A 115,343-nucleotide genomic window follows, 5' to 3' on the forward strand; every position below is an offset into this window, starting at 1 on the left:
GAAATAGTCGTGATGCTCGACCACCGGGCGCGTCGAGGTCACCAGGCGTACCTCGATTTCCGGGTGTTGCCGGTTGAACGCGGCGAGGCGCGGCATGACCCAGTAGAAGGCCTCGCAGAGCTGGCAGAACAGTACCACCACACCGTCATCCACTTCCTCCCGCAATGTGTTGGCATGCGTTGCGACACCCTCCAGCGCTGAGCTCACCGTGCGCCCGAATTCACGGCCGGCGGCGGTGAGAAAGACGCCCCGATTGCGCCGCTCGAATAGTGCCACGCCGAGGTTTTCCTCCAGAGCGCGAATCTGTCGGCTGACGGCGGCCTGGGTGAGATGCAATTCCTCGGCGGCACGCGAGAAGCTTTCCAGGCGCGCGGCAGCCTCGAAGGGCATCAGGCTGGCGAGCGGGGGCAGGGCTTTGCCTAGTCGGTTCATATGCGATCCATAATCACAGCTCATGGAAAGTGATGTATAACTCGTTTGTCGTGTATGCCTGGGGCGCGCACCCTTGAGCGGCTTCTTGTTCGGGGAGAACCACCATGAAGCCAATCATTGGGGCGCGAGCCTCGGTATGGCCAGGTATCGTTTGTATCGTTGCCTCGGTCTTCTGTCTCTCGATGGCTGACGCGTTGGTTAAGTATATCAGCGATGACGTGGGTATTTGGCAGTTGTACGCGCTGCGTGCGCTGTTGGCGTTACCGCTTCTGGGGGTGGTGCTTGGGCTTCGCGGCGTGGTACGCCTGGGGTGGGCGTTGCGACGTCGCTGGGTGCTGGTCAGAACCGGCTTGCTGATGGCCATGTGGTTGACCTTCTATGCCGCGCTGCCGACGTTGACGCTTTCCATGGCGGCGGTCGCGTTGTACACCTCGCCGTTGTTCATTGCCTTGTTCGCTGCCTGGTTAGCCGGCGAGCGGCTCTCCGCAGGCGGCTGGTGGGGGATCGCTCTAGGCTTCGTCGGCGTGGTGCTGATATTGCGTCCGGGGACGGTGGATTTCACGCCTACGGTGTTACTGCCGCTGCTGGCGGCGGTGTGCTACGCCCTGGCCTGCGTGGTGACGCGTGTTCATTGCCGTGCCGAGGCGCCGCTGGTGCTTGCCGGGGCACTGAATCTGGGGTTTCTATGCCTGGGCGCGGTGGGCTGTCTATGGATATTCTTGTACGACCAGCCGCCGACCGGTGGCGCCACACCGAGCTTCCTGACGGCGCCCTGGCGTTCGCTCCCAGCCGACACCTGGTGGCTGCTGGCGGGGCTGGCGGTACTCTTCGTGCTGGCCAGCAGCACGGTGGCCAAGGCCTATCAAGTGGCCCCTGCCGCGTTGATCGGTGTGTTCGACTATGCCTATCTCGTCTTCGCGGCGGGGTGGAGCTGGTGGCTGTTCGATGCGACGCCTGATATGCCTACTGCGCTGGGCATGGCTTGCGTGGGGCTCGCGGGCGGTATCGTTTGTCGCTGTGCTCCCGGACGCTTACGTACTGGTAGTACGATGAGAAGCGGTGAGGCAGCTTTCTATTCACCAACCTGTCGTCGGGACATAGGTTGAGTCAGGCGCGATCATTCCCTATATCTAGAGACGCGTTTCCATTTCAACACGGACAAGGAGTTGTCGCATGTTGACGCTCGTTTCCTGGCTATTCATCGCCTTGGGCGTGGCCACGGCATTGGTCATTGCGCTGGATGTGGCCAAGCGCCCGCAACCCATGGCGATCATGAACGTGACTTGGCCGATCACCGGGCTTTATATGCCAGTGCTGGGCTGGTGGGCGTATGCACGCATGGGCCGCGCCACGGCCTCGGTAGGCAATGAAGAGAGCAATGGACATAGTGAAGGCTATGAGCACGATCATGTGCATCATCATCATGGTGATAAGCCCAAGTGGCAGGGCGTTTTCGTCTCCGCCACGCATTGTGGGGGCGGTTGCACCGCAGGCGATGTCGTCACCGCGCCGCTGGCGACCCTGACCGGGTTTGCACTGCTAGGGTCGGCAGTATTAGGACACTTCGTGCTGGCCTTCATCGGGGCGTACCTCTTCGGCATATTGTTTCAATACTTGCCGATTCGCGGCATGAGCGATAGCGGCCCACGCCAGGCCTTGATCGATGCCATCAAGGCAGACACGCTCTCGCTGATAGCCTTTCAGGCCGGCATGTACGTCTGGATGCTGATCGCCATCCATGGCTGGATGGGCGAGATGAACGCCTTCTCGGTGACGTTCTGGTTCATGATGCAGATCGCCATGCTGATCGGATTCGCTACGTCCTATCCGGCCAATTGGATATTGATCAGCCGAGGCATCAAGCACGCGATGTAAGGCAGCGCGATCATGTCGAGAGGCCGCTGGCCTCGTCCACGCCGAGATGCAGGTTCATGCTCTGTACGGCGGCGCCTGCCGCGCCTTTGCCGAGGTTATCCAGCCGGGCGACGAGGGAGACCTGCTCATGGTTGCCGAACACGAATAGGTCGACTCGATTGGTGTCGTTGCAGCCCTGCACCTCGAAGAAGCCGTCATCCAGGTTGGCCGGGTCCTCGAGGGGCATGACGCGAACGAAGGTCTCGCCTTCATAGTGGTTGGAGTAGGCCTCGCGAAGCGTTTCGGCCGTGGCCCCGGGACTAAGCTGATCGACGTGCAGGGGAATCGTCACCGAGAGGCCCTTGAGGAAGGGGCCGACGATCGGTTGGAAGACGGGTGCTCGCGCGAGCCCGCCGTGCGTGCGCATCTCCGGCATGTGCTTGTGGGTCAATCCCATGGCATAGGGACGTGGCGCGCTCAGACGACCGTCATGCTCGCCTTCGTACTCGGCGATCAGCTTCTTGCCACCGCCGCTATAGCCGGTGATCGAATGCGCTGTCAGCGGTGTGTCGGCGGGCAACAGGCCGGCGTCGACCAGCGGCCGCGTGAGCATGATGAAGGCGCTGGCATGGCAGCCCGGATTGGCGATGCGCTTGCTGGTGCGGATGGCGTCGCGTTGTCCCGGTACTAGTTCGGGCAAGCCATAGGTCCATTCGGTATCGGTGCGGAAGGCCGTGCTGGCGTCGATCAGGCAGGTCCGGGGATTGTCGAGCAACGCCACGGCCTCGCGAGAAGCGGTATCGGGCAAGCATAGAAAGACCACGTCGGCGGTATTGAGCAGGCGCGCACGTTCGGCGGTATCCTTGCGCTTGTCGCTGTCGATGCGCAACAGTTCGATATCATTGCGTGCCTCGAGATAATCCATCAGCCGCAGCCCAGTGGTGCCTTCCTGACCGTCTACGTATACCTTGAATGCCATGGGAAATTCGTCGCCTCGTTGACCGGTTCCATGCGTGCTGACAGCGCCTGTCAGCGTATTGTCTTCCATTGTGCGTCGATGCGGCCGCGCTGTCATGTTTACGGGCCTGAATCCGCTTGTCGTGATTCACAAAAACGACCAATCTGAGAGAACTTGGAGGTTCTCCATCAACTCAGGTAAGCGTGATAAGGACGACATATGAATAAGCGTGTATTGGCTTTCGATGTCTATGGCACCTTGATCGACACCCACGGTGTAGTGGAAGCATTGCACACGGATCTGGGCGATGCTGAAAAGGCGTTGGCCTTTTCGCAGCGTTGGCGGGACAAGCAACTGGAATTTGCCTTCCGTCGCTCGCTGATGGGGGCGTATTCGAGCTTTGCCGATTGTACGCGCGATGCGCTGGAGTTCACCGACCGGGCCATGGGCAGCCAACTCTCCGAAGTGGCCAAGGATCGGCTGATATCCCTTTATGGGCGTCTGCCGGCATTTTCCGATGTCGCCGAGGGGGTGGCACGCTTGAGCGATGCCGGCATGCATTGCGTGGCGTTTTCCAACGGCACCCAGGAAGCGGTGACGGGGTTGCTGGCCCAGGCGGGCATTCGTGAGCGGTTCGACGCCATCGTCAGCGTCGACGACATCAAGCGCTTCAAGCCCGACCCCGCTGTGTATTCCTATCTGCGCCAGTGCACCGAGTCGAGCGCTGCGGACACCTGGCTGATTTCCAGCAATCCCTTCGACATCATCGGGGCCAAATATGCCGGCTTGCACGCGGCCTGGGTGCGTCGCAGCGCCGAGGCGCCCTTCGATCCCTGGGGCGATGAGCCCGATATGACGGTGAGCGACCTCGACGAACTCGCTGACCGCCTGGTGGGATGAACTCGACGAGAGGTACTCAGCCGCCGCGTCGCCAGCGGAAGTAACGCGCTAGCAAGTGGAGCACCCGCTCCGGCTTGTGGGCGTTTTTCCAGGCGCCGGCGGTGCCCTTGGTGGCTTCCGATAGCGTCGGGTAAGGATGCACCGTGCCCAGCAACTTGTTGAGCCCGATATTGTGCTTCATGGCCAGCGTCAGTTCTGCCAGCCATTCGCCTGCGTTCTCGCCGACCAGGGTCGCCCCCAGGATACGATCCTTGCCGGGTACGGTGAGGATCTTGACGAAACCGCTCGTGGCGCGCTCGGCGATCGCCCGGTCGCTCTCGGCCATCTCGTAGCGGGTGACCTCGTAAGCGATACCCTGAGCCTTGGCCTCGCGCTCGTTGAGCCCCACCCGGGCTACTTCGGGCTGTAGATAGGTCACCGTGGGCATGATGTGGTAGTCGACCTTGAAGCGCTTGAATTCGCCGAACAAGGCGTTGACGGCGACATGCCAGGCCTGGTGCGCGGCGGCGTGGGTCAACTGGTATGGACCGGCGACGTCGCCGCAGGCCCAGATGTTGGGCAATTTGGTCTGTAGCTGCTCGTTGACCTCCAGGGTTCCGTTGTCGCGGGTGGTGATTCCCAGCGCTTCCAGTCCGAGCCCATCGACGTTGGCTTGGCGACCGACGCTGACCAGCAGGCGGTCGAAGGGGAGGTGTATTTGCCGACCGTCGGCCTTCTCGACGAGGAGATGTTGTTCGCCGTCCTCGACGCTTACCGCGATAGCCCGCGTGCTTGTCATGACATCGAGGCCCTCGTCGCCGAATAGACTGGCGACGAGGTCGCCGACCTCATCATCCTCGCGCCCCAGCAACCGCTCGGCATCCTCGACCAGTGTCACCTGTGTCCCTAGACGGGCGAAGCTCTGGCCGAGCTCGCAGCCGATGGCGCCGCCACCCAGCACTATCAGGCGGTGTGGCTGCTCGGTCAGCGTCCACAGATTCTCGGAAGTCAGTACGTCGATCTGCTCGATACCCGGTATCGGCGGCACCTTGGGGACGGCGCCGGTGGCGATGACGATGTGCCGCGCCGTGAGTTGCTTGTCGTCGACTTCGACGGCCCAGGGGGACGTCAGCCGCGCCGTGCCACGCTGGACCTCGACGCCTAGCCCGGTATAACGCTCCTCGCTATCGTGGGGAGCCACCTCCTCGATGACGCGACGCACATGGCCCATGACTTCACTGAACTCAACGCGCGGCTCTCCGGCATGAACGCCCAGATGCCCGGCGTCGCGGATATTCTGGGCGGACCGTGCGGCGCGAATCAGTGCCTTGGAGGGTACGCAGCCGGTATTGAGACAGTCGCCGCCCATGGCGCCACTCTCGACGAGCGCGACCCGCGACCGCACCGCACTGGCGATGTAGCTGGTGACCAGACCCGCCGAGCCGCCGCCGATCACCAGGATGTCGTAATCGAAGCGCCGAGGTTTGTCGTATCCACGATAGCGCTTGCGGCGCTGAAGCCAGTCGACGCCCCAACGTGCGATCAGCGGGAAGACGCCGAGCAGGGCGAAAGACAACAGCAAAGAAGGCGAGACGATACCGCTGACAGAGCGTAGCTCGCCGAGCTGCTGGCCGGCGTTCACGTAGACCAGCGTGCCGGGAATCATGCCGATCTGGCTGGCGATATAGAAGACCCAGGTACGCAGCCGGGTCAGGCCCATCGCCAGGTTGACGACGAAAAACGGGAAGATCGGCACCAGTCGCAGGCTGAACAGATACAACGCGCCATCGCGCTCGATCCCCCGGTTGATGGTCTCGATTTGCCGCGCAAAGCGGCGCTCGATCAGTTCCCGGAAGAGCGTGCGGGAGACCAGAAACGCTAGCGTAGCGCCAATGGTGCTCGCAAAGGAGATGATCAATAACCCCCAGCCCAGGCCGAATAACGCACCCCCCAACAACGTGAGCAGAGCCGCGCCGGGCAACGAGAGGGCGGCCATCAGAACATAGATGAGAAAGAAGCCACCCGCGACCAACCAAGGAGACTCGGCGAACCACTGGTCGAACCGTGTTTGTAGCGATTGAATGGATTCCAGAGTCAGGTAATCGTCAACGCCGCCCACGAAGAAGGCCACGATGGCAACCAGTACAACCGCCAGAATCAGCATGCGGTAATGTTTCAATCCTTTTCCCCTTCAGCAGGCTTTCATGCGGCCATTATGGCGTTGGCGGCATCGTTCATGTGGGCGCGAACGAAGACAGTAACGCTCTGGTGCACCTCCAAGCCGGTAACCCGCGTCCATCATGGCAATAAAACGTTTCGCCCACCACTCGATCAGGAGGCCGGCCATCATGTCGTCGCGTCCAGAGCGCGCCAGCGCTCGAGATCGTGTGGCGTATCGACATCCCAGACCGTGTCGAGACACGCCACGCGCAGTCCTAGTCCTTTAGCTCGAGCGAGGGTCCGCGCGGCCACCTCACTACCGCCCCAAGGAATATCCGCGAACAACCGCTGGGGAAGCCTATGGCCCCCGATCAAGCCATAGCCGCCATCCTCGGCCGGGAGTAGCACCAGATCGTGATCATCCAGCGCCTGCGCGCAGCGTTCCAGCAGCATCGGCGTCAGCACCGGGCAGTCGCTGCCGATCAGAAGCGCAGGACCCGATTGAGCGGCCAGGGCGGTGTGCATGCGCTGGCCGAGATCGCCCGGCGGCTGAGCATGGTGCATGATGCCGTGTCTTTCCGTCAGCGCCTCTAGGGTCGGGTGTGCCGGTTCGAGCCCGGCCCATAGCTGCACGTGCGTGGCAGGAAAGGCCCGGCAGGCAATCTCTAGCGTGCGTTCAAGCAGTGCTACATGGACATCACGCGCCTGCTCGGCATCGAGCGACGGCATCAACCGGGTCTTTACCTTGCCGGGGATCGGTGCCTTGGCGAAGATCAGCAGTGTCGTGCTGGGGGCGACCGCATTCGACTCAGCGGACATCGGTGTAGTCTCCTGCCAAGGTCCCGGGCGAGGCGCCGAACCCGTAACGCAGGCGCAACCACCACATCTTGGCGATGGTGCGCAAAGGGCCGTTCTGCTGCCAGCGGCGCGCGGACGTCGTCACCCGCTGGGCAAGGCAAGTCGGCGCGGATAGACGGTGCAGATGCCGGCTCATGGCGATGTCTTCCATCAGCGGCTGGTCGGGAAAGCCGCCGACGATCTCGAAGGCCTCGCGCGTCATGAACATCGCCTGATCGCCGGTGGCAATGCCGGTCATGCGCGAGCGTCGGTTCATGCTCCAGCCGACCAGACCGGCCAGCGCGAACCCTCGTTCGATATCCACATCGAAGCGACCCCAGCCACCGGTATCTTTCAAGGCTACTTCGATCGCTAGGTCCGCGCGATTCGGGAGGCGCGTATCGGCATGCAGAAAGACTAGATGTTCCCCGCGACTTTCCCGTGCGCCATGGTTCATCTGTCTAGCGCGATCGCGCTCACTTGCCAGCACCCGATCCGCCAGGGGAAGCGCCAGAGCGACGGTATCATCCTCGCTGCCGCCATCGACGATGACGATCTCGACGCCACATCTCCATAGCGGCAGCAGGGCGGTCAAGCATTCCTGTATCGTCGATGCCTCGTTCAATACTGGCACGATGATGCTCAGCCGCGGTGCGTTGGCAAGCGGTTCTGACCAATGCACGCTCATTGGCTCATCCCTCGCGATAGCGCGGAGAAGCTCAGTCGTAATACGTTGGCCCATGTCGTCATGTGCGTGCCTCCTGATCGATGGACCCGGCGGTGCCTCGTTCGGTCAGCCTCAGGATACGCCCGCCGGCTTCCCTGGCATCTGCCTCGTCGTGTGTCACCATTAGCGTGGGTAGATGGTAGTGACGCACACGTTCGAAGACCCAGTGACGAATCTCGTCCCGACGTTCGGCATCCAATTTGGAGAATGGCTCGTCGAGCAGAATGGCGCGCGGCTGGGACAGCAGTACCCGCAATAGGGCAATCCGTGCTTTTTGGCCGCCGGAGAGCGTTGCGGGGTCACGCTTGGCGAAGGCATCGAGTCCTACCGACGCCAGCGCCTCGTGAATTCGCTCGCGGCGTTGTCGTCGCGTGCCTTCACGCACCATGCCGAAGGCGAGATTGCCCTCGACGTCGAGATGCGGGAACAGGAGCGGGTCTTGAAATAGCAGCCCGACGTGACGCTGCTCCGCAGGCAAGGCATCGATGCGGGTCTCGTCGAGCAAAACGCGCCCTCGGGGCGTGAAAGCGGGGCTCAAGAAGCCTGCGATGAAGGCCAGCAAGGTAGACTTGCCGACGCCTGAGGGACCCATGACGGTGACCACTTCTCCCGGCGCGATCGTGGTATCCAGGCTCAGCAAGGGGTGTTGGTCCTGTTCAATGACAATGTCGTCGAGAATCAATGACGCCATGGCGTTGGTCCTTCCTTCAATCGGAACGTGGCAGCAAACCCTGCCGCCGTCGAAACAGGTATCGCGGCACGAACATCGCCAGCAGAAATCCCAGCGCTGGCAACAGCAATTGCGCCAGGGCGAAGATGGCGGTCAATCGCCGGTCGCCACCACTGGCCAGGCTGACCGCCTCGGTGGTTACCGTTACCACGCGCCCGGCCCCCATCAGTACGGTGGGCAAATACTGGCCGATGCTTACCGCGAAGCCTACCGCCGCTGCGGTCAAAATTGGCGCCAACAGCAGCGGTATACGCACGCGCAGAAAAACCCGCCATGGCCCGGCACCGAGGCTACGCGCCTGCTGGCTCCAGCGCGGGTCCAGGCGACGATAGCTTTCTGCCAGCGAGAGAAAGACATACGGCAGCACGAACACCGCATGCCCTACGATGACTGCGCCCAGGCCGGGCCGAATACCCACTTGCGCCTGCATCATGACCAGGCCGAACAGGAAGGCCACTGAGGGAACCAGCAGCGGCAGATACAGAATCACTTGCGCCCAGGGCCGTAGAGGTCGCCGCTTCAGGGTTTCCGCTTCCAGCGAGCCTAGTACCAGCACCAGTGACAGCAGGGTCGCGGCAGTCGCCACCAGCAGCGACTGCCCGACCGGCACGATCAGGTCGTCCGCCGCCGCCTGCCAGTTTTGCACGGTCGGTGGCCATGGCAGAAACTCCGGAAACGGCCAGTAAGCCGCCACCGACCACAGCGTCAGCCCGGCCAGCCCTGCCAGCATCAGGCCCAACACTAGACGTATCGCCATCAGCGCCATGCCGCCTAGCCATCGCTCGCCACATTGGCGGCGCCCATCCTGACACCAGTGCCGGCTCAGGGATGCCACCAGCCGCTCCAGAGCATACCAGATCCCCAGCGCCATCAGCGTCAGCAGCATTTGCAAGATTGCCCCTGCCGAGGCCATGAAGCGCATCGATAGCGAAGGGTCATTGAGCCAACCGACCACCGAGACCGCCAGTGTATTCGGGGTCGTCGGTCCCAGGATCATGGCGACATCTACCGTCGAGGTAGCGAAGGCGATTACCGCGTAGATGGGCAAACGCAGCAAGGGGTAGAGTCCCGGCATGACGACCTTGAAAAACGCCGTCAGAGGACGATAACCCAGGCTTCGCGCAACCGTCAGCCGCTCGCGAGCCTGGCATTGCACTAGAGCCGCCAGACTCATCAGCAGCAAGAAAGGCACTTCCTTGATGACCAGGCCCAAAATCAGCGACAGCCCCCAGGGGTCGCCGGGAAATGCAAAATCCGCTGGATACTGCCAACCGGTTGCCCACGGGGAGAGTCCCCGTGCCACCCATCCCGACGGTGCCAGCAGGAAAGCCAAGCCGATCGCCGCCGCTGCATGGGGCACGGCCAGCAGCGGCGATAGCCATCGTTGGACGCGCCGATACAGCGGCGTATGCAAGAAGCTTCCCAGGAAGAGAACGACGACACCCAGCGAGATTGCCGCGCTGGCCAAGCCGGTGACGACGCTGAGTCGCGTCATGTCAGCAAGGCCCGGCATCTCGAGAAGCTGTCGCCAGGGCGCCAATGTCAGGCTATCGCCGCCCAGGACCGGCAAGTAACCGAAAGCGGGCGCCATGGCACCGAGCACTCCGCTAGCCACGGGCAGGCTGAGCAACGCGATGGTCAGCCAGGGCAAGACGCCGACGATAGACCGATAACTCGTGGCTCGACTCATTGGGCGCCGTAACGCTGTCGCCAGGCCTGCTCGAGCGGTTCAATCCAGGACGGGTGGGGTTCGCGCAACGTCTCGCCCAGCGACTGCGGTGGCAGGCTCGCGGCAGCCCGACTCTCGGTCGTGAACGACTCGCGCTGTGTTGGACTCAGGCGTGACATGTCCAGCACCGTGGCATCGCCCCACATCGAGAGGTCCTGCTTGCGGGCCTGCGCCTTGGGCGACAGCAGGAAATTGGCGACCGTCAACGCGCCGGCCTTGTGCTGGGCATTGTAGGGAATGGCGACGAAATGCACGTTGCCCAGAGTACCGTTGTCGAAAATATAGCTGCGCGTGGTCGGCGGCAGTTGATAGTCGAGCACGGCGGCGGCCGGTACCGAGGGCGTGAAGGTAAACGCCAGGCTCAATGCGCCGTCGCCCATGAGTTGGCGCATTTGGGGGCCGCCGGAGGGAAAGTTATCGCCCTCATGCCATAGATGAGGATGCAAGCGATCCAGGTAGTCCCACAACGGCGCAGTGACGGCCTCGAAATCGGCTCGATCGACCGGGGCGTAGAGGGCCTCGGGTTGTTCGGTCAAGGCCAGCAGCGCCTGCTTGAGAAAAGTCGTACCCAGAAAAGCCGGGGGTTGGGGATAGGTAAAGCGACCTGGATGCGTCTTGGCCCAGTCGAGCAGTGCGGGCATGTTGCGCGGCGGCTTCTCGAGGCGCGCGCTGTCATAGTAGAAGGTGATCTGCGCTCGCCCCCAGGGCGCTTCATAGCCATTGACCGGCAGCGTGAAATCCTCGCGCACCTCGGGGTTCTGCTCGGGTGCGGTCAGCGAGAAATTGGGCAGTTGCTCGGCCCAGGGACCATAGAGCAACTCATTGCCTTTCATTGCAGCGAAATTCTCGCCGTTGAGCCAGATGAGATCGACCGCACCCTGATCCTCATTGCCGGCCGCCTTCTCCGCCACCACGCGGGTCACGGCCTCGGCCGTATCGCCCACTTTGACATGCTCGAGATCGATGCCATAACGCTGTTCGACCCGGTCGGCCACCCAGTCGACATAGGCATTGGTGCGTGAGTCGCCGCCCCAGGCATTCCAGTACACGGTTTGCCCCCGGGCGGCCTCGGTCACAGATTCCCAGTCGGACAGCTCGTAGGCGTGACCCACCGTCGGCGGCAACAACATGGCGGCTATCAGCCAGCGTCGAATATCTCGCATGCGATGTGCGCTCCCTTCCCTTTGCGTTCCCGTGCCTTGGTCGCCACGCGGTGATGTTCCTTGCATTGTGCTCTTGCGAATGAGTGTTCATGACACGCCATCGCAAGGGCATCCACGAGCCGGCAATCGTTTTTACGCCAGCTTTTACGTCAGTGCCAGCTCGTGGGCGAGCCGATGGTTGTCGTCACCGACCCGCTCGATGACGGATGCAGAAAGATAGTGTCGAGCCCGATCTTCTACATGGGCAATCAATCGATCCTCGCTCAATGCAGCGGACCAGTCCTCGCCTTGTGCCAGTGAATCCCGTTCCTGGTGGTGAAGTGACAGCCACTTGGCGCACCAGGTCGTCGACCATAGCCACATGGCTCGACGCGTGGCCACCAAGGCCTCGACATCCATCACGTCATCGGTGGTATACCGGGATGCCCACCAGTGGCGATAAAAGTCCACCACGGTGGCGGTATCCAGGACGGCGTGACTCGCTGGATCCCATGTCGTGGAGGTATAAAGCGAGGCATGGGCAAGATCCAGCCCGGGGTGGCCGTAACGGCACTTCTCCAGGTCGACCAGTACCGCTTTTCCTTCGGAGGTGATCAGGAAGTTACCTGGATGTGCATCGAAACTGATTAGGCAGCGTTGGGAATCGACACGCTTGGCGAGTTCATGATCATCGTCGAATAGGGAAAGCTCCGTGTCGATACGACGTCTTGCTGAATCGGAAACCGGCGCGTTGTCGAGATAGCCAGCCTGCTCCAGTACTTCGTCGCGCATGGCCGTCCAGGGAGAGCACGGGCTGGCCAAGGGGAGACGCTCATCGACCGGAGGCACAGTGATCTCATGAAGATGTGCCAGCGCCTCGCCGATCGCCGGCAAATCATCCGGCAATTGCGCCGACCGCCCCTCTATCGCACTGACCAGCAAGCCGCCCCTGGGGAAGTCGGCGCTGATCGGCAGGATACCGTGGAGATCTGGCGTATGGCCGCTCTGCGCGGCGCGTCGAAAACAGGCCGCCTGATAGTCTAGATTGGTTTCCGGGTCGAGCTGCATCTGGCTCTGCTTGGGAAGTCTTGCTACCCAATCGGGACACGTCTCGCGAGAGATCCAGACATGGTCATGCGCCAGGCCAGTGTCCGGAAGCGCGGTGAGATGAACGACATCGTTGTTGATATCGTCCAAAGCCCTATGCAATCGAGACAGGCGTTCGGTGGAGAATAAGGGTGAGGGCGTAAAATCGACCACGAAACACTCCTGGGAGATGGGTTAGCTATTGCTACTGATCGACATAGACATTCGACATGGAGACAGGATGGTTGATTCATCCTATGAGTCGCAGAATGGTCAATACCTTGTGGCTTCTTGCAGTACCCATGCCGCGCGGTGCTCGAAAGCGACTGTAACGGTAAGCCGGTGTTGCGGCTAGCCTGGCCTGCGACTCGCGGCTCCATGCTGACGATGTCACGCTGATAAGTATTCATCCATGATCTGACGATACGGAAAATTGACATGCCGCATTCCCATCGCAGCATGTCGAGGCCGACGCGCAAGCGTCGCCTCGGCATAGGGTTGAGTGTGCTGACGACTCTGGTGCTGCTTTTGCTGGTCACTTGGCTGTGGGCGTTGCCGGCGTATATCGACCAGCGCCTCAGCCAGATGCTGGCCGAGCGCAGCGGCCGTCAGGTAACGATCGAAGACGTCACTCTCACCCCGTGGCGCCACCAAGTGACGCTCGACGGGCTACGTATCGCTGGTCAGGCCGACACGCCGGTTTTTTCGAGCCAACGGGTCGTGGCGATCCTCGATTGGCACTCGTTGTTTGAATCGGGTTGGCGTTTCGAGCGAATCGATCTAGAAGCGCCGCGTCTGCAACTGATTTGGCGCTCCGGGGGCGCGTGGAACCTGGCCCAGCTCTTCGGCAGTGACGGTGGGGGTGAATCGGCACCATTGCGTATTGCTCAACTCAACGTCAGCGATGGCCGACTGGACTGGATCAACCGGCGCCCCGATAAGCCGCTGACGCTGAGCCTGACAAACCTCGCTCTAGAGGCGCGTCATTATGACAATAGCGATGATCGGCCCTTCTCTCTGCAAGGTCAGGCGGATTGGAATGGCGGCACTCTGAAAGGAGAGGGCGAGATGGGCTTTTCGCCGTGGACGGTGGATGTCGATCTCGACGCGGACCAAGTGCCGCTGACTACGCTGTCGGGCTATCTGACACATGTCGTTCGCGCCGAACCGGCGGCGGGGTCGCTTGGTGCGCAGATTCGTTTGCGTGCGGGCCGCGCCAGCGATGCCGGTACACAGGTCAACGGCCAGGGCGTGATCGAAGCACTCGTGATGCGTGATCCCAAGAAGGATCAGACCATTGCCCGCGCCGAACGCTTCGCCGTGGAAGGGCTGACGTTCGCAAGTGCGCAGCCTGAATTGACCGCCGCGCGGGTGTCGCTCGCGGCACCCTGGCTCGATGTCACGATCGATGAACAACTCGACACCAATCTCACCGCCTGGCGCCCGCCGGCATCGAGCGGCGGTTCTGAGGATGATGGTTCTGAGAGTGGTAGTTCTGAGGATGAGAGTTCCGCGGGCCAAGGCATGCACTACGCGCTCGATGCCCTGTCCATCGAGCGTGGCGCAGTAGCCTTCAACGACCGTCACCTGCCGCGACCGTTCGAGCTGGACTTTTCGGCGCTGAATGGCGAGTGGCGGCAACTCGACTCCGACCAGACGGGTGATGGCCAGCTGTCGCTCGAGGGGAAGGTGGCCGATGGCTCGCCGCTGCGTATCGAGGGCGCTTTCGATCCGCTCGGTGACGTCATGAACGGCAACCTGAACTTGCACTTCGAGCGCCTCGATCTCGAGACCTTGGCGCCCTACTTGCGCGAGTTCGGTGGCTATGCCGTCGAGCGTGGGCAGGCCACGCTGGATCTCGACTACCGGCTCGATCAGGGCCGCCTGCAAGCGCAGAATCATCTCGTTCTGCATCGGCTCAAGTTAGGCGAGGAGGTCGATACCTCGGCCACCGAGCTGCCGCTCAAGACGCTGGTCGGTGTCCTGAAGAGTGACGACGGCACCATTGAGCTCGATATCCCCATGCGCTTGCCACTCGACGATCTCGGATCGGTGGACTTTGGCAGTGTTGCCGGTCAGGCGATCCGCGAGGCGCTCGAGAATCTGGTGTCATCGCCACTCGACACTCTCTCCGAGGTGGTCGGTGACGGTGGTGCCAATCACTTGGACGATGCCGAATTGGCTGCCGATGGCGAGAGCAACGAGGGTGGCACGGGTGACAAGGATGGCGAGGACGCCTCAGCGATCTACGAGCATGCCGACACTCGCCAGTAAGCGTGTCGGCTCATCTGGTCCCGCCATCACCGGTCTGCATTGGCGGCATCGAGAGTTTCTAGGTGATGGGGCCGAGGCGGCATGAGAACTCAGTGCGGCGGGCAATGCCGCAGCGGCTCCTGCCGGTGTATCGCCGCATAGATAATCATTGCTCGTCGGCGGGCGGGGACTCTTTCGTTTGCTTGGTCGGCTTTGCGTCCGTCTGGTCTGACGGTTGTGCATCAGGATTTTCGTTGGCGGCAAATTTGAACCACGTCTTGCCAAGATGATTGCGTAGTTCTTGTCCCATTCTCGTTGCGTCTCGCGCCTCAAGTGCCGCCATGATTGCTTCATGCTCGGCCATGGCGGTCGTCCACTTCTCGCTTTTCTCGTTAGATAGATAGCGTACGCGATACAACTGGCGACACAGATAGCCATGCATCTCTCTCAGCGATCTGTTACCCGAGAGGGCGACAATGCGGTCGTGAATCTCTTGGTTGATGCGGAAATAGTTCTGCCGATCGCCGCGGATGAATGCCGCTTTCATCTCGTAGTGCAGCGCCTGTAACTCGGTAATGTCGCGGTCGGTTGCTTTTTCGCAGACAAGCTCTGCTGCGGCCTGCTCAAGTACGCTCAATACGTAGGCTTTCTCTTTAACGTCCAAGGGGCTGACATCGGAAACCACTGCACCTCGGTTTGGCAGGATCTCTACCAGCCCTTCAGAGGCGAGTATCTTCAATGCCTCTCGTAGAGGGGTCCGGGAGACCTGTAGCTCTTCGGCCAGAGTGCGCTCGGGTAGTCGCTGTCCCGGTTGAAAGTGATCCATCACGATATGCTCGCGAAGATAGCTGGCCACCTTGGTGACTAGGCCCTGTTGGGATGTCTGGGCGATATCGTCGAGTGAAGTCATGGAAAACTGCCTGCCAATTTACAGCAAATATGGCATACCATCCTTTTATAAATCAACTTTACTATGTCGACATGGTAATTTTTTTGTTCATTCCTATCAGGTAGTTACTAGGTTAAAGCGCGCAGAAGCCACTAAAGTCTAACTGTTGTTCCTTTGACGATGAAAATGGTATACCACTAGCCTTCACTCACTATTCGGTACGACGACATGCCGGACAATATGGACAACGTGAGTGGGGGCATGGTCGTTTTCCCGCTTCAGGAATTGGCGATTCTCGAATGAACTATCTGAACTATTTCGAAAGTGACCGGATTGTCGAGGCTTGCGTTGCAGGTGTCGGCGATTTCGGTACTGGTGTATTACGTCAAGCTCTTAATATGAATGCGTTTTCTGCGAGAATCGCGGTCGATGTCGATGCCCGGAGTGCACGCCTGGCCCTCGAGCGTGCTGGAGTCGATATAGCGGCCATCGTCGAGTGCCATGGGGTAGATCAGGCTCGCACGGCTTGGGACGCCGGATGCTATATCGCTAGCGGCGACCTGAGCACCGTCGTCGATTTGCCATTCGATATTCTTGTTGAAGCAACTGGTATACCAGAAGCTGGAGCGTTGCACGCCGAGAGCGCTATTGCGGCTGGCAAGCATGTTGGCATTGCCACCAAGGAAACGGAGTCGGTGATTGGTCCCTACTTGACCCACCAGGCGTTAGAAAAGGGGTTGGTCTTTACCCCACTGGATGGTGATCAGCCCAGTCTCTTGATCGGTATGGTGACTTGGGCCAGGACGTTGGGCTTCGAAATCATCGCCGCTGGCAAGAGCAGTGAATACGATTTCGTCTGGGACGAGGCGAACCAGGAAATACACTGCAACGATGCACGTTATCCGCTGCCGTCCATGGCCGACCTGTGGACGCTGGCGGATAGTCGGGAAGCCGAGATGGCGGGCGCGCGAATCGAAACCGCCAGCGATATGCAGCTGATCTCGGTACCGGATCTTTGCGAGATGACCAATGTCGCCAATGCAACGGGGCTATTCCCCGATCGCCCGGAATTCCACGCACCGTTATTGAGAATCCCCGAAGTGCCGACGGTACTGGATACCCACGAGCAGGGCGGCATCCTCAAGCATGGCGGTCGGCTGGAGGTCTTCAACTGCCTGCGCAGGCCGGATGAGGTCAGCTTCGCTGGCGGAGTGTTTGTCGTCCTGCGCTGCGAAGACCCCGCATCCTGGGAACTGTTGCGCGGCAAGGGACACGTGGTCAGCCGTAATGGGGCAAGTGCGATGGTGTACCTTCCACGTCATCTACTGGGCCTTGAGGCGCCGATCTCGCTGCTCGATGCCGTACTGCATGGCCTGCCATCGGGCGGTGGAGGTGCGACCCAGCCGAGAGTTGATCTGGTCGCAAGGGCCATCCGCGATCTTCCGGCCGGGCATCGTTTCGAGATGAACGGTCACCACCGTGTCATCGATGGACTGCGTCCGGAGGTGCACCCGGCCCGGCCTATCGATGGAGGGGGCGCGGCTCCATTCTATCTGCTGCCGGGAGCGCGTTTGTTGCGAGACGTCACGGCGGATGAGCCGATTCCTTTCGATGCACTGGATAATGTCCCCGATTCCGCGTTGCTGAGATTGCGGCGCGAGCAGGACAGGAACTTCTTTCAGGAGCAAGCATGAGACGTGAGACCGCTTCGTGCCTGGAGGTACGGTACTACGGTCTACGGCAGTCTGAGGTCTGTCATCGAGATATTAGCGCGGGGTTATGCGGGCATTCCTATAGACGTTCACGAACCCAAGAATTCTCAACGGCAAGGAGGTGAACACCTGCAGCAACGTTATCGAAAAATGCGTGACTGACAAAGCCGCGCATCGTTGGACATCAAATCACGGTTCCGATGGACCGGACGGAACGCATGCGCCGCTCCGTCTATCAACGACAATATTTCTTTATTTGAGAGGGAGCCAGTCAAATGCTCGATAAATACAAACTCGCGGCGATTGGTATTCTGGGCGTGAGTGTGGCCGCCGTCAGCGGCACCACCCTAGCCAGTTCCGAAGCCTCGGACTACCCATCCGGCAACATCAAGGCGCTGGTCGCTGCCGGCGCAGGTGGCGGTACTGACAATTTCACCAGACAGGTCCAGCCAATGCTGGAGAAGCGCCTGGATACCACGGTGACTGTCATCGACCTGCCCACGGCATCCGGTGCTATCGCCCATCAGCGCACTGCCAACAATGCACCCGACGGCCAGACCCTGGACTTTGCGTCGTCGACCCTCATCACCTCGCTAGCCGCTGGCCAGAATCCGACTGGGCTCGACCAACTGACGCCGGTGGCGCGCATGCAGTCAGACGTCATGACGCTGATCGTGAATCCTGACAAGTACGAAAATTTCCAGGAATTCTATGACTATGCCAAGAATAATCCCGGCGAGGTGGTGATCGGTGGGACCGCTGCTGCAAGTCCCGACAAAATGGCATTTCTTGGCTTCAAGGATGCCAGTGGTCTGGAGATGAATTTCATTCCCTACGACGAGGAAGGCAGCGTTTCATCCAATGTGCTGAGTGGCAACATCGACGGCATGTTTGGCGAGATAAGCTCAATTCTGGGCTACATGGAGTCCGGTAAAATGAAGCCCATTCTGGTCTTTGCCGATAAGCGTCTCGAGGACTTCCCAGATATACCGACAACCGTCGAAAAGGGATGGGATCTGACGGACGGCAACGAGCGGGGAGTGTTCGTTAACGCCGACACGCCGGAGAAGACGGTGGCCGCTATCGAAAGTGCGCTCAAGGACATCTACGAGTCCGACAAGTACCAGGATTACGCCAGCAAAGTCCATCTGGATTACCGCGAAGGCTGGATGGGTAGTGATGCCTATAGAAAGGAACTCAAGGCTGATCTCAAGCAGTACAAGCGACTGCTCAAAAACGAGTGACCCGGAAAGTTCTATAGGTAGGGGCAGCATTTCTCGGAAGGCAATGGAGTGAGTGACGTCAGGAACATGCTGCCTCTTTTTCTTCCTTCGGCGCCGGAGAACTCGGCGCCGCCCCTACATCTTCGGTGTCAGTCATGACTAGAAAGCTGTATGCCTTTATTGCTTGTGTCTTCGTCGGGGGGCTCGTCTTCCTGACGAAGACCTGGCAATTGCCGAGTTCCGAGGAGGTCTCCACGCTTATCGGGCCGCGCACCTGGCCATTGTTGGTGCTGGTGGCGATGCTCGTTCTAGCGACGATGCTGGCTGTTACGACCCATGTCGAATCGAGCAAGTCGAAGGGCAGCAATCTTGCGACTAAAGAGGACGACGGCCCCGAAGAAGCCGCCGCCGAGGAGACCGTAAGCGGTGGCATCTTCGCCCGGAATCGCCACTGGGTTCTTCTCGTGCTGGTGGTGCTGTATACAGTATCGATGAGCCTCGTGGGTTTCTTGTGGGCGACGATCGGCTTCTCTCTACTTTGCAGCCTGACCCTGGGCGCGACACGCAAAATGACGATTGGCATGACCACGCTGGCGGGGGTGGTTCTGGTGCTGCTCGTCTTCGACACCCTGCTGAACATTCCCTTGCCGTGATCGCGACGGTCGATGTACACGCCACAGGTGTAACTGAGGAAGACAGACAATGCTAGACGGTCTTATGAACGGCTTTTCGGTTGTCCTACAGCCGATGAATTTCCTGATTCTGTTATCCGCCGTGTTCATCGGGTTCATTGGTGGCGCCTTGCCGGGCATTAGCGGCGTTATTCTGGTCGTTATCCTGCTACCGGTAACTTATGGCATGGATTCGACGACGGCTTTCATGCTGTTGACGGCGATTTATGCTTCTACAGTTTTCTCGGGACTGATTACCGCCATCCTCTACCGGGCGCCCGGAACACCGGAAGCCGTCATGACCTCCTTTGACGGCTATCCCATGACCCAACGGGGTGAGGCCGGGAAGGCTCTGGGCATCGGGATATTGAGCTCAGCGATTGGAGGGCTCGTAGGCACCATTGCGCTTATCGTCTTCGCTCCGATGTTGGCGTCGGTAGCGCTGAAGTTCTCGTCACCGGAATTCTTCGCTCTGGCAGTGCTTGGTCTGACCGTGGTGGCGTCGCTGGGCGGTAGCTTGCTGCTCGGTCTGATCGGCGCCATGATCGGGCTGTTCGTGGCCTCGGTAGGTATCGATCCGATGACCGGCACCTTGCGCTATACCTTCGGCAACCTCAACTTGGCTGGCGGGATTCAACTGATCCCGATCATTGTGGGAATGTTCGCCATCTCCGAAGTGCTGAAGCGTGCCCAGGGCAACGCTCCGCACACGCCGATCAAGAAAGTCAAGATCCGAATATTCGACATGCCTGTCATCCGGCGGATTCGGCTGACCCTAGCCCGGTCATCGATTCTCGGAGTTGCCATCGGTACTCTACCGGGCATCGGCGCAAGCACAGCAGCCATGGTGAGCTATAGTGAGGCGATGCGTTGGTCCCGGCACCCTAAGGAATTCGGTAAGGGCGTACCGGAAGGAATCGCGGCCCCTGAAGCGGCCAACAACGCCGCAGCAATGGGCGCTCTCGTACCACTTTTCGCCTTGGGCATCCCCGGCAGTGGTACGACGGCCGTCATTCTGGGGGCTTTCATCATGCATGGTCTGCAGCCCGGTCCGTCCTTCATGATCAACAACGGCGATCTAATCTATGCTGTATTCGTTGGTCTCCTTATCGTCAACTTGCTTATTCTGGCATTCTCCAAGCCATTCGTCGCCGTGCTATCACGGATGTTGAATATTCCCTATTCGGCCTTGGGGCCGATCATCATCATCTGCTGTGTGGTGGGTACGTATTCGGTACAGAACTCGATGTTCGATGTCTGGCTCATGCTGGGCTTCGGGGTGATGGGTTTCTTGCTTGAGAAAATCAATTTCCCATTGGTCGCTATTATTCTTGGTGTTGTGCTGGGGCCTATCGCTGAGAGCGAATTCCGTCGGTCACTGGGCATGTCGCAGGGCGATCCGTCGATCTTTTTCTCGCGGCCGATCAGCGCAACCTTGCTGTGCATAGCCATCACCGTAGTGACGCTGGCGATTATCGTTCCACTGATCAAGTACCTGAGAAAGCGCAACGCGCGACTGGGGGACGCCCATCAGTGACATCTGGGTGGGCTCGCTGACCGCTTATTGTGATGACATGGAGTCAGAGGCTGCATGTAGGCGCGTTAACGGCTCCTGCCGGAAGTAGCGCCCCAGTAGCGCGTAGAGCTTGGGGTAGGCGCTGTTGAGGACATTGGGGGCGGTGAAAAATGTTTCGCAGCAGACCGCGAAGCATTCACCCGGGTGCGTGGCGGCGTAGTCGTCGATGGGCGTGGCCTCGCCGCGTTCGAGATGCGCCTGTAGATCGTTCCATACGTCGGTGAAGACGCGGTGCCAATCGCGCGGGTCGATATCGCGCGGCAGGGGCGGAAAGCCGTCGGCGTCCAGTGAGTTGCCCATGTCCAGCTTGTGTGCGAATTCGTGGATGACGACATTGAAACCGCCCCAACCACCACTTTCCTGAATATCCGACAAGGCGAGGACGATGGGGCCCTGGTGCCAGGTCTCGCCGACACGATCGTCCTCGTATTCGTGGACCACACCGGCTTCATCCATCTCCTCGACCTTGCGGCGAAAGGCCTCCGGCAGCACGAGGATCTCATGGACATTGGCGAAGGCTTCGTGGGCGTTGCTCTCCGACCAGTAGAGTGTCATCAGGCAGGCCTGGGCGACCAGCGCCAGGCGTGCGGGCAGGTCGAACAGCTCGTCGTCGAACAGCGAAAGCCGCTTGTGGCGCAGAAAGGCCCAGGCGCGCTCCCCGAGACGTCGGGCATCGCTCTCGGGAAGCGCCATCAACAGCGGTACCCGAGCCTGACCCTCGGCCCAAGCCTCGACGGGGAAGGAATGGCGCCCGCCACGCCAGGCGTTCCACCATTTCATCGTCGAACTCCTCTACACCTTCTTCCGTGAGCGTAGTGCCTCAGGTGTCTTCCTGGCGCGACCCGGATTTCCACGACCAGTCACGCCAGCGCAGGTCGAAAAGATCCTGGCGGCGGTCCTTCAAGTTGGTGACCGAGCCTTCGTTGCGCACCACCGTGAGACGGGTCAGGTCGAGATCCGAGAACATGATCATCTCAGTATTGGGAGTGGTTTCGGCCAGCACCGCATCGTGGGGAAAGGCGAAGTCCGAGGGTGAGAACACCGAGGACTGCGCGTACTGAATCTCCATGTTCTCGATCGACGGCACGTTGCCGACGCTGCCGCACAGTACCACGTAGCATTCGTTTTCGATGGCGCGCGCCTGAGAGCAGTGGCGCACTCGCAGATAACCGTTTTTGGTATCGGTCCAGAACGGCACGAAGAGGATATCCATGTCCTGATCGGCGAGCAGGCGCGAGAGTTCCGGAAATTCGACATCATAGCAGATCAGAATGCCGATTCGACCGGCATCGGTGTCGAAGACGCGCAGGTCGTCACCGCCTTCGATGATCCAGTCGCGGCGCTCCTGGGGCGTGATGTGCAGCTTGGCTTGGGCCTCTATGTCGCCGTCGCGGTGGAAGAGATAAGAGATGTTGTAGAGATGCCCGTCGTCGTGCTCCTCGATCATCGAGCCGGCGATGATATTGATATTGTAGGACACTGCCATGCGTGACAGCTCGGTCTTGAAGTGTGCGGTGAAGCCGGCCAGGAAGCGGATGGCCGCGATTTGATCCTGCTGGGCGGCGCGATCCTGCAGGCCCATCAGCGGAGCGTTGAAGAGCTCCGGGAAGATCGCGAAGTCGCTCTGGTAATCCGAGAGTGCATCGATGAAGTATTCGGCCTGTTGCAGCACCGCCTCCACCGAGGAGAACTCGCGCATCTGCCATTGCACCGCGCCCACTCGCACCTGCGTCTTGCGGGTATCGAGCACCGATTCGGCGGGCTCGAAGAGGATGTTGTTCCACTCCAGCAGGGTCGCGTAGCCCTGGGACTTTTCATCTTCCGGCAGATACTTGCGCAACAGCCGCTTGACCTGGAAGTCATTGGCCAACTGGAACGACAGGATGGGGTCGTGGATCTCCTTGCGCGAGACCTGATCCAGGTACTCGGCCGGCGACATTTCGCTGGCATGCTGGTGGTAGTTGGGAATTCGGCCGCCGGCCAGGATGGCGCGCATATTCAGTGACTTACACAGATCCTTGCGGGCTTCGTAGAGGCGTCTGCCGAGCCGATAGCCGCGATAAGCCGGATCGATCAACACGTCCAGGCCATACATGGCGTCGCCCTCGGGAGCGTTGAGGATGATCTCCCGTTGATCCATCAGGTCGTCGTAGCGGTGCGGGTTGGAAAATTCCTCGTAGTCGACGCGGGCGGTCAGGGCTACGCCAACGAGGGTCTCGTCGTCCTCGATGACGATCTGTCCGTCGGGGAACTCGCTGATCAGTCGCTCGATGGTGCGCTTGGGCCAGGCGCCGCCGATATCGTGATAGACCCGGTCCATCAGCGTCTTGAGCTGCGGATAGTCCTCGGGCGTCAGATTGCGAAGATTGAGGTGAAGATCATCGAGGGACATGCGCGCGTCCTGCCTTGCGGATACGAAAGTGAGCACTAGTGTATCATGCAGAACGCGTGGCTCATGAGGTAGCGGCTGGGTGGTGGAAAGCCCCTTGCGGCCGCAAAAAGCCCTGCACGGGGCAGGGCTGATCAGGTGACGAGAGAACTATCGGTGCCGTGTCACGAGGCTTGGAAGTTCTGTCGCGTGTTGGCGTCGTCTTGTGCCTCGGTCTTGGGCTGGGTTCTCCAGATGGCGATGTTGGCGTAGCCATAGAAGATCGAGATCACGATCACTAGCATGTGGTACCAGAGGAAGGGCAGGTAGGTCATGGTTGAGACGCCGAGAGTAGTGGCCATGAACACACCGCCGTCGGTCCAGGGCACCATTGGAGTAGTGATGGTGCCGCCCGCTTCGGCATTACGCGAGAGCACCCGCCGATCAACGCCTTGGTCGTCGTAATTCTTCCCGGTGATGGTGCTGGCGGTGATCAGCGAAACGTAGGCTGCGCCGCCGAAGAAGTTACCGAAGAAGCCACCCAGCATGGTCGAGACCGTCAAGCGTCCCGGGTTATTGGCCCAGCGCAAGAAGCCATTGCTGATCGTTTTGAGGATACCCACTTGGCTCATCAGGCCGCCGAGGCCCAAGGCAAACAGGATCAACGCCACGACACTGAGCATGGACTCGATGCCGCCACGGTTGAGCAGCGTGTTTAGAAACTCCACGTCGGACTGCATGTCGTTGCCTACATAGGCGATGCGAATGGCATCGATGGGGCCGATACCTTGGGCCCACCAGGCGCAGATACTGCCCAGGACGGCGCCGAAGGTGATGACTGGAATGGCCGGGTAGCGGCGGGTCAGCAGCCCGATCACGATCACCGCCGGCAGCAGTAGCCACGGGCTGATGGTGAAATTGGTTTCTAGTGCTTGCATGGCGACAGTGGCGCGCGAGGTGTCCACATCGCCACTGACATAAAAGAAGCCGACGACCAGAAACAGAATTGATGCGATCGGAATGGCGAGTGCGCTTACCGTCATCATGGAACGAATGTGGTCAATCAGATTGACCTTGCATAGTGATGCGGTCATCACCGTGGTGTCGGACAGCGGCGACATCTTGTCGCCGACGTAAGCGCCGGAGATGACGGCGCCGGCCACCAACGGGAGCGGAATGCCGAAGCTATGACCGATCCCCATCATGGCGACGCCGGCGGTGCCTGCAGTACCGAAAGAGGTACCGGTGGATAGCGAGGTCAGGGCGCAGATGACGAAGGCGGCGAACAGGAATATCTGCGGGTTCATCACCGTCAGCCCGTAGTAGATGATGCTGGGCACGATGCCCCCGGCGATCCAGGTGCCGATCAGGGCGCCGACGGTGGTGAGAACCAGCACTGCTTCCATGCCATTGTGAATGCCGTCGATGAGGCCTTCCTGCATGGGGGCGTAGGGCATCTTGAGCTTCAGGCCGAGTGCCATGACCAGAAACCAGGAAGCGAACAGCGCAAGCTGAATGGGGAGGCCGAGCACGTTGATGCTGAGGAACATGATGGCGATGAAGCCCACCATGATGGTCAGCACTTCGGCCATGCTGGGTAGCCTCGGGGCATTGGATGAGGACATGATATCTCCTTTGGTCTTGTTGTCTGAATTGAGGGGATTGCGTCTAGAAGCGATCGAGCCGATAGGGGGGCAACTCGGGAAGTGCTTGGTCGGTAGCAGGGAGAGCGCGTCGGGACGCGTCGGCCTCCGCCGCTCCTGGCATTGCCAGCCCGGCTATAAGTTCGGCCGTCACCGCGGCTTGGGTAAGTCCCAGATGGTGATGCCCGAAAGCCAGCAGCACCCTGCCGTCTTTTGCGCTATCGATGACGGGCAGCGAATCGGGCAGGGAAGGGCGAAAACCCATCCAGGGCGTTGCCTCTGCGGCATCGAGAGGTGTTTTGAAAAGGCCCTGGCTCAAGCGATGCAGCTGCCAGGCCCGTGCCATGTTGGGCGGCCGCTTGAGGCCCGCGAATTCGACGGTACCCGCCAGGCGCAGGCCCTCTGACATCGGCGTCATGATGAAACGGCGCTCCAGTGACGTCACCGCCGTGGGTAGACGCGACTGCTCGCCGGGCAGCATCAGGTGATAGCCGCGCTCGGTGTCCAACGGTACCCGCGTGCCAGTGAGGTTGGCGGTAAGCGCTGCCGAGTGTGCCCCGCAGGCTACCAATGCCTGGCGTCCATGAAGCCGCCCCAAGGCGGTTGTCTCGAGCGTGACGCCATGGGAGTTAACATGGCCGGAGACGACCTCGCCCTGGCAGAACTTGACGCCCTCGGCCTTGGCCGCTGCTACCAGACGTTGTGCGACCAAGAGCGGGTCGACGACGTGGCCGGTCGCAGGAAAGAACAGGCCGCCGCGAATCGAGTCGGCGAGCTGCGGGGCAATGTCGCGAATCGCGTCTCCCCGCCAATGCTCAACCGCCACGCTTTGTTCCGACATGCAGGTCTGCAGTGCCTCCAGTTCGGCGCGCGAGTCTGCCTGCTCGTAGACCATGAAGGATCCGTCTTCCTTCAGTAGATGGTTGCCATCGACCGATTCAAGCAGTCGACGCCAGGCACTTAGGCTTACCTCGTTGAGCGCGCGGATACCACTCACGCTGTTCTGGTAGGGCGCTTGGCGTAGATTCAGCAATAATCGAGTGAACCAAGGCAGCGCCTTGGGAAGGTAACGCCAGTCCAGGTGCAGTGGCCCCATGGGGTCCATCAGCATGCTAGGCAGGCGTTTGAGAATCGAGGCATCGGCGATGGGAAAGACCTGCTCGGTGGCCATGTGTCCCGCATTGCCAAAGGAAGCCCCCATGCCTGGCGCTTGCTTGTCTACCACCAGCACTTTCAAGCCCTTCCGGCTCAGCGCGAGAGCACTTGCAATACCAACCACACCGGCGCCGATAACGGTGACGTCGGCATGGTGAGTGTCGTCTTGGAAGGCTTGGCCATATGAGCCCATAGGGATCCCTCAACTGACAGACCAATTTGTATTTGTCGATTGTATAAAATATAAGATATGTCGTTGCCAGCTTCAAGACGGAACTCGACCAAAGTCGTGACGCGACGCGTGAATGACATCATCGGTAGCGGACGACTGCGGGATAGCGTAACGGATGGGGCCTGCCGTGGCGCCCAGGGGCACTCCGAGCGAGTAAAAGCGAGAATGCACCGACGCGCCGGCACTGGGTCGGGTGATGGCCGAAGGTCCGACGCTTGGTGATTGGGCAGTAATGAAGAGAAACGCTTGCGCTTGATGGGCGATAGCCGGTTTATGATGCGCCGATCATGATGTTTCGGGCTGTTTAGCGCGCTCTTCGAGCAGCGCGACGATGCCTTCGCAGGCTTCCTGGATATGCGTCTTCAACAACTCACAGGCTTGGTCGGCATCGCCTTGACGGGCCAGTTCGAGGAGTCCGCGATGTTCCTGCTCGGCTTTCTCGATTTCCTGGGTGTAGACCAACTGCATGCGAATATAGCGATCGGACTTGGTGTTCAATTGGCTGATCAGGGAGAGGGTTTCAGGTAGCTCGGCCGGGGCGTAAAGCGCCTGGTGAAAGGCGAAGTTGTACTCGCTCCAGTTATCGATATCGCCGCCGGAATTCAGCGCCTGGTCATACTCGAGGAGGGTGTCTTCGGCCTTTTTCAGGTCTGTGTCGGTGAGCCCGTTGATGGCATGACGCAGTACGTAGGTCTCGAGCAAAACGCGAAGGTCGAAAAGTTCGCGGATCTTGGCCACGGAAAGCTCGGTAGTGAAGGCTCCCCGGTGGGCGTGAAATTCGACCAGCCCCTCGGACTCTAGTGTCAGCAAGGCTTCACGAACGGGGATGCGGCTGACGTCGTAGTCTTTGGCCAAGGCGTCCTGGCGCAGCTGGGTGCCGCCTTTGAATTCTCCGCCAAGGATACGCCCGCGTAGATCATCCGCGACGAATTGCGCTCGTGTCTTGTAAGTCGCCATGGCCGGCCCCTGCCGAAGATTGGAATTTGCATACTGTATACAAACTGCAATGAATGTCCAAGATGAGGACATGGAACGTCGCGTTCAGACCGCGCCATGCGAGAGCGCTCGGCTTGTTGTATCGGGAAGGGAAGCCGGGAGGCCGGTCATCGTAGACCTCCCGGCATGTCGGTGCGGCGACACCTATGGCGTCTAGATGGAGGTGTCTCGTTCAGGCATCGTCGAGGGCGGCAGACCAGTTCGCGTACCAGGTACGGAACAGCTCGTATTGGGTTTCGATATAGCGTCGCTGGGCGTCGCTGAGCACGTCGCTCTCGTTGAAATGCAGCGCGTACTCGCTCTCGCCGTTGAGCACCATCAGATGCTTGTAGTAGAGCACCAGATCGGCGCCTTCGTCGAAGGAGGACAGTACGCCGAGCGCTTCTTCGAGCTCCCTGGCCAGGCGGCGAGCGGTGACGTCTCCCTCGGCCGCTTTCTTGCTGAGTGCGACAAGGTGCAACACTTCGCGGGGCAGAGCGTTGCCGATACCGGTGATGGCACCGGTGGCGCCGCAGTTGACGAAGCCGTGGTAGACGGTGGTGTCGACACCGACCATCAGGGTGACGTCAGCGTCCTGTGAGGTGATGTGCTCCGCCGCGTAACGCAGGTCATTGGCGCCCCCAAACTCCTTGAAGCCGATCAAGTTCGCGTGTTTGGCGCGAAGCTCGAAGAACAGGTCGGCACGGGTGGCGAAGCCGTAGTGAGGGCTGTTGTAGATCACTGCCGGCAGATTGGGTGCGGCGTCGAGAATGGCCGAGAAGTGAGCCTTCTGCGCGGTGGCGGACGTGCCGCGGGACAGCACGCGGGGAATGACCATGAGTCCATCGGCACCGACCTTGGCCGCATGAGCAGCATGGGAGACGGCTTCCTTGGAGTTGACCGCACCGGTGCCGACGATGGTCGGAATGCCGGCCCCGACCAGGCGTGCAACGCCTTCTTGACGCTGCGCTTCGCTTAGAAGAGGCCAGTCGCCCATGGAGCCGCAGTACACCACGCCGTTCATTCCCAGTTCGATCAGTTCACGACCCTTGGCGACCAGGGCGTCGAAATCTGGCTGACGGTCGGCGGTGCAGGGCGTCATCAATGCGGGAATGCAACCGGTAAAGATGGCATCGTTCATCGTTGTTCCTCGAGAGTTGGTTCATTGCATGCAAGGGGCTCAGCGCAGCGGCATCGCTGTAATGCCCGGCGCTGAATCGTCGAGATAAGATGGATCACTGACGCGTGATTCCCCAGGCGAACGGGTCCTGTTCGTCGATTAGCAAGGTGGCGTCGGCGCTGAGATAGGCGCGTCCCTTGATCGAGGGGCGAATGCGATCGCCTTCCCATTCGTAGGAGGCCTCGAGCTGGCCGCCGCAGATACTCGCCTGTGTCCAGATCTGCCTCGGCGCCAGCTTGCCATCGGCGGCGAGACAGGCGAGCTTGGCGCTGGTGCCGGTGCCACAGGGCGAGCGGTCATAAGCCTTGCCGGGACACAGCACGAAATTTCGGCTGTCGGCCTCGCGGTCGTCGCAGAAGAGTTCGATGTGGTCGATGACGCCGCCGTTTTCCCCGGTAATCGATTGGGCTTCCAGCGCTTGTCGAATGGCCCAGGTGTAGTCGGTGAGAGCCTCGACATTATCGAGTTCGAGGGTCATGTCGTGATCGCTGACCAGGAAGAACCAGTTGCCGCCCCAGGCAATGTCGCCATGTACGATGTCGTACCCCGGCACCTCGACAGGGACCTGGCGGCGATGACGGTAGGAGAGGACATTGCGTACGGTCACGGCGCCGTCCCCGTGAAGCGTGGCGTTGATGGGCCCCGCCGGGGTATCGATCTTATGGCAGCCCGGTGTCATTCGTCCCAAGTGGTGTAGCGACGCCACCAGCCCGATGGTGCCGTGACCGCACATGCCGAGATAACCGCTGTTGTTGAAGAAGATGACCCCGCAACTGGCATCGCTGGACTCGGGCTCGCAGTACAGCGCGCCGACCAGCACGTCGTGCCCACGCGGCTCCAGCATGAGGGCCCGGCGCCATGCATCGTGATTGTCGCGAAAGTCATCGCATTTATCGGCGATGGTGTTACCGGAAAGTGTGGGGATGCCCTCCATGACCAATCGTGTCGGTTCACCCGCGGTGTGGGAATCGATGACGTGCACACGTTTCATAAGCCACCTTCGCTCGATCTTGTTGGTTTTATATTTTATACAATCTTCAAAGGATTTTGTGAAGTCATGTCCGTTGACAGTCATCCAAGGTAGTCACGTGGTAAAGCACATACCGCGGATCGTGCATGCACGCACGCATGAGCCGGCACCACGTCGATGAGAAAAAGCACCGCGTGGGCCGGCGAGACGGAAGGGGAGCCAGTAAGAGAGAATGACATTCTGGACTGCACCGTGGCAGATGCCTTAAGCGAGTCCCAAGCTGTTACGGCAGTGCGTGTGATTAACCTGGCCGGTACATCTTGAAGTTCTGCTCGGCGCTGACTTCGAAGTAATCGGCCGGGCCGCCGCCGCGCAGAATGGGGTGTGCCTCGGCGGTCTGATAGACGCCGTCATGCAGCAGTGACTGGTCGATGTGTACACCGACGACCTCGCCCAGTACCAACCACGTCTCGAGAGACTCACCAGCGGCGGATTGGAGCTGAATCAGCTGACTCAGCCGACACTCGAAGGCGACGCGCGCTTCGGCGACGTGCGGTACGCCGACGACCTGGGAAGCGCGCGGTGTGAGGCCGGCCAACGCGAATTCGTCGACCTCGGGTGCCACGCTGGCACAGCTGGCATTCATCTGCTCGGCGAGCGGGCGGGTCGCCAAGTGCCAGCAAAACTCGCCGGTGGCGGCGATGTTACGCACGCTGTCCTTGTAGCCGATGCTGGAGAAGCCCACGATCGGCGGCGTGTAATTGAAAGCGTTGAAGAAGCTGTAAGGTGCCAGGTTCAGGTGGCCGTCGCGATCCTGAGAGGAAACCCAGCCGATCGGGCGAGGCCCGACGATGGCGTTGAAGGGATCGTGGGGCAAGCCGTGGCCTTGGTGCGGCTCGTAGAAGTGAAATCCGTCACGCATGATATGTTCCTTGCTGAAGTTGAGCGGTGTAAACGGGGAAGGCTACGCGCGGCGATCTTCCAAGACGCGCCGACCGCGTAGGCAATCTTGTTCGTGAGGCTCGTCGATCCACGGCTCGGCGATACCCTGCGTTATCCAGTCAGCGACGCTGGGATGCTCGAGCAGGCGTTGAGCATAGAGAAGTGCTGTCTCACCCAGTGGTAAGCCATAGCCATGAATACGCACCGCTACCGGGGCGAAAAAGGCATCGACGGCGGTAAAACGGTCACCCGCCAACCAAGGCCCACCGAAGCGTTTCAAGCCTTCACACCATAGTGCGTCCAGTCGGGCCAAGTCCTCTTGCAATGCCTCGCTCGGCGTACCCAACGCGATACGCAACGCGCAGTTCATGGAGCATTCGTCACGCAAGGCCGGGAATCCGGAATGCATTTCGGCGGTGGCGCAACGTGCCCAGGCGCGGGCAGCTCGTGACTGAGGCCAGAGGTCTGGGTAGGCTTCGGCGACATACTCGATAATCGCCAATGAGTCCCAAACCACGTTGTCACCCTCATGTAGACAAGGCACCTTGGCTGAGGGTGAGAACGACATGAAGTCGGTTTGCGGACCGGCGCCCTTGAAAGGCGTAAGTTCTTCCTCGAAGGGAATTCCGAGTGCTTCCAGGGCGACCCACGCGCGCATTGACCAGGAAGAGTAGTTCTTGTTGGCGATAAACAGTTGATACGGCATGGGCTTCTCCTTTTTGGACGCGAGTGATCGCAACAGCTATCGGCGGGGGAGAACCTCATCTTGGCAGGGGGTTCTCGCTGTTAAGGTGTGCTAGCTGAGTGTCAGGCGCGGTCTTCGATGAAGACCAGGGTGCGGCCGTGGGAGAGCGCCGCTGCGTGACGGTGGTAGGCGCTGCGGGCCCAGCAATTGAAGCCGTGATCGGCGCCGTCGTAGACATTGATGGTGACGTCGTCGCGGTCGGCAAAGGTCTCGCGGACCTGATCGACGGTCTCGGCGGGGATATGCCCGTCGTTACCAGCGAAATGGAACTGCACCGGCACGTCGAGCCGTGAGGCCTTGTCCAGATGCTTGTGAATGCCGCCGGGGTAGAAACTCGCGGCACGGTCGACGCCGGCTTCGATGGCGGCCAGATAGGCAAGGATGCCGCCCATGCAGTAACCGATAGCGGTGACGTCGCCATCGCATTCGCTGCGTTGACGCAAGGCCTGGGCGGTGCTGGCCAGGTCCTTGACGGCTACCGTGAAGTCGATATCGCCGACGAGCTTGAAGGCCTTGTCCATGTCGGCACCTTCATAGGCGAGCTCGACGCCCGGCTCCTGACGCCAGAAGACATCCGGCGCGAGCACTACGTAGCCGTCCTGAGCGTATTGCTTGGCGACGCTTCGCATGTGGGCATTGACGCCGAAAATTTCCTGAATCAAGACGATGCCGGGGCCCTTGCCAGCGGGTGGCAGGGCCAGGTAGCCCTTGAAGGTCTGATCGTCGTGGGACGTGATGTCGATCCACTGAGGGGTGACGGCGGAGTCGCTCATGGTGCCTCCTTCGATGGATGAAGCGTTCGAGATATGGCTCTAGTCTAGAGAGCTGACATCATGAAGGCTAGGAAGTTTGCAAGCGAACGATGGCCCAGTCGAGTAGCTGGGTGTTATAGTCTTTAAGTGAATATAAAAATTTCTTTTTAGAATTTTTAATTCTTTTAAGACTTGCCTAGCCTAGACACCCTAGTCTCAAGATCACCACGGCAACGATGAGAGGTCCAATGTCGCAAGGACGCTTGTCCGAATCGAACAGCCCCCTCAGTGCCAATCAGGCACGGCGGCTAAATGATGCGCTGGCCGATCTGGACGCCCGGCAACGTGCCTGGCTGCAGGGCTATCTGGCCGGTCTGGATGCGCATGATGCGCCGGCGGCCGCCGAATCGCCGGCCTCGCCCCCCGGTGAGCCGCTGACTGTGCTGTTCGGCAGCCAGACCGGCAATGCCGAGGGCGTGGCCGAACAGGCGGCCGAGCGAGCGCGTGCCTGGGGGCTCGACGTCGAACTGAAGGACATGGCGTCCTTCGGCAAGCAAGACCTCAAGCAGGCCACCCGGTTGATGGCGGTGGTCAGCACCCAGGGCGACGGTGATCCACCGGACAGCGCTCTGGGCTTTTACGAGCTGCTGGCGGGACGTAAAGCGCCACGTTTGAGTGACGACCATCGCTTCGCCGTGCTGGGACTGGGCGATGCCAGCTACGAATATTTCTGCGAGTCCGGCAAGGTGCTCGATTCGCGGCTCGAGGCCTTGGGGGCGCAGCGCCTGTGTGCGCGGGTCGACGCCGATGTCGACTACGAAGAGACCGCCACGCAATGGGTCGACGCGACGCTTGACGCCTTCGCCGCGCTCTCGGGGAATGCTGCGCCGGGACCGGCGTCCGATGTGAGCGGCGGCGCGGTCGCCACCTACTCGCGTTCGCATCCTTTCCAGGCGGAAGTGCTGGAGATGCAGCCGCTCAATACCGAGGATTCCGACAAGCAGACGCTGCATGTCGAGCTCTCGTTGGAGGAATCGGGTCTGGAATATCGCCCCGGCGACGCCGTGGGGATCGTGCCGCAGAACGATCCCACCTATGTCGACGAGCTTTTGACCGCTCTGCGACTGGATGGCGAGACGCCGTACGAGGAAGGGCGTCAACTGCGTGATGCCTTGCTCAACGATTTCGAAGTCACCACCCTGACGCGTCCCTTCCTCAATCACTGGGCCGAGATCAGCGACGATGCCGAATTGCGTCGCCTGCTCGACGAAGAGTCACGCGACGAGCTGCGCGAGTGGTTACAGGGGCGGCATATCATCGACGTGCTGGAGCATTTTCCGGTCGAGGGGCTGGAGGCGGACACTTTCATCCGCGCGTTGCGCAAGCTGCCGCCACGCTTGTATTCGATTGCCTCGAGCCAGGCCGCGGCCCCCGATGAAGTGCATCTCACCGTTGCCGTGGTGCGCTATGAAACCCACGGGCGCGCGCGCGGCGGCGTGGCGACGACCTACCTCGCCGACCGCGTCAGCCCTGGCGATCAAGTGCCGATCTACATCGATCACAACAAGCATTTCAAGCTGCCCGACGATGACGCGGTGCCCATCGTGATGATCGGGCCGGGGACTGGGGTGGCGCCGTTCAGGGCCTTTCTCCAGGAGCGCGAAGCGCGTGGGGCGAGCGGCGATAACTGGCTGTTTTTCGGCGACCGGCGGCGGCGTAGCGACTTCCTGTATCAGGCCGAATGGCTGCAATGGCGCAAGACGGGACTCCTGTCGCGGCTCGACGTGGCGTTTTCTCGCGATCAACAGGACAAGGTCTACGTGCAGGACCGCCTGCGCGAACAGGCTGCCACACTTTATGATTGGCTGCAGGCCGGGGCCTATGTCTTCGTGTGCGGCGACGCAGAACGCATGGCGCCGGACGTCCACCAGGCCTTGCTCGATGTGATTCGCGAGCAGGGGAGATACGACGAGGAAGCCGCTGCCGAGTACCTGCGTGACCTGCAGCAGCAAAAGCGCTATCAGCGCGACGTCTATTGAGGAGACCGACATGGATATCATCGCCAAGATGCGTGACGTGTCGCTCGACGAGCTGCATCCCAATGAACGGCTCAAGGTCGAGAGCCACTATCTTTATGGCACCCTTGAAGAGAGCCTGGCCGACCGGGCCACCGGCGCGGTCAATGAGGCGGATACCCAGCTGACCAAGTTTCACGGCTTCTATCAGCAGGATGACCGCGATGTGCGTGACGACCGTCGCCATCGCAAGCTGGAGCCGCTGTATTCGTTCATGGTGCGCCTGCGTTTGCCTGGCGGGCGGGTATCGCCCGAGCAGTGGCTGACGCTGGATGACAACGCCAGGCGCTATGCCAACGGCACGCTGCGCATCACGACGCGTCAGACCTTTCAGTATCACGGGGTGTTCAAGGAAAACCTGCGCGGCCATTTGCAGGCGCTGGACAAGGCGATGATGGACACCATCGCCGCCTGTGGTGATGTCAACCGCAACGTGATCTGCACCGCCAATCCGTACCGCTCACCGGTGCACCGTCAGGTCTACGACCTCGCGCACGCGATCAGCACTCGTCTGTTGCCGAGCACTCGCGCCTTTCACGAGATATTCCTCGGCGAGGAGCGCGTGGCAGGCGGGCCTCAGGAAACCGACGATGAGGTCGAGCCGCTCTACACACGGCATTATCTGCCGCGCAAGTTCAAGGTAGCGCTGGCGATCCCGCCCGAGAACGATGTCGATGTGTTCGCCCACGATGTCGGCTTCATCGCCGACGTACAGGCGGGCGAGTTGCAGGGCTTCAATGTGTGCATCGGTGGCGGCATGGGCATGACGCACGGTGAGACCGCGACCTTCCCGCGGCTTTCCGACATCGTCGGTTACTGTACGCCGGATCGCGCGGCGGCCGTGTCGGAAGCGATCATGCTCGTGCAGCGTGATAACGGCAATCGCCATGATCGCAAGCAGGCGCGTCTCAAGTATACCGTCGAGGCGCTGGGCGTCGAAGGCTTCCGCGAGCGCGTCGAGGAGTACCTGGGCGAGTCGTTGGCGCCGCCAATCGAGCTGCCGCTCACCCACAACGGCGACCGGCTCGGTTGGTATCAGGGTGAGGATGGCCTCTGGCACTACGGCCTGTTCGTTCAAAATGGCCGCCTGGCGGATGTCGAGGACGGGCCACAGCTCATGATGGGCATGCGCGAGATCGCCAAGGCGCACGACGGCGATATTGTGCTGACCACCAACCAGAATCTGATCATCACCCAGGTGCCCGAGACGCGCCGCGAGGCCATCGACACGCTACTGGCGGATTACGCGATGACGTTCGAGACGACGCCGCTGCGCCGTCACGCGATGGCCTGCGTGGCATTCCCCACTTGTGGCTTGGCGATGGCCGAAAGCGAACGTTATCTGCCGTCACTCATCGACCGTCTAGAAGCGATCATGCATGACGCAGGCTTGGACGATGACGCCATCATCGTGCGCATGACGGGCTGTCCGAATGGCTGCGCGCGGCCCTATCTGGCGGAAATCGGCTTCGTGGGCAAGACCTTGGGACGTTACAACCTCTATCTGGGGGGCGGTTTCGCCGGCGAGCGCCTCAACAAGCTCTACCGCGAGAACATCGACGAGGCGACCATTCTCGAGGAGCTCACGCCGCTGATTCAGCGCTACGCCGCCGAGCGCGAAGCGGGCGAGGCATTCGGCGACTTCGTGGTGCGTGCGGGCGTGATCGCGCCGACCCTGGCTGGCCGCGAATTTCACGCACGCTGAGCCTGCGTCCAACCTTGTCGCCACTATGTCGTTTGTCACCACTACCTTGGCGCCTGCAAGGGGCGCCAAGGCGTTGCCTCTGTTCGCGCGCTGTCGTGTTATCGGAAAACGAAGCTCGATCCCTCGTGAATGCCGATCTGCTGCAACAGTTCGACCAACGCGCTGTAATCGCGAAGTGAGCGGTTCGTGCGGCTCTTCGAGGCCATGTCTTGCAGTATGCTCTCGCGTTCGGGAATCGCCAGATAGTCGAGAATGGCGCGCCAGAATCCTACGTCGAGTTCGAAGAAGTCGTCGATGGCGCGCATTAGGTGGGCGCGAAAGATGGCTTGCTGTCCGGCACTGAGACGTTCGTAAACGGCGCGGGCGATCTCGCCGAAGATGGCGGCATGCGAGGCTTCGTCCTGGCGGTGGAGCTCGGTGTTCAGGCGATTGAGCGGCTGGATGCTGCGGTCCTGCGAGAGACGTTTCAAGAACACGTTGATGGTCATCTCGGCCACGGTGGCATAGGCCATCCGAATCAAGGCGAACTCGCGCTCGTTGTCTGCCTTGGAAAGCGCTGTCTCCATGCGCTGCTCGAGCAGGGGCGTGGGAATGTGCAAGTCCCGGAGCCGATGCTGGCGGCGCGCGCACTCGCAGACCTCCAGGCACATCAGAATATGGAACTGCTCGTCCACCTGGGTCTGCGCGATGGCCTTCTTGGAGACGGTGTCGCCGACGCCGGGCAGAGTATCCCGCAGCAGCAGCGAGCACATGGGATTTATGACCTTGTCTTCGACGAAGATCGTCTTCTCGTTGTAGTTGATCCAGGCGCCGGCGAGGACGCGGCGTTTGTCCGCTTCGTCGATGGCCTGGCAACGCGGATCGTCCCAGAAGGGCACCATCGATGGCGGGAAATCCGGCGCCGTGGTGTCGTAATAGTCATTCAGGTCGAGTCGCTCCTTGCGTACTGCGACTCGCTGGTTCCAGTTCTCGGTGAGACGCGCGAGTATCTCGCTTTCACGCGCCGTCGTGGGGCTGTCGGTGCCGGTGTACATGTGGATCCTTCCCTGAAATACCTACTAGAAGCCGGCTACTTTCCCTGGCAATGGGCGATGTTGGTCGAGTTTGCGGAGAAAGTTCGCCAGCATGAGATGACCATGCTCGGTGAGGATGGACTCGGGATGGAACTGCACGCCTTCGATGTCCAGGTCGCGATGCCGGATGCCCATGACGTCCTCGATATTGCCCTGTGTGTCACAAGTCCAGGCGCTGATCTCGAAATCGGCGGGCATGCGCTGTCGGGTGACGGTCAGTGAGTGGTAGCGGGTCACGCGCACCGGCTGAATGACGCCGGTGAACACACCACGTCCATCGTGATCAACGTGCGATACCTTGCCGTGCATGACCTCGCGAGCGTGCTCGATATACCCACCGAAGGCCTCGGCGATCGCTTCGTGGCCCAGGCAGATGCCCAGAATCGGGACCTTGCCCGCGTAGGCCTTGATGACCTCGAGCGTGATGCCGGACTGCGATGGCGTGCAGGGCCCCGGGGAGATCAGGATACCCTCGATGTCGTGGCTCGCCAGCTGGTCAAGCGTCATCGCATCGCTCTTGACGATCCACGGCTGGACGCCGAGTTGGTTGAGGCAGGACACGATGTTGTAGGTGAACGAATCGTAGTTATCAATGAGACACAGCATAGGTAGCCTCCTGACCCGCCCAGGCGGAAAGCGTTTGTATGGCCTGCTCGCTGAGCATGACTGGAACGGCGCCGCGCACGGCGTTGGTTAGCCATATGGCGTCGGCGTCGAGTAGATCCTGCGGCGTGATCGGGCGTTCGCAACAGCGCTCGCAACTCGCTTCGATGAGCGTGTCACGGGCGATGCCGGGCAACACGCCTTCATCGAGAGGCGGTGTCAGCAGCAAGCCGTCCTTCTCGATGAAGAGGTTGTGGCGGCTGGCCTCTGTCACGCGGCCTTCATGGTTGAGGAAAGCCACGTCGTAATCACCCTGAGCCTGGTGTTGCCGATATTCGCTATCGTAGATATCGCGTGCGGTGGTCTTGTAATGCAGCAGGAAGGCGTGCTGGTCGATGGAGCGGGCACTGATGCCCAGTCGCGCTTCAGATGGTGCTTCGTCCTCGGCCCCCAGCGACGTGGTGGTGATCTCGAACTGGCCGTCGTGAGCCATGGATAGGCGCACCCGTGTGTCGTAATCGAGTCCATCGATGGCCTCGGCGAGGGCCAGTCGGACGCTGGCAGCCGCGTAGACGAAGTGCAGGTCGCGTGCCGCTCGTGACAGCCGTTGCAGGTGTTTCTCGAGATGTTCGATGTGGGCGCCATCCGCCCGGTAACGCATGGTCTCGATGAGTTGCAGGTCCTGATTGAGTCCACTCAGGAAACGCGCCTTGAGCAAGCATTCCTCGTATTCGGCCTCGGGGTCGGATTCATGGAGCACGCCGCCGCCGATGCCCATTTCCGCATGGCCGTCAGCATGTGCGATGCAAGTGCGGATGGGGACGTTGAAACAGAAATCGTTGTGGGGCGTCAGGTAGCCGATCGCGCCGGTATAGACGCCGCGCGGTTCGCGCTCCAGTTCTTCGATGATCTGCATCGTGCGTATCTTGGGGGCACCGGTGATCGAGCCGCAGGGGAATAGCTCGCGGAACACCTGCTCGATCCTGGCGTTGGTGTCGATCTTGCCGATCACGGTGGAAATCATCTGATGCAGCGTCTCGAAGGTCTGTATCTCGAACAGATTCTTGACCGCCACGGAGCCCGGCGAGGCGACGCGACTGACATCGTTGCGCAGCAAGTCGACGATCATCACGTTCTCGGAGCGTGTCTTCGTATCGTGACGCATCGTGTCGAGAATACCGGCATCCTCCTCGGCCGACGTTCCACGCGGAAAGGTGCCCTTCATGGGCTTGGATTCCAGCGCCGTGCCCTGCTTGCGCAGGAAGAGTTCCGGCGATAATGACAGCACTGCATACTCCGGAAAGTTGAGCAATCCCCCGAACTCGACTTTCTGGCGATTGCGGAGTTTGCGATACAGGGCGACGGGCGCACCTTGATATTCGAAGCGGTATTTTAATGTGTAGTTGACTTGATAAGTGTCGCCTTCTCGAATATAGGATTTTATTTTCTCGATATTAGCGAGATACTCTTCGCGTCGCGCGTTGAGTGCCAAGTGGCGAATGGCTGCGGGGTTCGTGTCAGGAACATGTGCTTCGAGAAACTGACCGGCTTGATGCTGCGACAAACGGCGCATATCGCGAAACGCATAGAAATGCACGAGTGGGGCATCGCTCTTGGCGCGTTTGCAAAACTTGAAATCCGGCTTGTCGGAAAGTGCGTAGCCCGCCTCATAGGCAAGGTAACCGGACACGTAATAGCCTTGCTCACGCAACTCATCGAGCTCGCGCAATGCGCCCCGCAATGCATCGTTGCGGTAACAGATCACTTCGTACTCAGGGTTTTCGAACAACAATGAAGCGCGGTGGTCGCTCGCGCGACGGGTGTTCTCGAGCAATATGAAAACATTGTCTGTTTTTTGTTTTTTCAGGCTGCGCATCACCCTTTCTCCCTAGTATTAATTATGTGTTTATTGAAGAGTGCGCAGGTGTTTATGTCAATGATGGTTATATTGGTTTTAGTATGTCATGAATTTAATGAAAAGAATCGATAATTTGTTTTAAAAATAAAATTAAAGGCAGATTAGAAAAATCACACGATGCGTGGCAGGAACATACCTTGTGCCGATGAAAACGATCGTTCCACCGTCGGTCGCAAGGCGATTCATCGACGGCGGAACGACTCAACGCAGCTGGCTATCCTTGCTGCCTCGACGATTGTAGCCGCTGGCATCAAAGCGTTCATGCCGGTCACGCTCGTCCTGGCAGACAATACACAGGCGTACCCCGGGGACGGCATCGCGCCGCGCTTGGGGGATAAGATCACCGCATTCCTCGCAGTGGCTCAGACTCTCGCCACTGGGTAGCTGCTGGCGCGAGCGTTGCACAGCGTCCTCGACGGTGCTATCGATTTGATCCTGTACCGCACCGTCCTTCGACCATCCTCCTGCCATGTCGCCTCCTCGGCATGCTGTGCTCATGGTGTGGACTAGCGAGTATGGCAACGAAAATACGATCTTGCAGAGAGAAGTGGAGAAAAGGGGCGGGAAGAGGAGACACGCCAGTGGCGTGTCTCGCGACAGGTAAAGATTAGATCAAGGCGGCGACGCCGGCCTTGGCGACCTGGACATCCTGATCGGGCTTGACGCCGGAAACGCCGACGCTGGCGATGACGTTGCCCTCGACGATCAGCGGCACGCCACCGGCGAGCAAGGCTTGCATCGGTGCGCTGACGAAGGCGGTACGGCCGTTATTGATCATGTCCTCGAAGGCTTGGGTCTCCTTGCGGCCGATGGCGGCATTGCGTGCCTTTTCGGTGGCAATGCCGGCGCTGAACGGGGCCGCGCCATCCAGGCGGCGCAGTCCAAGCAGATGGCCGCCATCGTCGGCAACCGCGATGGTGACTGACCAGCCATTAGCGTCGGCTTCTTTCTGAGCGGCGTCGAGCAACTGGTTGACGTCACTGAGTTCGAGTACGGCTTGAGTTTTCATGCAGATCTCCTGTGGGAAATGTGAGCTACGAGCTACGAGCCGCTCGCAGCTCGAGGCGCGTCGCCCGTAGCCGGGGTCAGGGCCTCGTCGACGATCTCGATCCAGTGTCGGACGGGGGTGCGGCCTGCGCCTGCCAAGTGAGTCTGGCAGCCAATGTTGGCGGTGACGATTTCCTCGGGGTGGCCCGATTCGAGCGCGTCGAGCTTGTCGTCGCGCAATTGTGTCGCCAAGGCCGGCTGGGTGATGGAATAGGTCCCGGCCGACCCACAGCATAGATGCGGATCGCGCACCGGGGATAGCGTGAATCCGAGACGCGTCAACGCGCCTTCCACGGCGCCGCCGAGTTTCTGGGCATGTTGCAGTGTGCAAGGGCAATGGAAGGCGAGGCGCTTGTCGTGGCGAGGTGCCAGCGTCTCGATGTCCTCGTCGCGAAGGATCTCCACCAGGTCCTTGGCGAGTGCGCTGATATGGCGTGCTTTCTCAGCATAGCGTGGGTCGTCGGCGAGCATCTCGCCATATTCCTTGACGAAGGCACCACAGCCGCTGGCGGTCTGGACGATGGCCTCGGTGCCTGCTTCGACGTGCGGCCACCAGGCATCGATATTGGCCCGCATACGCTCGCGCCCGGCCTCCTGAGCATCGAGGTGATAGTCGATGGCACCGCAACAGCCGGCCTCCGGGGCTGAACTCAGGGCGATCCCCAGACGGTCGAGAACGCGTGTCGCGGCGGCATTGGTGTTGGGCGAAAGCCCCGGCTGCACGCAACCCTCGAGCACCAGCATATGGCGGGCGTGGGGCGCGGGCGTGACGCGCTCTGTATGCTGGGCACTGTCGACCGTGCGGGGCGGGATCTTGCCCTTGAGCGGTCTCGGTGCCAGTGGGCGAAAGGTTTGCCCCAGCGCCAGCAGTGCCTGGAAGCGACGCGGCTCGACCAGTGCCTTGCGCAGGCCATAACGCAGGGCGCGTTCCTTGTAGGAACGCCCGACGCGACGTTCGACCTCGGCGCGCCCGATATCCAGTAGCTTGTGGTATTCGACGCCCGAGGGGCAGGTGGTTTCGCAGTTGCGGCAGCTCAGGCAGCGGTCGAGATGCGTCTGCGTTTCTTGCGTGACTTGGTCGTCATCGTCGCGGCTTTCCAGCAGCTCCTTCATCAGATAGATGCGTCCGCGCGGGCCATCGCGTTCGTCGCCCAGCAGTTGATAGGTCGGGCAGGTGGCGTTGCAGAAGCCACAATGCACGCACGATCGCAGGACGCGGTCGGCCTCACGTATGTGCGGTTGGCGCAGGGCTTCGTCGGTGAAATTCGTCTGCATGGCTATAGCCCCTCGTAGAGTCGCCCGGGGTTGAAGATACCGTGTGGGTCGAGCTCGGCCTTGAGTCGGTGGTGATACTTGGCGAGCACCGGCGAGAGCGGCGTGAAAGGCGTCTCGATGCCGTGAGATTGGTCGAGGTCGATACGCGTCGCGTGTCCGCCGACACGGGCGGCATGTCGGCGCACCGTCTCGGCCGGCGTATCGCTACGCCACCAGCGTTGCGCGCCCGCCCAATCGACGAGCTCGTCGCCGTCGAGCGGCACTGCGGGGGCGCGATGCGGCAGCGATAGCCGCCAGAGCGGACGACTATCGTGGCGGCGCGAGAAGAAAGCCAGATCGAGCTCGCGCAGTCGTTGCCAGAAATCGACGTCATCCGGTTCGCCGCCGAGGCGCGCTTGGGTATCGGCCACCGAGCCGGGGCCGCCTTCGAGACGAATGTGTAGCGCCTCGCCGTCATGGGCAGCGCCGGTGATGGGCAGTGGCTCGCGACCCCACTCGGCGAGGCGCGCCATGGCCGTGTCGCGGGACATTTCCAGACGCAGCGTGGCGCTGGCGGCGGGAAGCGGCAGGACCTTGAACGAGACCTCGTCGATCACCCCCAGCGTGCCCTGTGCGCCGACCATTAGCCGCGAGAGGTCGTAGCCGGCGACATTCTTCATGACCTCGCCACCAAAATGCAGCCGTTTACCGTCGTGGGTAATAAGGCGTGTTCCGAGGACGAAGTCGCGCACGCTTCCCCCCCAAGGGCGGCGCGGGCCGGAAATTCCGCAAGCCACCATGCCACCCACCGTGGAGGTGTCGGCGAAGTGCGGCGGCTCGAAGGCCAGTTGCTGTCCCGCTTCGGCCAGCGTCTGCTGAAGATCGGCCAGACGAGTGCCGGCGCGTACCGTGACCACCAGTTCGACCGGGTCGTAATGGACGATCCCCGTGTGCGCGGCGAGCGAGAACGTTTCTCCGACCACCGGTCGACCATAGAACCCTTTGCTACCGCCGCCGACCAGGCGCAAGGGCGTATTGTCTTGCACCGCTTGCCGCACGCGTTCGAGCAGAGCGTCGCTGAGATCGTGATCGGCGACCGGCTGACTTCCCGGCGCGGGGGCCGGCTGTTGATTATGGAGATGAGTCATACGGTTTTACCTTTCTTCCCGCATCGTTAGAAGCGCGGCAATTCGGGGTGTGGCAATTGCCCCTGGTGAACGTGCATGGCGCCGAATTCGGCGCAGCGCGCCAGCGTCGGAATATTCTTGCCGGGATTGAGCAGCCCATGTGGGTCGAAGGCGGTCTTGACGGCATGAAAGACCGTGATCTCGTCGGGATTGAACTGGGCGCACATCTGGTTGATCTTCTCACGGCCCACGCCGTGTTCGCCGGTAATGCTGCCGCCGACCTCGACGCAGAGTTCGAGGATCTTGCCGCCGACTTCCTCGGCCAGTGCCAGCTCGCCTGGGGCATTGGCGTCGAAAAGGATCAGTGGGTGCATGTTGCCGTCGCCGGCATGGAAGACATTGGCGACGCGCAGGCCGTGGGTCGCCGAGAGGTCGGCGATGCCCTTGAGTACGCGCGGAAGCTCGCGTCGGGGAATGGTGCCGTCCATGCAATAGTAGTCGGGTGCCATGCGTCCTACCGCGGGGAAGGCGGCCTTGCGCCCGGCCCAGAACGTGGCGCGTTCGGCGTCGTCTCGCGCGAGGCGGATATCGGTAGCACCAGCCGCTTCGAGGACACTGCGCACCGTTTCGCAGTCATCGTGAACGTCGGCTTCCACGCCATCCAGTTCGCACAGCAGGATGGCGTCGGCGTCCACCGGATAGCCGGCCTTGACGAAGTCCTCGGCAGCCTGGATGGCCAGCTTGTCCATCATCTCCAGGCCGCCGGGGATGATCCCCGCAGCAATGATGTCACCCACTGCCTTGCCGGCCTTCTCGACGTCGTCGAAGCTGGCCATCAGCACCTTGGCAACCTCGGGCTTGGGTAGCAGCTTGACGGTGATCTCGGTAATGACTCCGAGCATGCCTTCGGACCCGGTGAACAGCGCTAGCAGGTCGAAGCCTGGGGCATCCAGGGCCTCGCTGCCGAGCGTGATGTGCTCCCCTTCGATGGTCAGAATGTTCACTGCGAGCACGTTGTGCACGGTCAGGCCGTATTTCAGGCAGTGCACGCCGCCGGCATTCTCGGCGACGTTGCCGCCGATCGAGCAGGCGATTTGCGAGGAAGGGTCGGGCGCGTAATAGAGCCCGTAAGGTGCCGCCGCTTCGGAAATCGCCAGATTGCGCACGCCGGGTTGCAGGCGTGCGGTACGTGCCTCGGGGTCGATGTCGAGAATGCGGCTGAAACGGGACATCACCAGCAGCACTCCCTTCTCGAGGGGGAGGGCGCCTCCAGAGAGGCCGGTGCCCGCGCCTCGCGTGACCACCGGCACCCCTTGGGCGTGGCAAATGCCGAGCAGGGCTTCCACCTGCTCCAACGTGTCGGGAAGCGCCACGAGCATGGGCAGCACGCGGTACGCAGAGAGGCCATCGCACTCGAAGGGGCGAAGGTCTTCCTCGCGATGCAGCAGCGTCATGCCGGGTAAATGGGCGGTCAGATGCGTTACAAGGGCATCCTTGTCGATTGCCGGCAGTGTGCCGTCCAGGCGTTCGTCAAAGAGAATATTCATGCAGTCTCCTTGGGCGATGCCGCCACGCGTGGGCGTGGGCTCGGCGCGGGACAGTGCCTAGGCCTCGCCGCTTATGGAAAGTGTTTCCATATTCGCGCATGGCAAACGAGCGTGCCTATTAGCCGAAAGGCTAAAATTCTGGATAATTGGTAAAACCAATAAAACCCTCCCCGGCATAAGCCGGGGAGGGCGTTATTTATAAGGGGTGTTCGGCAGGTGCGGGCTAGCCGAGTAGTGGATCGCTTACCCCAATCACGTAGAACGCGATCAAGCCGATGAGACCCGTGAAAGTCAGGTAGTAAAGCGCCGGCAGGATCGTCTTGCGCAGCGTAGTGCCCTCGCGGCCCAGCAGCCCCACGGTGGCTGAGGCGGCGACCACGTTGTGAATGGCGATCATGTTGCCGGCGGCGGCCCCCACGGCCTGCAGCGCCACCATCATTGCCGTGGACAGCCCCAGAGCCTCGGCGACATTGAACTGGAAGTCCGAGAGCATCAGGTTGGAGACTGTGTTGGAGCCTGCGATGAACGCTCCCAACGCACCGACGGCGGGGGCGAAGAATGGGTAGACATGCCCCACGCCATCGGCGACGAGTTGCGCCATGGCCACGGGCATCGAAACCAGGTCTGCCTGATTGACGCCGGAGTTGATCAGGATGCGCACCATGGGCACGGTGAAGATCAATACGAATCCGGCGCCCAGCAGCGTCTTGGTCGACTCGCTGAAGGCCGCACTTAGCTCAGCGGCACGCATGCGGTGTAGCAACACGGTAAGCAGTACCACGATCAGGATGATGCCGCCGGGAAGGTACAGCGGTTGAAGGCTGCCCGACACGCCGCTCTCGCCGAGAATATCGTTCCAGCTCAGGCTGATCGATTGCAGCGCCGAAGTGACCGACGGCACGGTGCGTGAGATGACTAGCAAAATCGCCAGCAGCACATACGGCACCCAGCCCATGAAGACCGACATCGGCGCCTTGCCGGCGACCTGGTCCATCTTGATTTCCAGGCGTCCGAGCCACTCGTCCGGCCAGGTCGTGCTGTCTGGGAAGTCCCAGGTGTCCTTGGGCAGCAGAAAGCCTTTCTTGGCGGCTGGCACGACAATCGCCAGACCCACCAGGGCGCCGATCATCGATGGGAACTCAGGCCCCAGGACGACGCCCACCAGGGCGTAGGGCACCACGAAGGAAATGCCAGTGAAAAGCGCGAACGGCGTGATCGAGAGCCCTTCCTTCCAGGAGCGGTTGGCGCCGAAGAAGCGCACCATCACGATGACCATGATCAGCGGCATCAGTACCCCCACGATGGCGTGAGTGATGGCGACTTCCGAGGCGACCAATCGAAAGAAGCTTTCCCAGCTCGAGCCGCTGGCGGTCAATTGTTCGGTGATCGCGTTGCGGTTGAGGCCGCTGGTGACGCCTACCACGACAGGGGTGCCGACGGCGCCGAAGGAGACCGGCGTGGACTGGATCATCATGCCCACGGTCACGGCACCCAGCGCGGGGAAGCCCAGTGCCACCATCAGCGGCGCCGCTACGGCCGCCGGAGTCCCGAAACCGGAGGCCCCTTCGATGAAGCAGCCGAACAGCCAGGCGACGATCAGCGCTTGTACGCGTCGGTCGGGACTGATGCTGGAAAAACCGTTGCGGATGGCGGTGATGCCACCGGAGTGCTTCAGCGTATTGAGTAGCATGATGGCGCCGAAGATGATCCACAAAAGGCCCGCAGTGAGGATCAGTCCCTGGAACGTCGAAGCAACGACCCGGGTGAACGTCATATCCCAGGCCAGCAAGGCGATCAGCGCGGTCACCACGAAGACTACGGGCATGGCGACCTTGGCCTGAATTCGTAAGCCAATCAGTAGTACGCCAGCCAGCACCAATGGCAGGAAGGCGAGTAGCGAGAGCAGCGTTTGATTCATGAAAGTGCCCCTGATTGTGTTGTTGTGCAGCGCAAGACGGAGGCAGACGGATGTCGCCCGTCATCGAGCAAAAGATAAACGTGAAATGCGATACGGCCAATTGTTGGATAATTGGTATTACCAATAACGCCAGGAAATTGATGAACTTAAAATATCTTTCAAAATCAAACTTATATGTATTTTCTTGTGACCTTCGTCGGAGGCACGAAGAGCGTTGGTGAGGCGTTTTACGCGGTATGAGTTCGACTAATAGATGAGTCTTTTCCCGGACATAGTGGCCCAGGTGCGTGCGCCGTAGGCGCGATTGCGCGGCATGTGGTAGCGTCGTAGATCCAGCGCGTGGGTACTCTCACGATAAGTCTATGCTGAATAAAGGAGCAGTGGCATGGCGTTGCAGATGTACGACTTGAGCGGGCGTGACGAGCGGCTGCGGTTTTCGCCTTACTGCTGGCGTGTGCGTTATGCGCTGGCGCACAAGGGGCTGGAATGCGATTTCATCCCTTGGCGGTTTACCCAGAAAGAGGCGATCGCGTTTTCGGGGCAAGGTAAGGTGCCGGTACTCGTCGATGGCGATACCTCGGTCACCGATAGCTACGAGATCTTCCGCTATCTGGATCGCGTGTATCCGCAAAATCCGCTGCTGGGAGACGATACGGCGGCGTCCCGCGCGCGCTTCTTCAAGTTCTACAGCGAGCGGGCGTTGGCGCCCGGGATTTTGCGCACCATCGTCATGGACTTGTTCAATGCCGTACATCCCGACGATCAGGCGTATTTTCGTGAAACGCGTGAAAAGGCGCTGGGCCGTAGCCTCGAGGAAATGCATGCGCCCAGCAAAGGGCTCTCGTCACTCGATGCAGCCCTTGAGCCGCTGCGTGGGCGTCTCGAAGAGGCCGACTTCCTCGACGGCGAAGCGCCTGGCGGTGCCGACTACCTGGTATTCGGTCATTTCATGTGGGCAAGGTGTGTCTCGACGGCGGATCTTGTCTCCAATGCCGATCCGGTCTATGCCTGGATCGAGCGCATGCTGGACCTGCATGGTGGTGTAGGGCGCAATGCCACGCGCATCGTCGACATCGAAGGCGGCTATCCTGGCTGATCGCGCCGTGAACACGCATTGGCGGCAAGGCATATGTGGAGAAGGAGCAAAACATGAGCGATATCGTATTGATTACCGGGGCGACTTCGGGCTTCGGGCGCGCCGCAGCGCGGCGTTTCGCCGAGGCTGGCTGGTCGTTGATTCTCATTGGTCGGCGCGCGGAGCGTCTCGCGGATCTCGAGAAGGAGCTAAACGACAAGGTGCCTGTGCATACCGCGGTGCTCGACGTGCGAGACGCCGAAGCGATCAAGGACGTCGTTGCGGCGCTGCCGGAAGATTTCCGCGCGGTCAAGGCGTTGATCAACAATGCCGGTTTGGCCCTGGCACCGGAACCGGCGCAGAAGACGGACCTGGACGACTGGCATACGATGATCGATACCAACATCACCGGGCTGGTCAATGTGACGCATGCGCTGCTGCCTACGCTGATCGAGACCGGGGCCGGGGCGAGTATCGTCAACTTGGGCTCGGTTGCGGGGCAGTGGCCGTATCCGGGCAGCCACGTCTATGGTGCGAGCAAGGCCTTCGTGCAGCAGTTTTCCTATAACCTGCGTTGCGATCTGCAAGGCACCGGCGTGCGGGTTACCGATATCGCGCCGGGTATGGCCGAGACTGAGTTCACGCTGGTGCGCACCGGCGGCGATCAGGCGGCCTCCGACAAGCTTTACGGCAACACCACGCCACTCGAGGCTGAGGACATCGCCGAGTTGATCTGCTATACGGTCTCGCTGCCGGCACACGTCAACGTCAATCGTCTTGAAGTCATGCCGACACGCCAAGCGTGGTCCGCCTTCGCCGTCGACCGCGACTGAGTCAGTCGTCGGCGATCAAGCGCTTGCCAAGGGTCACGAAGTCACCTTCGTCGTACCCTTGGCGGCGGTAATAGTCGATCAACGCGGGATGCTCGTTGCGAACCATCAGCATCAGCTTTGGGCAGCCCCGGGCCTGCAGGGCGCGCTCCACGGCGGCGAGTAATTGGCGGCCCAGGCCGCGGCGCTGGCAGTCGGGGCTGATCGCCAGATAGTGTACCCAGCCACGATGCCCGTCGTATCCCGCCATGGCGCTGGCGATCACAGTGTCCGCTTCCACTCCGATCAGGAACAGGCTGGGATCTTCCGCGAGCTTGCGTGCGATGTCGCGGCGTGGGTCATTCCATGGGCGAGTCAACTCGCAGCGCTCCCAGAGCGCAATGACACTCTCTTCATCGACGGGCTGGAAAGGTCGAATCTGCATATTTATCTCTCGGATGGCGTTGGTCGTCAGGCGCTCTTGGTCGCGGAGATGGCCGGTGTCTGACGCTCGGCCATGACCTCGGCCTGACGGTCCAGCACCAGGACAAGTCGCTCAATCAACCCCTCGATAAGCTCGCGCGCGTCTTCCTCGATGCCGCCATGGCGCGCGATGGCGGCATCCAGCGCTTGGCCGGCCTCGTTGATGCCTTGGGGCGAGCGGCCATGGGCGCTGTCCTCGAAGCCGTTGGCCAGCGTGGCCAGAAGATGTTGCATGGCGTCGCGTACTGGTGTTGATGCATCTTCCAGGCGGTGGCGCAGGCGCAAGCACGAGCGCCCCAGATCGAGACCGTTGAGGCCGATCATGAACAGGTGGCGATGATCCTCGGGCAGCATGTCGTCATGCCGGGCGAGTTGCAGCAGACGGTCGGCCATATGGCCGCTGAAGCGGCTTTCGGCTTCATGCAAGGGTTGCTCATCGATATGCCGCAAGTCGTGGCTGATGGCGCCGATCAAGCGCCGGCGTCGAATTGGCGTGCCCAGGCCGGGGAGCAAGCGGAATCCCATCACCACGGCGCTGAGTCCGACGATGACGGCGATGGCACGATTGGCGAAGCTGTCGAATGAGAAGTCCATCCCATTGCCGGGCATGGTCAGCAGAATATTGAAGATAGTGAAGGCAAGGCAGTAGCCCATCAAGCGCGGGTTGGAAGCGCCAAGAAGCCCCAGGAACAGCGGCGTGACGAAGAGCATGGCGAGCATGGGAAACCCGTTGGCCTGCGAGAGCAGCACATGGCCGAACAGGAAGGCGCTGGGCAATGCAGCCAGCATGCCTTTGAAGAACATCATGCAGATCGTAACGGGATTATCGCGCGTGGCGAAAAACGCCGAGAACAGAGTGCCTAGCAGCATCGCGACCTGGCCGTTGTTCCAGTGTGTCTGCAACCAGAAGGTGGCCAGACATGAAAAGACCAGTCCCGCGCGGCCGGCATTTAGCAACGCCACGAGATGATCGCGGTGCCAGGACAGCGATCCGCCACGTAGTTGCTTGCGCCCTGGATGGGCAATGGCCTCGCGCGCGTCGAGCATGATCATGGCATGACCGAGTACCTCGCGCAGCGCTAGAAGCACACGCCGCTGCAAGGGATCGAGTTGCGTGTCGGAGTAGCCGTGAGCGCGCTTGCGCAGGTCCTGTAATTGGCGGCGTGCGGCGGGTACGCCTTTCACGTGCTCTGCATTGCGAAAGCCGTCGGCGATTTCTTTGGCCAGTTGATGCAGCGGCGCGTTGATGCGATCGCCGTGGTCGTGTAGCAACTGATAAAGCGCACCCAATGTGGCGAAGAAACGCAACGTGCGCCGGGTGAGCACGTGCGTGGCACGGATGCGACCGGCACCATCGGGGCCCTCGTAGCGCGCCGCCTGGCTGTCGGTTTCGAGCATCGTCAGCGGCTCGAGACTGGCGGTCAACGATTGCTGCATGACATCCAGCTCATCGCCGGCGTCGAGGCGTTGCCCGGCGTGCGTGAAGGCGTGATTGATCACCTCATCGGCCTGATTCGCCAGGTGGTCCTTGACGCGTGTAGGCCATAACAGGGCACTGACCAGGGTGGCACAGAGGGCGCCGAGCCCTAGTTCGGAGAGCCGTGCGATGGCGATATCGAAAATGCCGCTCGGCGGCTGGTTGGAGGAAATCACCACGATCAGCATCGCCGTGACGGCGCCCATGATGCAGCCGTAGGCAAAATTGTTGCGCAACAGCGAGCTGCCGTAGGCGCAGAACATGATCCATAGCGTCAGTGCCACCAGGGCGGGTACGCGAGCCTGGGCGAAGAAGGCCATGATCACGATGCCGACCAACGCACCGATGAGCGTGCCGCTGATCTGACAGATGCCCTTCTCGACGACCATGCCGCTCATTGGCCGGATCTGCAGGAAGGCCGCTGAGATCAACGCCCAGTAGGGTCGGTCGAGATCGCACCATAGCGCGATATAAAGCGCCAGCAGCATCGCCAATGTGGTCTTGGTGGCGAACTGCAGTGACGCCTTCGAAGGGGTGAGGTAGGTTTCCAGCCAGGGCGACATGGGCGGCTCAGTCGGTATCCGTCTCGTCGACGATATGGATGGTAGCGGTCATGCCGGCACTGAGCAGCGTCTCGTCGGGGACTTCGTCGAGCGCGATGCGCACCGGAATCCGCTGCGCTAGCCTGACCCAATTGAAGGTTGGCTCGACCTGGGGCAAGAGCTGCTCGTTGGGTGAAGTATTGCTATCGGCGATCCCGCGACCGATTCCAGTGACATGGCCACGCAATTCGGTATCGCCGTTCATCAGCGTGATCCTGGCGGTGTCGCCTTCTTCGATACGTGACATCTTGGTTTCTTCGAAATACCCGGTCACATAGTAGGAATCCGCTTTGACCAGCGCCATCACTGCATTGCCGGCCGAGACGTAGTTGCCCTCGGTAAGGCGCAGATTGAGGATATGCCCGTCGGCGGGGGCCTCGACCACGGTGCGCTTCAGATCGAGCTGGGCGCTTTCAAGATCGGCTTGGGCCTCGTCGAGATTGGCTTTCGCCACGCGGGTATCGATCCGCGCGACTTCGCGATCCTCGCTGCTGATGGCCTGATTGCTCAGGTTGTTGCGTCGGCTCTCCTCATGTTGCTTGAGCTCTAACTTTGCCTTGTTCAATGCGACTATGGCCTGGGCCTTGTCGACGGCAGTTTGGTAACGCGACTGATCGATCTGGAACAGGGTCTCGCCTTGCTCGACCTGTTGCGTGTCGCTCACCGGCAGCTGACGCACCCAGCCCGAGACATCCGGGGCGATCGTGACGACGTCGGCGCGAACGCGGCCGTCGCGGGTCCATGGCGTATACAGGTAGTAATGCCAGAGCCAGACGCCGGCGGCGACGGCCAGTGCCACGATAACGAGAGTGATCAGCATGCGTAGCGGTGTGCGCATTTAAACGATTCCAGCAGTAGACGAGAAGGCAAAGGCGACGGCGGCGGTAATGATGACGAACAAGGCGACATCGAACCACGCTTCGAACCAAGGAACATGTTGCCCGACGAGTCGGTGCAATACGGTACGCACGATGAGTGCGCCGATGAACCCTAACAGGGTATAGAGAAGCAGCGGACTGAGATAAATGCCACCGACAGCGATTTCCTTGAGACCCATTCCCTCTCCCATTCGCCAAGGCAAGTGAATATGTGAGCATGCTATCTAAATGCGTGGCACCTGCACATCGGCATTCAGCATGAACCGGCGTCCACATGCACTCGTCTTTTATATGACCCGGTCTTTTAGATACACCGATTTTTTATAAAAGAGTACAGCATGCCATTTTGAGACTGTCAGTCTAGCGTGCAAACGCGCTCGGGAGGGATATGCGAATGCAAGCGCCAGCTATCCGGCACGGTCTGACGAATTTGTTCGAGAAGAGTGATGCTCTTGCGAGGTAAACGCCCGAACGGGTAAAGCAGGGTGATGGGAAGCGACGAGGGCGCCCATTCTTCGAGGCAAGGCGCCAGGCTGCCGGGATGATGCTGGAGTCGTTTCTCGGCCATCCAATGGGGAAGCAGACCCAGGCCGCGCCCTCGTGCGATGGCATCGATGTGCAGGGCGTACTGATCCACGTGCAGGCGTGACGGCGGCAGCGTGATCCGGGTTTCTCCTTCGCGGGCGTGATGTAACGTCACGCCTTGTTCGCTGGTACCGAGTAGATCGATCCAGGCGTGTTCGGTTAGTTCGCGGGGGTGACGAGGCATGCCATGGCGCCGGAAATAATCGGGGTGCGCATAGACCCCGCGACGCATGTAGCCAAGCGTCTCCTGCCGTAGACCACAGTCGGCGACGTTACCTAACCACACGCATAGGGTTTCGTCTTCAGGGCCTGTGGGCGGCGTCACACGGGTATGCAGATTCAGCCGCACGCCTGCGTGACGTGCCACGAAATCTTCCATCTGCTGGCTGAACCAGCCCCGCGCAAAGGCGTTATGTACCTCGACGGTCAACGTGCCGCTGACATCCGCGCGCAAGTCGTCGAGTGCTTGCTGTCCTTGTTCGGCGAGGTGCAGTATCTGCTGACTGTAGGCGAGAAAGAGCGTACCGGCTTCGGTGGGAAGAACGCGGTTGGCTTGGCGTCGTAGCAGCGGCTGACCCAGCCGTTCCTCCAACTGGCTGATGCGCCGACTGAGTGTCGACTTCGCGAGTCCCAGTTCTCGGGCGCTGGCGGTCAGGCTGCCGGACGCCATGACCGAGGCGAACGCGGTCAGTTCATCGAGATCGTGCATGCCTTAGGCCATTGTCAGCGTGGTGCGTGGAGTGGGTCATTATTCTGGCATATTGCACGACGTTTTTGAAAATCATTAACGCTTGTAACGGTATCTCGTTGTGTTGCGGATTGTGAAACGCCCTGTCCCGTGACCTGGCGTGCTCTCTGTGAAAGAATCTAAATGATAAAAATTCGCATTAATTATAAAAATATCATGCAAAAGCTTCGGCTAATGTCGGAGCGGGATTCATCAGGGAGAACAACGCATCATGTCCTATTATGTATGGCCGTCGGCGCTGGCACTCGCCATCACTGCGTTTGGCACGCCGCTGGCCTATGCCGCCGATGACGATGTCCAGCTGGACAATGTCGTCGTGACCGCTGCCGGGTACGCCCAGCAGGTACAGGACGCCCCGGCATCGATCAGTGTCATTTCGCGCGAGCAGCTCGAGAAAAAGGCCTACCGTGATATCACCGACGCCTTGCGTGATGTACCAGGCGTTATCGTCACCGGAGGCGGTCGTGGCGATAATGGCGCCGATATCAGCATGCGTGGCATGCCAGCAGAATATACCTTGATGCTCGTCGATGGGCGCCGACAGGCGTCGCGGGAGTCGCGTCCCAATGGGAGCGCGGGATTCGAACAGGACTGGTTGCCGCCACTGCAGGCCATTGAGCGGATCGAGGTCATTCGTGGGCCGATGTCGACGCTTTATGGCTCGGATGCGATCGGTGGGGTCATCAACGTCATCACGCGCAAGGTGGCCGACGACTGGCATGGCAACGTACGCGCCGAAGCCACGCTTCAGGAAGACAGCGACTCGGGCAATGCCAATCAGGGTCAGTTTTATGTTGCTGGGCCGTTAGTCGACGATCTGCTGGGTCTGCAGGTTTATAGCCAGTACCAGAAGCGTGAGGAAGATGACATCGAGCAAGGCTACGAAGACAAGGATCTACAGAGCCTGACCGCCCAGTTTTCGCTGACCCCGAGTGAGAATCACGATTTCGGCGTTGAGGTGGGCAAGGAGACACAGGATCGCGCGTCGCATGCCGGAAAGTCAGCTCCGGCAGAGGGATGTCGAGGCGGTTGTACCGATAGCTACTCCGAGCATGACCGAGAACATTATGCGCTGACCCATACCGGGCGCTGGGGATTTGCCACCTCGGACAGTTACATCCAGCGAGAGTCCACCGATAACAAGTCGCGTGATATCGAGATATCCAACACCGTAGCGAACACCCAGTGGGTACTCCCATTGTCGCATCATATTGTGACGATCGGCGCTAGCTATGAGAAAGAAGAGCTCGATGATCAGAACACCAACCAGATTTCCGACCGGACCCACGTCAGTAACGATCAGTGGGCGCTGTTTGCTGAGGATGAATGGTTATTGACGCGAGATTTCTCATTGACTGGCGGGGTGCGCCTGGATGACAACGAAAACTATGGTAGCCATATCAGCCCGCGTCTGTATGGGGTTTGGCAGGCGGCGCCGGGCTGGACATTGAAAGGTGGTGTCTCTACGGGGTATCGCGCCCCGGGGCTGCGTGAGGTAACGGCTGATTGGGGGGCCATTAGCCGTGGAGGAACCACCTATGGCAATCCGGATCTCGAGCCTGAGACATCGCTCAACAAGGAGCTTGCCTTGTTGTATAGCGCCCCACGCGGTTTGAATGCCAGTGTGACGCTGTTTCACAACGACTTCGACGACAAGATCACTCGGCTACGTTGTGGGTCGGCCACGGCGTGCCCTCCGGTGACCCAGTTCGATACCGACGACGACGGCAACCTTCGCACCAATACCCGCATCAATGTCGACGAGGCCGTGACGCAAGGCGTAGAGCTCTCGCTGTCGTCGCCGTTGACCGAGACGTTGACCTTGTCGACGAGCTATACCTACACCGATTCCGAGCAGAAAAGCGGCGAATACGAAGGCAATCCGTTGACCCAGTTGCCCAAACATCAGTTCAGCGGCACGCTGGACTGGGCGCCGACGGCGCGACTCAACGCCTGGACCCGTCTGACCTATCGTGGCAAGGAGAGCCAGCCCGTCGAGGGGCCCTCCTCCAATACGACCCGAGCGCCGTCCTACACTTTCGTGGACAGTGGCGGCTCATGGCGGGTGACCGAGCAGGCCAAGCTCATGCTCGGTGTCTATAACATGTTCGACGAAGACGTCGGCTATGACGAATATGGTTACGTAGACGATGGGCGTCGCTATTGGGTAGGGGCGAGCCTCGACTTCTAAGCATCGAACGAATGCTCGTATCGTGCAGGGAGGCTTCGGCCTCCCTGTTTCGTTCGGCACGGCTTCCTGGCGGGTGCCTGGGTTGTGGCCATCGCGCATGCTATTTTCGATAAGCTGATTACTCGTCATCCATATCAAGGCCGCCAGGCCTGGAGTTCTATGTTACGTCGTTCGCTGGTTCGCATTTTTATCGTCCATGCCTTGGCCCTGTCGCTGGGCATGGCAAGCCTTTCGGCGCTGGCCGCGGAGCGTGTCAAAGTCTTTGCTGCGGCCTCGCTGACCGATGCCGTCGGTGCGCTGGCCGAGGCCTACGAGCGCGATCACGATGTCGATATCGTGCCCGTCTATGCCGCGTCGTCGACCTTGGCCCGGCAGATCGCCAACGGTGCGCCGGCGGCTGTGTATCTCTCGGCTAACGAGCGCTGGATGGATTGGCTCGGTGCGCAAGATGGGATCACGCTGTCGCATCGTCACGATGTGCTGGGCAATCGCCTCGCGCTGATTGCGCCTCGGGACAGCGATCTTGACCGTTTAACCTTGGATGAGACCGCCTCGATCGCCGAACGGTTGGGAGAGGGGCGTTTGGCACTCGGCAACCCGGAGCATGTCCCCGCAGGTATCTATGCCAAGCAGGCGCTGACATCGCTGGGTCAGTGGCAAGCGCTCGCGCCACGTTTGGCGCGTGCCGACAACGTGCGCAGTGCATTGGCGCTGGTCGAGCGCGGCGAGGGGCCATTGGGTATCGTCTATTCTAGCGATGCCCAGGCCAGCGATAAGGTCAAGACGCTGGGCACCTTTCCCGACGCTTCTCATGACCCGATCGTCTATCCAGTGGCGTTGATCGGCGAGTCACCCAGTGAGGAGGCCGCGGCGTTGGCCAAGTGGCTGGAAAGTGACGAGGCGAGCGCCATCTTCCAGCGTTTCGGCTTTGCGACGCTGAGCGCCGGGGATAGCTGATGCTGACACCGCTGGAATGGGAGGCACTGGCTCTGAGCCTGCGTGTTTCCGGTGTCGCGGTGGCCGCGATTCTGTTGCCGGGGCTGGGCATGGCCTACGTGCTGGCACGCTTCGACTTCCCCGGCAAGACACTTCTCGACGGTATCGTGCATTTGCCGCTGGTGCTGCCGCCGGTCGTGGTGGGGTATCTGCTGCTGGTGTCGCTGGGGCGACAAGGCTCGCTGGGCCAATGGCTGCACGAAACGCTTGGCGTGAGTCTGCCCTTTACCTGGCAAGGGGCGGCACTTGCCGGGGCGGTGATGGCGTTTCCCTTGCTGGTACGTGCCGTGCGCCTGTCGCTGGAGTCGGTCGATCGCAAGCTGGAGGAGGCGGCGCGCACGCTGGGTGCGAGCCGTTGGAAAACCTTTCTTACGGTGACCCTGCCGCTGATATTGCCGGGCCTTCTGACCGGCGGCGTGCTGGCGTTTGCCCGCTCGCTGTCCGAGTTTGGTGCGACGATTACCTTTGCCTCCAACATTCCCGGTGAGACGCGCACCTTGCCGTTAGCGCTTTATAGCCTGGTGCAGACGCCTGGAAAGGAGGCCGCCGCAGCGCGGCTTTGCTTGATTTCGGTGATCGTGGCGTTGATCGCGCTGGTGGCGTCGGAGTGGTTGGCGCGGCGCGCACGCCGACGTCTGGAGGGACGCCATGCTTGAGACGCAGGTCTTTCAGCGACTCGGGGCTTTCACACTCGACACTTCACTTGCGGTGTCGGCGGAAGGCGTCACGGCGTTGTTCGGGCGCTCGGGTAGCGGCAAGAGCAGCCTGATTCGATTGATCGCTGGATTAGAGGTGCCCGAGGCAGGCACCATTCGGCTGGGTGATACATGGCTGGTGGATACGCAGCGTCGCCGATGGGTGCCGCCCCATCGGCGCCAGTTGGGCGTCGTGTTTCAGGAAGCACGGCTGTTTCCGCATTATTCGGTGCGCGGCAATTTGCGCTACGGCATGCCGCGCGCGGCGCGCGCGGATTTCGATGGCCTTGTCGAGCTTTTGGGGATCGGCCATTTGTTGTCGCGTACACCGGGGCGACTCTCGGGAGGAGAGGTACGGCGCGTGGCCATCGGCCGGGCGTTGTTGTCGCGCCCACGCATGCTGTTGATGGACGAGCCGCTCACCGGACTGGACGGCGCGCGCAAGCAAGAGCTCCTGCACTATATCCGGCGTCTGGCGCGCGATACTGGGGTGCCGATTCTCTTCGTCAGTCACGATACGCGTGAAATCGGGGCGCTGGCCGATCGCGTGGCATTGATAGAAGAGGGGCGGGTGATGGCGAGCGGTCCGGTGGACGAGATGTTTACGCGCCTCGATCTGGGGCCACGTACGGGGCGTTTCGAGGCGTCTTCGTTGCTCGAGGCGCGTATCGCCGCGCATGACGAGGCGCTTTGCTTGACGCGACTGGCGCTGCCGGGCATGGCCGAGGGCGAGACGCTGAGTGTTGCACGTCTCGAGGGAGCGGTCGGCGATGCGGTGCGCTTGCGCCTGCGAGCGCGCGATGTGGGCGTCGCCTCCACATGGGCGCCGCCGCTGCCGGATGTCGCCTGCCTACCGGCGACGCTGCGGGAGATCGGTGACGAAGCCCATGGCCCTTTCGTCGAGGTAATGCTGGATGTCGGCGGGCAGGCGTTGCGGGCGCGCCTCACCCGTGAAGCGGTTGGTCAGATGGGACTTCATGCGGGCCAAGCGTTGCAAGCGCGGCTGCGCAGCGTGACGATCTCTCGCCATGATGTGGTCGTGACATAAGGGCCTTCAGGGCGCGGCGCGAGCACGCTGCCTTCCCGGCAGGTTGATCACCGCCAGCCCGGCGATGACCAGCGCCCCGCCGAGCAGCTTGTGACTATCCAGGTCATCGCCGAGCAGCCAGACGCCGAGAAAAACGGCGATGACCGGCATCAACAACGTCAGCGGAACGACCCGGTTGACCGGGTGGCGGCGCAGCAGCGAATACCACAAGCCATAGGCGATGATCGACGACATCACCGCCGTGTAGAATACCGCGCCCCAGCCGATCCAGTCGGCATGGCGAAGCGCTTGCATGTGCTGAGTCTCGAAAAGCCAACTGGCCAATGCGACCTGGGGAATCGCGAACAGCGCGATCCACCCGGCCAGCGTCAGCGGCGAGATGGCCGGCGCACGCTTGATGATCAACGTCGACACCGCCCAGGCCAGGGCGCTGGTCAAGAGCGTCAACGTAGCCGTCACATTAGGCAACGCCGGTCCGCCGGCGAGCACCACCGCGCCGGCGAAGGCCAGCAACAAGCCGAGCAACCGGCGCAGGTCGAGATGCTCCTTGAGGAAGACGGCGGCGAGCAAGGTGGCAAAGGGCGTACCCATCTGTACCAGCAAGGCGCCGGTGCCGGCCTCGGCCTGCTCAAGGCCCAGGAATAGCAGTGGGAAATGCAGGCCCCCGAAGGTGACCGACAGCACCAGCAGCCACGGCAGTTGCCGTCGTGTTATGCGAGTAAAGGGCACGACCAGGGCGGCGACCAGCATGAAGCGCAGTGTCATCAACATCAGGGGTGGCATGTCGTCCACGCCGACCTTGATGACAATGATGTTGAAGGCCCAGATGACGATGACCAGAAGGCCGAGCAGGAGGTCGCGAAGTGGCACGGGGTATCCTTGTAGGCGAGTGACGTTAGGCATCGTCTGAAAACTGCCTGCGCTCGGCCATACTGCGTTAAAAATCAGCTCAAAATGCTCATTTACACCCCGTAAACTCCGCTTTTTCGCTGATTTTTGCCTTGTCTGACCTTCGCTCGTCGACTTTTCAGAGAGTGCCTAGGCATCATTCGCGTTGGTTGATAGAAGGCAAGAGGATAGCGTATGAAGCGGACATTGTACGTGTCGGGGTGGATGGTGTTGGGCTTGTTTGCGCTGACACTCGCGCCGGCGTTCGCAGAGGAGCGCTCGACACTCGAGCGTGCCACTTTGGAAATTGCCGGAGAGACGCTGTCGGTGGAAGTGGCCAGGCAGGCCGAGGAGCGGGCCCAGGGGCTGATGGATCGCGATACGCTCGCGCCGGATGCCGGCATGCTGTTCGTTTATGAAGCTCAACAATCCGCCGAGACAGCATTCTGGATGTATCGCACGCGTATTCCGCTGGATATAGCCTTCCTGGGCGCGAACGGCGAGGTACGCGCCATCCGGCGCATGCTGCCGTGTCAGGTCGCTTCCAGCGCCGAGTGCCCCCGTTATGCGGCCGAGGTTCCGTTTCGCGCGGCGCTGGAAGTCAATGCTGGTTACTTCCGTCGACATGGCATCGAGGTGGGCGATCGTCTTCCGGTCGTGCCCTTGCTATCGCCACACTAGGCTGGCGGGCCGATGGTCGGCGCTGACGTAGCGTCGAACGTTCGATGATAAGGAGTGAGTAACGTGGATCCGATATGGTGGTTGGCTTATCTGGCCTTGGGCGGTGTGGTGGGGATTTTCGCCGGCCTGCTGGGGGTCGGCGGTGGCGGCATCATGGTGCCGCTACTGACATCGCTGTTCGCCCTGCAGGGTTTTCCGCATGACACCTTGGTACATGTGGCGTTGGGGACGTCGCTGGCCGCCATCGTACCCACCTCGCTGGCGAGCCTGCGAGCGCATCATCGTCGTGGGGGCGTGGACTGGTCGGTGGTGCGCTTCATTACACCGGGAATCCTGGTCGGCACTTTCCTGGGCACGTTTCTTGCTGCGCACGTGCCGACCACGGGGCTGGCGATCTTCTTCGCGTGTTTCATGGCGTTCGTCTCGACGCAGATGCTGATCAACCTCAAGCCTGCGCCTTCGCGGACCTTGCCGGGGCCAGCGGGCGTATCTGGCGTGGGATTGGGCATCGGCGGTATCTCCGCTTTGGTCGCCATCGGTGGCGGGTCGCTTACGGTGCCGTTTCTCACTTGGTGCAACGTCTCCTTGCGGCGCGCGATCGGTACGTCCGCGGCGGTGGGATTGCCGATCGCGCTGGCAGGGGCGGTCGGCTATCTGATCAACGGTTGGGGAGAGCCGGGGTTGCCCGTAGGGACGCTGGGCTTCGTCTACTGGCCGGCGGTGATCCTGATGTCGAGCGTGAGCTTCTTCACCGCACCACTGGGTGCTTGGCTCGCCCATCGTCTGCCCGTGTCCACACTCAAGCGCATCTTCGCGTTCGTCTTGATGGCGCTGTCAGTAAAGATGCTGTTCACCGTCTTGTCGGGATAGGCGTGGGTATTGGGTTAGACGATAGTCGAGTGCGGGCTCGATATGGCAAACGTCTGTTCCGGTTGGCGCAACGGGCGGTTATCATGCCTGCCGACTATCGGCTTTGGCACATATTGCCTAGGCTGAGTGCAAGGGAATTGAGTGCGCTGGAGTGTACTGCGTCCGCGGTGCTTTTCGGTCGCTCCCTGTTGCCGGTCGTGGCTTCGGCCTTGCGATCGGCTCGTCACAATAATGTTAAAGAGGTGCATGCATGAAACGTTACGCCTTTACCGCTGCGTTATTCTCCGGGGCCCTGCTGGGTGCCGCTGCGCTATCGACGCCGGCGATGGCTCAGGATCAGGAGCGCTTCGTCACCATCGGGACAGGTGGGCAGACAGGAGTTTACTACGTGGTGGGTCAGTCGATCTGTCGTCTGGTCAACCGCAACTCGGAAGACACCAACATTCGCTGTAACGCGCCGTCTACCGGTGGCAGCGTGGCCAATATCAACGGCATCAAGTCCGATGAGCTGAGCATGGGCGTCGCGCAGTCTGACGTGCAGTACCGTGCTTACAATGGCGAGGGTGACTTCAAGGAGCCGATGGAAGACCTGCGTGCGGTATTTTCTGTGCACGGTGAGCCGTTGACCGTTCTGGCGCGCAAGGATGCCGATATTAACGGGGTCGCAGATCTCAAAGGCAAGCGCGTCAACATCGGTAATCCGGGGTCCGGTCAGCGTGCCACCATGGAAGTGCTGATGGACGCCGAAGGCTGGGATACCGACGTATTCTCGCTGGCCTCCGAGCTGGGCGCCTCCGAAATGGCCTCGGCATTGGCGGATAACAACATCGATGCCATGGCGTACGTGGTTGGCCACCCCAACGGTGCGATTCAGGAAGCGACCACGACCGTCGATGCCAACCTCGTCCCCCTGAATGACGACGCGGTGGATAGCCTGGTCGATGAGTATCCCTACTACGCCAAGTCGGTCATTCCGGGGGGCATGTACAAGGGCAATGACGATGACGTCGAGACCTTCGGCGTCAAGGCTACCTTCGTGACCTCTTCCAAAGTGGATGACGATGTCGTCTACGAAGTGGTCAAGGCGGTGTTCGACAACTTCGATCGTTTCAAGCGTCTGCACCCGGCCTTCGCCAACCTGAAACCGGAAGAAATGATTTCCGACGGTCTCTCCGCGCCGCTGCATGAAGGCGCCAAACGCTATTATAAAGAGCGTGGTTGGTTGTAAACGTTAGCTTGATGTCGTGCTAGACGATGCGCGGCCGCTTCGGCGCCGCGCATCGTTGGTTCTGGCCACGCGGTGGCGAATGAAACAAGCGACTGTGATGTGTTTTTTGGTCGGTCAGGGCACGCGAAGCACGCCCTGACCGACACCACCGGGACGACAGTATGCAAGACGATAAGTCGACAGCATCCACGCGAGAGGCCGAGCTTGAAGAACTGGCCGCCAACGAGACCGGGGCTCGTAAGCCCACCGGGCCGGTTGGCAAACTGCTGCTTTGCGTGGCGGCGGTCTGGTCGTTGTTCCAACTTTGGATCGCTTCGCCCTTACCTTTCGTATTTGGCTTTGGGGTGTTCAGTGCCACGGAGGCACGTTCCATCCATCTGGCCTTTGCCATCTTCCTGGCGTTCATGTCCTATCCGGCCTTCAAGCGTTCGCCGCGCGGCAGAGTGCCGTTGTTGGACTGGGGATTGGCATTGATAGGCGCCTTCGCGGCGTCCTACATGTATTTCTTTTACGAGCAGCTTGCACAACGCCCCGGTGCACCGATCCTGCAGGATGTCATCATCGGTGTGATCGGTTTGTTGTTGCTGTTGGAAGCCACGCGGCGTGCGCTTGGACCGCCGCTGATGATCGTGGCCAGCGTGTTCATCGTCTATTCGCTGGCCGGCCCCTACATGCCGGGGATGCTAGCGCATCGCGGGGTGAGCCTTTATGGCCTGGTCAATCACCAGTGGCTAACATCGCAAGGCGTGTTCGGCATCGCCTTGGGCGTGTCGACCAGCTTCGTGTTCCTGTTCGTATTGTTCGGTGCCTTGCTGGACAAGGCAGGGGCCGGCAATTATTTCATCAAGATGGCGTTTTCGATGCTGGGCCACTATCGCGGCGGCCCAGCCAAGGCGGCGGTCGTCGCCTCGGGCATGACGGGTCTTATCTCGGGCTCCTCGATTGCCAACACCGTAACCACCGGTACTTTTACCATTCCCATGATGAAACGCGTCGGGTTCTCTCCGACCAAGGCCGGCGCTGTCGAAGTCTCGTCGTCGGTCAATGGACAGATCATGCCCCCGGTGATGGGGGCTGCGGCGTTCTTGATGGTCGAGTATGTAGGCATTTCCTATGTCGAGGTCATCAAGCATGCTTTCCTGCCGGCGTTGATTTCCTATATCGCACTGATCTATATCGTTCACCTCGAGGCGCTCAAGGCCAATATGCGGGGGCTCGAGAGCAGCAATCCTGTACGCCCATGGCTGCAGAAAATCGTCGGTTTCCTGACCGGGCTGGTCGGGATCATGGCCCTGGCCCTGATCGTGTATTACGGGCTGGGGTGGCTGAAGCCGGTGTTGGGTGAGGCTATGCCATGGGTGGCCGCCGTGGGGCTGGCGGTGATCTATGTGGCACTGCTCAAGCTAGGGTCACGCTACCCCGAGCTTGAGCAGGATGATGCCAATAGCGATATCTCAGTGCTTCCGCAAACGCGGCCCACGGTAATGGTGGGGCTTTATTTTCTGCTGCCCGTCGTGGTGCTGGTGTGGTGCCTGATGGTTGAGCGGTTGTCGCCAGGGCTTTCGGCGTTCTGGGCCACCGTGCTCATGATCGTCATCATCCTGACGCAGCGCCCACTGGAGGCATTCTTCCGTGGCCGCGGCGCGCTGGGCAATGAAGTGAAGCGTGGCGTCGTCGATCTCTGGGATGGCTTGATCGACGGTGCACGCAACATGATCGGTATCGGCATCGCCACGGCGGCGGCGGGCATCATTGTCGGTGCCGTATCGCAGACCGGGGTGGGATTGGTACTGGCCGATTTGGTCGAAACGCTGTCTATGGGCAATTTATTGCTGATGCTCATGCTGACGGCGGTGCTGAGTCTGATTCTCGGCATGGGCCTGCCGACCACTGCCAACTACATTGTAGTCTCCGCGCTTTTGGCGCCGGTCATCGTCCAACTGGGTGAGCAAAATGGCTTGATCGTACCGCTAATCGCGGTGCATCTGTTCGTCTTCTATTTTGGCATCATGGCCGATGTGACGCCCCCGGTGGGGTTGGCCTCGTTCGCCGCCGCGGCGATTTCCGGGGGCGATCCCATTCGCACCGGCTTCCAGGCGTTTTATTACAGTTTGCGTACGGCGGCGCTGCCTTTCCTGTTCATTTTCAATACCGATCTGCTGTTGATCGATGTGAACTGGTGGCACGGCATATTGATCTTCGTGGTGGCGACGGGGGCGATGCTGATCTTCGCCGCCGCCACGCAGGGCTACATGGTAGTGAGAAATCGCTGGTACGAGAGCCTGCTGCTGCTGCTGGTGGCTTTCACGCTTTTCCGGCCCGGGTTCTGGATGGACATGATTCACGACCCGTATCGGGACATTCCGCCCGCACAGTTCGAGCAGGCGTTAGGCGCCATCGATGACGATAGCAACCTGCGTGTTCGTGTCGACGGTCTTGATGCCTATGGGTCACCGACCAGTTTCGTGATGCTGGTGCCGGCGCCGGAGGGAGACAGCGGTAGCGAGCGTATGCAGAACCTGGGCCTGACCTTGATGCAGGAGGATGGCAAGACGCTGGTCGACATGACCGACTTCAATAGCCAGGCGGAGAAACTGGGCTTCGATTTCGACCAGGAGATCGTGTCGATCCGTGCGCCCGTCGAGCGCTGGCCGAAGGAATGGATGTGGATACCGGGACTGGCGGTATTCGCATTCGTCGTCTGGCTGCAGCGCCGCAGGCGGCCGACACCGAGCCGGCATGCCGATGCTACGGCGTAAACGGACGCTTTGCCGTTGCTGCGCCCGCCTCGAGAGAGGCGGGCGTTTTTGATGGTGGCTGTCGCTCGTTGACGATGTCTGTATGTTCGAATGCGCGCTCGAAACGGGAATGGCATGCCACTATCGAGGCGACCGTCGGTATTTTTTGCGACAATGCTCAGAAATATCCTCTCAATCCCTAGACTCCCAATGAGGTTGCCATGGCGACGCTTTCCGCGATTCACCTTTATCCCATCAAATCCACTGCAGGGCGCATGCAAGAATCGGCATGGGTCGGCTTGGAAGGGATAGTAGGCGATCGGCGTTTCATGGTCGCCAAACCCGATGGCACCTTTCTGACTGCCCGCACGCATCCTCAGTTGCAGCGCGTGACCGCGACGTTTGACGGTCAGACGCTGAGCTTGTCGCATCCGCAACTGCCCGCACTGGAACTGGCGGTAGGGAGCTTCGATCTGGCGACTTTCGCCACTACGGTATGGGCTGACGATTTCGATGCCTGGACCACGCATGCACGTCTCGATGCCTGGTTCAGCGAGGTGGCGGGAGAGCCCGCACGATTGTTGTGGCTGGGCGAGCAGTCCTCGCGCTATCGGCATTCCATCGAACAGCGCGTCAGCTTTGCCGACGGCTACCCGCTATTATTGATCTCCGAGGCCTCGTTGGCCGATCTCAACACGCGTACGGTCGAGCAGCATCTCATGGCACAGTTTCGCCCCAACCTGGTGATCGCTGATACCTCGGCGTATGCCGAGGACGAGTGGCGACGCATCCGTCTCGGTGAGGTTGTGTTCCGCGTCGATAAGCCTTGTGCTCGCTGCGCGATGATCAGCGTCGACCCCGCCACGGGCACATTCAAGGAGGGCCGCGAGCCCTTGCGTACGCTGGCCGGTTACCGGCGTGGTGAGGGTGGCAAGGTGTATTTCGGGCAGAACCTGGTTGCCGAAAACGAAGGCCGTGTTACGCGTCATGACCGCCTCGAGGTGCTGGAGTGAGGCGGATGGATCAGTCACGACAATCGCCAATCGCGTATGACATGCAAGCACCCTGTTGCGGTGGTAGGGTCATTGGTAGCGGTATGACGTTTTTGCTCGCACTCGGATGGGACGGCTAACCATGCGTGTCTTGATGACGCTGAGGCAATGCTTGAAGCGCTCAGGTGTGACGGCTGGGCTGGGCTTCTTTTTGCTCATGTGCGTCGCCGCGGCGGTGCATGCCCATCCACTGTCGACACCTGAAGGGGAGGTCATGCTAACCGTGGAGGGAAATATCTCGCGTACCAACGGTGGCGGTGTGGCACGGTTCGACCGCGCCATGCTCCAGGAATTGCCACAAGGCACTATCGTCACGCACACCCCTTGGACTGAGGGTTCATCGCACTTCAGAGGCCCTTTACTGAGCGCGATTTACGATGCGGTCGGCGCTCGCGGCGATTCGCTGCACGTCGTCGCGTTGAATGATTTCGCCGCCGATGTACCGCTGGCCGAGGCAAAAGAGTACGGGGTGATTCTGGCCATGCGGCGTGATGGCGAGCCGATGCCGGTGCGTGAGTACGGCCCGCTGTTCGTACTCTATCCTTTCGATGATTATCCTGAACTGCAGACCGAGGAAGTGCGTTTCCGCTCGGTCTGGCAGGTCGCGCGTATCGTCGTGGAATGACCATGGCTTGGCGTTCCCGTATCCATCTCGTGTCGCGTTTGCCGATGCGGCTCAAGCTTGGGGCCTGCGCGGCGATTCTGTTTTTCGCCGCGGCTTTGGTGGTGGTCAGCTTGATCATCTGGCGACAGGAAGTCTTGGCCAAGAGCGTTGCCGGCGACGCCGTCTGGGCGGCCTACAAGCTGGATCGGGAAACTATCCAGATGCGTAATGCCGTCTTGCAGGCCAAACAGAGTCCGGAAAAGTTCGATGACGTGCGCATGCGCTTCGAATTGCTGTATAGCCGCATCAACCTGCTGCGCGAGGGCGAAATCGCCGAACTGTTCCAGTCACTGCCCGAGACGCGAGCGTTGTTGCCGGAGATCCTGTCGCGCAGCGATGCGCTCGATTCCGCCTTGAAACGGATGTCCCCTGAATCACCCGAGCTTTCCTCGCTGGATGAACGCTTGCAGACGTTGAGCAGCCTCAGCGAGCGCCTCGTCGTGTCGGTCAACGCCTATCTTGCCGAATCCAAGACGCGCGAGCGCGAAGTGCAGTTGGCGCTGTATGCGGCCTTGCTGGCGTTGATCCTGCTGATGTGCGGCGCCACCGTGCTGGTGATCCGCTTCCTTTTCCAGGAGGCGGGAGAGAATATCGCGGCGCGACGAGCATTGGAGCATCTGAGCCAGGAGCTTCAGGACACCGCGCGTCATGCCGAGTCCGCCAACCAGGCTAAGTCGGATTTCCTGGCCACCGTCAGCCATGAGATACGCACACCGCTCAACGGTGTGCTGGGTATGACGGAACTACTGCGCGAACGCGCGCTGGATGAAACCTCGCATCAATATGTCGAGACCATCCATGACAGCGGTTCACAGCTGCTGGCGTTGATCAATGATCTGCTGGACTTTTCCAAGATCGAGGCCGGGCATCTGGATATCGAGCGTGAAGTGTTTTCGCTCCCCGAACTCGTCGAATCCTTGATGCGATTGCTCGAGCCGCGTGCCACGCATATCGAGTTCTTGAGTGTCATCTCGCCTGCGGTACCCGAGTACCTGGTAGGCGATGTGGGGCGCTTGCGCCAGATCTTGCTCAACCTGCTCTCCAACGCGCTCAAGTTCACGCGGCAAGGCAGCGTGACGCTGATCGTCAAGCCGATGCGTGGCAATTGGATACATTTCGAAGTCAGTGACACCGGTTGCGGTATCGATGATGTCGACCGCGAACGCTTGTTTCAGCCCTTTTACCAAGGAGTCGCCACGCAGAACGGGACCGGCCTGGGCCTGGCCATCAGCAAGCGTCTGGTGGAGGCCATGCAGGGACGTATAGGCGTCTCGAGTCCGGCCGACGAGGGCAGCCGCTTCTGGTTCGAACTGCCATTGCCCAGCGATGCCGAGAGTGGAGTGAAGCACATTCCGTCAGGAGAAACATGGGATGCGACGGCGGCACGCACGGCGCCCCTGCTGGTGATCGAGGACAACCCCGTCAATCGCCAGGTGGCCGTGGCTATGCTCGAGCGTCTCGGACATACAGTGAAGGTCGTCGACAGCGGCGAGGCTGCCTTGGCGCTGACCGAATATACGTCTTTTGCCTTGATTTTCCTGGATATTCGCATGCCCACGCTCGATGGACCGGAAACGGCACGTCGGATTATCGCTCAGGACGGCCCTAACCAGGCCACACCTCTGCTCGCAATGACCGCGAGCGTTACTACTCAGGAACATCAACGGGCCTTGGCCTCCGGCATGGCGGAAGTGTTGACGAAACCCATACGCCAGCAAGTGCTGGTCGATGTCCTGGTGCGTTTCGGCGTACGTGATCCGGAAGAGGTGATCGCGTCAGACGAGGTACGCCCGTCTGGCGGAGCGGAGTCGGCGGATACGCTACCGGCGCTCCTCGATCGCCAGGAATTCGCGACGCTCGGTGAGACGTTGGGTGCGGCACAGCGTAGCGCGCTGGTAGCCGCCTGGCAGTATCAGTCGCGAGTGCTGGAGGAGGCGCTCGAGGCTGCCGTCGTCGAAGCGGACATGACGCGTACGGCCGAGCTGGCACATCGCCTCAAGGGCGAATCGTCGTCGCTGGCCTTGACGCGCCTTGTACACGGAAGCGATGCCCTGGAGCGCGCGGCGCGCCAGGCGGACTCGGACGAAGCCGGTCGGCAGTGGAGGATGTTACGCCCCACCATCACCTCGTCGCGTCAGGCGCTGCGCATGGCCAATGACATGCCCGCCTGAAGCGACGTGAAGCGGTTGTCACCCACGCAGGAGAGATGTTGTTGACGAGGGCGACGAGTAAACGTTCATCACCGCATGGATTTTCCTCTGGCGTCGCTGGCCTGGCAGGGCCGTCGCATCTGGAGTTTCGCATTGATGCCGGCCAGTGGCGCGTCAATGAACGTGCACTACGTTGGTAAGCATCATCCTGCGTAGGCTTGAAGTTCGTCGGTGACGCCCGCATTCCTCTTGGCAAACGGGCAATTTGCCCGACGACTTTCAAGGTGAATGATGAGCGAACGCGATCAGGATCAATCCCGGGATTTTTACGCCGAACTCGAAGAGGCACGGCAAGACGCCGAAGAGGAAAATTCCCCGACGCAGGACGACCAGGAATCGAACTCCCAAGGGCGCGCGGTAGTGCCGACCCAGGAATACCTGCCCGAGCGTCTCTACCTGCTGCCGATTCACAACCGGCCGTTCTTCCCTGCGCAGGTGCAACCGCTGGTCATCCACCGGGAACGCTGGGAAGACACCATGGAACGGGTCGGCAATACGCCGCACCAAAGCGTTGGGGTAGCGTTTGTCGGCGATTCCGGCGTCGATGAGCTAGGACCCGGTGACTTTCCGGAGATCGGCACGGCGGTAAAAGTCCATCGCTCGCAGACCGAAGAGCAGCAGATCCAGTTCATCGCCCAGGGGGTGCGGCGTTTTCGCATCGTTCGCTGGTTGTCGAAGACCCCGCCGTACCTGGTCGAGGTCACCTATCCCCAGGAACCCATCGAGGCCAGCGACGAAGAAGCGCGCGCCTATGCCATGGCACTGATCAATGGCATCAAGGAACTGCTGCCGATCAACCCACTTTACGGTGAAGAGCTCAAGCATTACCTCAATCGCTTCAGCCCTCATGAGCCTGGCCCACTGACCGATTTCGCCGCGGCCATTACCTCGGCGAAGGGGCCAGAGTTGCAGGAAGTGCTCGAGACGCTGCCGGTGATGGCGCGCATGCAGAAGGTACTACCGCTGCTGCGCAAGGAAATCGAGGTGGCGCAGCTGCAAAGCGAGATCAGCGAGCAGGTCAACGCGCAGATGCAGGACCGCCAGCGCGAGTTTTTCCTGCGAGAACAGCTCAAGGTCATCCAGCGTGAATTGGGTATCTCCAAGGACGACCGCGAAAGCGATGTCGATACGTTCCGTGAACGCCTCGAGAACATGAAAGTGCCCGAGCGTGTCATGGAGCGTATCGAGGACGAGCTGGGCAAGCTCTCGGTGCTCGAGACCGGTTCGCCTGAATACGGCACCACGCGCAACTACCTGGATTGGTTGACGTCGCTGCCTTGGGGGATTACCTCCGAGGACCAGCTCGACCTGCCGCGCGCCCGCAAGATCCTCGATCGCGACCATGATGGCCTGACGGACGTCAAGGAGCGCATCGTCGAGTTCCTCGCCGAAGGTACCTTCAAGGGCGATGTCGGTGGCTCTATCCTGTTGTTGGTTGGACCGCCAGGCGTGGGCAAGACCTCGGTGGGGCGCTCCATCGCCGAAGCCCTGGGCCGTGAGTTCTATCGCTTTTCGGTAGGTGGCATGCGCGATGAGGCCGAGATCAAGGGTCACCGGCGCACCTATATCGGGGCGATGCCCGGCAAACTGGTGCAGGCGCTCAAGGAAGTCGAGGTCGAAAACCCAGTGATCATGCTCGACGAGGTCGACAAGATGGGTCAGTCGTTCCAGGGCGATCCGGCCTCGGCGCTGCTCGAAGTGCTCGACCCCGAGCAGAACGTCGACTTCCTCGATCATTATCTCGACGTGCGCATGGATCTTTCCAAGGTACTGTTCGTATGCACCGCCAACACGCTGGATTCGTTGCCGCCGGCGCTACTTGACCGCATGGAGCAGATTCGCCTGTCGGGTTATATCGCCGAGGAAAAGATGGCCATCGCCAAGCACCATCTTTGGCCCAAGCTGCTTGAGCGCGACCGCATTCCCAAGAAGCGCATCAATCTCACCGATGCCGCACTTCGGAAGGTCATCGAGGGCTATGCACGCGAAGCCGGGGTGCGGCAGTTGGAAAAGCAACTGCACCGCATCGTGCGCAAGGCGGCGGTAACGATGCTCGAAAACGAGCAAGACACGGTCAAGATCTCGGTCAATAACCTCGAGGACTTCTTGGGAGCGCCGACCTTCCGCAAGGAAAAAGTGCTCAAGGGCGTCGGCGTGGTCACCGGGCTGGCATGGACCTCGATGGGCGGGGCGACGCTGCCGGTCGAAGCGGCGCGCGTGCACGCGAAATCGCGTGACCTCAAGCTCACCGGCCAGTTGGGCGACGTGATGCAGGAGTCGGCGAATATCGCCTACAGCTACACGGTGGCGCATCTCAAGGAATTCGGCGCCGACTCGACCTTCTTCGACGAGACGCATGTGCACATGCACGTGCCCGAGGGCGCCACGCCCAAGGATGGCCCATCGGCCGGCGTGACAATGACGACGGCACTGCTGTCGCTGGCCAAGCAGCAACCCCTCGACCGTCCCCTGGCGATGACCGGTGAGCTGACACTGAGCGGCCAGGTGCTGCCGGTGGGCGGTATTCGCGAGAAGGTGATTGCTGCGCGGCGCAGTGATATCTTCGAGCTGATTCTGCCCGAACCCAACCGTCGCGATTACGAGGAGCTGCCCGATTACCTCAAGAAGGGGGTGACCGTGCACTTCGCCAATCGCTACCGTGACGTGGCCAAGGTGGTCTTCGGCTAGCCGTGTAGTATTGGCCCTAAGGGCCACGTTCATGTGCTCACTATTGGGCGCGATCGGATGTCCGATCGCGCCCAACGTCGTTACAATGGGTTTACCCCTTTACTGCGCGAGGCGTGGCGAGTCGCTTACCAGAGCCGCTTCACAAGAGCCGCCTTATCAAAAAACACGAGGCCCGCGCATTGTCATCTGACCGTGACACCGACGTTTATGTCGTTCGTTTTATCGCTGCATCTCTTCAGCCGGCATGCGTCGCTCATAATTCGCCCTCGGGCCTACCAGACGAAACAGGAGCACTTGATGAGCCAGCAGGACTTTCCGGAGAATGCCGATCCGCGTCGTCGCCATTCCGCCAAAGTGGTCGATGGCCCAGGCAAGGCCGCCAGCCGCGCGATGCTGCGTGCGGTGGGCTTTACCGACGAGGATTTCAAGAAGCCGCAGGTGGGCATCGCGTCGACCTGGAGTCGCGTCACCCCGTGCAACAGCCATATCAACGTACTCGCGGATGCAGCCAGTGACGGCGCCGACGCCGCCGGGGGCAAGGGCGTGGTGTTCAACACCATCACCATCTCCGATGGCATCGCCAACGGCACCGAGGGCATGAAGTATTCGATGGCTTCGCGGGAGATCATCGCCGACTCCATCGAGGCCGTCTCCGGCTGCGAGGGCTTCGATGGTGTCGTCGCCATCGGTGGCTGCGACAAGAACATGCCGGGCTGCATGATCGGCCTGGCGCGCCTCGATCGCCCCGGCATCTTCGTCTATGGCGGCACCATCCAGCCCGGCAAGGGGCATACCGATATCGTCTCGGTGTTCGAGGCGATGGGCGCCTATTCTCAGGGCAACATGTCGCTTATCGACGTCAAACAGATCGAGGAAACCGCGATCCCGGGGCCGGGTTCCTGCGGTGGCATGTATACCGCCAACACCATGGCCTCGGCGATCGAGGCGATGGGTATGAGCTTGCCCAACTCCTCGGCACAGGAAGCGGTCTCGCAGACCAAGAACGACGACTGCCGTGCCGCCGGCGAAGCCGTGCTCAAGTTGCTCGAGCTGGACCTCAAACCGTCCGATATCATGACCCGCAAGGCGTTCGAGAATGCTATCACCGTGGTCATCGCTCTCGGTGGCTCTACCAACGCCGTGCTGCACTTGCTGGCGATCGCCAACACCGTCGGTGTGGAATTGACACTCGATGATTTCACCGAGATCGGCAAGCGCGTGCCGGTGCTGGCGGACGTCCGTCCCAGCGGCCATTACATGATGAGCGAGCTGGTGGCGATCGGCGGTATCCAGCCGATGATGAAGATCCTGCTCGATGCAGGCCTGCTCCACGATGATTGCATTACCGTCACCGGCAATACGCTGGCCGAGAACCTGGCCGACGTGACGCCTTATCCGATCGATCAGGAGATCATCAAGCCGCTCGACAAACCGGTCAAAACCTCCAGTCACCTGCGCGTTCTCTACGGCAACCTGGCACCGGAAGGGGCGGTCGCCAAGATTACCGGCAAGGAAGGCACGCGCTTCACCGGTCGTGCGCGGGTCTTCAACTCCGAAGAGGAAGCGCAGGCACGCATCAACGATCTCACCGTGGTCGCCGGCGACGTCGTCGTGATCCGCTATGAAGGCCCCAAGGGCGGCCCCGGCATGCGCGAGATGCTGACGCCCACCTCGGCGATCATGGGTCGCGGCCTGGGCGACAAGGTGGCACTGATCACCGACGGGCGTTTCTCCGGTGGCAGCCACGGCTTCGTGGTTGGCCATGTGACGCCGGAGGCTTTCGTCGGCGGTCCCATCGGGCTGATCGAAGATCACGACGAGATTACCATCGATGCCGAAAATGATGTGATGACACTGCATATCAGTGACGACGAGATGAATCGGCGTCGCGCCGCCTGGCAGCGTCCGGCACCGCGCTATACGCGCGGTACGCTGGCCAAGTACGCCAAGACGGTCAGTTCCGCCTCCAAGGGCGCGGTCACCGACCTGCCTGAGGCGCTGGACGACTGAGATGACGCGTGCCTGGCGTCAGCGAAGCGGCCCCCGTGGGGCCGCTTTTCGTTGGTGATCTCGTCAGGCTGCTTGCTGGTCGCGCATCCAGGCGATCAGGCCGCCGCTGAACAAGATCTCCACCTGGCGCGGGGTCAAGGCATGTTCGAGCGTCAGCGTTCGACCATTGGCCTGCGCCGTTACGGGGCCGCCTGCCTCGAGTGTTTTCTTCAGCTTGTCGAAGCCGATACGGATATCGACGTCGAGCGCGTCGTAATCGTCGCCGTCGGCGAAGGTCAGCGGCAGTACGCCGAAGTTGACCAGGTTCTGGTGGTGGATACGGGCAAAGCTCTTGGCGATGACGACACGCAGCCCCAGGTAGCGCGGGGCGATGGCGGCATGCTCCCGGCTCGAGCCCTGGCCGTAATTTTCGCCACCGATGACGATATGATCGCCTGTCTCGCGGGCACGGTCGGCATAGCCGTCGACGACGCCGCGAAAGGAAAACTCGGCGATCTGGGGAATGTTGGAACGGTAAGGCAGTACTTCGCCGCCGGCCGGCATGATCTCGTCAGTGGAGACATCGTCGCCGGCCTTGACCAGAACCGGCAGGTCCAGTTGTGTCCCGAGCGGCTCGAAATCCGGCAACGACTCGATGTTCGGTCCCTTGATCAGGTGCACCTTGCGTGCCTTGGACGCTTCCATGGGGGCGGTCAGAGTGCGGGTATTGATGATCGGGTCGTCGGGCTCTCGCACCTGAGGATAGGCCATGTCCAGCGTCCGGGGGTCGGTGATCACGCCCTTGAGTGCCGAGGCTGCGGCGGTTTCCGGGCTGCACAGGAAGACGCGGTCTTCGCGCGTGCCTGAGCGGCCGGGGAAGTTGCGCGGTACCGTGCGCAGGCTGTTGGTGTCGTTTGCCGGTGCCTGACCCATGCCGATACAGCCGTTGCAGCCGGCCTGATGCAGGCGCGCGCCAGCACCGATCAGGCTCAGCAGATGGCCGTCGCGGGTCAGTGTTTCGAGAATCGAGCGCGAGGTGGGGTTGATCTCCAACGAGACGTTGTCGTCGATGGTCCGTTCCTCGAGCATGGCGGCTACGATAGCGAAATCGCGATAGCCGGGATTGGCCGAGGAGCCGACGTATGCTTGCGTTAATGGTTGGCCGGCTACCTCTTGGACAGGTACCACATTCCCGGGGCTCGACGGGGTGGCAATCAAGGGCTCGAGTTGTGAAAGGTCGATCGTCTCGTGGCGGTCGTAGCCACAGTCGTCGTCGGCCAGTAGTGCGTGCCAGTCTTCGCCGCGCCCCTCAGCGATGAGGAACGCCTTCACCGCCGTATCGGAGGGGAACACACTGGTAGTGGCGCCGAGTTCCGCGCCCATGTTGGCGATAACATGTCGGTCCATCGCGGAAAGATGTTCGAGACCGGGGCCATAATATTCGATGATGCGTCCCACGCCGCCGCTGACGCCATGGCGGCGCAGCATCTCGAGGATCACGTCCTTGGCGCTGACCCAGTCGGGCAGGCGGCCCTCGAGACGCACGCCCCAGACCTCCGGCATACGCGTATGAAAGGGTTCGCCGGCCATCGCCATGGCGACGTCGATGCCGCCAGCGCCAATCGCCAGCATGCCCAGCGAACCGGCGGCCGGCGTGTGGCTGTCGGAGCCCAGCAGCGTCTTGCCGGGCTTGCCGAAGCGTTGCTGGTGCGTGGGGTGGCTGACGCCGTTGCCCGGACGTGAAAACCACACGCCCAGGCGTTCCGCCGAGGTCTGTAGAAAGCGGTGGTCGTCGGGGTTCTTGTTGTCTTCCTGGATAAGGTTGTGATCGACGTACTGGGCGGAGACCTCCGTCTTGACGCGGTCGAGCGCCATGGCTTCCAGCTCCAGCATGACCATGGTGCCGGTGGCATCCTGGGTGAGAGTCTGGTCGATCTTCAGACCGATGGCCGCGCCCGGTGTCATGTCGCCGCTGACGAGGTGCGAGGCGATCAGTTTCTGGGTGACGTTGCGGGGTGTCTGATTCATGCTTGGCTTCCGTGTTGGCGAAGATTGCTTCCCCCAGTGTAGGACAGACATCGTCGGCTTCACGGACTGAATATGTAGCCGCTATCAGTGACGGGAAAATTATCGCCAGACAGGGCTTGCCCCGAAAGGTCGGGATAAGCCTCGAAGTAGGGGGGCGCAGCTTCAGGCGGCAAGTTGCCAAGCCTGAGCGGCGTCGTCCATCATTAGCCATTTCTCGGTGTCGTACCATAATGTGTCCAGCAGTAGCTTGAGACTCTCTTCCGAGCAACACATAACGTCTCTCCCGGTAACCTGGCAGGGCGAGTGAAGGCCAACTGTCAGTATGGCGCTCGTAGGCCAAGTCGCCGAGATTTTTGGTGACGCTTTGTTACTGCGCGTACTGGTGAGCACCATCGCGTCGTCCTGGGGTTGACGCCCGGGGTGACAGGAGCAGAAGGGATTCACGCATGACCGACAAGATCAACGTGGGATTGGTAGGTTACGGTTTCGCCAGCAAGACGTTTCATGCACCGCTGTTGATGGCGGATGACGGCATGACCTTGCAGGCGATTTCAAGCAGCGATGCCGCCAAGGTGATGGCCGATTGGCCGCTGGCCGAGGTCGAAGCCAGTGCGGCCGCGCTCTTCGCGCGCGCCGATATCGACTTGGTGGTGATCCCCACCCCCAACGATACGCACTACGATCTGGCGAGTGCCGCCCTGGCCGCCGGCAAGCATGTGGTGATCGACAAGCCTTTCACGGTCACTCTCGACGAGGCCGCGTCACTGATTGAACAAGCCTCGCGGGCGGGCAAGCTGCTTTCTGTCTTCCACAATCGGCGCTGGGATGCAGATTTCCTGACCGTGCGCGACTTGCTCGATAGTGGCGATCTGGGGCGTATCGCGCATTTCGAATCGCACTTCGACCGTTACCGGCCCGAGGTCAAGTCGCGCTGGCGCGAATCAGACGCTCCGGGCGGCGGTATCTGGTACGACCTGGGGCCGCATCTCATCGACCAGGCGCTAGTGTTGTTCGGCATGCCCGATGAGATATCCCTCGATCAGGCCGCTCAGCGCGATGGCGCTCAGGTCGACGATTACTTCCATGCCGTGCTCCGCTACGATCAGCAGCGGGTCATCCTGCATGCCGGTAGCCTGATGGCGGCGCCCGCGCCACGCTTCTCCGTGCACGGCACGCATGGCAGCTACGTCAAGCATGGGCTCGACCCGCAAGAGGACATGCTCAAGCTTGGCGAGCGCCTGCCCACGCCGCAATGGGGCGAGGATCATCAACATGGGCTGCATACCGTGGCCAATGTGCACGACGCCGGTGCGCGCCCTGAATGGCGGGAAGTGCCCACACGGGCTGGCAATTATCCGGCTTATTACGCGGGCGTTCGCGAGGCGATACGAGGGCAGGGGAAAAATCCCGTACCAGCGGAGGAAGCTCTGGCGGTCATGCAGGTGCTCGAAGCGGGTCGACGCAGTGCGCAACACGGGCGCTTCGAGCAACTCGAGGCGCATTGAGGCTGTCGAGAAAGCGCTCGGTAGCTGGTTTTACCTTGCATCATGCCAATACCTTGTCTAGGGTCTGTATAGGGTTAAGCGATGGCTTTTTGTCCACGCAATCCAGGCACTTCACCTGAATGTGAAGGCACAGAGGATTAAGGAGGATTCGCATGAAACAGCAACTTACCGCACTGACCTTCGCCGCGCTCCTGGCATTGCCCACGGCAGGTGCCTTCGCGCAGGACGATTCGGCGCCGGATGTCAGCAGTGAGGAAGGGTCCGCCAACACCGAGCAAGGTTCGACCAAGGCTGAAGGTGGCACCGCCAGTGGTGAAACCGCAGGAAATGTCGACGGAGAAGACAGCATTCCCGGTGGTGATCAGGAAAGTCTGAGTACCGAAACCGGATCGGCCAATACCCAGCAGGGTGATACCGCTGCTCAAGGTGGCTCTGCCGCAGCTCCCGATGCGGATGATGGTTCGGTTCCGGAAAGTATGGATGATCCGGAAGACAATCACGGCGTCGATTCCGCGCAGGATGTCGATCCCGAAGACTGATTATTTGAAAGGCTCATGGAGCGAGCCGTTGTCACGCTAAAATGAGATATGACCAAGCCCCGCCATGGCGGGGCTTAGTTGTGTCTGGACGGTGACTTACCACCACTGTTCGTGGGTGCGCTCGTTACGCAAGCGGTCGCGCGCGATGAACAGGGCGGCGATGGCGCGGCCTTCGTGAAAATCCTCCCGCGCCAACAGGGAGGCGATATCCTCAAGAGGATGACGCTCGACGATCAGGGGCTCCGGTTCATCGCCGGGCAAGCGTTTCTCGTACAGGTTGGCGGCGAGCATGACATGGATGCGGTGGCTCATGTAGTTGGGCGCCAATGAGAGTTCCACCAGTGGCTCGATGCGTTGCGCACCCATACCGCATTCTTCCATTAACTCGCGATTGGCTGCACTGACGATGTCCTCGCCGGGGTCGACTAGCCCTTTGGGCAAGGTCAGGGCGTAGTCGTCGAAACCTGCGGCATATTCATGAATCAGCAACACATGCTCCGGGTCCGGTATGGCGACGATCATCACGGCGCCACCGCCATGGCCATTGCCGCTACCTGTGAGGCGTTCGAAGGTGCGTTCGGCGCCGTTGGCGAAGCGCAGCTCGAGTTCCTCGACGGCGAACAGGCGGCTGCGGGCGACTTCACGGCGGCTCAAGAGGCGTGGCTTGTAATGGCCCACGCCGGTGTCGTCTGACGGCATCCCGCCATCGTGATGGGAAGAAAAGGCCATGATGTCTCCGTGCGGGTAGCTATCATGCAGCGTACAATAAGGAAGCTTTAGATTCGATATCCACCCTGGCGGGAGCCCATCATGGTTGACTGGAACGCCATCGACACTGTGCTGCTCGACATGGATGGCACACTGCTGGATCTGCATTTCGACAGCCATTTCTGGCTGGAACACTTGCCGCAGCGCTATGTGGAAATGCACAAGCTGGATGCGCATCACGCCGATACGCTACGTTCGCGTATCATCGGCGAGCAGGGCACGCTCAACTGGTATAGCCTGGCCTATTGGAGCCGCGAGCTGGGTGTCGATGTGGTCGCGCTCAAGCGTGAGGTGCAGCACTTGATCGGCTTGCGTAGCGATGCGCTGGATTTCCTCAAATGGCTCAAGAAGGCGCATCCGCGTGTCGTGCTGGCCACCAACGCCGATCGTGAAAGCCTGGCGCTCAAGCTGCCATTGACCGGGCTTGAGGAGTATCTCGATGTCATCATCTCGTCGGCGGATGTGGGCGTCGCCAAGGAAGCGCCGGAGTTCTGGTTCGCATTGCAGGACATCGAGCCCTTCGAGCCCGGGCGTACCTTGTTCATCGATGACAATCCCGCAGTGCTGGAAAGCGCGCGTGAATACGGCATTCGCCATCTGCTGGGCATCAAGAAGCCCGACAGCCAACGACCCGAGCGCGAGCTGGAAAATTTCATCGCCCTCGAGCGTTTCGCCACGCTCTTGCCGCAGGATATGCCGAGTGCATCGCGCCGTTGATCACACCCCATCTCGCCTTGAAAAGTCGCCCTCCGGCGCCCACGTTACAGGTCTCTTTCGTGGGGCATTCTCGCGTATTGGGGCGGCAATGCAGGGAGACATATGAGCGACACGATCCGTATCGACAAGTGGCTATGGGCGGCACGCTTCTTCAAGACGCGTGGCTTGGCCAAGAAAGCCATTGAAGGCGGCAAGGTCCATTACAATGGTGGGCGTGTGAAGACCAGCAAGGCGGTCGAACTCGGTGCTTTGCTCAAGGTGCCACAAGGCTGGGACACCCTCGAAGTCGAAGTGACGGGGCTCTCCGGTCAGCGCCGCGGCGCCGCCGAGGCCCGCGAGCTCTACCGCGAAACGTCGGCTAGCCAAGTGCGGCGTGAGCGCGAAGCCCACAATCGACGTCTGGCCAATCAAAGCATGCAAGGGCCACATGGCCGCCCCGACAAGAAGCAACGCCGCGCGATTCAGGACTTCCAGCGCCATGGCTTCGATGATTGAATGCCGGTATGGCACCCCTTTCGGTTTTTCCAACCTGACGACGAATCATCATGACCGACCAGATCCAACGTTTTCTTTTCGACGCTACCAACGTGCGCGGCGAAGTCGTCAACCTGCAGCAGGCCTACGCCGAGGTGCTCGACAAGCATATCTATCCCGAGGCCGTGAGTCGTCAGCTTGGCGAGCTGCTCAGCGCCGTGGCCCTGCTCACCGAGACGGTCAAGCTCGATGGCACCGTAAGCCTAGAAGTACGTGGCTCGGGCGCCGTGCGTTTGCTGATGGCGGAGTCCAACCCCGGGGGCGACTTGCGCGCCATCGCGCGTCTCGATGATGAAGCGGCGCTTCCCGAGGAAAACGCCTCGCTCACGTCGCTGGTCGGCGAGGGGCAGATCGTGATCACGATCGATCCCCGTGAGGGGCAGCGCTATCAGGGCATCGTCGCCGTCGAGGCCGACAGCCTGGCCGCTTGCCTGGAAGACTACTTCGCACGTTCCGAACAGCTGGCCACTCGCCTGTGGTTGGCGGCCGACGGTCGCCGTGCGTCGGGAATGCTGCTGCAGCAACTGCCCGACGACGAGGCCAATAGCGATCCCGATGCCTGGGAGCGCACCGTGCACCTGGCCACCACGCTCAGCGATGCGGAATTGCTCGATCTCGAGCAGCGCGAGCTGCTCCATCGCCTCTTTCATGAGGAGCAGACCCGCGTCTTCGAGCCCAAGACGCTACGCTTCGGCTGTACCTGTACGCGTGAGCGTATCGCCAATGCTCTGCATGGCTTGGGTGCCGAGGAATTGCGTAGCATCGCGCGCGAACAGGGCGAAGTGGAAACGCAATGCCATTTCTGTCATAGCCATTATCGCTTCAGTGCCGCCGATATCGAGGCCCTGATCGAGTCGCCGGGCGCAGGTGCCTCGACCCTGCATTGATCTGACGCGCGTCATGCCTAAGTGCGCGCGGTGTTATTACCGTGCTGGTGACGTTTTCCGCGCAGAGCCTTTTTGCCATAATGACCGCCCCCTCAGTCTCGCCTTGTCCTCACAAGAGGCAATCCATTGTCCGGGTGGCCTTGGCGAGTAAGCATCGGTTAACGAGAGAGAAACGCCCTTCGGGCTCAGGACACGATAATGACCACGACCCCAGCCGCCTCCCCGGCAACCCACGAGGCACGTCCCGTGCAGACCCATACCAATCTGAGCAGCGCTGCGTTGATCGAGCATGCCATCGCGCGCGGCGAAGGCCATCTCGCCGACAACGGTGCCTTCGTGGCGAACACCGGACGGCGGACCGGCCGCTCCCCGAAAGATCGATTCATCGTCAAGGAACCCTCCACGGCGGACTTGATCGACTGGGACAGCGTCAATCAGCCGTTCGACGCCGAGCGTTTCGACGCCTTGTGGGAGCGCGTCGAGGACTATCTGGCCGAGGGTGACAACTTCGTCTCTGAATTGCATGTCGGCGCCGATCCCGAGTATTACCTGCCGATTCGTGTCACTACCGAAACCGCCTGGCACAATCTTTTCGGGCGAACCCTGTTCGTGCGTCCCGAGGGCTATAATCCCAAGAGCAAGAGCGAGTGGACCATCCTCAATGCGCCGCATTTCGAATGCGTGCCCGAGCGTGACGGCACGAATTCCGACGGTACGGTGATTCTCAACTTCGCCCGGCGCCGCGTGCTGATCGCCGGCATGCGTTACGCCGGCGAGATGAAGAAGGCCATGTTCTCGGTGCAGAACTTCCTGTTGCCCGAGAAAGACGTGCTGCCCATGCACTGCAGCGCCAATGTGGGTGAGGATGGTGAGACCACGCTGTTCTTCGGTCTCTCGGGCACCGGCAAGACCACGCTCTCCGCCGATCCCGAACGTTATCTGATCGGCGACGACGAACATGGTTGGGGCGAGGGCACCGTGTTCAATCTCGAAGGCGGCTGCTACGCCAAGTGCATCGATCTCTCCGAGCACAATGAGCCGCTCATCTGGAAGGCCATTCGCTTTGGCACGGTGCTCGAGAACGTGGTTCTCGACGAGTACCGCCATCCGGATTATAGCGATGATAGCCTGACTCAGAATTCCCGCGCTGCCTATCCGCTCGAGCACATCGACAAGCGCGTGCCCGAGAATCGGGCCGGCGAACCCAATGCGATCATCTTCCTGACCTGCGACATGAGCGGGGTGCTGCCGCCGGTCTCGCTGTTGTCCAAGGAAGCCGCTGCCTATCACTTCCTATCCGGCTACACCGCCAAGGTCGGTTCCACCGAAATGGGAGCTTCCGAAGGGCTGGAAGCGACGTTCTCGACCTGCTTCGGCGCACCGTTCTTCCCGCGTCCGGCGCGCGAGTACGCCGATCTGCTGGTCAAGCGTGTCGAGGCTTTCGAGTCGCGCGTGTATCTGGTCAACACCGGTTGGACCGGTGGCGCCTACGGCGAGGGCGGCTCGCGTTTCAGCATTCCCACCACGCGTGCCATCATCGCAGCGATCCAGAACGGTGATCTCAAGGACGTCGAGACGCGTCACATCGAGGGATTGAACCTGGACGTCCCGGTGGCGGTGCCGAGTGTCGACGCGACGCTGCTCGATCCGCGTCAGGCGTGGGCTGATGGCGCCGAATATGAGCGTCATATGAAGGCGTTGGCGGACAAATTCATCGCCAATTTTGCCAAGTTCGACGGCGTCGATGAGGATATCGTCGCCGCCGGTCCTTCGCTGCCCTGACGGAGCGAACCATTCCGCGGAATTCGCCTCTAACGGGGAGAGTCGGCCATCGGCTCTCCCCGTTGTGTATTGCAAGGAGGGTACGTCATGCATCGCCGTCGTTTTCTGGGTTGGTTGGGCGTCGCAGGCCTGCTGGGTGCGGTGCCGAGCGTCGTGTTGGCGCGTCCCAAGCTGTCGCTGGAACGTAGTGCGGACATCCAGCCGCTTGAATTGAGCGAGGCGCAGTGGCGCGAGCGGCTCAGCAAGGAGCGCTATCGTATCTTGCGCGAGGCCGATACCGAGCCGGCCGGCAGCAGCCCGATCAATCACGAGACGCGGCCAGGGGAATACCGCTGCGCCGGTTGCGACTTGCCGCTGTTCTCGTCGCGTACCAAGTTTGATTCCGGCACCGGCTGGCCGAGTTTCTTCGATCACATCGAAGGCCACCTGCTGACCGAGATGGACCTGGTGCTGTTGATTCCGCGCACCGAGTATCACTGCGCGCGTTGCGGCGGCCACCAGGGTCACGTTTTCGAGGACGGGCCTGAGCCGACCGGCCTGCGCTGGTGTAACAATGGCCTGGCGCTGCGTTTCGTGCCCAATGAGGCGGGATAAGCAAGCGCCGTCTGCGTCGTGTCGGCTGTTGTGGTACCTTGTCGCGAACTTTTTGTCGCTGGATCGCCAGCCGCTGCAACGTCAAGGACATCATGGACGTCAATCTCAAGATCGTTTCTCGGCTCGCCGACGAACTCGCCGTTCATTCCCGGCAGATCAGTGCTGCTGTGGCTCTGCTCGACGATGGCGCCACCGTACCCTTCATCTCTCGTTACCGTAAGGAAGCCACCGGTGGGCTGGATGACACCCAACTACGCAAGCTGGAAGAGCGTCTGCGCTATTTGCGTGAGCTGGAGGAACGCCGTGTCGCGGTGCTTGCCAGCATCGACGAACAAGGCAAATTGACCGATTCTCTAGCGGCGTTGATCCAGGCCGCCGATACCAAGCAGCGCCTCGAGGATCTGTATCTGCCCTATAAGAAGAAGCGCCGCACTAAAGCTCAGATCGCCCGGGAGGCAGGGCTCGAACCGCTGGCCGAGGCGCTGTTGGCCGATCCCGATCTCGACCCCGAGACCGAAGCGGCAAGATATGTTCGCGCCGCTGAAGGCGATACACCTGCCATCGAGGACGCCAAGGCCGCATTGGATGGCGCCAAGCAGATCCTCATGGAACAGTTCAGCGAAGATCCCGAGCTGGTTGGGCAACTGCGTGAGCGTCTGTGGAGCGAAGGGCTGCTGGTCTCGCGCGTGATGAGTGGCAAGGAGCAAGAAGGCGCGAAGTTCTCGGATTACTTCGAGCATGATGAGCTGTTTGCCAAGGCACCTTCGCATCGTGCGTTGGCCATGTTTCGGGGTCGCAACGAGAGCGTGCTGTCGTTGGCGATTCGCCTGCCGGACGAAGAAGACGCCGAGATCCACCCTGCCGAGGTTGCCATCGCCAAGCACATTGGCGTGGCACTCACTGCCACGCAGCCGGCCTCGCGCTGGCTCAAGGAAGTGGTGCGCTGGACCTGGCGCGTCAAGCTCTACACGCACCTCGAGACCGAGTTGATGAGCCGCTTGCGCGAACGCGCCGAGCGCGAGGCCATCGAGGTATTCGCCGCCAATCTCAAGGATCTATTGCTGGCGGCGCCCGCCGGGGCGAAGGCGACGCTGGCCATCGACCCGGGGCTGCGTACCGGCTGTAAGGTCGTGGTCGTCGATGCTACCGGCAAGTATCTGGAAGATACCGTTATTTATCCGCATGCGCCGCAGAAGCGCTGGGATCAGTCTCTGGCCACGCTGGCGGGGCTGGTCGACAAGCATGACGTGGCCTTGATCGCGGTAGGCAACGGTACTGCCAGCCGCGAGACCGATAAACTCGCCGGCGAGGTGGTCAAGCGAGCATCGCGGCCGCTTGCCAAGGTCATGGTCAGCGAGGCGGGGGCCTCGGTGTATTCGGCTTCAGAGCTCGCCTCGCGCGAATTCCCGCAGCTCGATGTCACCGTGCGCGGCGCGATCTCCATCGCCCGGCGCTTGCAGGACCCGCTCGCCGAGCTGGTCAAGATCGAGCCCAAGTCCATCGGCGTCGGCCAGTATCAGCACGATGTCTCTCAGGTGCAGCTCTCGCGCAGCCTGGAGGCGGTCATCGAGGACTGCGTCAACGCCGTGGGCGTCGAGCTCAACACCGCTTCCGGTGCCTTGCTGTCACGTGTTTCCGGCCTCAACCCGACGCTGGCCGAAAACATCGTCGCGCAACGCGACGCCAAGGGACAGTTCACCTCGCGTCGCGAGTTGTTGGATGTCAGTCGGCTGGGACCCAAGACTTTTGAGCAGTGCGCGGGGTTCTTGCGTATCGCGGACGGCGACAATCCTCTCGATGCCAGCGCCGTGCACCCCGAGGCCTATACGGTGGTCAACCGCATCGCCCAACATCATGAGCGTGACCTGGCCGGCGTGGTCGGGGATAGTGGTTTCCTCAAGTCGCTCAATCCGGCCGATTACGTCGATGATATCTTCGGCGTGCCCACCATCAGCGATATTCTCAAGGAACTCGACAAGCCCGGTCGCGATCCACGCCCCGAGTTCAAGGCCGCCGAGTTCCGCGAAGGCGTGGAAACCCTCCAGGATCTCGAGCCCGGGATGATCCTCGAGGGCAGCGTGACCAACGTCACGCACTTTGGGGCGTTTGTGGATATTGGCGTTCATCAGGACGGCCTGGTGCATATCTCGGCACTCTCCGAGACGTTCATCGAGGATCCGCGTCAGGTGGTCAAGGCCGGCGATATCGTCAAGGTGAAGGTCATGCAGGTGGATCTCGAGCGCGCTCGAATCGGGTTGTCCATGCGCATGGGAGATGCGCCGAGTGATGCCTCGCGCGTCGATGAGCCGCGTCGCTCGCGCGGGCAGCGTGGCGGGGGCGGCAAGCGTGAGTCGCAACCGGCAAGCGAAGGGCTCGGTGCACTCGGCGAAGCGTTGGCGGAGGCGCGTCGCCAATCGTGAAACGCCGCTTGAGCGCGATTTGCCTTGAAAGGTGGCCGGCCGCCTCCATAATGGTTTTTTCATGCGGCGCGCTCAGGGGGCCGACGGTTCGCCGGAGTGTTCCCGGCGATGTTTCCGTTAGCCGCACACATGTGATCGTTCGGCGATGCCGGCAAGCCACGATCCACCGGTGACACCAAGGGAAAGCCGTGCTTTTCCCAGACGTGAGGGAATTTATCTTGTCCGAAACACTCACCACCGCCATTGCGCGCATGCACGATCTGGCTCGCCAAGGGCGATTCGGTCGCTTGCGCCGCGGCATCGAGAAAGAAGGCTTGCGCGTCGATGGCGTCGGGCGCATCGCCCAAACGCCCCATCCCCATGCCCTGGGCTCCAAGCTCGCGCATCCCTATATCACCACCGATTATTCGGAAGCATTGCTCGAGTACATTACGCCGGTCTACTGTCGTCCCGACGACGCCCTGGCGTTTCTCGGTGATCTGCTGCGCTACAGCTACCGGCAGCTCGGCGACGAGTTGATTTGGCCGGCAAGCATGCCGAGCCGCCTGAATGGCAACGACAGCGTGACCATAGCCGATTATGGTACCTCCAATGTCGGCACCATGAAGCACGTCTACCGCAAGGGGCTCGACGTGCGTTATGGGCGTATCATGCAGTCCATTGCCGGTGTTCACTACAACGTCTCGTTGCCCGAGAACCTGTGGCCAATGCTGCGTGAGCTCGAAGGCCGCGACGGCGAGACCCTCGAGGGCTACCGCTCAAGTCGCTATTTCGACCTGATCCGCAATTTCCGGCGCCACAGCTGGTTGCTCTTGTACCTGTTCGGCGCATCGCCAGCGGTGGATCGCAGTTTTTTGACGGGCGCGGCGCCCGATCATCTCGAGGCACTGGGTGAGCATACGCTGGCGGGACGTTACGCCACTAGCCTGCGCATGTCCGATCTGGGCTACCAGAACAAGGTGCAGGAGCAGCTCAAGATCTGCTTCAACTCGTTGTCCAACTACGTGGGCACGCTACGCCATGCGATCAGCACGCCGTGGCCGGATTACCGACGTTTCGGCGTCAATGTCGATGGCGACTGGCGCCAGCTCAACGCCAATATCCTGCAGATCGAGAACGAGTATTACAGCGATATTCGTCCCAAGCGGGTGGCGCGTCACGATGAGACACCTTCTCAGGCCCTCGAGGCGCGCGGTGTCGAATACATCGAGGTGCGCTGCCTGGATCTCGATCCTTTCACGCCCCTGGGTATCGACGAAACGCAGATGCGCTTCCTGGATACCTTCCTGATGTGGTGTCTGCTCTCCGAGAGCCCATGGATTCCCGACGAGGAGTGCGATCGTCTCGACGATAACCGCCGCCTGGTAGTGGAGCGTGGCCGTGATCCCGAGCTCAAGCTCAGTGTCGGTGATCGCCAGCGCTATTTGCGCGACTGGGGGCACGATATCTTCGCCGAACTCGAGAGTGTTGCCGACTTGCTCGACACCAACGAGGAGGGCGCGCCGCATCGCGACGCCCTCGCAGTTCTGGCACCGCGCCTCGACGACCCCGAATTGACGCCCTCCGGCCAGCTTTATGCTCAATTGGTCAACGAAGGCGTCGAATACCTCGACCAGGCGCGTGCCTTGGCCGAGCAGCAGGCCGCCGAGCTGCGCGAGGCGCCCATGGATCGCGCGCGCGAGGCGCTGTTCGAGCAGCTCGTCGAGACCTCGCACCAGCAGCAAGACGATATCGAGCGCGCCGACCACGAGGACTTCGCGACCTTCCTGGCGCGTTATTTCGAGCGCGCGGGTAAACCTCTCAGCGTGGCGTGAGTCGAAGCGTTGTCCAAGGCCTGTGCGCACTGCGGCACAGGCCTTTTCATGAGCGAACCAAAGACCCCACACGAAACGAGTCGGATTGCCTGAGGAGACGTGACGATGATTACCCGATTGGCCGCGATGAACGTGCGTCGAGGCTGCTTGCTGGGCCTGGCGATGTGCGTGCTGATGATGGGCGTGGCCTTGGTATTGCAATATGTCTATGGGTTGACACCTTGTCCGCTGTGTATCGGGCAGCGTATTGCGATCTTGCTTGCCGTGCTCGTCTTCGCCGTGGGCGCGGTGCACAATCCGGGGGGACGCGTCGGGCGCGGCATCTATGCCGGCTTGGGCGCCCTGGCAGCGGCGCTGGGTGTGGCGATTGCCGCGCGTCATGTGTGGCTGCAGTCGCTGCCATCGGAAAGCGTGCCTAGTTGCGGTCCAGGGCTGGACTACATGATGGAAGTGCTGCCATTGTGGAACGTAATCTCGCGAGTACTTTCCGGCTCGGGAGAATGTGCCGAGATACACGGCCTGCTGTTGGGCATGTCGATCCCGCAATGGACGCTGGTGGGGTTCGCCGTGCTGCTGCTGATTCCGTTGGGCATGCTGGCCGGTATCGTGCTTCGCCGTCGTTGAGCGGCGGGAAGGCGGCAGGAGAGCCGCTTTCCTCAATGTCAGGGAGTGGCCCGCGCGGCCATGACAGGAGAGATTCATCATGCTGGAAGATACCAAGACGGCCCTCGAGCGTTGGGGTGGTGTTCACACGCTCATTGACCGCTGGCTGCAACAGCGCTACGACATGCTGGTGACGCTGATGGAGTTGCGCGAGGCTTGCGATGCGGAACTGGAATCGGTTTCCAAAGCGCGTATCGATGCCTTCAGTGAAGCCCTGATGGACTACATTAGCGGTGGTCATTTCGAAGTCTATCCGAAGCTGCGTGACGAAGCGGTGGCGTTCGACGACCGAGACGCCCTGGCTCTGGCCGACCGTCTGCTCGAACGGCTTGAGATGTCCACGCAGTTGGTGCTGGAGTTCGACAATGACTACTCGACACCGACTCGTTGTCAGCATTACGTGACGCGTCTGCCGGCCTGGCTCGAGCGTTTGAGCAAGGCTCTTACCGAGCGCTTCGCGCTCGAGGATCAACTCATCGCACGCTTGCATGCCGCGCATGCGCCGTCTGCCGACGTCGGCGACTCCTTCGCATCGCGCGCCTTGTCGTAAGCCGGTTGATGCCCTCTGGCGTCAGCCCTCGGACGGTCAATCGTCCCGCAGGAAGTAGGTGGTGCTGCCGTCGGCGCCCAGTTGAGCGATGCTGGCGGGGCGGCCCTGTACATCCAGGGTGACCAGACCGATGCCGGCTTGATTCCACAGTCGCTCGCCGTGGCTGGCCCCTTGCGGGTAGCGTGGGCGAATGTGCATGGGACGACGTTTGGTGAACCAGTTGAGTGGCGACGCCGGCGCATACAGCCAGCGGTTGAGACGGTCGAATGCATCCAGTAGACGCGTGGGAAACTCGTTCTTGAGTCCGCTGCTGGTGATCTGCCAGAGACTTGGGCCGTGCTGGCGGTGGCGAATCTCGATATCGTAGACAAAGGAATAGTGCACGTCGCCGGAGAGGATCACGTAATTGCCGGGAGTGCGGGTATGACGAAAGATATTGAGCATGACGCTGGCCGCGCCACGATGGGCCATCCAGTTTTCTGCATCCACCAGTAGCGGTTTGCCCGCCAATGTGAATAAACGCTGTATTCCTTCGATCAACTTCACCCCGAACATTGGTGCCGGCGAGACGACGATCACCGAATGCTGTCCGAGCAGTCTCTGCTGGAGTTCGCTCAAGGCTTCCCAGTCCATTAACCCCGAAGGATGGTGGCGGTGCCGTTCACTGCGCCAGCGTTGTGTGCGGGTATCGAGCACCACCAAGTGTGGCGTAGAGGGCAGCTGATAATGCCAGTGGTCGAAATCATGGAGCCGCTCGATGAGAGCATCCTGGGTTTCGCAATCGAGGCGCTCCTCGGCGTCGCGGTGTTCGAATAGCGCTTCCAGCTTGGGCCATAACGAACGGAAGGCATCGGGGTCGTTGCCCCACCCCTGGCACAGCAGATACCCCAGCAAGGCATTGCCGATGATGCGTCGTGAAAACGGGTGGCCGTAGGCAGTTTCTTCCCAGGCGGCAGACAGGTTCCAATCGTCGGTAATGTCGTGATCGTCGAAGATCATCAGTGTGGGTAGGTGTGCCATCACGCGAGCGGCGTGGGGCAGACCTTCGCGAAAAGCCTCGATGATCGAGGCCTCGGCGTCGAAGGTCTCGGCCAGCGAGTCGTCGAGCGCGGGGCGTGTAATCTCGATAAGCGACCAGGGCGTTGGTGACCACGTCAGCAGGTACATGGCCATGACCTCGGCCAGCGTTATCAAGTGATTGTGCGCGCTGCTGGTAGTGAAAACCGGTTTGCGGACACCGCCGAAGAAGCGCTCCCGCAGCTTGTCGTTGGCCTCGAATGCGGGCAACAACTGCTCCCTGCGATAATACGTATCGGGATGCGTGTAGAGGCTGTCCGCATCCTCGACCACGGCGCCTTGCACACATTCGCCGAATAGCCCCAGCCGCTGAATGAGCGCGTGGATGGCGACCAGCATCGGCCCAGCGACATCATCGGCATAGATCTGATCGCCCGTCATCAACAGCGCCGCCGGCATGCGGGAAGGGGTGTCACGCAACGCCTCGACATGCGCATCGGCACGTACCAGGCCGTCGCCGGCGGGGTGATGTGGTTTGCGACATGAGCCGTGGAGCAGCGAATCGAAACGCGAGCGCAACACGAAGCTCGGACGGGCCGCATCGTCATGCAGCAGATGAGGCGCATAATCGGCGATGCCTTGCGTGGCATCGGCGGTTTCCTCGGCGACGTGCAGATCGTAACCAATCGGCCGGTCGTAGGGCAGTGGCGCGGTAAGCGGCACATCGATGAGATGCAGCCATGCGCGTTCGCCCACCGGTAAGCGCCTGCACAGCGAGCTATCCAGCGCGAAACGCTGGTTCGGCGACTCGGCGTCGTCGACATGCAAGGTTAATGTCAGGTCGAGCGGGCGCGACCCGACCAGCCAGATCACCAGGCGGTCGGGTAATGCGCGGCGCAGGATCGGGCCGGCCAGGATGTCAGGTAAAGAGGCAGAAGATTGCTTCATGGATGCCAGCATAACGGGCGGTTGGCATGCCGTCATCTGGCGACTGAGGCTGTCGTGCCATGCCGTAGCTTGAGGTCGCGCTCGACGATATCCACCCCCGGGCGGTAGTCGCCGCGTGCCGCCTGCATGGCGCGGTGAAGCGCCAGCTCGGCGATGCGGTCATGATGCTGGGGCAGCGAATTGACAGTCACCGGCAGGAAATCCAGCAGGCGGTCGTCGCCGAATGTGGCCAGACGCAGCGCTTCGGGCAACCCTCCTTGTTCGAGCAGTACATCGAAGACCCCATCGAGCAGCACATAAGACGCGGTCACCAGGGCATCGGGAATGCCGTGCTCGTCGATCAGGCGCCGCATGAGCGCCGCGCCGGTAGCGCGGTCGTAGCGCGCACCGCTGAGCAATATCGGGTTGTCGAGGGACGCTTCGCGAACCGTTTCCAGAAAGCCTGCGCGCCGTTCCACGCTGATCGATAGTTCCGGCACCGCATCCATCCAGGCGATACGCGCGACATCGGCGTCGAGCACCGAGCGCGTCAAGGCACCTGCGGCCTGGGTGTTGTTGCTGACGACACAGACCACACGCTCCGGGTCGAGGGTGCGGTCGAGCGCGATGATCGGCAGACCGCCCGCCATCAGGTCGGGATAGAACGGGTCGTCCATGGCCAGGCTGCTGGCGACGATCAGGGCATCGCAGCGCTGGGCGCGCAAGGCACGCGCCAGCTCGCGTTCGGTGTCCGGGTCATCGTCCGAGCCGGCGATCAGCAGCTGATAGCCCAGACGACGCGCGCCATTTTCCAGACGTTTGGCCAGGCGGGCGTAACTGGTGTTCTCCAAGTCCGGCACGATGAATCCCAACGTGCGGCTCGCGCCCCGGCGCAGCGCCGCCGCCTGTGCATCGATACGATAATCGTGCTTGGCGACCACGGCCATGACGTGTGCCACCGTCTCGGGGCGGATGCGCCGCTCGGCGGCCTGGCCATTGATCACATAACTGGCGGTGGTGCGTGAGACGCCGGCCAGCCGGGCGATTTCTGCAAGAGTCATGGGTGTATTCCTTGAACGAGCCGACGATGCAAAAGCATCTATTCTAGAGGCTGGCACGCAGTCTTGCTTGCCCGCCCCTGCGAAGGTCTAGTCCCGTTTGGCTTGATAAATCGTGATGAACGTTTCAGCATTGATCCCAAGATAGCTGACACGATTCAGCCCGTCATCTGATTTATCATGTCAAAAGCTGAATGGCCAGATTCAGCGACCGGTAATGCAGGCGCTCTAACGGCGCGGTGCTATCAAGACGGGCGTGACCGTTGTCCTTACCCGACGAGCGGATGGCTCCGTTCCGGCGGCATTATGGAGAGTTCCATGCTGACACTGACAAGCGAAGACGTTCTGCTCGACCGGCGTGCCGATGACTGGCGAGATGCCCTGAATCAGGCCGGCGAGTCCTTGGTCGAGGCCGGACGCGTGACGCCCGGTTACCATGATGGGCTGCACGCGCGTGAGACGCAGTCTTCCACCTACCTGGGCAATGGCATTGCCATTCCTCATGGCACCCCGGAGAGCCGCGAATACGTCAAGACCACCGGCGTGCGGGTGCTGCAATTTCCCAATGGCATCGAATGGCATGACGGACAACGCGTCACCCTGCTGGTGACGATCGCCGCGCAGAGCGATGAGCATCTCGATATTCTGCGCCAGTTGACGCACGTGCTCGATCGGGATGGCGTGGCCGAACGCCTGGCCGCTGCCGATAGTCGTGAAGAGATCATTACGCTTTTGTCCAAGGCGCCGGTCGAGGCGCGCCTGGATGCCGATACGCTGTGCCTGGGTTTCCCTGCGCGTGATCGCTTCGAGTTGGCGCTGGCTGCGGCGGCGCGGTTGCGTCAGGTGGGGAGCGTGGATAGCAGCTTCGTGGCCGAGATCAACACGCTGGAGCCGGTGGCACTGGGCCAGGGCCTGTGGCTGGTGAGTAGCGCCCAGGGCGTCATCACGCCGACGCTGGGCGTGGCCACGCCGGAACAGGCCTTCTCGGGCCCCAAAGGGGCAGTCAATGCGGTGTTCTGTCTGGCGGCTCAAGGCGATGCGCATCGCGGATTGCTCGAACGCCTGGGGAATCTGCTGGATGCTGGCGATGGCGAAAGCCTCGCCGATGCCGACGCCGCGACGCTGTTGGCGCGGCTTTCCGGTGAGTCCGCCGAGGCGGATACTGCGCGTGCGACGGTGCTCAATGCCCACGGGCTGCATGCGCGGCCGGCGAAGCAACTGGTGCAGGTTGCCCGACGCCAGGCCATGCCGGTCAAGGTGCGTCTGCTCGAGGGTAGTGCCGAGGCGGTTTCGGCGGCGAGTCTGACCAAGGTCATCGGGTTGGGGGCACGGCGTGGCCAGACGCTGGTGTTCTCTGCCGAAGGTGAGGGTGCCGGCGAGGCGCTGGAAGCCCTCGTCACAGCCATCAGAGATGGCCTCGGCGAGCACGTGACGCCCCTTCAGGAGATGTCGTTCGAGGCGCCCGCTGACGAGGATGAGAGCCTCCCCGCGCCCTTGGAAGACGATGTAGCGCATCCCGCCGTGCCGGCGTCGCCGGGGCTTGCCATCGCGCCGGCTTTCGTGATGCGTACGCCGCGTTTCGAGTATCCCGAGCGGGCCGATGGGCTCGACGAAGCCCGTCGTGGCGACAGTGCCGCGCAACTGGCGCGCCTCGATGCCGCGATTCAGGAAGCTGCCGAACAGCTTCGTGCCCTGGTGCGAACCGCCCAGGGCGGTGAGGTCGCCGAGATCCTGTCGATGCACGAGGAAATGCTCGACGATCCTGAACTGCGTGAAGCGGCACATGAGTCGTTGAGTACCGGCACGAGTGCCGAGGCGGCGTGGTGGTCGGCCATCGATACTGCCGCCCGCGCCCAGGAAAATCTCGCCGACCGTCTGCTTGCCGAGCGTGCCGCCGACCTGCGTGATGTCGGCCGGCGTGTGCTGGGGATCCTGTGCGGCGTGCGTCTGCCCACGCCGCCGGAGACGCCTTACATTCTGATCACCGATGACGTCGGCCCCTCGGACGTGGCGCGCCTGGATACCGCCAAGGTGCGCGGTCTGGTCACCGCGCGCGGCGGGGCGACGTCGCACAGTGCGATTCTCGCTCGAGCGTTGGGTATTCCTGCCGTAGTGGGTGGCGGCGAATGCGTACTGACGCTGGCCAACGACATTGATGTGATCGTCGATGGCGAGCGTGGCCGCGTGATCCCCGCGCCTTCCGACGAGCGCCGCTCGCGGACCGAGTTACGCCTGAAAGAGTATGAAATGCGCGAGCGCGAGGCCTATGCGGCGCGCTATGAGGAAGCGCGCACGCAGGACGGTCACCGTGTCGAAGTCGCCGCCAACTTGGGTAATACGGCCCACGCGGCGGATGCTGTCGAACGTGGCGCCGAGGGCGTGGGGCTACTGCGTACCGAGTTCGTGTTCATGGCGCACCCCGAGGCGCCGGATCTGGACACTCAGATCGCCGAATATCGCCAGGCCATCGATGCCTTCGACGGTCGCCCGTTGGTTGCCCGCACGTTGGATGTCGGCGGCGACAAGCCGTTGCCTTACTGGCCGCTGCCGCCGGAGGACAACCCGTTTCTCGGCCTGCGCGGCATTCGTCTGGCGCTGACGCGTCCCGAGGTGCTCGAGACGCAGTTGCGTGCCCTGCTCACGGCGGCGGGCGACCGTCCGTTGCGGATCATGTTCCCGATGGTCAAGGACATCGCCGAGTTCCGCGCCGCCCGTGAGATCTTCGATCGCGTGCAGGCCGAGGTACAGGCTGGCGACGTGCAACTGGGGGTGATGATCGAAATTCCCTCGTGCGCGTTGCTGGCGCCGATTCTGGCCGCCGAGGTCGATTTCTTCTCCATCGGTACCAATGACCTGACCCAGTACACCCTGGCCATCGACCGTGGTCACGCCGAGCTCTCGGCTCAGGCCGATGGGCTGCATCCTGCGGTGTTGGCGCTGATTCGCATGACCGTCGAGGCCGCACATGCACAGGGCAAATGGGTGGGCGTGTGTGGTGAACTGGCCAGCGACGCCCAAGCGGTGCCCGTGCTGCTGGGGCTGGGCGTCGATGAGCTTTCGGTTTCGGCGCGGCAGGTGCCGATGGTCAAGGCACGGTTGCGTGAACTGACCCTCGAGGTGGCTCGCCAGCACGCCGAGCTGGCCCTGAGCCAGTCGACTGGCGATGCCGTGCGTGAAGCACTGGAGGCCCTCTGATGGCGCGTGTACTGACGTTGACCCTCAATCCCGCGCTGGATCTGGCGATTCGTTTGCCCTCGCTCACCCTGGGGACAGTCAATCGCACCGAGGCCACGCATCTCGAGGCGGCGGGCAAAGGCGTCAACGTTGCCCGGGTGCTGACGGCGCTGGGCCACGAGGTGGCGGTCTCGGGCTTTCTGGGCGCACACAACGACGGTGCCTTCGTGCGCGCTTTCGCCGACTGGAACCTGGAGGACGCCTTCCTGCGGCTGGCCGGAGAAACGCGCATCAACGCCAAGCTCGCCGAAGCCGAGGGTCGTGTCACCGATATCAATGGCCCAGGTCTTGAGGTCGCGCGCGATGATCTAGCGGCGCTTTATGCCGCGCTCGATGCGCGGGTGATGGATGCCGCGAGGTGCCCCGATGCGGTGGTGATCGCCGGTAGCTTGCCGCCGGGCGTGTCGCCCGACGATCTGACGGCCTTGATCGACTGGCTGCGCGAGTACGACGTGCCGGTCTGGGTAGATACTAGCGGCGCGGCATTGAACGCCGCGATTGCCGCCACGCCCAATGCAGTCAAACCCAACGAGACGGAATTGGCCGAGTGGGCGGGTGAGCCCCTGGAAGACGCTGCATCGCGACTGGCCGCTGCCGTACGTCTGCACGCGTCAGGCATCGAGCACGCTCTGGTATCGCTGGGCGGCGAGGGCATGTTGTGGGTCGGCCCCGAGGGGGCCTGGCAGGCTACACCGCCGCGCGTCGAGGTCGCGAGTACGGTGTGCGCCGGCGATACCTTGCTGGCGGCGATGCTTCACGGTCGGCTCGCGGGTCTCTCTGCCGAGACGACCTTGCGTTTGGCGACGGCGCTATCCGCCGAGGCGGTACGCCATGTCGGGGTGGGCGATGTGCATGCCCCGGATCTAGACCAACTCCAACAAAATACGTGCGTGCGTCGGCTCGACGAAAACGCCAGGGAGGACTCATGAAAGCGATCCTTATCACGGCCTGCCCGAGTGGCGTGGCGACGACGTTTCTGGCGGCCCGACGCCTCGAGCAAGCCGCCCGGCGTCGCGGTTGGCAGGTCACGGTGGAAATGCACGGCGAGCTCGAACCGCCACAGCCGGTTTCTGAGGCGGACGTGCGCGATGCCGAACTAATTATCGTAGCCGCCGACCATGTGCCCGATGCCTCTCGCTTCACGGACAAGCGCCTGTTCCAGGCGCCAATCGCCGAGGCGCTGCCTGATCCGGAGGCATTCCTGTCACGTGCCGAGCGCGAGGCCGAACGCTTCGCTGGCGATGACACAGCAGCGCCACAGGCAGCGTCCACGAACGCCGCTGAGGGCGGCGATGGTCAAGGCCAGCGTATTGTCGCGGTGACGGCGTGTCCGACTGGGGTGGCGCATACCTTCATGGCCGCCGAGGCGTTGGAAGAGGCTGGACGCGGCCTGGGTCATCATATCCGCGTCGAAACCCAAGGCTCGGTCGGGGCGCAGAATGAGCTTAGCGAGGCGGACATCGCGGCGGCCGATGTGGTGCTGCTGGCCTGCGATATCGAAGTCAACGACGAGCGCTTTGCGGGCAAACGCATCTACCGAACGTCGACTGGCAATGCGCTCAAGAAGGCTCGACAGACCGTGCAAGAAGCCCTTGCCGAAGCCGACGTGGAGAGCCAGGGTGGCGTTGCTGCGTCCGGCGACAAAGCCGCCGGCAAAGGCAAGAGCGTCAAGGACAAAGGGGTCTACAAGCACTTGCTCACCGGGGTTTCGTTCATGCTGCCGATGGTGGTCGCCGGTGGCTTGTGCATCGCCCTCTCGTTCGTGTTCGGTATCGAGGCCTTCAAGGAAGAGGGCACCCTGGCTGCTGCCCTGATGCAGATCGGTGGCGATACCGCCTTTGCCTTGATGGTACCGGTCCTCGCCGGCTATATCGCCTACTCCATCGCCGACCGGCCGGGGATCGCGCCCGGTATGATCGGTGGCATGCTGGCCAGCAATATCGGCGCGGGTTTCATCGGCGGTATTCTGGCCGGCTTCCTGGCCGGTTATGCCGCCCATGCGATCACCCGGTATCTCAAGCTGCCGGCGAGTGTGGAATCGCTCAAGCCGATCCTGATCATTCCCTTGCTGGCGAGTCTGTTCACCGGGCTGGTGATGATCTACATCATCGGCACGCCGGTGGCGGGCTTGCTCAACGCCTTGACTTCGTTCCTCGACAGCATGGGCTCGACCAATGCCGTGCTGCTGGGTCTGCTGCTCGGCGGGATGATGTGCGTCGATATGGGCGGACCGGTCAACAAGGCGGCGTATACCTTCGGTGTGGGTCTGTTGTCGAGCGAGACCTATGCGCCGATGGCGGCCATCATGGCAGCGGGGATGGTACCGCCGCTGGCGATGGGGATCGCCAGCATGCTGGCCAAGCGCAAGTTCGATGAAACCGAGCGCGAGGGGGGCAAGGCGGCTTTCGTGTTGGGGCTTTGCTTCATTACCGAAGGCGCGATTCCCTTCGCCGCCAAGGATCCTTTGCGTGTGTTGCCGGTATGCATCGTCGGCGGGGCCGTGACCGGGGCCTTGTCGATGTATTTCGGCATTCAGTTGATGGCGCCGCACGGTGGACTCTTCGTGCTGCTGATTCCCCATGCGGTCAATCTGGCGCTGTTGTATCTCTTGTCCATTGCGGTGGGTGCGGTGATCGCCGGGGTGGCGTATGCCGTCATCAAACCGGGCGTCTCTGCCATGCCGGTCGAGGAGAAAGTGGCGTCTTGATACGCCGCTTGCGCGATGCGCCCGCCAACGAGGGCGTCGCCAATGCAAGGAGCGCCTCGTAGGGCGCTCCTTCTATCGCGCCAAGTTGGCCAGCGCGGACTTCGTCGTGCGCCAGTGGCTGCCCATGGGGAGGGCACAAGTGGCTGCGATCGAGGCCGAGCCTGGCGTGTTTGACGACGCGTGGTGAGGCGGCGCCTTTAACGGGCCGGGTCGATGGTGCTGCTCAGCGAAGTGTGCGGTGGAACCAGCCGGTATCAAGGCCGTGGCGGGGGTGGTGCGGGTAGATGCCGCAACGGACTATCGAGGGGCGCACTGTCGAGGCTGATGGGGCGTGCGAACCCTACCGCCAGCAGTTCGACCAGCATCATCGCCGACAGGCCCCATATGACATGATTGGCGTAGGCATAGCTGGGCACATAATAAGTGTGCTTGCCGTGACGGATGACATCCGTGTGGCTACGGCGATCCTCGAGGAACCACGCCAATGGCACTTCGAAAATGGTATCCAGCTCATTATGGTCCGGTACCAGTGGAAGGCCGGGCGGAATCAAGCCGACGAACGGCGTCACGCAGATGCCGTAACGTGAGGTGATATCGCTTAGCCGGCCGAGGCGTGCGACTCGCGCGGGCGGCAGGGCGATCTCCTCATGCGCCTCGCGCAAGGCCGTGGCCCACAAGTCGGCATCCTCGGGTTCGACCTTGCCACCGGGAAACGCAACTTGTCCGCCATGCTGCGCGAGATGGCCGGCACGGCGTGTCAGCACGAGCGTGGGCTCGCGGCGCTCGACGATCGCAAGCAGCACTGCGGCTCTGGGCATGTCGGCGTTCAACTGGCGCGGCTGATGCGCTTGCAGGCGTTCGCGCAGTGTCTCTAACATGTTGCTTTTCACCTAATGGGGCGCCATATCGCTCGCCCGAGGACGACCATGAATTTCTGTAGCCATTGTGGCCAAACCGTGCGTTTCGCGATTCCCGAGGGCGACGATCGCGGGCGTTTTCTCTGCGATGCCTGCGGCACCATCCATTATCAGAATCCGCGCATCGTGGCCGGTACCTTACCGGTAGCGGGCGAGCGCGTCTTGCTGTGCCGGCGTGCGATCGCGCCTCGCATGGGCTACTGGACGCTGCCTGCCGGCTTCATGGAAAACGGCGAAACCACGTCCGAAGCCGCCACGCGCGAGACACGCGAGGAAGCCTGCGCCGATGTCGACCTCGAAGGCCTTTATACGCTCATCAATCTGCCACACATCAACCAGGTCTACATGATCTTCCGTGGCGCACTGCGCGGCGACTATGCGTCCGGCCCGGAGAGTCTCGAGGTGGCGCTGTTCGAGGAAGCCGAGATTCCCTGGCACGAGTTGGCCTTCCCGACCATCGAACGCACCTTGCGCCACTATTTCGACGATCGCCGGGGCGGTGACTACTCGCTTCACGTGAGCGACATCACCGCCGAAGACCGCGAACGTTATCTGGGCAGCGCGTAACGCGCCTAAACGTTTGCAAGATGCCACGCCTCATATGCCGGCTCCTCGTACGGATGAGCCAGCTTGAGCGCCGCCACGGCGGCTTCCAGGTGATCGTCCTCGCAGACCAGCTCGACCTTCAACTCCTCGACATGGCTGAGCGTACCGACCTGGCCGATATGTGGGTCGGCGCCGTCGAGCGGGCGAAACTGGCCCTGTCCTGACGTCTGGAAGCAGCAGGCTTCGTAGCCGCCGATGCGCCCGGCGCCGGTAGCGAAAACCGCTTCCTTGACGCTTTCGGCGTCGTCCATGGGAACGAAAAACGCGAGTTTGTACATATGGGGCTCCTTGACGTCGCGCTCAGCGGGGCGGTCGTACGGCGACGGCTCGCCGCGTGGACTGCGCAGGTGCCTTGATGATGGCATAATGCTGGGCAGCTGTCGGTCCAGGACGGAACCAACGATGTTGAAGTGGATATGCATAGCGCTGGTGGTACTGATCGGTCTACTGCAGTATCACCTGTGGTTCGGTGAAGGGGGAGTGCGTGAACTCAACCATATTCGTCACCGTGCCGATGTGCTCGAAGAAAAAAACGACCGGCTGCAGGCGCGCAATGATCGCCTGGCGGCGGAGGTGATCGATCTCAAGAAAGGGCTCGATGCCATCGAGGAACGGGCACGTAGCGATTTGGGCATGGTGCGCCGTGACGAGCAGTTTTTCTGGGTGCCCGGCGTAACCGCCGAGCGCTCCATCGTCGAACAAAGTGCCACGACGGTACGCGGTGACCCCGAAAAGGCGGCGGCGATGCCCGAGGAGGCTGCGCCGTGAGTCGATTGTGGTTGATCGTGCCGGCGGCAGGGCAAGGCCGCCGCATGGGCGTCGCCTTGCCCAAGCAGTATCTCGACATCGCAGGCCGGCCGGTACTGGCGCATACCTTGGCGCGTTTGCACGCCGCCTTTCCGGACGCGGCGCTGCGCCTGTGCCTCGATGCCGACGACGCGCGCTTCTCGCCTGCGTGGGTTCCCTTTGCCGACTGGCAGCGCGTTTCCGGTGGCCATGAACGTGCCGATTCGGTGGCGAACGCGCTGGCCTCGCTCGAGGGTATCGCGGCGGATGACGACCTGGTGTTGGTCCACGACGTCGCGCGTCCTTGCGTCGCGCTCTATGACTTGCGTCGCCTGCGCTCGGAGCTTGAAACCTCACCCGATGGCGGGCTGCTGGCGGCGCCTGTGGCGGACACCATGAAGCGCGCCGATGCCGACGGCCATGTCGTGCATACCGTGTCGCGCGAGGGGTTATGGCATGCCATGACTCCGCAAGGCGCTTCCTATCGCGTACTGTGCCGGGCATTCGCGCATGCTCGCGACACGCGCGTGGCGCTCACCGACGAGGCTTCGGCACTCGAGGCGCTGGGTCTGGCGCCGCGCTTGGTGCCCGGCCGTCGGGATAATCTCAAGATTACACATCCCGAGGATCTTTCCCTCGCCACGCGGCTTCTCAGCGAAACCGCGTGCGATGCCCCGCTTTCCGACGAGACATGTTCATGACGCTACGTATTGGTCACGGTTTTGATGTGCACCGCTTCGGCGATGGCGATCACCTGATGATCGGCGGCGTGCGCATCGCGCATATGCACGGTTTCATCGCCCATTCGGACGGCGACGTCCTGTTGCACGCGCTGTGCGATGCGCTGCTCGGGGCCTGCGGCTTGGGCGATATCGGCCATCATTTTCCCGATACCGACGCGACCTGGGAAGGTGCCGACAGTCGCGAATTGCTGCGCCGGGTACATGACCAAGTCGCCGCCACGGGCTATCGGATCGCCAACCTGGATACGACCGTGATCGCCCAGGCGCCGCGCTTGGCCGATCACATCGCACTGATGCGCACGCGTATCGCCGAGACGCTCGGTGTGGCGGAAGACGCCGTCAACGTCAAGGCGACTACCAGCGAGCGGCTCGGTTTTACCGGGCGCAAGGAAGGCATCGCCGCCGAGGCGGTGGTGCTGCTGACATGCGCGGACGCAACATGAGCGATATGTCGCTTTGGCCACCTGAATGGCCGTATGCTCACGGTGGACCGCTGGCCCCGGGCGATTTTCGCATGACACCCGATGATTTCATCGTCGAAGAAGTGTTCGACTTCGCACCCGAAGGGCAGGGTGAACACCTCTGGCTGTGGATCGAGAAGCGCGATCTGACGACGCCGGAAGCCGCCAAGCATGTGGCGCGAGTGTGTGGCGTGCGTCCGCGTGACGTGGGCTATAGCGGCCTCAAGGACCGCGTCGCGGTTACCCGGCAATGGCTCTCGGTGCATCTCCCCGGGCGTGATGCCCCTGATGCGCTCGCCAGCCAACTGAGCGACGTGGGAATGGAGGTGCACGTTGCACGACGCCATCCACGCAAGCTCAAGCGCGGCGTGCATCGCGCCAACCATTTTACGCTTCGTCTGAGCGGCGAGATTGCCGCACATCCCGACTTGGCGCGTCGTTGGCGAACCCTGTGCGCGGATGGCGTGCCCAATTACTTCGGTCCGCAACGCTTCGGTCGCGAAGGGCGCAATTTGATACTTGCTCAGAAGGCCTTTGCACGCGGTTGGCGCAAGCGTGACGACCCTCATGGGATGCAGCTTTCGGCGGCGCGTAGCTTCCTGTTCAATGAGGTGCTGGCTACGCGCCTGCGCGCGCAGACCTGGCGGACGCCGCGTCCGGGGGATGTGCTGGCGCTGGCGGGAACGGCCAGCCGTTTTGCGGCCGACGAGGTCGATGCGGTCTTGAATGAGCGCGCCGCGCGCGGCGACGTCACGCCCACCGGCCCGATGTGGGGACGCGGACGTCTGGAGAGTGGCGCGGAAGTGGCCGAGGAAGAAACGCGCCTCGTGGCGCGGCATGAAGCACTCATGCAGGGACTGGAAGCCGCCGGCGTACGCATGGATAGGCGTCCGCTATGCGTGCCGCTTGACGCACCATCGCTGGCGCATGAAGCCCCCAACCGGGTGACGCTTGGCTTTGGCTTGCCGCGTGGGGCCTTCGCGACCTCTGTATTGCGAGAATTGCTGCATCACCCGTTGCTGTGAAGGGATATCGGCTATCAGACAAGCAAGAGGATAGATATGCGCAAGTTACTGTTATCCAACGATGATGGCGTCCATGCGCCGGGGCTGCGGGCGCTTCATGATGCGCTCTCGGCACATGGGCGCCTGCGTGTGGTGGCTCCGGACCGTGACAAGAGCGGCGCCAGCAATTCGCTGACGCTGACGCGCCCCCTGGCGTTGACGGCCCTCGATAACGGCTTCTATTCAGTCGACGGCACGCCGGCCGATTGCGTGTATCTGGGCGTCAACGGGGTCTGGGACGAGAAACCTGACCTGGTGATCTCGGGTATCAATCATGGCGGCAATCTGGGCGATGACGTGCTGTATTCGGGCACCGTGGCCGCCGCCATGGAAGGACGCAATTTAGGCATGGCGGCGATTGCCGTATCGCTTTGCGGCGAGCGCTATTTCGAGACGGCCGGCCGCGTCGCGGCGACCTTGATGGGGGCGGCGGAGTCACTGTCGTTGCCCCCGCGGAGTCTGCTCAACGTCAATGTGCCGGACGTGCCTTGGGAAGATATTCAGGGAGTACGCGTGACGCGGATGGGATATCGTGGCCCTGCGGCCCAGCCGATGAAGGTGAAAGATCCGCGTGGCCGCGAGCGTTATTGGATTGCCGCCGTCGGCGATAACGCCGATGATGGAGCGGACACCGATTTCGCGGCCATCGAAGCGGGATACTTGTCGATCACGCCCCTTCAGACCGATCTCACACGCCACGCAGCGTTGGACGACGTACGGAACTGGCTGGATGCATTGTCGAATTCCTGACTCACACGATACAACACACCGACTCGGTGGCATCGGTATGACCTCACAGCGTACTCGCAATCGCTTGATACGGCGGCTGCAAGCAAACGGCATCCGTGACGCACGAGTGCTCGATACCATGGCTCGTGAGCCGCGTCACGTCTTCCTCGACGAGGCGCTGGCGCACCGCGCCTATGAAGATACCGCCTTGCCGCTGGGGCAGGGGCAGACGCTCTCGCAACCATGGATCGTTGCGCGCATGACCGAGTTGGTGCTGGCCGCGCAGCCGCGACGCGTGTTGGAAGTCGGGACCGGCTCGGGCTACCAGACGTTGATTCTGGCGCGTCTGGTGGAGTCGGTATGGAGCATCGAGCGCATCGGTGCGCTGCATCGCAGTGCGACTTCACGCCTGTCCATGCTGGGCGTTGATAACGTCGGCCTGCGACATGAAGACGGCGGACATGGATGGCCTCAGGCGGCCCCTTTCGATGTCATTCTGCTTACTGCCTGCGCCAGCGAGCTACCTCCGGAGCTATTGTCTCAGTTGGATGATGGGGGGGAATTGATCGCACCGCTGGAAGATGAGGCGGGCCGCCAATGGCTGACACGCGTGCGGCGTCGCGGCGCCACCTTCGAACGTACGCGGCTCGAGCAGGTCAGATTCGTACCGCTACTGGAAGGGGTCATAAAATGAAGCGTTACCTGACGCTTTTCTGCAAGGGCGCCGGGATGGGCGCCGCGGACGCGGTACCCGGAGTGTCCGGCGGCACCATTGCCTTCATCACGGGCATCTACGAGGAGTTGATCCACTCGATCAAGCAATTCGGCCCACGTGCCTTTGGGGCGTGGCGTCGCGGTGGTCTGGCGGGGCTCGCTGGGCATCTCAATCTGGCGTTTCTGCTGCCTCTGATGCTGGGGATCGTGGCGAGCCTGGTGAGTGTCGCGCATCTCGTGACCTGGCTGCTCGATCATCATCAGCTACTGCTCAATGCATTTTTCTTCGGCCTGGTACTGGCCTCGGCCATTGTCGTAGGCCGACAGGTCGGTCACTGGCAGTGGCAGCACATCTTTCCGTTGATTCTGGGCGTCTGTGTGGCCTTGTGGCTGCCCAGCCTGTTGCCGGCGCCCACCGAGGCCAGTCAGTGGGTATTGTTGGTGGGTGGCGCCATCGCCATCAGTGCGATGCTCCTGCCGGGCGTCTCGGGGAGCTTCCTGCTATTGGTGATGGGGCTTTATGGGACAGTCATGGAGGGCGTCAAGAGTGCCGACCTGGCCTTGATCGCGACCTTCGGCGCGGGCTGTGTCATCGGCTTGATGGTGTTCTCGCGGGTCCTGTCGTGGCTTTTTCATCACTACCGACTGGGAACGCTCCTGACCTTGGTCGGCTTCATTCTCGGCTCGTTGCCGCAACTCTGGCCATGGCGCCAATTGGTCAGCTATCGCCTGGCAAGTGGCGACAAGATCGTGCCGCTCGAATATCGCTATCTCATACCTTCGGACTACAGCGTGATCACCGGTGAGCCGGCCCAGTTGCTGACGGCGGTCGCTTTGATGATCGCCGGCCTGGTGCTGGTCATGGTCATCGGCGAACGCAGTCCTTCCCCGTTTAAAGAGGACCGAACCCATGTCTGACGCTCGTCGACTACTGCCCGCGCTGGGACTCGTGGCGTTGGGATTGGCGGGATGCGCAAGCTCCAGCGGCGCGCCCCAAGTGCAGGATCTCTCGGTCAGTCGTAATAGCGACCCGCCGAGTTCTTATACCGTCAAGTCGGGTGACACCTTGTATGGCATTGCCTGGCAGAACAACCTCGATTTCCGTAACTTGGCGCAACTCAATGATATTACGCCGCCCTATCGCCTCGAGCCTGGACAAACGTTACGCCTGACCCCCGATGGCGCCGCCCGGGCGGCGTCAAGTGAAGCGTCCGACGAGACAAGTGGCGCGACCGCAACGCCGCTGGGCAGTGATGCCGATACGACCGGGGGCGCTCAGGACGATGACTGGCTGGCGCCGGCGAATAGCACGTCGTCGCAAGGTCGCGACCTGGCAGCCGCCTCCATCGACGCGCAGGCCATAGAGGCCGCTTCCGAGGCCAGCAAAAGCGGTGCGCCGGGGCCGGTCTACGATACGGACGATGCGGCCGACGAGTCTGCGCGCGATGACGAAAACGAGAGCGACGCCTCGGGCGCGTCAGCCGCCAGCGATGAGCAGCAGGAGACGCAAGCCGATAGTGCGAGTACGGACGACCAGGCGACGGGCGACGAATCATCCGAACCCACCCGCGAGGCTGGCACGAGCGTTGCTGGTGAAAGCGACGCCACGACCGACCGCTCGCAACGCGAGTACCAGCCGGTCGAAAATGTGGCTTGGCAGTGGCCTACAGAGGGCGATGTCGTCAACGGTTTCGACGACAATTCCACCGTGACGGCCGGCATTGATATCGCCGGTGAAAAGGGGCAACCTGTCAAGGCAGCGGGTCCGGGTATCGTGGTATATGCCGGTAGTGGTGTCCGCGGATATGGCAACCTCATCATTCTCAAGCATAACGACCATTTCCTGAGTGCTTACGCGCATAATGATACGTTGCGCGTGGAGGAAAACGATGTCGTCGAGGCAGGAGAAGTCATTGCCACCATGGGCGATACCGATGCCGACCGTGTCAAGCTGCATTTCGAGGTGCGCCAGGACGGCCAGCCTCAAGACCCAATGGAGTACCTGCCGCCACATTGAGCACGGCAGGACTCAGACCCTGAACATGCGACAACAAGAAACGGGTAGTCCGCCATGGTCGGTGGCTCGCACGCTCCGGCCGTGGTTATCAAATCGGTAGCAGTAAAGTGGGGTATTGGATATGAGCATGCTGGAGCGGGATATTCAGGGTGTGGATCTCGACGATGTCGACAACGAAGTGGAGGTCGATGCCGGAGAGGTCGCTAGCGACAAGGATGACGATGCGTTCGAGAAAGCGCTGAATCGTGACGAAAGAAGTCACCATCAAAGCCTCGACGCAACACAGATTTACCTCAACGAGATCGGCTTTTCGCCGCTTTTGACCCCCGAAGAAGAAGTCCACTACGGGCGCCTGGCCCAGCAGGGCGATCCCGCTGGGCGCCAGCGCATGATCGAGTCGAATCTGCGTCTGGTCGTCAAGATCGCCAGACGTTATCTCAACCGGGGATTGTCTCTACTCGACCTAATCGAGGAAGGTAACCTGGGTCTGATTCGTGCCGTGGAAAAGTTCGACCCCGAGAGGGGCTTTCGCTTCTCGACCTATGCGACCTGGTGGATTCGTCAGACCATCGAGCGGGCGCTGATGAATCAGACACGCACGATTCGCTTGCCCATTCATGTGGTCAAGGAACTCAACATTTACCTGCGGGCCGCGCGTGAGCTGACACAGCGACTCGACCATGAAGCCACAGCCGAAGAAATTGCCGACTTTCTGGACAAGCCGGTGGGCACCGTCAAGAAGATGCTCGGGCTCAACGAGCGTGTGTCGTCGGTCGACTACCCGATGGGCGGCGAGAGCGATAAGCCTTTGATCGATACGCTGGCCGATGAAAACGAAGCCGGTCCCGAGTCGCTGCTGGTCGGCAACGACGTCAAGCAGCACGTCGATGACTGGCTGGCGGAGTTGACCGACAAACAGATGGAAGTCGTCGTGCGTCGCTTCGGTTTGCGCGGGCATGAAGCCGCGACCCTCGAGAATGTTGGGGCGGAAGTCGGTCTGACGCGTGAACGGGTGCGCCAGATTCAGGTTGAGGCGTTGAAAAAATTGCGCCGGGTACTGGAAAAGCAAGGGTTGTCGCTTGACTCTATTTTTGAATGACGCGACAGGCATGATGGGCCGCATGGCTTGTCATGCCACTTATTCGTCACGGCAATGACGCGCTTTCCACGCTATCCTTGGTGCTTGCTTATTTGCCTGATACATTGATCTGAGGCAATACATGCGGCATTGTATGTAACCACGATGCCACCTGTTGGCGGTGACGCTGCCGGTCGTCGAGCCCGTAATCAGCCCGCCCCTGAGAAAATCAGTGAAAAGCAAGTCAGTCAAAGCACGTTCGCCAAAAGAACGTGCGTCAAAAGAAAGGAACCCAAGCCGATGTCCTCTCGAGAGCCGTCATCGCCGAAATTTCGGCTGCGTTTATTGCCGGTGTTGATCGCCGCCGCTGTCACCTCTCAGGCGCATGCCGCCGATTTGTGGACCATTACTCAGGATGCCCTGCAGAACAATTCCACTCTGGGTGCCTCACGGTCGTCCTTCCAGAGTGTCGAGGCCGGGCGTGACGTGGCGCGTGGCAGCTTGTTGCCGCAAATCGATGCGACCGCGCAGGTTACGCACAACAACACGTTGGAGAGTCAAAGCTCCTCGAGTGCTGCAGGAGGCGCCGGAACGGGAGGCGCTGGAGTGGAATCTGAAAGCAGCTATAACTCGACCAGCGCCGGCCTCGAATTGACTCAGGCGCTGTATGACGCCACGAGCTGGGCTGAGCTTGAAATCGCCAAGCGCGAGACTGGCCAGCAAGCGCTCTTGCTACAAGCCGATCGCCAGCAGTTGCTCTACGATGTCGCCTCGGCGTATTTCGAGATCCTGCGTGCCCATGACGTGCTCGAGGCGAGTATCTCCCAAGAGAAAGCCATCAAGCGTCAGCTCGACCAGGCGCAGGAGCAATTCGATGTCGGACTGGTGGCAACCACCGACGTCAACGAGGCGCAGGCATCTTACGATCTAGCCCGCTCTCAGCGCATTTCCGCCGAAAACGATCTGCAGGTCAGTTTCGAGGCGCTGGAACGCCTGACCGGCAAGCGTTACGACAGCATCGACGCCTTGTCGGACGATATTCCCATCGAGTCTCCCGAGCCAGCGGGGCGCGAGAACTGGATTCAGATGGCGATCGCCAATAATCCCGAAGTACAGGCGGCTCAGGCGGCGGTGGATGTCTCCCGAGCGGAAGTCGAGCAGGCGGAAGCCGGCCACAAGCCGACGCTCTCGGCCTTCGCCAACTACAATTATTCGGATAGCGATCAGGATTATCTGGACGGCCACAACGCGGATACGCAAGTCGGACTCCAGGCCTCTTTGCCTATCTACAGTGGCGGTACGACCAGCGCTCAGGTGCGTCAGCAGACCTATTCACTGGAGGCGACGCAGTATGATTTCGAGGCTCAGCGTCGCGACACTACGCAGCAGGTGCGCTCGCTATTCACGCAGGTCATGAACGATGTCGAAAGCGTTGAGGCCCAACAACAGGCGATCGTTTCCAATCGCAGCGCACTGGAAGCGACGCGTTCCGGTTACGAGGTGGGGACCCGCAATATCGTCGATGTGCTCGACGCCGAGCAGGCGTTGTATCAGGCGATCTCCGATTATGCCGATGCGCGTTATACTTACGTGACCGACATGGTGGAACTGCGCCAGCAGGCGGGAGTGCTCGATCAGGACGTGATTCGCGATCTCAACCAGTGGCTTCGGGAAACCCAGACCGTGACACTACGCCTGCCCGAGAATGGCGGCATGAGTCAGATGGAAGACATCGGCGAACGACCCACGATGGAGCAGTCGACCACGCCCTGACGCGAGGCTCGACCAAATCCTGTTCGTCACGCCGCATCTCTGGGTGCGGCGTTTTTCGTCGTACCGCGCACTACTCCTGTGGGCAAGGTAGAATAGGGCCCCCGTTATTGCCTTGTCAGAAGGAACGTTTGCCATGTCCCGGCCGCTGATCGCCGATATCGACCTGGGCGCCTTGCGCCACAATTATCGCCTTGCTTGCGATCAAGCGCCGCAAAGCCGCGCCATGGCGGTCCTCAAGGCGGGGGCCTACGGCCATGGCGCGGTAGAGTGCGCCAACGCCTTGGCTGATATGGCCCCCGCGTTCGCTGTCGCGAGCCTAGAGGAAGCGGTTGCGTTGCGCGATGCGGGTATCACGCAGCCAATCATGTTGCTGGAGGGTTTCTTCGACGCCGAAGAGTTGCCGCTCATCGACGCACATCGGTTATGGATTGTTGCGCACAGCGATTGGCAGCTCGATGCCTTGCTGGCATATCGGCCTCGGGCGCCAATTACGACCTGGCTCAAGCTGGATTCTGGCATGCATCGCCTAGGATTTGCGCCCGAGGAGTTCGAGGCGCGTTGGCAGCGTTTGAAAGCGGCGCCGGACCACGTGACCGATCTGCATCTAATGACGCACTTTGCCACCGCCGATGCGCTTGAGCCAGCGTATTTCCATCGACAGCTGGCGTGTGTCGAAGCCCTGCGTGAGCGGCTCGGGTCACCGGTGTGCCTCGCCAATTCGCCGGCTACGCTGGCATGGCCACAAGCGCATGGTGACTGGAATCGCCCGGGTGTCATGCTTTACGGCAGCGACCCGTTGGAAGGCGCCAACGATGCCAGTGGCGCCCTCCAACCGGTGATGACCTTGCGCTCTGAGATCATCGCGGTGCGTGAGCTAGCGACGGGGGAAACGGTCGGCTACGGCGGACGCTGGCGGGCGCCTCGCCCATCGCGCATTGGTATAGTCGCCTGTGGTTACGGTGATGGCTACGATCGCCACGCACGCGATGGTACGCCGGTTCTCGTCGAGGGACGGCGCGCGCCATTGGTCGGCAAGGTCTCCATGGACATGCTGACGGTCGATATTACCGAGGTGCCCGAGGCGAACATCGGTAGCCAGATCGTGCTATGGGGCGAAGGATTGGCTATCGATGAGGTGGCGCGTCACTGCGATACCATCAGTTATACGCTGATGACCGGCGTGTCGCCTCGTGTGCCGCGTCGCTATCGGGTGGCCGACACAGTGTAAAAATCCGCTACAATGAGCGGCGTTTCGATGCCCCGAGAGAGATATGGCCAAGCACGTATTTCCTGACAATTTCGCCCATCCCCGTTATTGGCTTACCTGGCTGGCCATCGGACTGATGCGTCTTGGTGCCTGGCTGCCCTGGCGCCTCAAGATGGCGGCAGGGCGCATCATCGGTGTGTGTGCCTGGCGCTTCGCGCGCAGTCGCCGACGCATTACCGAGACCAATCTGGCGTTATGTTTTCCCGAATTGAGCGAGGAGGAGCGGTCTCGGCTGGTGCGTGAGACCTTCATCGCCAATGGCAAGGGCATTCTCGAGACGGCCACTGGATGGTGCCGCGACCCTGAAGGTTTTCGCCATCGCGTTACCTTCAAGGGCGAAGAGCACATGACGCAGGCCTTGGCGCGGGGAAAAGGGGCACTGATCATCGGTGTGCACTTCTCGACACTCGATCTCGGCGGTGCGCTGCATTCGCTCTTCTTTCCTGCCGATGTTGTCTATCGGGCGCACGATAATCCATTGTTCGAGCGCTTCATGACGCGTGCACGACGTCGTATCTTCGGACGTGCCATCGACCGCCACGACCTGCGCGGTGTAGTGCGTCGTATCAAGGAAGGGCATGCCGTGTGGTATTCGCCGGATCAGGATTTCGGACGTGATGCCAGCGTCTTTGCGCCTTTCTTCGGGGTTGAGGCCGCCACGCTCAAGTTGACCGCCAAGATTGCCCGCATGACGGGAGCGCCAGTGATGCCGTTGATCTTTCACCGCAACCCTGACGATGAAACCTATACGCTGGAATACCTGCCAGCGTTGGAGGGGTTCCCGTCCGGCGATGACGTTGTCGACGCGACCCACATCAATAGCCTTATCGAAGCCGCCATTCGCCGTCATCCCGAACAGTATCTATGGTTGCATCGGCGCTTCAAGACGCGTCCGAAGGGTGAGTCCGGCTTTTATTGAGGCTAAGCGTCGATAAAAGCCGGGAAGAACGTCCGCTTCGCGCCTGGAAGAGCGTGGGCATAAAAAGACCCCACTAACCTGGCGGTTGTGGGGTCTTCTTACAGCTTCAACCTTCAGCCCGCGCAGCGGGCGTTCTTAAATCTCCGGCGGAGCCGGTCAGGCATCGATACGCTTGTACTTCATGCGCTTGGGCGTGTCGCTACCCACGCGCTGGCGATAGTCTTCCTCATACTCGCTGTAGTTGCCTTCGAAGAACTCCACGTTGGAATCCCCTTCGTAGGCGAGGATGTGCGTAGCGATACGGTCGAGGAACCAGCGGTCATGCGAGATGACCAACGCGCAGCCGGGAAAGGCGAGCAGCGCTTCTTCAAGCGCGCGCAGTGTCTCGATGTCGAGATCGTTGGACGGTTCGTCGAGCAGCAGGACGTTGGCGCCTTGCTTGAGGGTCTGTGCCAGTTGCAAGCGACCGCGCTCGCCCCCCGAGAGCTCCGATAGGCGTTTTTGCTGATCGTTGCCCTTGAAGTTGAAGCGTCCCACGTAGGCACGTGACGACATCTCGTAGCCATTGATGCTGATCATGTCCTGACCGCCGGATACCGCTTCCCAGACGGTTTGCTTGTCCTCGAGATGATCGCGCAACTGCTCCACGTAGGCGACATCCACGGTCTCGCCGGTGACGACCTCGCCGCTGTCGGGCTGTTCCATGCCGGCGATCAGCTTGAAAAGCGTGGACTTGCCGGCGCCGTTGCCACCGACGATGCCGACGATAGCGCCCTTGGGTAGTTGGAACGAGAGGTTCTCGAACAGCAGTTTATCGTCGAAGCGCTTGGCCACGTCGTGGAACTCGATGACCTTGTCGCCGAGGCGTGGCCCGGGCGGAATGTAGATCTCGTTGGTCTCGTTGCGCTTCTGGAAGTCGCCCGATTGCATTTCCTCGAAGCGGTTTAGACGTGCCTTGTTCTTGGCCTGACGCCCCTTGGCGTTGCTGCGTACCCACTCGAGCTCCTGCTTGATCGCCTTGTTCTTGGAGGCCTCCTGCTTGGCTTCCTGCTCGAGGCGCTTTTCCTTCGATTCCAGCCACTGCGAGTAGTTGCCCTCGAAGGGAATGCCTTGCCCACGGTCCAGCTCCAGAATCCAGCCGGCGACGTTGTCGAGGAAGTAGCGGTCGTGGGTGATCGCCACCACGGTCCCGCTATAGTCATGCAGATAGCGCTCCAGCCAGGCCACCGATTCGGCGTCGAGGTGGTTGGTCGGTTCGTCGAGCAAGAGCATGTCGGGGCTCGAAAGCAGCAGACGACACAATGCCACGCGGCGGCGCTCGCCCCCGGAGAGGTTGCCGACCTTGGCATCCCAGGGTGGCAGGCGCAGAGCCTCGGCGGCGACTTCCAGCTTGCGCTCGATATTGTGCGCGTCGGCAGCCTCGATCAGGTCTTCGAGACGTGCTTGCTCGGCGGCCAGGGCGTCGAAATCGGCATCCGGCTCGGCATAGGCGACATATACCGCCTCGAGTTGTTCCTGGGCGTCCTTGATTTCGCTCAAGGCTTCCTCGACCGTCTCGCGGACGTTCTTCTCGTCGTCGAGCTCGGGCTCCTGCGGTAGATAGCCGATGTTGATGCCCGGCATGGGACGTGCTTCGCCGTTAAATTCCTTGTCCACACCGGCCATGATCCGTAGTAGCGTGGATTTGCCCGCGCCGTTGAGGCCGAGCACGCCGATCTTCGCGCCAGGGAAGAAGGAAAGCGAAATATCCTTGAGGACTTCATGCTTGGGCGGGACGATCTTGCCCACCCGATTCATGGTATAGACGTATTGCGCCATGGAATTCCGGTTTGGTTGGGAAATGGATCACGAGTCACGATGATAGAGGGGGCGTCGCGTAAAGGCTAGCGCGATGAAATAGCGTCTACTCGTCGCGCGCCCCGTCGCTTGAAACTTTCGCTCAGAATACTATCGCTCAGGTCTGCCCGCGCTCGGCGCGCAGACGCTCGAGTTCCTGCATCGCTTCGACACGCTGGGTAACATCCTTCTGCACGCCGACGAAGTAGGTTAGCTGGTCTTCATCATCAAAGACAGGCGTGATCGAAAGTTCGTTCCAGAACATCGAGCCGTCCTTTCGATAGTTGCGCAGGATCTCCTGGCAGGCTTGTCCTTGGTGGAGCGCCTGACGAATGTTATCCAACTGGGGCTGATCGCGGTCGCCGTTCTGGAGGAATCGGCAGTCGCGGTAGAGGATCTCGTCGGCACTATAGCCAGTGAGCCGTTCGAAGCCTTGGTTGGCATAGATCAGGATGGTTTCGTCGCCTTCCTGTTCGGCCACCACGATGCCATCGTCTGACGCGTTGACAATACGCTCCAGTAGCGCCGGGCTGATCATGGGAGGTCGTTTCATCGTCTCTGCGTTCCTTAGGACTGTCATGCACTCATCATGGCTATGCCGGGGGTGGATTTCAACGCGACGTACTATATCTCGACCTCCGGCAGACGCTGGCTAGAGGCTGCTGCACCAAGGGCGCACAGTGCCAGGACCAGTAATAACCCAGCGCTGCCGATAAAGTGCGCGATGGTGCCCAGTAAACCGCCCACCAGCAACATGAGAATCCCGGTGAAGGTATTGGAGAGCGCGACATACAGGGCACGCTTGTCGCTGCCCACCATGTCGACCACGTACGTCTTGCGGCCCAGGCGCACGCCGGCATGGGCAATGACGAGCAGCGCGTAAACCAGCGCGTATGACCATACGCTGTCGCTCCACGCGCCGGGCAGCCAGGCGATCAATGCCGCCACCGCGCAGCACAACGTGGCAATCGTGGCGCTGTCGCGCATCACCTTGCGGCTGGAGCGGTCTGCAAGCTTGCCCCATATAGGGCTGGCCAGCATGCTCGCCAGGCCCGAGACCAGGATCATGATGCCCAGTCCGCCGAGGTTGGAGCCACTTTGTTGCTGTCCCAGCAGGGCGATATAGGGTAGCGCCAGCGCACTGGAAAGCAGCAGTGCCCGCGCTATGTTGAAGTGCAGGAAGTGGCGATCGGTACTCAGCAGGCGCAGACCTTCGCCGAGGCTGCTCCAGACATTCTGGCCGCCCTCGGTGGCGCCGGGCTCTTCCTTGATGCGCGATGCGCAGAGCGCATTAAGCGCCCAGCCGAGCACGGCGATGAGCAACAGGATCGATAGCGCAATCTGTCCCGGGTGGTCGCCGAAAAGCATCAGCACGGCGCCTACGGCTAGTGTAATGGCGCCCGCGACGCTACCGCTCCATCCCATGAGCGTGCCACGGCGTTGCTTGGAAATCGTCTTGCCCAGCACGTCCTTGGTGGCAATCGACGAGAGTCCACGGCCAAGCGACAGTACCACCAAGGCGGCGAGAACGATGGCACCTCCCCAGGCGCCCTGGCCGAACAACGCCATGATGGCCATCGCTAGCGCCGCGAGCGCCTGCACGATGCCGCCGGTGACCCATACGCCCTTGCGAATCGCCTTGAGGCGAATGTAGCCGGCGACGAATACTTGCGGCAGCAGGGCGCCGGCCTCGCGGATCGGGACCAGGAAGCCCACCATCCACACTGGCGCACCGAGGGCGCCCAGCAGCCACGGCAATACCAGGCGGGCGCTGGAGAGCTCATCGGCGAGCTTGTTGCCCAGCGAGGCAAGTAAATGACGCAGGAAGTTGCCGGGCTGCTCATGGCAGGCGGCGTCGGGAATGTCTTGGCATAGCCGGCTGTCTTCGTCGCCGGTCAAGCGCTCGTAGAGCCGCGTCAGGGAAAAGGCGCGATCACTCATGCGTTTTGTCCTTACGTTAAAAGCCTGCTGACTGACTTGTTCGAGGGGCGCGGTCACCGCATCATGGCCGCTTTATACATCGATGGAGGCGCGCTCGCCATGTCCCGCATTTGCATCCATTATTGCACGCAATGTCACTGGTTGTTACGGGCCGGGTGGTATGCCCAGGAGTTGCTGCAGACCTTCGGTGAAGATATCGAGCAAGTTGCACTGGCGCCCAGCCACGGTGGCCATTTCGAAATCGTCTACGATGACGACGACGTGATCTGGGAGCGCAAGCGCGACGGCGGCTTCCCCGATATCAAATGGCTCAAGCAGCAGGTGCGTGACCGGCTCGATCCCGAGCGAGATTTGGGACATACCGATCGATAAATCGTTACCACCAATGCTTGCGCTTGAGTAGCCACATCACGCCTACTCCCATCACCAGGGTGATCATGATGAAGACGACGAAACCGTAAGGACTGTCGGCCCCTGGTATGCCGCCCACGTTGATGCCCAGTAGTCCGGTCAAGAAGCTCAAGGGCAGGAAGACGGTGGTGATGATGGCCAGCATGTACATGCGCTGGTTGAGTTGCTCGTTGTGCTCGCTCCAGATCTGCTCCTGAAGGATCAGTGCGCGCTCTTGCATGGCGCTGAAATCCTCGACGTAGCGCGAGAGCTGGTTGGCATTTTCGCGTAATGACACCTGAGTCGCCTCATCGATCCACTGAGGGCTTTGTGCAAGCTGTGCAAGACAGTCGCGCTGCGGCCCCATGAAACGCCGCAGCGTAATGAAGGGGCGGCGCAGCCGGGTGAGGTCATCGGCGTCGACATCACCCTTGGTGAGTTGCAATTCCTCGAGCTCGCCGAGGGCGTTATCGAGTTGGTGGGAATAGTCGCCGACCTGGTCCACCAGTGCCTCGACCAGCCAGGCGAGGAAGTCGGGCGCTGACCGCGCGCCTTCGCCGGCATCCAGGCGTTCACGGACATCACTGGCGGCCTTCAACGGCCGGCGACGCAGTGTAATCATGCGCTTGGGTGTCATCCACACGCGCAGCGAGATCATGTCGTCCATGGCGGAGCCAGGGTTATGGTTGACGCCGCGCAGCGTGGTGACGACGCCGCGCCCGAACTTGGCCACGCGCGGACGCGTGTCTTCCTCGAGCAACGCCTCGACCACTGTCTCGTCGAGCTCGGCCACATCGTTGAGATAGTTTGCGATATCGTCGTGGCGAAAGTCGAGATGCATCCACACAGGGGCCTCATCGCTGGCCCAGGCGGCCTGCAAATCGCTCACGCTCAATAGTTCACCGCCACCTTGACCGTTCAACCGGTAGGCGGCCACCAGCGCGGTGTCCATGTCACTCATCGGGATCTCCTTGCCGACGATTGGTCTTGCACGGTAAGCATAAGTGAAATAGTCATCGCTGATATGCGTAAAAATCAACCAGGTGGGCGTCGCTTTGGCTGAGCGTTATCACGTACCGGGAAACGCGCACTCACAGAAGGCACCGGCACCGGCATCGGTAGCGATGGTCTGCAAACAACGTGACGATTACGGCTTATTGGCATCGTCGGATAGCAGGACTTTCAGCTCGGGCCACACATTGTCGAGGATAGTGGGCTGCGCCTCGGCGGTGGGATGAATGCCGTCATCCTGCATCATGGTATCTTGCAGGGCGATACCGTCGAGAATGAAGGGCACCAGGGGAAGGGCGTATTCTTCACTGAGCTGCCGGAAAACGCCGCGAAAGGCATCGGTGTAAGAGGCGCCGTAATTGGGCGGTATTTCGATGCCCAGCAGCAGTACGCGCGCGCCGGCTGCCTGGCTTTTTTCGATCATGTCACTCAAATTGAGCTTCATCTGCTGTGGTGAAAGTCCGCGCAGGCCGTCATTACCGCCTAGCTCGAGCAGCACGATATCCGGTGAGTGACGTTCGAGCAGTTCCGGCAGGCGTGCCGCGCCGCTCGAGGTGGTGTCGCCACTGATGCTGGCATTGATGACCTGGTGTTGACTGCCCAGACGTTGTCGAAGCAAGTTGACCCAGCCGGCGTCGCGCTCGATGCCGTGGGCCGCGCTCAGG

The 115,343-nt window shown here is 61.3% G+C and carries 100 protein-coding genes (1 of these 100 running past the window's edge); 53 read left to right on the forward strand and 47 right to left on the reverse strand.

Annotated features, from left to right (window positions below):
* A partial coding sequence (locus OP495_RS03490; protein ID WP_280567251.1) for a LysR family transcriptional regulator occupies positions 1–432 on the reverse strand: 432 nt, incomplete at its 3' end.
* A gap of 104 nt (positions 433–536) precedes the next feature.
* Here OP495_RS03490 and OP495_RS03495 point away from each other — a divergent pair.
* Together OP495_RS03495 and OP495_RS03500 are read left to right on the forward strand one after the other, a co-directional pair.
* Positions 537–1,538 (forward strand): DMT family transporter, encoded by a 1,002-nt coding sequence (locus OP495_RS03495; RefSeq protein WP_280563292.1) that lies wholly within the window; start codon positions 537–539, stop codon positions 1,536–1,538.
* Positions 1,539–1,605: 67 nt separating this feature from the next.
* Entirely contained in the window at positions 1,606–2,307 is a 702-nt protein-coding gene (locus tag OP495_RS03500) for a DUF4396 domain-containing protein (RefSeq protein WP_280563290.1), read from the forward strand.
* Positions 2,308–2,317: 10 nt separating this feature from the next.
* Here the strand turns inward: OP495_RS03500 and argC are convergent, their stop codons facing one another.
* The gene (gene argC, locus OP495_RS03505) at positions 2,318–3,265 is read right to left on the reverse strand and encodes an N-acetyl-gamma-glutamyl-phosphate reductase (protein ID WP_280567254.1); all 948 of its coding nucleotides are present in this window, start codon (positions 3,263–3,265) and stop codon (positions 2,318–2,320) included.
* Positions 3,266–3,463: 198 nt separating this feature from the next.
* Here argC and OP495_RS03510 point away from each other — a divergent pair, with 198 nt between their 5' ends.
* A complete protein-coding gene (locus tag OP495_RS03510; RefSeq protein ID WP_280567257.1) occupies positions 3,464–4,144 on the forward strand; it encodes a haloacid dehalogenase type II in 681 nt (226 codons plus the stop codon).
* Between the two features lie 16 nt (positions 4,145–4,160).
* On the opposite strand, the gene OP495_RS03515 is transcribed toward OP495_RS03510, so the two are convergent.
* From OP495_RS03515 to OP495_RS03545, 7 genes are all read right to left on the reverse strand, one after another.
* Positions 4,161–6,302, reverse strand: coding sequence for a bifunctional TVP38/TMEM64 family protein/FAD-dependent oxidoreductase (locus OP495_RS03515; protein WP_280567259.1), 2,142 nt, complete (start codon positions 6,300–6,302; stop codon positions 4,161–4,163).
* A gap of 167 nt (positions 6,303–6,469) precedes the next feature.
* Entirely contained in the window at positions 6,470–7,102 is a 633-nt protein-coding gene (locus tag OP495_RS03520; RefSeq protein WP_280567260.1) for a TIGR04282 family arsenosugar biosynthesis glycosyltransferase, read from the reverse strand.
* Entirely contained in the window at positions 7,092–7,808 is a 717-nt protein-coding gene (locus tag OP495_RS03525; protein WP_280567263.1) for a TIGR04283 family arsenosugar biosynthesis glycosyltransferase, read from the reverse strand. The genes OP495_RS03520 and OP495_RS03525 overlap by 11 nt, the downstream gene beginning before the upstream one ends.
* A gap of 58 nt (positions 7,809–7,866) precedes the next feature.
* A complete protein-coding gene (locus OP495_RS03530) occupies positions 7,867–8,538 on the reverse strand; it encodes an ATP-binding cassette domain-containing protein (protein ID WP_280567265.1) in 672 nt (223 codons plus the stop codon).
* A 16-nt stretch (positions 8,539–8,554) separates the two neighbouring features.
* Positions 8,555–10,267, reverse strand: a complete 1,713-nt coding sequence (locus OP495_RS03535; protein ID WP_280567267.1) for an ABC transporter permease subunit — start codon at positions 10,265–10,267, stop codon at positions 8,555–8,557.
* Positions 10,264–11,469: an ABC transporter substrate-binding protein gene (locus tag OP495_RS03540; protein WP_280563280.1), complete on the reverse strand. Its 1,206-nt coding sequence runs from the start codon at positions 11,467–11,469 to the stop codon at positions 10,264–10,266. Before OP495_RS03540 ends, OP495_RS03535 begins: the two co-directional genes overlap by 4 nt.
* A 144-nt stretch (positions 11,470–11,613) precedes the next feature.
* Positions 11,614–12,708, reverse strand: a complete 1,095-nt coding sequence (locus tag OP495_RS03545) for a phosphotransferase (RefSeq protein WP_280567268.1) — start codon at positions 12,706–12,708, stop codon at positions 11,614–11,616.
* 264 nt (positions 12,709–12,972) lie between these two features.
* Between OP495_RS03545 and OP495_RS03550 the strand changes: the two genes are divergently transcribed.
* Positions 12,973–14,808, forward strand: a complete 1,836-nt coding sequence (locus tag OP495_RS03550; RefSeq protein WP_280567269.1) for a DUF748 domain-containing protein — start codon at positions 12,973–12,975, stop codon at positions 14,806–14,808.
* A 145-nt stretch (positions 14,809–14,953) separates the two neighbouring features.
* Here OP495_RS03550 and OP495_RS03555 read toward each other — a convergent pair whose 3' ends face one another.
* Positions 14,954–15,697: a GntR family transcriptional regulator gene (locus OP495_RS03555; RefSeq protein WP_280563277.1), complete on the reverse strand. Its 744-nt coding sequence runs from the start codon at positions 15,695–15,697 to the stop codon at positions 14,954–14,956.
* Positions 15,698–16,056: 359 nt separating this feature from the next.
* Positions 16,057–16,341 carry a hypothetical protein gene (locus OP495_RS03560; protein ID WP_280567271.1) on the reverse strand — a complete coding sequence of 95 codons (285 nt, stop codon included), beginning with the start codon at positions 16,339–16,341 and terminating at the stop codon, positions 16,057–16,059.
* A gap of 30 nt (positions 16,342–16,371) precedes the next feature.
* Between OP495_RS03560 and OP495_RS03565 the strand changes: the two genes are divergently transcribed.
* The 4 genes from OP495_RS03565 (at position 16,372) to OP495_RS03580 (ending at position 20,819) form a co-directional block, all read left to right on the forward strand.
* Positions 16,372–17,370: a flagellar biosynthesis protein FlgA gene (locus tag OP495_RS03565; RefSeq protein ID WP_280567273.1), complete on the forward strand. Its 999-nt coding sequence runs from the start codon at positions 16,372–16,374 to the stop codon at positions 17,368–17,370.
* Between the two features lie 293 nt (positions 17,371–17,663).
* On the forward strand, positions 17,664–18,632 hold the full coding sequence (locus OP495_RS03570; RefSeq protein ID WP_280563273.1) for a tripartite tricarboxylate transporter substrate binding protein: 969 nt from the start codon (positions 17,664–17,666) through the stop codon (positions 18,630–18,632).
* 134 nt (positions 18,633–18,766) lie between these two features.
* Positions 18,767–19,264, forward strand: coding sequence for a tripartite tricarboxylate transporter TctB family protein (locus OP495_RS03575; RefSeq protein WP_280567276.1), 498 nt, complete (start codon positions 18,767–18,769; stop codon positions 19,262–19,264).
* A gap of 49 nt (positions 19,265–19,313) precedes the next feature.
* Complete coding sequence (locus OP495_RS03580) at positions 19,314–20,819, forward strand: tripartite tricarboxylate transporter permease (RefSeq protein WP_280567278.1); 1,506 nt, start codon at positions 19,314–19,316, stop codon at positions 20,817–20,819.
* Positions 20,820–20,843: 24 nt separating this feature from the next.
* On the opposite strand, the gene OP495_RS03585 is transcribed toward OP495_RS03580, so the two are convergent.
* The 10 genes from OP495_RS03585 to OP495_RS03630 form a co-directional block, all read right to left on the reverse strand.
* Complete coding sequence (locus OP495_RS03585; protein ID WP_280567281.1) at positions 20,844–21,638, reverse strand: zinc-dependent peptidase; 795 nt, start codon at positions 21,636–21,638, stop codon at positions 20,844–20,846.
* A gap of 40 nt (positions 21,639–21,678) precedes the next feature.
* Positions 21,679–23,250: a carbon-nitrogen hydrolase family protein gene (locus OP495_RS03590; protein ID WP_280567284.1), complete on the reverse strand. Its 1,572-nt coding sequence runs from the start codon at positions 23,248–23,250 to the stop codon at positions 21,679–21,681.
* A 161-nt stretch (positions 23,251–23,411) separates the two neighbouring features.
* The gene (gene nhaC / locus OP495_RS03595) at positions 23,412–24,851 is read right to left on the reverse strand and encodes a Na+/H+ antiporter NhaC (RefSeq protein ID WP_280564806.1); all 1,440 of its coding nucleotides are present in this window, start codon (positions 24,849–24,851) and stop codon (positions 23,412–23,414) included.
* Positions 24,852–24,894: 43 nt separating this feature from the next.
* Positions 24,895–26,217, reverse strand: a complete 1,323-nt coding sequence (locus tag OP495_RS03600; protein WP_280564807.1) for an FAD-dependent oxidoreductase — start codon at positions 26,215–26,217, stop codon at positions 24,895–24,897.
* 324 nt (positions 26,218–26,541) lie between these two features.
* The gene (locus tag OP495_RS03605) at positions 26,542–27,213 is read right to left on the reverse strand and encodes a GntR family transcriptional regulator (protein WP_280564808.1); all 672 of its coding nucleotides are present in this window, start codon (positions 27,211–27,213) and stop codon (positions 26,542–26,544) included.
* A gap of 211 nt (positions 27,214–27,424) precedes the next feature.
* Positions 27,425–28,372 carry a dihydrodipicolinate synthase family protein gene (locus OP495_RS03610; RefSeq protein ID WP_280564809.1) on the reverse strand — a complete coding sequence of 316 codons (948 nt, stop codon included), beginning with the start codon at positions 28,370–28,372 and terminating at the stop codon, positions 27,425–27,427.
* Between the two features lie 94 nt (positions 28,373–28,466).
* The gene (locus OP495_RS03615; RefSeq protein WP_280564810.1) at positions 28,467–29,402 is read right to left on the reverse strand and encodes a 4-hydroxyproline epimerase; all 936 of its coding nucleotides are present in this window, start codon (positions 29,400–29,402) and stop codon (positions 28,467–28,469) included.
* A gap of 280 nt (positions 29,403–29,682) precedes the next feature.
* Positions 29,683–30,303, reverse strand: a complete 621-nt coding sequence (locus tag OP495_RS03620; protein ID WP_280567287.1) for a flavin reductase family protein — start codon at positions 30,301–30,303, stop codon at positions 29,683–29,685.
* A gap of 42 nt (positions 30,304–30,345) precedes the next feature.
* Positions 30,346–31,029: a glutathione S-transferase family protein gene (locus tag OP495_RS03625; protein ID WP_280567289.1), complete on the reverse strand. Its 684-nt coding sequence runs from the start codon at positions 31,027–31,029 to the stop codon at positions 30,346–30,348.
* A 101-nt stretch (positions 31,030–31,130) separates the two neighbouring features.
* Positions 31,131–31,841, reverse strand: coding sequence for a dienelactone hydrolase family protein (locus OP495_RS03630; RefSeq protein ID WP_280567292.1), 711 nt, complete (start codon positions 31,839–31,841; stop codon positions 31,131–31,133).
* 227 nt (positions 31,842–32,068) lie between these two features.
* Between OP495_RS03630 and OP495_RS03635 the strand changes: the two genes are divergently transcribed.
* Positions 32,069–33,859, forward strand: coding sequence for an assimilatory sulfite reductase (NADPH) flavoprotein subunit (locus OP495_RS03635; RefSeq protein WP_280567295.1), 1,791 nt, complete (start codon positions 32,069–32,071; stop codon positions 33,857–33,859).
* Positions 33,860–33,869: 10 nt separating this feature from the next.
* Complete coding sequence (locus OP495_RS03640) at positions 33,870–35,600, forward strand: NADPH-dependent assimilatory sulfite reductase hemoprotein subunit (RefSeq protein ID WP_280567298.1); 1,731 nt, start codon at positions 33,870–33,872, stop codon at positions 35,598–35,600.
* Positions 35,601–35,698: 98 nt separating this feature from the next.
* On the opposite strand, the gene OP495_RS03645 is transcribed toward OP495_RS03640, so the two are convergent.
* From OP495_RS03645 to OP495_RS03685, 9 genes are all read right to left on the reverse strand, one after another.
* Complete coding sequence (locus tag OP495_RS03645; RefSeq protein WP_280563260.1) at positions 35,699–36,634, reverse strand: diiron oxygenase; 936 nt, start codon at positions 36,632–36,634, stop codon at positions 35,699–35,701.
* Positions 36,635–36,658: 24 nt separating this feature from the next.
* On the reverse strand, positions 36,659–37,279 hold the full coding sequence (locus OP495_RS03650) for an aminodeoxychorismate/anthranilate synthase component II (RefSeq protein ID WP_280563259.1): 621 nt from the start codon (positions 37,277–37,279) through the stop codon (positions 36,659–36,661).
* On the reverse strand, positions 37,263–39,152 hold the full coding sequence (pabB, locus tag OP495_RS03655) for an aminodeoxychorismate synthase component I (RefSeq protein ID WP_280567300.1): 1,890 nt from the start codon (positions 39,150–39,152) through the stop codon (positions 37,263–37,265). Before pabB ends, OP495_RS03650 begins: the two co-directional genes overlap by 17 nt.
* A gap of 243 nt (positions 39,153–39,395) precedes the next feature.
* On the reverse strand, positions 39,396–39,665 hold the full coding sequence (locus OP495_RS03660) for a DksA/TraR family C4-type zinc finger protein (RefSeq protein ID WP_280567303.1): 270 nt from the start codon (positions 39,663–39,665) through the stop codon (positions 39,396–39,398).
* A 136-nt stretch (positions 39,666–39,801) separates the two neighbouring features.
* A complete protein-coding gene (locus OP495_RS03665) occupies positions 39,802–40,203 on the reverse strand; it encodes a heme-binding protein (RefSeq protein WP_280567305.1) in 402 nt (133 codons plus the stop codon).
* A gap of 32 nt (positions 40,204–40,235) precedes the next feature.
* The gene (gene glcF / locus OP495_RS03670; RefSeq protein WP_280567308.1) at positions 40,236–41,516 is read right to left on the reverse strand and encodes a glycolate oxidase subunit GlcF; all 1,281 of its coding nucleotides are present in this window, start codon (positions 41,514–41,516) and stop codon (positions 40,236–40,238) included.
* A 2-nt stretch (positions 41,517–41,518) separates the two neighbouring features.
* A complete protein-coding gene (gene glcE, locus OP495_RS03675) occupies positions 41,519–42,643 on the reverse strand; it encodes a glycolate oxidase subunit GlcE (RefSeq protein WP_280567310.1) in 1,125 nt (374 codons plus the stop codon).
* Positions 42,644–42,669: 26 nt separating this feature from the next.
* On the reverse strand, positions 42,670–44,169 hold the full coding sequence (gene glcD, locus OP495_RS03680) for a glycolate oxidase subunit GlcD (protein ID WP_280567313.1): 1,500 nt from the start codon (positions 44,167–44,169) through the stop codon (positions 42,670–42,672).
* Positions 44,170–44,392: 223 nt separating this feature from the next.
* The gene (locus OP495_RS03685; protein ID WP_280563250.1) at positions 44,393–46,087 is read right to left on the reverse strand and encodes an L-lactate permease; all 1,695 of its coding nucleotides are present in this window, start codon (positions 46,085–46,087) and stop codon (positions 44,393–44,395) included.
* Positions 46,088–46,472: 385 nt separating this feature from the next.
* On the opposite strand from OP495_RS03685, the gene OP495_RS03690 reads away from it, so the two are divergent.
* Together OP495_RS03690 and OP495_RS03695 are read left to right on the forward strand one after the other, a co-directional pair.
* Positions 46,473–47,183: a glutathione S-transferase N-terminal domain-containing protein gene (locus tag OP495_RS03690; RefSeq protein ID WP_280563249.1), complete on the forward strand. Its 711-nt coding sequence runs from the start codon at positions 46,473–46,475 to the stop codon at positions 47,181–47,183.
* A 53-nt stretch (positions 47,184–47,236) separates the two neighbouring features.
* Complete coding sequence (locus tag OP495_RS03695; RefSeq protein ID WP_280563248.1) at positions 47,237–47,995, forward strand: SDR family NAD(P)-dependent oxidoreductase; 759 nt, start codon at positions 47,237–47,239, stop codon at positions 47,993–47,995.
* A 1-nt stretch (position 47,996) separates the two neighbouring features.
* Here the strand turns inward: OP495_RS03695 and OP495_RS03700 are convergent, their stop codons facing one another.
* From OP495_RS03700 to OP495_RS03720, 5 genes are all read right to left on the reverse strand, one after another.
* Complete coding sequence (locus OP495_RS03700; RefSeq protein ID WP_280563247.1) at positions 47,997–48,416, reverse strand: GNAT family acetyltransferase; 420 nt, start codon at positions 48,414–48,416, stop codon at positions 47,997–47,999.
* 26 nt (positions 48,417–48,442) lie between these two features.
* Positions 48,443–50,494 carry an FUSC family protein gene (locus OP495_RS03705; RefSeq protein WP_280563246.1) on the reverse strand — a complete coding sequence of 684 codons (2,052 nt, stop codon included), beginning with the start codon at positions 50,492–50,494 and terminating at the stop codon, positions 48,443–48,445.
* A gap of 7 nt (positions 50,495–50,501) precedes the next feature.
* Positions 50,502–51,371 carry an efflux RND transporter periplasmic adaptor subunit gene (locus OP495_RS03710; RefSeq protein ID WP_280563245.1) on the reverse strand — a complete coding sequence of 290 codons (870 nt, stop codon included), beginning with the start codon at positions 51,369–51,371 and terminating at the stop codon, positions 50,502–50,504.
* Complete coding sequence (locus tag OP495_RS03715) at positions 51,372–51,590, reverse strand: DUF1656 domain-containing protein (RefSeq protein ID WP_280563244.1); 219 nt, start codon at positions 51,588–51,590, stop codon at positions 51,372–51,374.
* Positions 51,591–51,766: 176 nt separating this feature from the next.
* Positions 51,767–52,705 carry a LysR family transcriptional regulator gene (locus OP495_RS03720; RefSeq protein ID WP_280563243.1) on the reverse strand — a complete coding sequence of 313 codons (939 nt, stop codon included), beginning with the start codon at positions 52,703–52,705 and terminating at the stop codon, positions 51,767–51,769.
* A gap of 250 nt (positions 52,706–52,955) precedes the next feature.
* Between OP495_RS03720 and OP495_RS03725 the strand changes: the two genes are divergently transcribed.
* From OP495_RS03725 to modC, 4 genes are all read left to right on the forward strand, one after another.
* Positions 52,956–54,935, forward strand: coding sequence for a ligand-gated channel protein (locus tag OP495_RS03725; protein ID WP_280567316.1), 1,980 nt, complete (start codon positions 52,956–52,958; stop codon positions 54,933–54,935).
* A 159-nt stretch (positions 54,936–55,094) separates the two neighbouring features.
* Positions 55,095–55,892: a molybdate ABC transporter substrate-binding protein gene (gene modA, locus OP495_RS03730; protein WP_280567319.1), complete on the forward strand. Its 798-nt coding sequence runs from the start codon at positions 55,095–55,097 to the stop codon at positions 55,890–55,892.
* On the forward strand, positions 55,892–56,587 hold the full coding sequence (gene modB / locus OP495_RS03735; protein WP_280567321.1) for a molybdate ABC transporter permease subunit: 696 nt from the start codon (positions 55,892–55,894) through the stop codon (positions 56,585–56,587). The genes modA and modB overlap by 1 nt, the downstream gene beginning before the upstream one ends.
* The gene (modC, locus tag OP495_RS03740; protein ID WP_280567324.1) at positions 56,580–57,674 is read left to right on the forward strand and encodes a molybdenum ABC transporter ATP-binding protein; all 1,095 of its coding nucleotides are present in this window, start codon (positions 56,580–56,582) and stop codon (positions 57,672–57,674) included. The genes modB and modC overlap by 8 nt, the downstream gene beginning before the upstream one ends.
* 6 nt (positions 57,675–57,680) lie before the next feature.
* Here modC and OP495_RS03745 read toward each other — a convergent pair whose 3' ends face one another.
* A complete protein-coding gene (locus OP495_RS03745; RefSeq protein ID WP_280567327.1) occupies positions 57,681–58,544 on the reverse strand; it encodes an EamA family transporter in 864 nt (287 codons plus the stop codon).
* A gap of 213 nt (positions 58,545–58,757) precedes the next feature.
* Here OP495_RS03745 and OP495_RS03750 point away from each other — a divergent pair, with 213 nt between their 5' ends.
* From OP495_RS03750 to ilvD, 9 genes are all read left to right on the forward strand, one after another.
* Positions 58,758–59,243 carry a DUF192 domain-containing protein gene (locus OP495_RS03750; protein WP_280567330.1) on the forward strand — a complete coding sequence of 162 codons (486 nt, stop codon included), beginning with the start codon at positions 58,758–58,760 and terminating at the stop codon, positions 59,241–59,243.
* Positions 59,244–59,306: 63 nt separating this feature from the next.
* The gene (locus OP495_RS03755) at positions 59,307–60,113 is read left to right on the forward strand and encodes a sulfite exporter TauE/SafE family protein (protein ID WP_280563234.1); all 807 of its coding nucleotides are present in this window, start codon (positions 59,307–59,309) and stop codon (positions 60,111–60,113) included.
* 250 nt (positions 60,114–60,363) lie between these two features.
* A complete protein-coding gene (locus OP495_RS03760; RefSeq protein ID WP_280563233.1) occupies positions 60,364–61,341 on the forward strand; it encodes a TAXI family TRAP transporter solute-binding subunit in 978 nt (325 codons plus the stop codon).
* Between the two features lie 161 nt (positions 61,342–61,502).
* On the forward strand, positions 61,503–64,100 hold the full coding sequence (locus OP495_RS03765) for a TRAP transporter permease (RefSeq protein ID WP_280567333.1): 2,598 nt from the start codon (positions 61,503–61,505) through the stop codon (positions 64,098–64,100).
* Positions 64,101–64,300: 200 nt separating this feature from the next.
* On the forward strand, positions 64,301–65,092 hold the full coding sequence (locus OP495_RS03770) for an MOSC N-terminal beta barrel domain-containing protein (RefSeq protein ID WP_280567337.1): 792 nt from the start codon (positions 64,301–64,303) through the stop codon (positions 65,090–65,092).
* Positions 65,093–65,345: 253 nt separating this feature from the next.
* On the forward strand, positions 65,346–65,756 hold the full coding sequence (locus tag OP495_RS03775; protein ID WP_280563230.1) for an oxidoreductase: 411 nt from the start codon (positions 65,346–65,348) through the stop codon (positions 65,754–65,756).
* Positions 65,757–65,758: 2 nt separating this feature from the next.
* Complete coding sequence (locus OP495_RS03780; RefSeq protein ID WP_280567340.1) at positions 65,759–67,966, forward strand: ATP-binding protein; 2,208 nt, start codon at positions 65,759–65,761, stop codon at positions 67,964–67,966.
* 270 nt (positions 67,967–68,236) lie between these two features.
* Positions 68,237–70,693 (forward strand): endopeptidase La, encoded by a 2,457-nt coding sequence (gene lon / locus OP495_RS03785; protein WP_280563228.1) that lies wholly within the window; start codon positions 68,237–68,239, stop codon positions 70,691–70,693.
* A gap of 297 nt (positions 70,694–70,990) precedes the next feature.
* Positions 70,991–72,703, forward strand: coding sequence for a dihydroxy-acid dehydratase (gene ilvD, locus OP495_RS03790; protein ID WP_280567343.1), 1,713 nt, complete (start codon positions 70,991–70,993; stop codon positions 72,701–72,703).
* A gap of 63 nt (positions 72,704–72,766) precedes the next feature.
* Here the strand turns inward: ilvD and OP495_RS03795 are convergent, their stop codons facing one another.
* Positions 72,767–74,710, reverse strand: a complete 1,944-nt coding sequence (locus OP495_RS03795; protein WP_280567346.1) for an aconitate hydratase — start codon at positions 74,708–74,710, stop codon at positions 72,767–72,769.
* A gap of 446 nt (positions 74,711–75,156) precedes the next feature.
* On the opposite strand from OP495_RS03795, the gene OP495_RS03800 reads away from it, so the two are divergent.
* Together OP495_RS03800 and OP495_RS03805 are read left to right on the forward strand one after the other, a co-directional pair.
* Positions 75,157–76,215: an oxidoreductase gene (locus OP495_RS03800; RefSeq protein WP_280567348.1), complete on the forward strand. Its 1,059-nt coding sequence runs from the start codon at positions 75,157–75,159 to the stop codon at positions 76,213–76,215.
* A 152-nt stretch (positions 76,216–76,367) separates the two neighbouring features.
* Positions 76,368–76,754, forward strand: coding sequence for a hypothetical protein (locus OP495_RS03805; RefSeq protein WP_280563221.1), 387 nt, complete (start codon positions 76,368–76,370; stop codon positions 76,752–76,754).
* Between the two features lie 96 nt (positions 76,755–76,850).
* Here the strand turns inward: OP495_RS03805 and nudE are convergent, their stop codons facing one another.
* Positions 76,851–77,453, reverse strand: coding sequence for an ADP compounds hydrolase NudE (gene nudE, locus OP495_RS03810; protein ID WP_280567409.1), 603 nt, complete (start codon positions 77,451–77,453; stop codon positions 76,851–76,853).
* Between the two features lie 111 nt (positions 77,454–77,564).
* On the opposite strand from nudE, the gene yrfG reads away from it, so the two are divergent.
* The 9 genes from yrfG (at position 77,565) to rsd (ending at position 87,483) form a co-directional block, all read left to right on the forward strand.
* Positions 77,565–78,239, forward strand: coding sequence for a GMP/IMP nucleotidase (yrfG, locus tag OP495_RS03815; protein ID WP_280567351.1), 675 nt, complete (start codon positions 77,565–77,567; stop codon positions 78,237–78,239).
* A gap of 102 nt (positions 78,240–78,341) precedes the next feature.
* Entirely contained in the window at positions 78,342–78,734 is a 393-nt protein-coding gene (locus OP495_RS03820) for a S4 domain-containing protein (RefSeq protein ID WP_280563219.1), read from the forward strand.
* A 50-nt stretch (positions 78,735–78,784) separates the two neighbouring features.
* Positions 78,785–79,660: an Hsp33 family molecular chaperone HslO gene (gene hslO, locus OP495_RS03825; protein WP_280567354.1), complete on the forward strand. Its 876-nt coding sequence runs from the start codon at positions 78,785–78,787 to the stop codon at positions 79,658–79,660.
* 198 nt (positions 79,661–79,858) lie between these two features.
* Positions 79,859–81,442 (forward strand): phosphoenolpyruvate carboxykinase, encoded by a 1,584-nt coding sequence (locus tag OP495_RS03830; protein ID WP_280563217.1) that lies wholly within the window; start codon positions 79,859–79,861, stop codon positions 81,440–81,442.
* An 87-nt stretch (positions 81,443–81,529) separates the two neighbouring features.
* On the forward strand, positions 81,530–82,036 hold the full coding sequence (gene msrB, locus OP495_RS03835; protein WP_280567357.1) for a peptide-methionine (R)-S-oxide reductase MsrB: 507 nt from the start codon (positions 81,530–81,532) through the stop codon (positions 82,034–82,036).
* Between the two features lie 92 nt (positions 82,037–82,128).
* Entirely contained in the window at positions 82,129–84,456 is a 2,328-nt protein-coding gene (locus OP495_RS03840; protein ID WP_280567410.1) for a Tex family protein, read from the forward strand.
* 251 nt (positions 84,457–84,707) lie between these two features.
* On the forward strand, positions 84,708–86,270 hold the full coding sequence (gshA, locus tag OP495_RS03845) for a glutamate--cysteine ligase (RefSeq protein ID WP_280567412.1): 1,563 nt from the start codon (positions 84,708–84,710) through the stop codon (positions 86,268–86,270).
* Positions 86,271–86,375: 105 nt separating this feature from the next.
* Positions 86,376–86,894, forward strand: a complete 519-nt coding sequence (locus OP495_RS03850; protein ID WP_280567360.1) for a disulfide bond formation protein B — start codon at positions 86,376–86,378, stop codon at positions 86,892–86,894.
* A gap of 79 nt (positions 86,895–86,973) precedes the next feature.
* Positions 86,974–87,483: a sigma D regulator gene (rsd, locus tag OP495_RS03855; RefSeq protein ID WP_280567362.1), complete on the forward strand. Its 510-nt coding sequence runs from the start codon at positions 86,974–86,976 to the stop codon at positions 87,481–87,483.
* 36 nt (positions 87,484–87,519) lie between these two features.
* Here rsd and OP495_RS03860 read toward each other — a convergent pair whose 3' ends face one another.
* A complete protein-coding gene (locus tag OP495_RS03860) occupies positions 87,520–89,448 on the reverse strand; it encodes an alkaline phosphatase D family protein (protein WP_280567365.1) in 1,929 nt (642 codons plus the stop codon).
* Between the two features lie 32 nt (positions 89,449–89,480).
* Positions 89,481–90,488, reverse strand: a complete 1,008-nt coding sequence (gene cra, locus OP495_RS03865; protein ID WP_280567368.1) for a catabolite repressor/activator — start codon at positions 90,486–90,488, stop codon at positions 89,481–89,483.
* A 315-nt stretch (positions 90,489–90,803) separates the two neighbouring features.
* On the opposite strand from cra, the gene ptsP reads away from it, so the two are divergent.
* The 3 genes from ptsP to fruA are packed head-to-tail and all read left to right on the forward strand — an operon-like array spanning position 90,804 to position 96,426.
* A complete protein-coding gene (ptsP, locus tag OP495_RS03870) occupies positions 90,804–93,680 on the forward strand; it encodes a phosphoenolpyruvate--protein phosphotransferase (protein ID WP_280567371.1) in 2,877 nt (958 codons plus the stop codon).
* Positions 93,680–94,648, forward strand: a complete 969-nt coding sequence (gene pfkB, locus OP495_RS03875; protein ID WP_280567374.1) for a 1-phosphofructokinase — start codon at positions 93,680–93,682, stop codon at positions 94,646–94,648. Before ptsP ends, pfkB begins: the two co-directional genes overlap by 1 nt.
* Positions 94,645–96,426 (forward strand): PTS fructose transporter subunit IIBC, encoded by a 1,782-nt coding sequence (gene fruA / locus OP495_RS03880; protein WP_280567377.1) that lies wholly within the window; start codon positions 94,645–94,647, stop codon positions 96,424–96,426. The genes pfkB and fruA overlap by 4 nt, the downstream gene beginning before the upstream one ends.
* 254 nt (positions 96,427–96,680) lie before the next feature.
* Here the strand turns inward: fruA and OP495_RS03885 are convergent, their stop codons facing one another.
* Complete coding sequence (locus OP495_RS03885) at positions 96,681–97,304, reverse strand: CoA pyrophosphatase (RefSeq protein WP_280567379.1); 624 nt, start codon at positions 97,302–97,304, stop codon at positions 96,681–96,683.
* A gap of 48 nt (positions 97,305–97,352) precedes the next feature.
* Between OP495_RS03885 and OP495_RS03890 the strand changes: the two genes are divergently transcribed.
* Positions 97,353–97,910, forward strand: a complete 558-nt coding sequence (locus OP495_RS03890; protein WP_280563208.1) for an NUDIX hydrolase — start codon at positions 97,353–97,355, stop codon at positions 97,908–97,910.
* A 5-nt stretch (positions 97,911–97,915) separates the two neighbouring features.
* Here OP495_RS03890 and OP495_RS03895 read toward each other — a convergent pair whose 3' ends face one another.
* Positions 97,916–98,227 (reverse strand): NGG1p interacting factor NIF3, encoded by a 312-nt coding sequence (locus tag OP495_RS03895; RefSeq protein ID WP_280567381.1) that lies wholly within the window; start codon positions 98,225–98,227, stop codon positions 97,916–97,918.
* Between the two features lie 124 nt (positions 98,228–98,351).
* Here OP495_RS03895 and ftsB point away from each other — a divergent pair, with 124 nt between their 5' ends.
* From ftsB to lpxL, 12 genes are all read left to right on the forward strand, one after another.
* Complete coding sequence (gene ftsB / locus OP495_RS03900; protein WP_280563206.1) at positions 98,352–98,717, forward strand: cell division protein FtsB; 366 nt, start codon at positions 98,352–98,354, stop codon at positions 98,715–98,717.
* On the forward strand, positions 98,714–99,436 hold the full coding sequence (ispD, locus tag OP495_RS03905; RefSeq protein ID WP_280567383.1) for a 2-C-methyl-D-erythritol 4-phosphate cytidylyltransferase: 723 nt from the start codon (positions 98,714–98,716) through the stop codon (positions 99,434–99,436). Before ftsB ends, ispD begins: the two co-directional genes overlap by 4 nt.
* Positions 99,433–99,921 carry a 2-C-methyl-D-erythritol 2,4-cyclodiphosphate synthase gene (gene ispF, locus OP495_RS03910; RefSeq protein WP_280567386.1) on the forward strand — a complete coding sequence of 163 codons (489 nt, stop codon included), beginning with the start codon at positions 99,433–99,435 and terminating at the stop codon, positions 99,919–99,921. Before ispD ends, ispF begins: the two co-directional genes overlap by 4 nt.
* Positions 99,918–100,964 (forward strand): tRNA pseudouridine(13) synthase TruD, encoded by a 1,047-nt coding sequence (locus OP495_RS03915; protein WP_280567388.1) that lies wholly within the window; start codon positions 99,918–99,920, stop codon positions 100,962–100,964. Before ispF ends, OP495_RS03915 begins: the two co-directional genes overlap by 4 nt.
* A gap of 36 nt (positions 100,965–101,000) precedes the next feature.
* Positions 101,001–101,753: a 5'/3'-nucleotidase SurE gene (surE, locus tag OP495_RS03920; protein WP_280567391.1), complete on the forward strand. Its 753-nt coding sequence runs from the start codon at positions 101,001–101,003 to the stop codon at positions 101,751–101,753.
* Positions 101,734–102,426, forward strand: coding sequence for a protein-L-isoaspartate(D-aspartate) O-methyltransferase (locus tag OP495_RS03925; RefSeq protein ID WP_280563200.1), 693 nt, complete (start codon positions 101,734–101,736; stop codon positions 102,424–102,426). The genes surE and OP495_RS03925 overlap by 20 nt, the downstream gene beginning before the upstream one ends.
* Positions 102,423–103,364 carry a DUF368 domain-containing protein gene (locus OP495_RS03930; RefSeq protein WP_280563199.1) on the forward strand — a complete coding sequence of 314 codons (942 nt, stop codon included), beginning with the start codon at positions 102,423–102,425 and terminating at the stop codon, positions 103,362–103,364. Before OP495_RS03925 ends, OP495_RS03930 begins: the two co-directional genes overlap by 4 nt.
* Positions 103,357–104,463 (forward strand): peptidoglycan DD-metalloendopeptidase family protein, encoded by a 1,107-nt coding sequence (locus OP495_RS03935; RefSeq protein ID WP_280567394.1) that lies wholly within the window; start codon positions 103,357–103,359, stop codon positions 104,461–104,463. Before OP495_RS03930 ends, OP495_RS03935 begins: the two co-directional genes overlap by 8 nt.
* A gap of 121 nt (positions 104,464–104,584) precedes the next feature.
* Positions 104,585–105,562: an RNA polymerase sigma factor RpoS gene (gene rpoS, locus OP495_RS03940; RefSeq protein WP_280563196.1), complete on the forward strand. Its 978-nt coding sequence runs from the start codon at positions 104,585–104,587 to the stop codon at positions 105,560–105,562.
* A 279-nt stretch (positions 105,563–105,841) separates the two neighbouring features.
* Positions 105,842–107,314, forward strand: coding sequence for a TolC family outer membrane protein (locus OP495_RS03945; RefSeq protein ID WP_280567398.1), 1,473 nt, complete (start codon positions 105,842–105,844; stop codon positions 107,312–107,314).
* 133 nt (positions 107,315–107,447) lie between these two features.
* A complete protein-coding gene (gene alr / locus OP495_RS03950; protein WP_280567400.1) occupies positions 107,448–108,542 on the forward strand; it encodes an alanine racemase in 1,095 nt (364 codons plus the stop codon).
* Between the two features lie 43 nt (positions 108,543–108,585).
* Positions 108,586–109,500 carry an LpxL/LpxP family Kdo(2)-lipid IV(A) lauroyl/palmitoleoyl acyltransferase gene (gene lpxL, locus OP495_RS03955; RefSeq protein ID WP_280563193.1) on the forward strand — a complete coding sequence of 305 codons (915 nt, stop codon included), beginning with the start codon at positions 108,586–108,588 and terminating at the stop codon, positions 109,498–109,500.
* A 156-nt stretch (positions 109,501–109,656) separates the two neighbouring features.
* Here the strand turns inward: lpxL and ettA are convergent, their stop codons facing one another.
* The 3 genes from ettA to OP495_RS03970 form a co-directional block, all read right to left on the reverse strand.
* Positions 109,657–111,318 carry an energy-dependent translational throttle protein EttA gene (gene ettA, locus OP495_RS03960; protein WP_280563192.1) on the reverse strand — a complete coding sequence of 554 codons (1,662 nt, stop codon included), beginning with the start codon at positions 111,316–111,318 and terminating at the stop codon, positions 109,657–109,659.
* A gap of 136 nt (positions 111,319–111,454) precedes the next feature.
* Positions 111,455–111,889 (reverse strand): PAS domain-containing protein, encoded by a 435-nt coding sequence (locus tag OP495_RS03965; protein WP_280563191.1) that lies wholly within the window; start codon positions 111,887–111,889, stop codon positions 111,455–111,457.
* A gap of 71 nt (positions 111,890–111,960) precedes the next feature.
* Entirely contained in the window at positions 111,961–113,277 is a 1,317-nt protein-coding gene (locus tag OP495_RS03970) for an MFS transporter (RefSeq protein WP_280567402.1), read from the reverse strand.
* 99 nt (positions 113,278–113,376) lie between these two features.
* On the opposite strand from OP495_RS03970, the gene OP495_RS03975 reads away from it, so the two are divergent.
* On the forward strand, positions 113,377–113,649 hold the full coding sequence (locus tag OP495_RS03975; protein WP_280563189.1) for a SelT/SelW/SelH family protein: 273 nt from the start codon (positions 113,377–113,379) through the stop codon (positions 113,647–113,649).
* Between the two features lie 4 nt (positions 113,650–113,653).
* Here OP495_RS03975 and OP495_RS03980 read toward each other — a convergent pair whose 3' ends face one another.
* Together OP495_RS03980 and OP495_RS03985 are read right to left on the reverse strand one after the other, a co-directional pair.
* Positions 113,654–114,628: a zinc transporter ZntB gene (locus OP495_RS03980; RefSeq protein WP_280567404.1), complete on the reverse strand. Its 975-nt coding sequence runs from the start codon at positions 114,626–114,628 to the stop codon at positions 113,654–113,656.
* 186 nt (positions 114,629–114,814) lie between these two features.
* A protein-coding gene (locus OP495_RS03985; protein WP_280567414.1) for an arylesterase crosses the window boundary here: on the reverse strand, positions 114,815–115,343 show its 3' portion. 77 nt of this gene lie beyond the right edge of the window; the window shows 529 of its 606 coding nt (coding positions 78–606); its start codon lies beyond the right edge, outside the window; its stop codon occupies positions 114,815–114,817.

It is taken from the genome of Chromohalobacter sp. 296-RDG, from assembly GCF_029889885.1.
Lineage (GTDB): Bacteria > Pseudomonadota > Gammaproteobacteria > Pseudomonadales > Halomonadaceae > Chromohalobacter.

Excerpts from the sequence above, each read along its gene's own strand:
- OP495_RS03520 (WP_280567260.1), bottom strand. The coding sequence starts at position 7,102 with ATGTCCGCTGAGTCGAATGCGGTCGCCCCCAGCACGACACTGCTGATC.
- OP495_RS03780 (WP_280567340.1), top strand. The coding sequence starts at position 65,759 with ATGGCTTGGCGTTCCCGTATCCATCTCGTGTCGCGTTTGCCGATGCGG.
- OP495_RS03685 (WP_280563250.1), bottom strand. The coding sequence starts at position 46,087 with ATGAATCAAACGCTGCTCTCGCTACTCGCCTTCCTGCCATTGGTGCTG.
- OP495_RS03620 (WP_280567287.1), bottom strand. The coding sequence starts at position 30,303 with ATGCGTGACGGATTTCACTTCTACGAGCCGCACCAAGGCCACGGCTTG.
- OP495_RS03860 (WP_280567365.1), bottom strand. The coding sequence starts at position 89,448 with ATGAAGCAATCTTCTGCCTCTTTACCTGACATCCTGGCCGGCCCGATC.
- OP495_RS03645 (WP_280563260.1), bottom strand. The coding sequence starts at position 36,634 with ATGTACACCGGCACCGACAGCCCCACGACGGCGCGTGAAAGCGAGATA.
- OP495_RS03585 (WP_280567281.1), bottom strand. The coding sequence starts at position 21,638 with ATGAAATGGTGGAACGCCTGGCGTGGCGGGCGCCATTCCTTCCCCGTC.
- OP495_RS03715 (WP_280563244.1), bottom strand. The coding sequence starts at position 51,590 with ATGGGTCTCAAGGAAATCGCTGTCGGTGGCATTTATCTCAGTCCGCTG.
- OP495_RS03635 (WP_280567295.1), top strand. The coding sequence starts at position 32,069 with ATGTCGCAAGGACGCTTGTCCGAATCGAACAGCCCCCTCAGTGCCAAT.
- OP495_RS03615 (WP_280564810.1), bottom strand. The coding sequence starts at position 29,402 with ATGAAACGTGTGCACGTCATCGATTCCCACACCGCGGGTGAACCGACA.
- nudE (WP_280567409.1), bottom strand. The coding sequence starts at position 77,453 with ATGCCGTCAGACGACACCGGCGTGGGCCATTACAAGCCACGCCTCTTG.
- OP495_RS03975 (WP_280563189.1), top strand. The coding sequence starts at position 113,377 with ATGTCCCGCATTTGCATCCATTATTGCACGCAATGTCACTGGTTGTTA.
- OP495_RS03640 (WP_280567298.1), top strand. The coding sequence starts at position 33,870 with ATGGATATCATCGCCAAGATGCGTGACGTGTCGCTCGACGAGCTGCAT.
- OP495_RS03705 (WP_280563246.1), bottom strand. The coding sequence starts at position 50,494 with ATGTCGCCCTGGCTGGAAACCTACCTCACCCCTTCGAAGGCGTCACTG.
- argC (WP_280567254.1), bottom strand. The coding sequence starts at position 3,265 with ATGGCATTCAAGGTATACGTAGACGGTCAGGAAGGCACCACTGGGCTG.
- OP495_RS03965 (WP_280563191.1), bottom strand. The coding sequence starts at position 111,889 with ATGAAACGACCTCCCATGATCAGCCCGGCGCTACTGGAGCGTATTGTC.
- OP495_RS03750 (WP_280567330.1), top strand. The coding sequence starts at position 58,758 with ATGAAGCGGACATTGTACGTGTCGGGGTGGATGGTGTTGGGCTTGTTT.
- modC (WP_280567324.1), top strand. The coding sequence starts at position 56,580 with ATGCTTGAGACGCAGGTCTTTCAGCGACTCGGGGCTTTCACACTCGAC.
- OP495_RS03885 (WP_280567379.1), bottom strand. The coding sequence starts at position 97,304 with ATGTTAGAGACACTGCGCGAACGCCTGCAAGCGCATCAGCCGCGCCAG.
- OP495_RS03630 (WP_280567292.1), bottom strand. The coding sequence starts at position 31,841 with ATGAGCGACTCCGCCGTCACCCCTCAGTGGATCGACATCACGTCCCAC.
- OP495_RS03550 (WP_280567269.1), top strand. The coding sequence starts at position 12,973 with ATGCCGCATTCCCATCGCAGCATGTCGAGGCCGACGCGCAAGCGTCGC.
- ilvD (WP_280567343.1), top strand. The coding sequence starts at position 70,991 with ATGAGCCAGCAGGACTTTCCGGAGAATGCCGATCCGCGTCGTCGCCAT.
- hslO (WP_280567354.1), top strand. The coding sequence starts at position 78,785 with ATGACCGACCAGATCCAACGTTTTCTTTTCGACGCTACCAACGTGCGC.
- OP495_RS03895 (WP_280567381.1), bottom strand. The coding sequence starts at position 98,227 with ATGTACAAACTCGCGTTTTTCGTTCCCATGGACGACGCCGAAAGCGTC.
- OP495_RS03725 (WP_280567316.1), top strand. The coding sequence starts at position 52,956 with ATGTCCTATTATGTATGGCCGTCGGCGCTGGCACTCGCCATCACTGCG.
- OP495_RS03610 (WP_280564809.1), bottom strand. The coding sequence starts at position 28,372 with ATGAACGATGCCATCTTTACCGGTTGCATTCCCGCATTGATGACGCCC.
- OP495_RS03530 (WP_280567265.1), bottom strand. The coding sequence starts at position 8,538 with ATGGCGTCATTGATTCTCGACGACATTGTCATTGAACAGGACCAACAC.
- OP495_RS03525 (WP_280567263.1), bottom strand. The coding sequence starts at position 7,808 with ATGAGCGTGCATTGGTCAGAACCGCTTGCCAACGCACCGCGGCTGAGC.
- pfkB (WP_280567374.1), top strand. The coding sequence starts at position 93,680 with ATGGCGCGTGTACTGACGTTGACCCTCAATCCCGCGCTGGATCTGGCG.
- OP495_RS03580 (WP_280567278.1), top strand. The coding sequence starts at position 19,314 with ATGCTAGACGGTCTTATGAACGGCTTTTCGGTTGTCCTACAGCCGATG.
- OP495_RS03495 (WP_280563292.1), top strand. The coding sequence starts at position 537 with ATGAAGCCAATCATTGGGGCGCGAGCCTCGGTATGGCCAGGTATCGTT.
- OP495_RS03540 (WP_280563280.1), bottom strand. The coding sequence starts at position 11,469 with ATGCGAGATATTCGACGCTGGCTGATAGCCGCCATGTTGTTGCCGCCG.
- OP495_RS03800 (WP_280567348.1), top strand. The coding sequence starts at position 75,157 with ATGACCGACAAGATCAACGTGGGATTGGTAGGTTACGGTTTCGCCAGC.
- OP495_RS03560 (WP_280567271.1), bottom strand. The coding sequence starts at position 16,341 with ATGCTTGCCAGCCGCAATAGCGCTCTCGGCGTGCAACGCTCCAGCTTC.
- OP495_RS03970 (WP_280567402.1), bottom strand. The coding sequence starts at position 113,277 with ATGAGTGATCGCGCCTTTTCCCTGACGCGGCTCTACGAGCGCTTGACC.
- OP495_RS03930 (WP_280563199.1), top strand. The coding sequence starts at position 102,423 with ATGAAGCGTTACCTGACGCTTTTCTGCAAGGGCGCCGGGATGGGCGCC.
- OP495_RS03820 (WP_280563219.1), top strand. The coding sequence starts at position 78,342 with ATGAGCGACACGATCCGTATCGACAAGTGGCTATGGGCGGCACGCTTC.
- OP495_RS03700 (WP_280563247.1), bottom strand. The coding sequence starts at position 48,416 with ATGCAGATTCGACCTTTCCAGCCCGTCGATGAAGAGAGTGTCATTGCG.
- OP495_RS03710 (WP_280563245.1), bottom strand. The coding sequence starts at position 51,371 with ATGCGCACACCGCTACGCATGCTGATCACTCTCGTTATCGTGGCACTG.
- OP495_RS03660 (WP_280567303.1), bottom strand. The coding sequence starts at position 39,665 with ATGGCAGGAGGATGGTCGAAGGACGGTGCGGTACAGGATCAAATCGAT.
- OP495_RS03760 (WP_280563233.1), top strand. The coding sequence starts at position 60,364 with ATGAAACGTTACGCCTTTACCGCTGCGTTATTCTCCGGGGCCCTGCTG.
- OP495_RS03605 (WP_280564808.1), bottom strand. The coding sequence starts at position 27,213 with ATGGCGACTTACAAGACACGAGCGCAATTCGTCGCGGATGATCTACGC.
- OP495_RS03510 (WP_280567257.1), top strand. The coding sequence starts at position 3,464 with ATGAATAAGCGTGTATTGGCTTTCGATGTCTATGGCACCTTGATCGAC.
- OP495_RS03690 (WP_280563249.1), top strand. The coding sequence starts at position 46,473 with ATGGCGTTGCAGATGTACGACTTGAGCGGGCGTGACGAGCGGCTGCGG.
- nhaC (WP_280564806.1), bottom strand. The coding sequence starts at position 24,851 with ATGTCCTCATCCAATGCCCCGAGGCTACCCAGCATGGCCGAAGTGCTG.
- OP495_RS03925 (WP_280563200.1), top strand. The coding sequence starts at position 101,734 with ATGCATTGTCGAATTCCTGACTCACACGATACAACACACCGACTCGGT.
- OP495_RS03590 (WP_280567284.1), bottom strand. The coding sequence starts at position 23,250 with ATGTCCCTCGATGATCTTCACCTCAATCTTCGCAATCTGACGCCCGAG.
- OP495_RS03695 (WP_280563248.1), top strand. The coding sequence starts at position 47,237 with ATGAGCGATATCGTATTGATTACCGGGGCGACTTCGGGCTTCGGGCGC.
- modB (WP_280567321.1), top strand. The coding sequence starts at position 55,892 with ATGCTGACACCGCTGGAATGGGAGGCACTGGCTCTGAGCCTGCGTGTT.
- ftsB (WP_280563206.1), top strand. The coding sequence starts at position 98,352 with ATGTTGAAGTGGATATGCATAGCGCTGGTGGTACTGATCGGTCTACTG.
- yrfG (WP_280567351.1), top strand. The coding sequence starts at position 77,565 with ATGGTTGACTGGAACGCCATCGACACTGTGCTGCTCGACATGGATGGC.
- modA (WP_280567319.1), top strand. The coding sequence starts at position 55,095 with ATGTTACGTCGTTCGCTGGTTCGCATTTTTATCGTCCATGCCTTGGCC.
- ispF (WP_280567386.1), top strand. The coding sequence starts at position 99,433 with ATGACGCTACGTATTGGTCACGGTTTTGATGTGCACCGCTTCGGCGAT.
- OP495_RS03765 (WP_280567333.1), top strand. The coding sequence starts at position 61,503 with ATGCAAGACGATAAGTCGACAGCATCCACGCGAGAGGCCGAGCTTGAA.
- OP495_RS03980 (WP_280567404.1), bottom strand. The coding sequence starts at position 114,628 with ATGAGTGACATGGACACCGCGCTGGTGGCCGCCTACCGGTTGAACGGT.
- glcF (WP_280567308.1), bottom strand. The coding sequence starts at position 41,516 with ATGCAGACGAATTTCACCGACGAAGCCCTGCGCCAACCGCACATACGT.
- OP495_RS03770 (WP_280567337.1), top strand. The coding sequence starts at position 64,301 with ATGGCGACGCTTTCCGCGATTCACCTTTATCCCATCAAATCCACTGCA.
- cra (WP_280567368.1), bottom strand. The coding sequence starts at position 90,488 with ATGACTCTTGCAGAAATCGCCCGGCTGGCCGGCGTCTCACGCACCACC.
- msrB (WP_280567357.1), top strand. The coding sequence starts at position 81,530 with ATGCATCGCCGTCGTTTTCTGGGTTGGTTGGGCGTCGCAGGCCTGCTG.
- surE (WP_280567391.1), top strand. The coding sequence starts at position 101,001 with ATGCGCAAGTTACTGTTATCCAACGATGATGGCGTCCATGCGCCGGGG.
- OP495_RS03720 (WP_280563243.1), bottom strand. The coding sequence starts at position 52,705 with ATGCACGATCTCGATGAACTGACCGCGTTCGCCTCGGTCATGGCGTCC.
- OP495_RS03665 (WP_280567305.1), bottom strand. The coding sequence starts at position 40,203 with ATGAAAACTCAAGCCGTACTCGAACTCAGTGACGTCAACCAGTTGCTC.
- OP495_RS03600 (WP_280564807.1), bottom strand. The coding sequence starts at position 26,217 with ATGGGCTCATATGGCCAAGCCTTCCAAGACGACACTCACCATGCCGAC.
- pabB (WP_280567300.1), bottom strand. The coding sequence starts at position 39,152 with ATGCGCAGCCTGAAAAAACAAAAAACAGACAATGTTTTCATATTGCTC.
- OP495_RS03500 (WP_280563290.1), top strand. The coding sequence starts at position 1,606 with ATGTTGACGCTCGTTTCCTGGCTATTCATCGCCTTGGGCGTGGCCACG.
- OP495_RS03945 (WP_280567398.1), top strand. The coding sequence starts at position 105,842 with ATGTCCTCTCGAGAGCCGTCATCGCCGAAATTTCGGCTGCGTTTATTG.
- glcD (WP_280567313.1), bottom strand. The coding sequence starts at position 44,169 with ATGAATATTCTCTTTGACGAACGCCTGGACGGCACACTGCCGGCAATC.
- ptsP (WP_280567371.1), top strand. The coding sequence starts at position 90,804 with ATGCTGACACTGACAAGCGAAGACGTTCTGCTCGACCGGCGTGCCGAT.
- OP495_RS03850 (WP_280567360.1), top strand. The coding sequence starts at position 86,376 with ATGATTACCCGATTGGCCGCGATGAACGTGCGTCGAGGCTGCTTGCTG.
- OP495_RS03890 (WP_280563208.1), top strand. The coding sequence starts at position 97,353 with ATGAATTTCTGTAGCCATTGTGGCCAAACCGTGCGTTTCGCGATTCCC.
- rsd (WP_280567362.1), top strand. The coding sequence starts at position 86,974 with ATGCTGGAAGATACCAAGACGGCCCTCGAGCGTTGGGGTGGTGTTCAC.
- OP495_RS03575 (WP_280567276.1), top strand. The coding sequence starts at position 18,767 with ATGACTAGAAAGCTGTATGCCTTTATTGCTTGTGTCTTCGTCGGGGGG.
- ettA (WP_280563192.1), bottom strand. The coding sequence starts at position 111,318 with ATGGCGCAATACGTCTATACCATGAATCGGGTGGGCAAGATCGTCCCG.
- OP495_RS03570 (WP_280563273.1), top strand. The coding sequence starts at position 17,664 with ATGCTCGATAAATACAAACTCGCGGCGATTGGTATTCTGGGCGTGAGT.
- OP495_RS03840 (WP_280567410.1), top strand. The coding sequence starts at position 82,129 with ATGGACGTCAATCTCAAGATCGTTTCTCGGCTCGCCGACGAACTCGCC.
- glcE (WP_280567310.1), bottom strand. The coding sequence starts at position 42,643 with ATGACTCATCTCCATAATCAACAGCCGGCCCCCGCGCCGGGAAGTCAG.
- fruA (WP_280567377.1), top strand. The coding sequence starts at position 94,645 with ATGAAAGCGATCCTTATCACGGCCTGCCCGAGTGGCGTGGCGACGACG.
- OP495_RS03935 (WP_280567394.1), top strand. The coding sequence starts at position 103,357 with ATGTCTGACGCTCGTCGACTACTGCCCGCGCTGGGACTCGTGGCGTTG.
- OP495_RS03535 (WP_280567267.1), bottom strand. The coding sequence starts at position 10,267 with ATGAGTCGAGCCACGAGTTATCGGTCTATCGTCGGCGTCTTGCCCTGG.
- OP495_RS03805 (WP_280563221.1), top strand. The coding sequence starts at position 76,368 with ATGAAACAGCAACTTACCGCACTGACCTTCGCCGCGCTCCTGGCATTG.
- OP495_RS03625 (WP_280567289.1), bottom strand. The coding sequence starts at position 31,029 with ATGCCGTATCAACTGTTTATCGCCAACAAGAACTACTCTTCCTGGTCA.
- lon (WP_280563228.1), top strand. The coding sequence starts at position 68,237 with ATGAGCGAACGCGATCAGGATCAATCCCGGGATTTTTACGCCGAACTC.
- alr (WP_280567400.1), top strand. The coding sequence starts at position 107,448 with ATGTCCCGGCCGCTGATCGCCGATATCGACCTGGGCGCCTTGCGCCAC.
- OP495_RS03795 (WP_280567346.1), bottom strand. The coding sequence starts at position 74,710 with ATGAATCAGACACCCCGCAACGTCACCCAGAAACTGATCGCCTCGCAC.
- rpoS (WP_280563196.1), top strand. The coding sequence starts at position 104,585 with ATGAGCATGCTGGAGCGGGATATTCAGGGTGTGGATCTCGACGATGTC.
- lpxL (WP_280563193.1), top strand. The coding sequence starts at position 108,586 with ATGGCCAAGCACGTATTTCCTGACAATTTCGCCCATCCCCGTTATTGG.
- gshA (WP_280567412.1), top strand. The coding sequence starts at position 84,708 with ATGCACGATCTGGCTCGCCAAGGGCGATTCGGTCGCTTGCGCCGCGGC.
- OP495_RS03830 (WP_280563217.1), top strand. The coding sequence starts at position 79,859 with ATGACCACGACCCCAGCCGCCTCCCCGGCAACCCACGAGGCACGTCCC.
- OP495_RS03915 (WP_280567388.1), top strand. The coding sequence starts at position 99,918 with ATGAGCGATATGTCGCTTTGGCCACCTGAATGGCCGTATGCTCACGGT.
- OP495_RS03775 (WP_280563230.1), top strand. The coding sequence starts at position 65,346 with ATGCTAACCGTGGAGGGAAATATCTCGCGTACCAACGGTGGCGGTGTG.
- OP495_RS03650 (WP_280563259.1), bottom strand. The coding sequence starts at position 37,279 with ATGCTGTGTCTCATTGATAACTACGATTCGTTCACCTACAACATCGTG.
- OP495_RS03555 (WP_280563277.1), bottom strand. The coding sequence starts at position 15,697 with ATGACTTCACTCGACGATATCGCCCAGACATCCCAACAGGGCCTAGTC.